Genomic DNA, 115,343 nt, shown 5'->3' with positions numbered 1-115,343 from the left:
TGGGGAACCAGGTGGAGGTGTCGCCGGGGGCGGGCATGGTTTCCAGGATGCCGTTGGGGCCAGGCAGGACGATGTCCTGGCCCGGGGCGATGTAGGCTCCCGGAGTGGCGACCAGCCGGTCGTCGCCGTTGACGTACCGGGTGTCGACCCTGCCGTTGCCGCCAACCCAGGGCTCATGGATCGAGTCCCCCTTGGTCGGCCAGTAGTAGAAGTTCCAGGGGCGTCGCGCCGCCTCTCCGACCTGGACGAACCGGGTCGAGACGGAGTAGGGAGCCTCGGCCCCCCGGACCGCGAAGGTGTACCAGCCGTGGCGGTCGCGGCCGACCTCGCCGCCGTTGGCGCGAGGCCGGCCATCGGGGCCCAGCAGCTCCTCCACGCGGCCGGAGCTGGCCGAGATTGTCAGCTCGCCCCCGTATCGGGTGGGGATATACACCCCGAAGTACCGGTCTCCCTCCTGTCCGGGCAGCGTACCGCCCAGGGGGACCGGTTGCACCCGTTCCTGCGGCGTCCTCGCCGCGGCGCAGGTCGGGATCGCCGCGAGGGCGACCAAGGCCCAGACCGCGAACCCGCTGAGCCCGTTGCCGATGCGCATGTTGCCTCCAGTCATTCCCGACGTTGGATTGTGTCGCCCTGTCCTCAAGCCCCGCCGCGCGGGATCCATCCCGGGCTCGGGGGGGCGCTGCTTCGGCGAGCCGTGCCCCAGTGGTTTCGGCCGCCCCGATCCGAGGGGTCGATGCAGATTGAGTCCCCCGCTGCCGCGGGCCTCCGAGGTTCGTTAAACCCCCTAGAGTCCGTCTGCTTGCCATCCCGCCCCGGCTCGCGAAAACCTTCATCCCCCGGGGGGGTGCGACCGATACCCAGAATGCCACCCCGAGTGCGGGATCGGCGCGGCCGGTGGACACGAGCCGAGCCCTCGCCTCCCTCACCGTCCCCCCCGAAGGGTTCCGAGGCCGGAGACGCCGAGGAGCCCGACGACACCTTGGCCGAAGGGGCCCTTGTCCCGCCGTGCCACGGAAGGATCGGCCAGGCCGAGGTGCCGTCGAGTCCCGACCGGGACGGTCGGGCGCCCCAGGGGTCGGGGGACTGTTCACCGTCACCGATCGAGACGTCGATCGGGGCGAACGACCCGATTCTCCAAGCCTCGAGGATATCCCGATGACCAAGGCTTTGGTCCTGACACTTGCATTGAGCAACGTGGGGACCGGGCACGGCGATCACCATAAGGATATGGTGTACGCCAGCGCTCAGGTCACCCCGGCGCCCCAGGCGCCCGCCAAGGTGATGCCGGCCCCGCAGGCCCCGGCGAAGGTCGCCCCGGCTCCGCAGAAGGTGATGCCGGCCCCGCAGGCCCCGGCCAAGGTCGCCCCGGCGCCCCAGGCCCCGGCCAAGGTCGCTCCCGCTCCCCAGGCTCCGGCGAAGGTCCTCCCGGCCCCGCAGAAGGTGATGCCGGCCCCGCAGGCGCCCGCGAAGGTCGCCCCGGCCCCGCAGAAGGTGATGCCGGCCCCGCAGGCTCCGGCCAAGGTCGCTCCGGCCCCGCAGGCTCCGGCCAAGGTCGCTCCCGCGCCCCAGGCTCCGGCCAAGGTCGCTCCCGCGCCCCAGGCTCCGGCCAAGGTCGCTCCCGCGCCCCAGGCTCCGGCCAAGGTCGCCCCGGCCCCGCAGGCGCCCGCGAAGGTCGCTCCGGCTCCGCAGAAGGTGATGCCGGCCCCGCAGGCCCCGGTGAAGGTCGCTCCGGCCCCGCAGGCGCCGGTCAAGGCGGCCCCGCAGGCGCCGGGCAAGGGGTGGTAATCGGATCGCTCCCGAATGAGGGGCTCGCGCTGCCCCGGAGATCGAAACCGGGATGACCAAACCGTGATGCCTCGCGTTCAACGCGGCCGAGGCCCTCGCCAGTCGAGGGTCATCGGCCGCGTTCGTTTGGGAACGCGGGCCGATCGACCACCGAAGCCGGAGCAGTGGGACGGCCCGTTGATCCAGGGGGCGCTCTCCCCGCTCCGCTGCCGGCGATTGGAGGGCAGGGGGGGACTCGGGGATGGTCGGACGGACGGACGGATGTTGATGTCCGAGTGTTTTCGAGGTTTCGTCCCGGGGAGGGCGATCGGCCTCCCGATCCGTCGATCCTGCTCGGGAGGAGAAGGGGACCGATCGGAGCGCTGCCCGGCAAGGGGCCGCGGAGGCTGGGATCGGGGCGCCCTCCGTTCCGGCCGGCTCGGGAGGGGCACGATCCGCCGGGAAGGACCTGGGAGGGGAAACCGGGGCCGAGCGGCGGGGCCGGTTCCTGAACGGGCCGCTCATCGGGTGAGTCGGGCGATCAGCTCGGCGTGCTGGGGGAAGGCTCGGGTCAGCTGGTCTCGGTCGGCGAGCTCGAAGTCGGCGAAGGCGAAGCCGGGGGCGACGGCGCAGCCGACCAGGGAGAAGCCGCCGGGCTCGTCCACGGTCGCCCCGAACCAGCTCCCGGCCGGGACGACCGCCTGGGGACGCTGGCCGTCGTCGAGGTTCAGCCCGACCTTGATCGGCCGATAGGCCCCCTCGGGGTCGATGACGTGGACCGTGAGCGGGGAGCCGGCGTGGAAGTACCACAGCTCGTCGGAGTTCAGCCGGTGCAAGCTCGAGAAGGAGTCGCTGGTCAGCAGGAAGTAGATCGACGTGGCGACCGGCCTGGGCCCGTCGTATCTCCCGCCGAGGATTCCGGCGTCGAGCTGGTCGGCGGAGCGGTAGGATTCCGAGAAGAATCCCCCCTCGGGGTGGTCCTGCAGTCCGAGTCGGGCGATCCAGGATGGCGCATCCGTCATGGGCGAGTCCCCGGGATTCTCGGCGGGCTCGGGACTGTTCGGGAGGAGGTTGCGCCCCGGCCCTGCCTGATCTCCGATTCTGCCAAGAACGGCCGGCCAGGTCGCCCCGCCAGTCCGGGCCGATCACTCGGTCGATCACCCGGCCATTGCGGCGGCCAGCCTCGGCCGCGACAATCGGGCTGGCGGGACGCGTCGGCATCTTCCTCATCACCATCGGGGGACGCTCCCGGGGCATGAGGTGGGGCGGGGCCAACGATCACGGGACGGGATCGATGACCAAGAGAGCGTGGATCAGCCTCGCGGGGGTCGGGTTGGCCGCCGTCGTTTCCTGGACCGTCGCCGTCGACTCGGTCCGGATCGAGGAGGACTGCCTGGACTGCCAGCTCTCCCGGACGATCGAGCGGGTCCGAGTCGCCTCCGCCGTGGTGGCCGAGTCGATCCGGGAGCGCCCGTCGCTGATCTCGATGGTCGCCGACGACCTGGGCGCGCCCTGCCCGCACGATCGGGTGCACCGCTGGGAGTCGAGACGACGGCTCGGGCTGGTGCTGACGGTGGTCGACGAGCCGGTCCTGTACCCTGTGCAACGGCCGTGGTATCCGCCCTGCGCCCGGGAGGGGGCCCGGTCGCTCGCCGCCGCCGAGGACGGGCTCTCGTCCGAGTTCCGGGCCCGGGTGCTGGAGGCGCACGACTGGGCCTACTGGGCCCGGCTCCGCGACCGAGTCTACGACGCCTGTCCGCCCGAGCAGCGGCCCGAGGCCCTGGCCGATCCCGGGGACCAGGCCCCGTCCGCCGACGGGAAGGAGGCCGGCGAGCCCTCGGCGACCGGCGACGATCCGGCGGGCTGCGATCGATCATCCGATTGACCCGGCCGGCGATCCGAGGGTGGGCCAGGGTGCCTCCCCGCCGCCTCCCCCTCGAACCAGATCTTCTCGCATCGGGCGGGCCGGGGTCGGCAGGATCCGGCCCTCCCCGGCCCGCCCCGGCCCTCGAATCACCAGCGATCCGAGGGCTCCGGCCAGATCAGCGCCCGATCCGTCGGGAAGGGCGGTCCCCCTGGGGGGGGGGGGGACCGGGGGAGGTTCGCAGAGTGGAGCAGAGCAGAGGGGAGTCGAGCAGAGCCGAGCGGAGCAGAGGGGAGTCGAGCAGCGTCGAGCGGAGCAGAGGGGAGTCGAGCAGCGTCGAGCGGAGCAGAGGGGAGTCGAGCAGAGCCGAGCGGAGCAGAGGGGAGTCGAGCAGAGCCGAGCGGAGCAGAGGGGAGTCGAGCAGAGCCGAGCGGAGCAGAGGGGAGTCGAGCAGAGCCGAGCAGAGTCGAGCGGAGCGGACCGGACCGGACCCGCCCCGACGGGCCTCCCTCGAGACGCGATCCGGTGTCAGGCCGCTCGGAGCCAGTCTCGGATGCGGCCCAGCTCGCCGTTCCAGCTCGGGTCGAGGCGGCGACGGACGTAGGAGCCGTAGAGCAGGTCGAGCGTCTCGGTCAAGTGGCGGAGGTAGTCGATCCGCCCTTCGTGGGCCTCTCGGCCGGAGACGCCGTCTTCCTTGGGGAGCGAGGCGCCCGAGACGGCCATGGACTCGGCCTGGATGGTCAGGTCGTAGGTGGACCCTTGCCGCTCGATGAGCAGGCCGGCCTTGCGGGGGAGCTTGCCCGACTGGAGGGCGCGGAGTGCCTCAGGCAGTCGGGTCGGCCCCTCGTTGGAGAGGCTGTCGCGGCCGGTCTCGCCCCGGGGGCAGTCGAGCTGCAGGGTCTTGGAGATCATGACCGAGCACTCGGAGCCGTCGGCCAGGGTGAGCACGTCTCCCTCGTACTGGAGGGTATACCAGAGCCAGAGGAGGAACTCGTTGCCCCAGTAGTCCTTGCTCGTCGGGTCGGCCTCGGCCCAGGCGATCGAGGAGTAGAGGGCCGACTCGCCGTCGCCGAAGAGGGCCAGGGGGGCGGAGTCGGAGAGGGCGTCGTCCCGTCCCAGCTCGGCGGCGATCGAGGAGGCCAGGGCGCCTGCGGTGAGGGGCTCCAGCGAGCGGTCGAAGGTGTCCCGGAAGAGGGGGAGCAGGCGGTCGAGCACGGCGTTGGAGGCGGACCCGGCGTAGAGGATGTTGGTGCGGCAGTCCCAGAGGATGGGGTGCATCTTGCGGCGGCGGTAGCGGCCGTCGGCGGCCTCGGCCTCGGCGCGGACCTTGGCGGCCTCCTTGGCCTCCTCACGCTGGGCCTTGGTGGGGCGTCCGCTGGGGTTCTGGGCGGCCCGGGCGTCGAGCTCGATCTGGGTGTAGGCCTTCAGGAGGTCGCCGGGGATCTTGTCGGCGTCGATGCGGAGGCCCAGGTGCAGGGCGTCGTTGACGAGGTTCTTGCCCAGGTCGAAGGTCATGTCGAGGACGTGATTGCCGCCCGACCAGCCGAAGTGGACCCCGTCGGTCGGATCGGCGTCGCCGTGGCGGCCGATCGCGTGCGCGGAGACCTTCTCGAGCAACTCCTCGTCGATCGGCAAGGGGGACTCGCCACCGACCCGGAACCGCATGTAGCTGACGCGCCCGTTCAGGAAGCCCATGGGACGGCGCTCCTCCGATTGACCTGGTCCCGGTGCGGGCGAACCGACCGCCCGGCCTCGGGGACGAAACATCCTGTCGCCGGACAATCATCGGCCAGGACGGCTCGGCTCCCGAGCCGGGCGGGGGGGGCGGTGTCGGATCGGGCTCCGCTCGTGACGGTCGGCCGCGAGTCGGGAGGAGGGGCAAGCCGTGCGGCCTGCGGGGACCTCGGGGGTGGGCCCCCCGACCGCTCAGTCTCCGAAATCGAGGCCCAGGTCTTCCCAGGAGGCTCGGAGCCGGTCGAGCCGCCAGAGCCGGATGGCACGCTCGCCGTCGGCCGAAGCGGCGAGGGACGAACCGTCGGGGAGGAACCCCAGCGCCCGGATCGGCCCGGACGCGGGGCCGAGCGAGGCGATCGGCTGGAGGGTTTCCCCCTTGAGGCTCCAGAGGCGGACCCGGCCATCGACCCCTCCCGAGGCGAGGATCGAGCCGTCGGGAGCGAAGGCCAGGCGGGAGACGCCCTCGGGGTGGGCGTCGGCGATGGTCGAGCCGTCCCGGCGGTCGGACGGGCGGAAGAGGATGATCGATCCCCCCAGGGTCCCCGCCGCGGCCAGGCCGACCCCGGGGAGCACGGCCAGGGCGTTCACCGGGCCGTCGTGATGGTCCCACTGGAAGGCCAGGGAGAGCGAGTCCCCCTCCCGACGCAGGGCTCGGGTCAGCCCATCCCGGCCGCCGACCAGCAGGTCGGGGTCGGCGACCTCGAGGCTGGTGAGCTCGTCGAGCCCCCGAAGGATGGCGGCGGCGGTGTCGCTCCAGGAGAGGGACCGGCCGTCGCCGTCGAGCTTCCAGGAGACGAGCCGCTCTCCCCCGTCGACGAGGGCCCAGAGCCGCCGGCCGTCCTCGGAGAAGCGAAGCGAGCCGGCCGAGGGGACCTCGAAGATCCTCGAAGGCTCGGGAGTGCCGATGTCCCACAGGAAGGCCCCGGGGCCCTCGCCGCAGCTCGCCAGCCGGTCTCCCCCGGGAGCGAAGATGAGGCTGGGAACGCCCCCCGAGCCCGACGGGTCGGCCGGAGCGTCGACCGACCACCGGGGAGTTCCGGACGGGAGCTCCCGGACGTCCACCCGGATCGATTCCCCGGCCTGACTGAGCCGGGCCAACACGCGGCCGTCGGGCGAAACCGCCAGCGCGAGGGTCGGGGAGGGGCTGAGGGCGACGGCCTCGAAGGCGGGGTGTTCCCGGAGGTCGAAGGTCAGCGCCCGGTCGTGGCTGGTCGCCAGCAGGAGACCGCCCCGGGGGTCGAAGGCGACGTCGATCGGACCGTAGCCGGCGCCTTCGGCGTCGTGATGCGAGCCGAGCAGGCGTCCGGTGCTGGTGTCCCAGAACTTGATTCGCCGGTCGTCGTCACTGGAGCAGCTCGAGACCAGGACCGAGCCTGACGGGTGGAAGCGGAGTCCGCTGGGCGATCCCCGGTGAGCGGCCGAGATCGCGGGGTCGACCAGGCGTCGGAAGGCTTGGCCGTCCTGAGCGGAGACGAGGACGAGCTCTCGGCCCGAGCCGGCGGCCAGCGTCAGGCCGTCGGGGCTCCAGGCCAGCAGGCTCCCCTCGATCCCGGGGAACTCGGCAATGGGGTCGAGCGTCTCGGGGTCGAGGCGGTAGAGCGTTCCGTCCGAGAGGCAGGCCAGGCCGGCCTCCTCGTGGAAGGCGACGTCTCGCACGCGAGGGCCGGGCTCGAACGAGTCGGCGGGGGAATCGGGGGGAGGACTCCCCTCGGCCAGCGACCAGCGCCGGAGCGAGCCGTCCTTGCCGCAGGAGAAGAGGGCCGGGACCTGGCCCTCGTCGGCGACAGCGGCGCCGAAGGCGAGGCCCTCGACTTCCTCGGGATGGGCTTCCCAGCTGTGGAGGGGACGGGGGGCGTCCCGGGAGAGGTCCCAGAGGTGGACCATGCCGCTCCGGGTGCCCACGGCCAGCCAGCGGCCTTCCGGGCCGAAGGCGAGCCGACGGGAGCCGTCCTGGACCCGGGAGCGGATCTGGAAGGGGATCGAGGGGGGGAAGGAGAGCCGTCGCGACACCGAGCCGGAGCCCGGATCGAGCAGGGCGACTGAGCAGCTCAGATAGGCCTGCGCCTTGAATTCCCCCAGGGCGATGGTGCCGCCGTCGGGACTGAAGGCGACGCAACTGGGGTTCAGGCCCGGCGACAGGGGGATCGAGGGCCGGGCGTCGAAGTCGGCCAGGGCGGCGGCGGCGAGGGTCCGGAGGGTTTCCCCGGCGTCGTCGCCGGCATCGGCCCGGAGCGAGGAGGCCTGGCGGAGCTCGTCCAGGGCGTCAAAAGTCCAGCCGGGGCGGGGGTCGGCGGCCCGGCGACGGAGGCGGTCGACCAGGGCGTAGTAGCGCTGCATCCGCTCGGCCTGTTGGGCCGATCTCGTCTCCAGCGCCGCGGCCTTGGCCTGGGCCTGGGCGCGTTCGGCCTCCATGTTGGAGGCGAGGGCCTCGGCCAGCGCCTTGGCGCGGTCGAGCCGAGCGGCCTCGCGGTCGAGGCGGGCCTTGGCGACGAGGCCGAGGCTGGCCAGGCCGACCAGCAGCGCCGCCGCTCCGCCGGCCACCCAGGGTTTGTGTCGCCTTGCCCAGCGGCCGAGCCGGGCCAGGGCCGGCTCTCGGCGGGCGGAGACGGGCTCGTCGGCGAGCCAGCACTCCAGGTCGTCGGCCAGGGCTCGGGCGGAGGGGTAGCGGTCGCCCGGGTCGGTGGCCATCGCCTTCGAGCAGATCGCCTCCAGCGCCGGGTCGACCGTCCGGTCCCGCGCCCGGGCCGGGACGAGCTGCCCGGCCTTGACCCGATCGATCACCGTCTTCAGGTCCTGGCCGTCGACCGGGGCGCAGCCGGTGATCAGGGCATAGAGTGTGGCCCCGAGGCTGTAGACGTCGCTCGACGGCCCCAGCCGGTCCAGCTCTCCCCGGGCCTGCTCCGGAGGCATGTAGTGCGGGGTGCCCACGGCCGAGCCGGGCCGGGTGTGGTCGCTGGCGTTCGAGCCGACGGCCAGGACCGGCGTTGGAGGGGGAGTCCCGGCCACGGTCGCGTCGAGATCGGGACCCGGTTCCGGCCCCTCGCCGGTGGCGACCGGGATGCTCTCTTCCCGCCCGGGGGCGCCAATCGGCTTGGCCAGGCCCCAGTCGACGAGCAGCGTCTCCCCATACGGGCCGAGCAGGATGTTCGCCGGCTTGATGTCGCGGTGGATCACCCCCCGGCTGTGCGCGTACTCGACCGCGTCGCAGACCGCCAGGAAGCGGACGATCAGCTTGCGGAGCCGTACCTCCCGGTCTCCCGGCGACTTCGGACGGGCCTCGCCGCGGTGGAAGCGTTCGATGGCGTCCTTGAGCGACTCTCCCCGGACGAACCGCATCGCGTAGTAGGGCCGGCCGTCGGCGTGGCGGCCCAGCCCGTAGACCGGCACGATCCCCGGGTGTTCCAGGTTGCCGGTGATCTTCGCCTCGACGAGGAATCGGGCCCGGCTGGCGGGGTCGTCGGCGAAGCGATGCCGGATCTCCTTCAGGGCGACCTCTCGGTCCAGCTCCCCGTCCATCGCGACGTGGACCTCCCCCAGGCCTCCCCGGGCGTGCGGCCGGAGGAACCGAAACCGGGGGCCGGTCGGCCGGGCGTCCGAGTCGTCTCCCCTGGCATCGAGGCCGGACACCGTCGTCTCATTCGGGTCGGCCGGCGCCGAGGCCGGGACGACCGAGGAGGAGTCGGCCCGCCGATCGTCCTCCGGGGTCGAGAGGGCCAGGAGGCTCTGAGACGGGTCGCCGCCATGTCGGGAGAGGACGGCCTCGACCATCGTCTCGACGGCCTCGAGGCCGGTCTTGTCCAGGACCCCCTGGCCGAGCAACACCTCGCCGATCGACCGAGCCGGGTTGGCGGCCCAGGTGCTCAGCGCGGCGTCCCTCTGGGCGGGAGTGATCAGATCGGCGATCGTGGCGATCGTGGTGAACAGGGCGGAGCGAGCGGCATCGTCATCGGCATCAGACATGGCGTCGGCGTCTCCGGCAGCAGGGAGCGGGCCGGCCTCCTGGGGATCGGGCCCGCCGGTCGTCGCGCCAGGGTCGATCGGTTCGTCGCTGGTCACTCCTCGGGCCTCCGGCGGGCAAGCCGGAGGCTCACGATCCCGGCCCGGCGGTCCTTCCACCATGCTGGACCATCGGGCCCCGGGTCGTCGCGCCGCCTCGCTGGACGCGGCGCGAACCCTCGTGCTAGTCTACCGAGTCGAGGAAACCGATTCGAGTTGACGGGCCGCCCCGGGCCGGCGTTGTGGGTCGGAGGGGGCGGCGGCGTCGTCTCCAGGGCCGGCCGGGCGCGGTCGGGCGAAGCGAACGATGGTCCAGATCCAGTTGCCGGACGGTTCGGTCAAGGAGTTCCCCGAGGGCGTCCGGCCGAGGGACGTCGCCGCCTCGATCGGCAAACGGTTGGCCGAGGCCGCCGTCGCCGCCGAGGCGAAGGGCACGGTGGTCGACCTCGACCGCCCCCTCGAAGCCGAAGATGGGGGGCCGATCCCCTTCCGCGTTCTCACCCCGAAGGATCCCGAGGCCCTCGACGTGCTCCGGCATTCGACGGCGCACGTCATGGCCCGGGCCGTGCTCCGCCTCTTCCCCGGCGCCCGGCTCGCCTTCGGCCCAACCACCGCGACCGGCTTCTACTACGACATCGACCTGCCCGGCTCCCGGACCATCTCCGAGGACGACTTCCCGGCCATCGAGGCCGAGATGCGGCAGATCGTCGCCCTCGCCGAGCCCTTCGAGCGCTTCACCCTCCCCGTGCCCGACGCCCGCCAGTTCTGCGAGGACCTGGGGCAGGACCTGAAGGTCGAGCACATCGACCAGGAATTGCACAAGTACGGCATCCTCTCCTTCTACCGGCAGGGGGAGTTCGTCGACCTCTGCCGAGGGCCGCACATCCCCCACGCCGGCAAGGTCGGGGCGTTCAAGCTGCTCTCGATCGCCGCGGCCCACTGGAAGGGGCAGGCCGACGGGCCGATGCTCCAGCGCCTCTACGGCACCGCCTTCTTCGACAAGAAGGACCTCGACGCCTTCCTCACCCGAATCGAGGAGGCCAAGAAGCGCGACCACCGCAAGCTCGGCAAGGAGCTGGGGCTGTTCACCCTGTCGGAGAAGGTCGGTTCGGGCCTCATTCTCTGGATGCCCAAGGGGGCGATCGTTCGGGGCATCCTCGAGCAGTTCCTGAAGGACGAGCTGCTCAAGCGAGGTTATGAGCCTGTTTATACGCCTCATATCGGCAAGGTCGAGCTGTACAAGACCAGCGGGCACTACCCCTATTACCGAGACTCGCAGTTCCCCACCCTGAAGATGCTCAACGACCCGGCCATGGCGCTCGTCGCCGGGCTGGAACGCGGCGAGCTGGACGACGACACGCAGAAGGTGCTGCTGGCGGAGGCCCGGATCGAGGAGAAGGAGTACTGGGAGCTCGACGCCGCCGGTCGGATCGGCTACGTGATGGAGCACGGCGTGAGCGAGGAATACCTGCTCAAGCCGATGAATTGCCCCCACCACATCCAGATCTACGCCGCCCACCCCCGCAGCTACCGGGATCTGCCCGTCCGCCTCGCGGAGTTCGGCACCGTCTACCGCTACGAGCAGTCCGGCCAGCTCGCCGGCCTGACCCGGGTCCGCGGCTTCACCCAGGACGACGCCCACCTGTTCTGCACGCCGGAGCAGGTCCGAGGCGAGTTCCGGGCCACCATGGAGCTGACCCAGTACGTGCTGGAGAGCCTCGGCCTGGCCGACTACACGATCCGACTCTCCAAGAGCGACCCGAGCGACCCCAAGTTCAAGGGGGCCGACTTCGCCGTTTGGGAGCGCGCCGAGGCCGACATCCGCTCGGTGCTCGACGAGATGGGTCTCTCCTACGAGGAGGCCGTCGGCGAAGCCGCCTTCTACGGCCCGAAGGCCGACTTCGTCGTCCGAGACTGTCTCGGCCGCCGCTGGCAGCTCGGCACCGTGCAGCTCGACTACCTGCTCCCCGAGCGCTTCGGCCTGGAATACACCGGGCCGGACAACAAGCCGCACCGGCCGGTGATGATCCACCGCGCTCCGTTCGGCTCGATGGAGCGGTTCATGGGGATCCTCATCGAGCACTTCGCGGGGGCGTTCCCCCTCTGGCTCGCCCCGGAGCAGGTCCGAGTGCTGCCGATCTCCGACAAGGTGGCCGAGTACGCCGACCTCGTGCTGAACGAGCTGAAGGCCGCCGGCCTCCGCGCCTCGGTCGACCGCCGGCCGGAGAAGATCGGCGCGAAGATCCGGGACGCCCAGCTCGAGAAGATCCCGGTGATGCTCGTCGTCGGCGCCAAGGAGGCCGAGGCCGGCCTCGTCGCCTTCCGCGACCGCATCGACGGCGACCTCGGCGCGATGACGCTGGCCGAGGCCGTCTCCCGGCTCCGAGCCGAGGCCGATTCCCGGGCGATCCGACAGGCCGCCTCCCCCCTCTCCCCTCCGGAGGATGTCCCTCCGGCCGATCAGGGCGAGAAGCACGCCTACTGAGCGGGCCCGATCCTCGGCCGCCGTCCGCTCCCCAGGGCCGGGCAACGGAGCGGCGGCCCGACTCCCCTGGCTCGGGGAGAGGGAGAGGGTGCGTCCTCCGGATTGGTCGGAGCCGGCGGCGGATGTTGCTCCCGGGGGGCGCGCCGGGAGTGTTTAACCTAATCTTCTTCTGACCCGAGCGCCGGGAGCGGGGCATCACCCTCGTCGGGGACCGGCCGTTGCCGGCGCGCCTCGAAGACGATCGGGGGGCACATGCAGCTGGAGATTCGACACGGCCGGGGGCGGCTCGACGATGAGGCCCGGTCCCATATCGAACGGCGGCTTGGCTTCGCGCTGGATCGGTTCGCCCGGCGGGTCGACCGCGTCACGGTCTTCGTTTCCGACGAGAACGGACCCCGGGGCGGGGATGACATGCGCTGTCGCATTGTCGTGAACCTGCCGGCCGAGGAGCCGGTGGTCGTGGACGCGACCCGATCCGAACTGGCGGCGGCGATCGACCACGCGGCCCACCGCGCCTGCCACGCGGTGGGCAAGGTGCTCGACCGCCGTCGCGACCATCGCCACGGCGGGGGAGCCGGCTCCGGGCCGAGGTGATCCGGAGGCAGGCCCGGTCGGCCGGGGGGACAACCGGAGGCCAAGTGGAGCCCCGGGCCCCGGCCTCGACGACCCGGAACCGCGCCGAGGCCCTCCTGATCGTCCGATCGAGGAGGGCCTTCACCCTTGCCGGGTCGGCGGGATGGGAGCGTGGGGGTCGGCGGATCGGGGAGCCCGGATCCGAACGCGAGGGGATCCGGGCCGGAGGGAGGAGCGAAGGGAGGGAGGGCCGCTCGCCGAGGGAGGGGCATCGGAGGAAAGGCTCCTCCGATCCCCGGGGAGGTCAGACGCGGCCGATGAGCAGGCTGGCGTTGTGGCCGCCGAAGCCGAAGCTGTTGGACATGACCCGGTCGACGCGGACCTCTCGGGCGGTGTGGGGGATGTAGTCGAGGTCGCAGCCCTCGCCGGGCTCGTCGAGGTTGATCGTCGGGGGCAGGGCAGCGCGATGGATCGCCAGGGCGGAGGCGACCAGTTCCACGCCTCCCGAGGCGCCGAGCAGGTGGCCCAGGTGGCTTTTGGTGCTGGAGACCATCAGGCCGTTCTTGGCGTGGTCGCCGAAGATGGCCTTCATGGCCTTGGTCTCGGCCAGGTCGCCCAGACCCGTGCTGGTGCCGTGGGCGTTGATGTAGCCGACCTGCTCGGGGTTGCATCGGCCGTCGGCCAGGCACATCCGCATGGCTCGGGCGGCGCCTCGGCCTTCCTCGTCGGGGGCGGTGATGTGCGTGCCGTCGGCCGACATGCCGTAGCCCAGGAGCTCGGCGTAGACGCGGGCGCCCCGGGCCCGGGCGACCTCCTCGGCCTCGATGATGAGGACACCGGCTCCTTCGGCGAGGACGAAGCCGTCTCGGTCCTTGTCGAAGGGGCGGCTGGCGCGCTGGGGGTCGTCGTTGCGGGTGGAGAGGGCACGCATCGAGGCGAAGCCGCCGAGTCCCATGTGGGTGATGGCGGCCTCGGAGCCTCCGGTGACCATCACGTCGGCCCAGCCGGCCTGGATTGCCTTGAAGGCGTCGCCGATGGCGTTGGCGGCGCTGGCGCAGGCGGTCGCCATGGCCGAGGTCGGGCCCTTCAGCCCGTACTTGATGGAGATCTGGCCGCTGGCGGCGTTGACCATCAGCTTGGGGATGGTGAAGGCGCTGATCTGCCGAGGGCCCTTCTCGATCAGGTTGCGGTGCTGCTCCTCGAACTCGTTGAGGCCGCCGATGCCCGAGCCGATGAACACGCCGCAGCGTTCCGGTGGGACCGGGGGGGCGGCGAAGTCGATCCCGGAGTCCTTCACGGCCGACTCAGCGGCCACCAGGGCGAACTGGGCGAAGCGGTCGATCCGCCGGGCCTCCTTGTGGCCGAAGCGGGCGTCGGGATCCCAGTCGCGGACCTGGCCGCCGAAGTGGACCTTGAACTGCGAGGTGTCGAAGAGGGTCAGCGGTCCGACGCCGCTTTTGCCCTCCAGCAGCCCGGACCAGAAGTCCTCGAGGGTCTCCCCCAGCCCGGTGACGACCCCCAAGCCCGTGATGAAGACGCGGCGCGACATGAGCTTCGGTCTCGATTCGATGCGGCTCGACTCGGCGGGCCGGCGGCGATGCGTCGCGAGGCGGCGACGCCTCCGCCGGTCCTGCTTCGGCCTGCGAGGGGAGGCGAGCGCGGGCCGGGGTTACTTGCTGTGTTCCTGGATGTAGTCGATCGCCTGCCCGACGGTCTGAATCTTCTCAGCCTCCTCGTCGGGGATCTGGATGTCGAACTCCTCCTCGAACTCCATGACGAGCTCGACGGTGTCCAGCGAGTCAGCGCCGAGGTCCTTGATGAACTCGGTCTCGCGCTTGATCTGGTCCTTGGCAACTCCCATCTGCTCGCTGACGATCTCGACGACGCGTTCTTCGATCGACACGGGCGGACCTCCTTGGTCTCGGGGGGCATCGGCCGGCCCGCGTCCTTCCCTGGACGGGCGGCAACGGCCCGGCTGCCGGCAGGTAGGGTTGGCGGTTGGCTCGAAGGCGATGATGAGGAAGACGGTGGGGGGTGGACGGACCGGAACGGGGCCGGTCGGCCGGGGCGAGCCTCCGGCCTCGCCCCGAGACGGCCCCGCAGGGCCTCCGTCCACCGGCCGGAGGCGCGGGGTCAGCCGCAACGGAATCGAGGGACCCCGAGGGCAACACCTTATCAGGCGGCCCCCGGATTGTCTACACTGCCTGGCCCCCCGCGGGGGATCGGCGCAAGTCCCGGGGTGTTCAGATCATGGGCGCCGGCCCGTCACGAGGTCATTCCGCCATCGACGGCGATCACCTGGCCAGTCAGGTATCGCGCCCCGGGCCCCGAGAGGTAGCAGACCAGGTCGGCGATGTCCTCCACCTGGCCGAATTTCTTCATCGGGACGTGCTCCTTGACCATCTCCTTGATCTTCTCGGGCAGCACGTCGGTCATGTCCGTCTCGATGAACCCGGGGGCCACGGCGTTGACTGTGATGTTCCGGCTCGCCAGCTCCCGGGCCACCGTGCGGGTGAAGCCGATCAGGCCGGCCTTGCTCGCCGAGTAGTTCGCCTGCCCCGGGTTGCCCATCAGGCCGGCGACGCTGGAAATGTTCACGATCCTCCCGTAGCGCTGCCGCATCATCAGGGCGCCCACGGCCCGGGTGAAGTAGAAGGCGCCGAAGAGGTTCGTTTCCAGCACCTCCCGGAACGCCTGGTCCTCCATGCGGAGCATCAGGCCGTCCCGGGTAATCCCGGCATTATTGACCAGGACGTGCACCTTCTCGAATTTCGCCTCGACCTCGCCGACGATCCGGTTGACCTCGTCGGAGCTGGCGACGCTGCCGGCGAACGGCTCGGCGGTGCCCCCGGCGGCCCGGATCGCCTCGACGGTGCCCGAGAGGCCCTCGACCGAGCGGGCCACGGCCGCGACCGACGCCCCGCATGCGGCCAACCGCTCGGCGATCGCGCGGCCGATCCCGCGGGAGGCCCCCGTCACCAGGGCCACCTGGCCCGTCAAGTCGACCCTGCAACCGGGAGGGGAAGATGCGTCGGCGGCCATGAGCGATTGGTCCTTCGGCGCGGCCGACCCCCCCCCGAGGGGGAGCCCGGCCGGATCTCGGTGGAATTTCGGCGGTTATATCCCCCCTCATCGCGGCCGATCAAGGGCAATTCGGCGGAGGAGGGCCGGGCCCCGGGCGCCGAGGGCCGGCGGAGTCAGGTCCCCGCCAGCCACCGCCATCGCGGGGCCGCCTCGGAATCGATCCCGATCCGCTCCCCCGGGCCCAGGACGAGCATCTGACCGGCCACGAACGGGGCGGCCAGCGCCTCCCGGTCGCCATCGGCATCGGCCAGCCACCACGACCGGACCTGTCCCGGCCCGTGGATGAGGATCCGGACCGGGTGCGGGTGGGGGTTCCGGAGCTCCTCGCCGGGGGGAGGGGCCTCCGCGTCGGGTTCGAGGAGAGCGGGAACCTCAGTCATCTGGGCTCAGTTCGACCTCTTCCTTAAAGAGCGTTCCGTCCAGGCAAACGCCTTCCGGGTGCTGGTCCTGATTGAGCCGGAGGAGGAACCCGAGCAGGTTGTTCGGGCCTCGCGCGCTCGACAGCGGGATCGGGTTCACGATCAGGATTCCCCGGACCAGCGCGCAGACGAACGCGGGGTCGACGTTCTCGTGCGGAATCGCGTCGCATTCGGCGCCGGTCATGAGCCGACCGATCGAGCGGCGATCGAGCCGGTCTCGGCGACGAACGCGGGACGTGCTCGTTTTGGGGCCCTCCTCCGGACGAATCGGGCGATCAGCGGGCCGGGACGCTGGTGCAGGGGGTCTTGCGGTTGATCCGCTTGAGCAGGCCGGTCAGCACTCGGCCGGGGCCGATCTCGTAGAAGGTGTCGAAGCCGTCGGCGAGCATCCGGCGCATCGAGGCTTCCCAGAGCACCCCTCGGGTGACCTGGATGGCGAGGGCCTGGCGGATGCCGATGGGGTCGTCGCCGTGCGGGGCGCCGGTGACGTTGGAGTAGACCGGCAGTCGGGGAGCCTTCAGGTCGGCCGAGGCGAGGACCTCGGCGAGCTGCTCATCGGCCGGCCGCATCAGGTCGGTGTGGAAGGCGCCGGCCACGGCGAGCGGGACGACCTTCATCGCCCCCAGCTCGGCGGCGATCGGCTCGACGAGCGCCAGGGCCTCCTTCGAGCCCGAGACGACGATGTTCCCCGGGCAGAGGAGGTTTGCCTTCCAGATGGTGCCGCCGCCGGCCGAGGCCACCCGGGCGATCAGCTCGTCGACCTTCGCCTCGTCCAGGCCGAGCACGCTCGTCATGCCGCTGGGGTTGGCGACCGAGGCCGCCTGCATCGCCTCGCCGCGGCGGCGAACGACACGGAGGCCGTCCTCGAACCCGATCGCCCCGGCGAAGGCCAGCGCAGTGTACTCTCCCAGGCTCAGGCCCGCGGCGCCGGCGGCGGAGGCGACGAGGTCGGGCTCGCTCGCCTTCAGGTCTTCGAGGGCCGCGAGGCTGGCGACGTAGATGGCCGGCTGGCTGACATCGGTCGCCTCCAGCGCGTCGGCGGGCCCCTCGAAGCAGAGCTTCGAGAGCGGGAAGCCGAGGACCTCGTCGGCCCGGTCGAACAGGGCCCGAGCCGCCGGGACCTGCTCGTACAGCTCCTTGCCCATGCCGACGGCCTGCGCGCCCTGGCCGGGGAAGAGGAAGGCGACCTTGCTCATGCTCGCTCCGGATCGGATCGGATCAACTCAGGGGATCGTTGCGTTGCGTTGGGATGCCGGGCGTCGGGCCGGTGCGGCCACCGGGCCTCCTCCTCGGCCAAGCGCTCCCGAGGGTCGAGCAGGGTGGACGGGATCCTGCCTCCTCTGGCCGGGAGACGACCAGCGAGGCGTGGGTCATCCCCCCAAGAAGCGACCCAGGGATCGTGCCCGGCCTGCCCGAGGACTTCGAGCCGGGGGGATCGCCCGCATCGGGCGATCGCCGCCGGGAGGGAGGAGGGACGAGGCCGAGTGGGTGACGCGGGGGGCTCCGCCTTGCCTGCCGTCGATCGAGGGAGGGCGGGGCGCCTGCCCGATCGAGACGCCTTCTCCTTCATCTTACTCGGCCTCGCCCTTGGGCGGCGGCGCGACCTCCTCGACCCGGGGGGCGGCCTCCAGGTCTCGGATGATCTGGTCGTTGACGCGGTCGGTGGCCAGGGTGGAGGCGACGCGCAGGGCGTTCTTGATCGCTCGGGCGTCGCTGGAGCCGTGGCAGATGATGCAGGAGCCTCGGATGCCCAGCAGCGGACCGCCGCCGTATTCGTGGTACTCGTAGCGGCGCTTCAGTCCTCGGAGCGAGGCGATGATCTTGCCGCCGGCCTCCTCGGGGATCTCGGGCAGGAGGCGGGCCATCTCCTGCTTCAGCTCGGAGAAGAGGAACTCGACGGCCCCCTCGCCGGCCTTCAGCAGGACATTGCCGACGAACCCCTCGCAGACGACAACTCGGGCGTTGCCGTCGTAGATGTCTCGGCCTTCCACGTTCCCCACGAACCGGCCGTGCATCGGGCCGGCGCGGAAGAGGGCGGCGGTCGATCGGGTGAGGTCCGTTCCCTTGGCGTCCTCGCTGCCGACGTTCAAAAGGCCGATCTTCGGCTGGTCGACACCGAGGATCTGCTCGGCGTAGACGCTCCCCATCACGCCGTACTGGTACAGGTCCTCGGGGCGGGCGTTCATGTTCGCCCCGACGTCGACGATGACCACCGGACCCTGGTGCGAGGGGAAGATGGCGGCGATCCCGGGGCGGCGGACGCCGGGCAGGAACATCTTGGCGTTGAAGAGGGCCGAGGCGACCATGGCGCCGGTGCTGCCGGCCGAGACGATGCCGTTGACCTCGCCGGCGGCCATCAGGGCCCAACTCCGGGAGATGGAGTTGTCTCGCTTCTTGCGCAGGGCCTCGACGGGCTTCTCGTCCATGCCCACGACCTCGGCGGCGTGGACGATGGGCAGGCGGGCCCGGGGGGCGTCAGGGAACCTCGCCAGCTCGGCCTCGACGCGGGCCTGGTCGCCGACCAGCACAACGGTCAGCCCCGGCTCCCCCTGGACGGCCTCGACGGCCCCCTCGACGATCGGCCCGGGGGCGTGGTCGCCTCCCATGGCGTCCAGCACGATCCGCATCGGTGGAGGACTCCCTCTGATACCCCGCGACACCTGCGGGCGCACGGCTCTCCGGCCCCGCGGTTCCCCCCGCGGGAGCCCCCGCCGCTCCGGGCGGATGGGCGACATCGTAGGACATCGGCTCGCACGCTGTCAAGCGCGGCCCGATTGCCGTAACATGAAGCGATATGGGTGGATCGGAAGGCGATCCGCCCGCGCGTCCCCGTCTCCTCGGAGGGGCTCCGGCACGTGAATTGCCTGTGCTTCTCGAACCGACCCGGCACCCCCGGCCTGGCCGGACTCCCGGGGGCGTCCTCGACGCGATCCACCTTCCCCAGCGGGCCGGAGCGTAGCGCCGGCCATCCGATCGTCCTTGCAGCCAGTTCAGGAGGTCTCCCGTGGCAACCGGACAGAAGAACCGGATGTTCCGCACCCACGTCGACATCCCCCAGAAGAAGCGAGCGCAGCTTGTCACCCTGCTCAACCAGCATGTCGCCGAGGCGCTGGACCTGTATAGTCAGGTCAAGCAGGCCCACTGGAACGTCAAGGGCAAGCACTTCTACTCGATCCACACGCTGACCGACACGTTCGCCGCCGAGGTCATCGAGTTCGTCGACGACCTGGCCGAACGCGCCACCGCCCTGGGCGGTTACGTCCACGGCACCGTCCGCATGGCCGCCGAGGCGACCACGCTGCCGGAGTACCCGATGGACCTGGTCGACGACATGGGCCATGTCGCCGCCCTGGTCGATCGGATCGGTCACTTCGCCAGTTCGGTCCGATCGGCCATCGACACGGCCGAGGAGCTTGGCGACAAAGACACCGCCGACCTCTACACGGGGATCAGCCGCCAGGTCGACAAGCGGCTCTGGTTCTTCGAGGCGCACCTCCAGGGCGAGGGCGATCACGAGTAATCGCGGACCCGGACTGGTCCGGTACGCCTTGCCCGTGGAGACGACGAACCCCCGGCGGACCGAGGCCCGTCGGGGGTTCGTGTCGTCTCGCCTTCGTCCGGGGAAGCTCCCCTGGATCAGGAGCCTTCCTCCTCCTACGGCTGACCCCCGGCGCCGCCGATCACGTCGCGCAGCAGCCCCCGGCCGAGGTCGCGCAGCGTTTCCTCGGCCGAAGGAGCGACCGGGGGAGGGCCGTCCGTTCCGGAGGCGCCCGCCTCCGAGGCCGGCGGCGGGTCGTCGTCGAGCATCCGGAGCAACTGGCCGGCTCCCACGGCGGCGCCTCGACTGAGCAGCCGGCCTCCTTGCTGCCGGAGGCCGATCCGGAACGATTCTCGATCGAGTTGCGGCCGCGAGAGGGTCCCTCCGATCGGCAAGCCCACCCTCGTGCCGCTGAGCACCCCCGAGAGGATCTCCTGCCCGCCGAGCATCCGGTCGCTCAGCGGCACACCGACCCGGAGCGCCAGGGTCTGATCCAGCCCGACCGAGCCCTCGAGCTGCAAGGCCACCCCCTCGGCCGCCGTGATCTCCAGGCCGGACTGATACACCCGGCCGTCGGCGATCGCCACGTCGACCACCTGGTCGATCGTCAGCTTCGGCACCTGCCGCGGCGCCATCCCCATCAGGCCGAGGATGTTCTGCATCATCGGCCCCGGCCCGTACGTCACCTGGTGGAAGGCGACCCGGGCCGCCAGGTCGATCGGGGCCCCGCCGTCTCTCTCCGACGCCGGCCCGACGATCGGCACGATCAGCCGGGAGATGCGGGCCGAGAGCCGGCCGTTCACCTCCGTCGCCTCTCGGAGCACCGGGGCGATATACGCCAGCACCCGTCGGGAGACGTCGTCGGTGATCTCCACCTGGTCCAGTCCCGAGCCGTCGGCCAGGGTCAGGGTCATCGCCCCGTCTTCCCCCAGCAGCACGTCGGGCCTCAGCACCACCCGGCCGCCATTGAGCGTCGAGTCGATCGGAGAGATCTGGAGGTCTCCCTTCACGCAGCGGACGACCACCGGCGCCGGCCCCAGGCTCATGCCGAAGACGACCGCTCCGGTCACATCCACGCCCAATTCGGCGTCGATGCCCGAGAGGATCGCGGCCGTCGAGTCCCCCGAGAGCGGCCCGGCCAGGCGGAAGGGGCTGGGGTTGCCCGAGATCGTCGCCTGCGGCTCCGTCGATTGGGCGATCAGGGCTCGGATCTGCTCCCAGTCCGGCTCCACCGTCCCGCTCAGGTCCGCGACCCGGGAGGACGAGAGCCCCTCGATCGTCCCCGACCCCCTCAGGCGGCCCAGCTCGTGCGCCACCTCCAGCGCCGCCAGGTCGAGGCGGTCGTTGGCGGGTCGGTAGGTCGCATCGAAGGCCAGGCGGACCGGCGCGACGGCCGGTTCGTCTGGGCCCGGGGCCGTCCTGGGCAGGGTGATGCGGCCGTCGAGGGCGAAGGCATCGGCGTCGGGGGCCACGTCGACCACCGCGTCGAGCCCCTCCGACCGCGCCGCCACGTGCACCCGGGACCACCCGCCGGGCAGGCCGGCAGGAGTGGCCGGCCCCTGCACGATCAGATCGAAGCGGGCCGAGTCCTGGGAGATCGGCTCCGAGGTCAGGCCGGCGATGCGGAGTCCCTGGGCCTCGATCGCCAGCCGGGTCGTGAACGCCGCGTTCTCCCCGTCTCTCTTGAAGTCGCCGCCGAAGCGGGCGGAGCCGGCGAGGGCGACCTCGCCGAGGTCGACCCAGTCGCGCAACTGGCGGTCGAGCGCGGCCAGGTCCAGCATACCGTTGAGGGTGACCCCCCGGTCCAGGTCTCCCGACCCCTCCGCTTTTAGGAACGACGAGGAGAGCTCCGCCGATTCCACCGCGACCACCGATCCCTCCCGCTGCCGGATCCGGGCCGAGAGCGTGACCGGCGCGGCCATCGCCACGACTCGGCCGCCGTTGCGGGCGACGAGATCCGCCAGCCGGGCGGTGACGACCACCGGCGAGGCCCCGTCCTCCTCGGTCGGCCCGACGATCGCGTCGACGTCGGCCGATCCCCGCTCCAGGGTCATTCCCTCCCGCAGGGCGATCGTGTTGGGCAACTGCCTGGCCAGCCCGGCCAGGTCGATCCGGGCCCGCCATCGGGCCTGGCCCTCCCCCGAGTCGGGGGCCTGGCCGACGGAGGCGACCGGGGCCTCGAGGGCCAGCCGCCGCACGGCGATGCCGTCCCCGGCCAGCTCGACGTCCCAGGACGCCTCGACCCGATCGAACGCTGGCCGGTCCCCCTTCAGGGTCGGGCCGCCGGCCGACACCTCGGTCAGCACCGCCTCGCCGGCCAGGGCCACCGACTCCCCGACCATCCGCACCGCCACCTCTCCGCCGAAGACCCCCTCGGCGATCACTCCCGCCTGCTCGACCGCCAGCGGCCAGCCGGAGCCGGCGATCGAGACGACCACCTCGGTCGCCTCGGGAGCGGTCGAATCATAATGGCCGGATACGTCGAGGGTCTGCCCTCCCGGATTCGCCAGCGCGATCTCCCAGCGCAGCGGGGCTGGCACGCAGTGGAGCGTCATCTCCAGGCGGTCGGCCGAGATCGGGCGGGCCAGCTCCGGGCTGGACAGCGAGAGCGAGCCGGCCTCGATCGCCAGGGTGAACCGGGTTTCGGGGCCGCCGTCGTCCTGCTCGTCGTCTCCCTCGAGGATCGGGGCGAGGGCCTCGGCCAGGTCGATCGACCCGTCGGCCCTTCGCTCGATGTCGACCGTTGCCTTATGCAGCGTCAGGGTCCCGTAGTCGGGCCGCCGGGTGATCAGATCCCAGAGGGAGCGGTCGAGCGTCGCGCTGGGGCTGGAGACGACCGCCTTGCCGTTGCCGTCTCGCAGGACGACGCCCTCCAGGAGGACCGGGCCGGTCCACGAGGCGGCGACGCCCGAGAGTTCAATGGTCGTCGGCGCGTACATGCGATTGACCTGCGCCACGATCGCCTGGCGCACTGGGCCCAGGCCGATCAGCGCCGGCAGGAACGCCACCAAGAGCCCGACAGCCGCGATGGCGGCCGCCACGGCTCCCGCGACCCACCTTCGGCGACGCCTCCCCTCCGGTCGGGGTGATCCGGACGAACTCGGCACGCTTCGGCTCCTTGGGGAAGAGACGCGGACGAAGGCCGACCGGCCGTCCAGTCCAGTCCAATCCAGGGTGGTCGGACGGCGACCCTCAGGGGCATCGCATGAGATCGATCAAGGGGATCGGCCGATCCCTGCCGATCCCCGGGATGATGGGGGCGAGGCCGACGAGGGCCCGGCCCCTCGCGAAGGAGGGTCGGAGGCCGACCGGGCCTTCCCGATCAACCCTGCGGCGGGGCCGGGGAGGGGGCCGGGGCCGGGGCCGGGGCGGGGGCCGGCTCGGGACGGGGAGGAGGGACGTCTCCGGGACCAAGCAGGCCCTCGAAGAACTGGCCGGTCAGCTCCCGGGCCGACCGCTTCAGCTCGTCCTTGGCCTTCTGGGCCTCGCTGGCCACGCGGCCCTTGACCTGCCCGGCCGCCTGGCGGACCTCTTGCTTGGCCCCCTCGATCACCTCGTCGACCTGGCCCTTCACGACGTCCGTCGCCTGACGGACGCCGCCCTGGACTTCGCCGATCGTCGCCTCGACGCCGCCCCGGGCCTCTCCGATGGCGGACTCGACCTCTCCCCGCACCTCACCGGCGATGTCCAGGGCGCCTCCCTTGACCTCGTCGAGCGTCTCCCGGACGCCGGAGCGGACCTCACCGACGGTCTGGTCCACGTTTGCTCGGAGCCCCGAGGCCGCTCCGGTCGCCTCGGCGGCGATGCCGTCGAACGCCTGCCGGGCGCCGCCGACCACCTCGCCGGCCGCCTGCTCCACGTCCGCCTTCAGGCCCGGGGCCAGTTCGGCCGGGTCGGGCAGCATGGGGATCTCGGGCAGGGGAGGGGGCGTCAGCGTCTCGAATCCGGCCGTGTCCACCTCTCCGTCGAGCCGGAACGGCGCCGGGGCGGGCGAGTGTTCCGAGCCGGCAACCTCCCAGGGCGAGTTGGCGGCCGTTCGCGGGCCGCTCCCGGTCGCCTTGTCGAATTCCTGAGTCGCCGAGGCCGTCGGCTCGGCGCGGGATTCCCCCCCCGGGAGCCCGGTCACGGCCGAGTCATCGGCCCCCGAGCCGCAGCCGGCCAGCAGCAGGGAGGTCGCCATCCCGCCGGCCAGGCCGATCGGCGCGAGTCGTCGTCGGGCGGCGTCGAGTCGGTTCGTCGCGATCATCTTCCAAGACTCCCGGGCGGATTCCCCGAAGCGGGCGAAGCCCCGGCCGGCGTCCCCTCAAGGAGCCCCGGCTCGGGATCTGGCCCCGAAGGATACCCACCCCCGCCATCTCGGCAAGGCGAGATCCGGGAGCGTGGGACCGACGCTCGAGGAGGCGAGCGGGGAATCGACCCGATGGCGAGGCCGATGCTTTGCCGCCCTGCTCCTCGGCGGCCCTCGGCTCCCGGCGTCCTCCGAGACGACGAGGAGGGGAGGTCGCCCCGCCCTCCCAGCTCGTTGCCCCTCCGCCTCGCCCCTTGTAGCCTGGCGAACCGTTGGAGTCGCCCTCTCCTGCCGATCATCGGAGGCTCCCATGCGTCGCCCCATGCGCCTCGCCCTGCTGCTGGGACTTGTCCTCGTCGCCGCCCTCGCCTCCTCCTCTCCCGGCGCCGAAGGCCCCCGCCGCCTGCTCTACGTCGCCTCGCCCGGCATCCGCAACGACCTGGCATACGGCGGCCACGGCCTGCTCGTCTTCGACATCGACGACGGGCACAGGTTCGTCCGGCGCATTCCGATCGGCGGCCTCGACGACGATGGGACGCCGATCAACGTCAAGGGGATCTGCGCCAGCGCCGAGACGGATCGGATTTATATCAGCACGATCAAGACGCTCATGTGCCTGGATCTGAAGACGGACCAGCTTCTCTGGGAGCTTCCCTACGAGGGAGGCTGCGACCGCATGGCCCTCTCGCCGGACGGGAGCACCATCTACCTTCCCTCGTTCGAGAAGGAGCACTGGCACGTTGTCGACGCGATGTCCGGCGAGGTCATCGCCAGGATCGTCCCCAACTCGGGCGCCCACAACACCGTGTACGGCCTCGACGGCTCGTTCGCCTACCTCGCCGGGCTGCGATCGCCCCTGCTGACGGTGGCCGACACTTCCTCGCACACCGTCTCGAAGACCGTCGGCCCCTTCGCCGGCTCGATCCGCCCGTTCACGGTCAACGGTAGGCAAACACGGTGTTATGTCTGTGTGAATGATCTTCTTGGCTTTGAGATCGGCGACCTCACCACCGGCGAGAAGCTCGCCCGGGTCGAGGTCCAGGGCTTCGAGAAGGGGCCGGTCAAGCGCCACGGCTGCCCCAGCCACGGCATCGGCCTGACGCCGGATGAGTCGGAGGTCTGGGTGGTCGACGCCACCAATCAGCGGGTCCACATCTTCGACAACACGACCTTTCCCCCGACGCAGGTTGAGAGCATCGCCGTCCGGGACGAGCCTGGCTGGATCACCTTCAGCCTCGATGGGACGATCGCCTGGCCCTCGACCGGAGACGTGATCGACGTTGCCTCTCGAACGATCATCGCCCGCCTGACCGATGAGGAGGGGCGTCCCGTCATGAGCGAGAAGCTCGTCGAGATCCAGTTCGAGGGGGACGAGCCCGTCCGGGCCGGCGACCAGTTCGGCCTTGGCCGAGTCACCGGGGAGTGAGCAGGAGCGCACCGCATGGCATCCGTCCGAGACTTCGGCGCCGTTGGCGACGGCACCACCGATGACACCCAGGCCATCCGCCACGCCGCCGAGGCAGGGGACGGCACCCTCTTCTTCGACCGCGGCTCCTATCTGCTGACCGGCACCGTGGAGGTCGACCTGGCCCGGCTCGGGCGGTTGGCCCTCCGAGGCGACGGCACCGCCCGGGTCGTCATGCGAGGCGCCGGGCCGGCGTTCCGTGTGGTCGGCTCGCACCAGGGGTCGGCCGATCCGGGATCGCAAAGCCCCTCGGTCGTGGGCCGGGAGCGCCTGCCGACGGTTTCGGGCATCGAGATCTTCGGTGAGCACGACCAGGCGGTCGGCCTCGAGCTGACCGGAACGGTCCAGGCCTCGCTTCACGGCGTGCTCATCCGCCAGTGCCTCATCGGCGTTCATCTGACCGAGCGGAACCGCAACGTCCTCATCGACGCCTGCCATATCTACGACGGCCGGGGGCCCGCCATCGGGGTCTACTTCGACGGCGTGAACCTGCACCAGGCGATCATCGTCGGCTGCCACATCAGCTATCAGCGTCATGCCGGCATCAAGATCGCCCGCAGCGAGGTCCGCAACCTCCAGATCACCGGCAACGACATCGAGTACAACGACGCCGACACCGAGGGCGACCCCGACTCGGCCGACGTCTGGATCGACGCCCGCGAGGGGACCGTCCGCGAGGGCACCATCGCCTCGAACACGATCCAGGCCAAACCCAGCCCGAACGGGGCGAACGTTCGCATCGAGGGACCCGAGCGCGACGATGCCGCCGGGGCCGGCCTCTGGACGATCGTCGGCAACATCCTCCAGAGCCAGGACCGCAACCTCTGGCTCCGCCGCTGTCGGGGCGTCACGGTCACCGGCAACTCCTTCGCCTCGGCCGATCGGCATTCGATCGACCTGGACGGCTGCCGGATCATCGCCCTGGGGTCGAACACGATCGACCACAACCCGGACTATCGCGGCACCTTCCGAGACGGCATCGTCGTCCGGCGCTGCTCGGGAGTGACGATGACCGGCCTGATCCTCGAAGGAGTCCGAGCCGGCCGGCCCGATGCTGGGGCGGCGATTGCCGTCGCCGACTCCGAGGCGGTCACCATCGCCCACTGCCAGGTGCTCGACCCGACCTCCCGGGCGGTGGAGCTGAGGGACGTCCGGGGGGCGATCGTCGAGGGCTGCACGCTCATCGACCGGCGAGCGGAGCCGTCCATGGTGGAGGCGATCCGCCTGCGAGGGCGGTCTTCCGGAGTGGCGATCCGGGGGAACCTCGTCTCGGGGGGCCCGGCCGCGATCGTCGGCGAGGTCGAACGGGCGAGCGTCGAGGGGAATGTCGACATCGATTCCTCCCGCTGACCGCCCGGGGCAGGGCGTTCGGTTCGGCGGTCGGTCAATGACATCGGGCCGGCACCGGTCGATCGACCGATGCCGGCCCGGAGCGTCTGGTCGTCGAAGCCCGGTCACTTCTGGGGGATCATTCCCCCTCCGGTCGACTCCTCCTCCTCGATCGCCGCGTCTTCGGCGGCGATCTGCTGGAGCTGCTCGTCGCTGAGCGGCTTCAGGTCGGCCGGGTCGGTTGTCGGCTCGCCGGCGCCGCCGCATCCGGCCAGGGCAACGACGCCCAGGAGCAGGGCGGACTGCACGATCGTTCGCATCTCGGATCCCTCGAGGGTGCTGTCGGGTTCGGTCGGGCCTGGGGTCAGAACTGGTCGGCGCTCATCGGCTCGTTGTCGTCGATCACCGCCAGGCGGCGGAAGGTCGACGGGTCGATGGTGAACTTGATGAAGCGGACCGAGCCATCGCCGAGCAGGCAGTTCAGGCCACCGGGGTGCGAGGAGCCGAACATCCGCCGCCAGAGGGTGCTGCCGGTGTTGCCGCCGGCCGGATCCGAGCAGAAACCGTTCAGGGCCGGGGCCTGCGAGTCGGGCACGGGGACGAAGTGCCAGCGGATGCAGTCCTCGTCCCAGCCGGAGTTGTTCCAGCGCTCGTTGTCGCCGCCGTCGGAGCCGTGGCGCGAGTCGGGCAGGCTCTTCTCGGAGACCAGGATCGAGTTCGAGGTGCCATCGCGGAAGTCGGACAGCTTGCGGGTCCAGCCCTGGCCGCTCCAGACGATCGCCCCCTTGCGGCCGCCGGTGTTCCCCTTGTTCGGGTTCGCTCGCTCGTCGGCGACCGGCCCCAGGCCGTTGGGCGGCGGAGGGAGGAAGCGGGGGTTCTCCTCACTGGTGCTGCATTCGTAGGACAGGCCCTGGAAGAACCCCGCGCAGCCGGCGTAGTCGTTGCGGTACATCAGGCTCGAGCCGTAGGGCTCGATCGCGCGTCGGGTCGGGCAGGTGTAGGTGGGGATGGCCACTCGGGCGACATCATTCTCGCCGTTGTTGTAGCCGCTCGGGCGGCTTCCGGTCGGCCAGATGGGGGGGAGGTCGAAGTTGGCCAGGTTGTAGACCTGTTGCTGCTCCATGTACGGCAGGATGCGGAAGAAGTGGTTCCAGCCGTCCGGGTGGGCGGCGTTGCAGCAGGTGGTGCCGCCGTAGCTCGGGGGATTCTCGTCGTAGTTGTAGCCGCTGGGGGACGGATTGCCGCTGGCGTCCACGGCCTGAGGGTGGCCGTCGTGCGGGCCCTGGGGCAGATGGCCGTTGGCGCTCTCGAAGTTCATGAAGGCCAGGCCGATCTGCTTCAGGTTGTTGGTGCACTGGGCGCGCCGGGCGGCCTCCCGGGCGCTCTGGACCGCGGGGAGCAGCAGGGCGATGAGCACGCCGATGATCGCGATGACGACCAGCAGCTCGATCAGCGTGAACGCCGCGCGTCGGTGCGCGGGCCGGATGGGGGAGGGCACGTTCGTCTCTCCGATCGGTGGGCACTACCGGGGTTGAGAAACACAACCGGGGTGGGTAAACCGCCTCGGCACTGTACCCGTCGAGCTTGGCGGCCGTATGTCGGTGCGATGAAAACGCCATGAATCAGGACCAGGGACAAGGACATGAGTGCGTATGTTGTCGTTTTTCAGAGAAGGCGGGCCGGACGCCGTCACCGTCACATTGTGAATTCCCCTTGAAGTTTCTTGGCGATCCACGGGTGGGGCTGTTATCGTTTCTTGCCCTGTCGATCCGACCCCCTCCCGCCGACCTCGACCACCGGAGCCCCGCCGATGCGACTCCTCCTCCCGCTGGCCTCCTGCACGATCGCGGTTGCCGTCTCCTCCTCCCCCGCCCTCGCCCGGCAGATGGTCGAGGCCCCGCTCTACTCGAGTTGGGCCCGGGTTCCCGTTGGGACGAAGATCACCTTGAGGACGGTGACCGAGTCCGGCGGCCAGAAGGTGGAGGCGCTGACCTCGCAGACGCTGCTCTCCGTCGACGAGAAGCAGGCGGTGGTCGAGCAGACCTTCCTGGGCTCCGACGCCAAGGGGACCAGCCAGGAGGGGACCCAGCTCATCCGGCACCGGCGCTGGTTCCCCCTGCCCTCGGGCAAGAGCAAGGAGGACATCGGCAAGCCGTCCGACGCCATCGCCAGCGGAGAGGAGACGATCGAACTGGCCGGCCGGACCTTCGAGGCGTCCTGGTACGACGCCTCGGGCCAGACCGAGGCCGGTCCCTCGATGACCCGGACCTGGATTGCCGACGACGTGCCCGGCCGGCTGCTGAAGGCGGTCACGACGGTCGAGGCGACGAACACGGTCGTCACCATTGAACTTGTCGAGGTCACCACACCTTGAGGTGATCCCGGCCGGGTCCGGGTCCGGGTCCGAGGACGGGGGACCGGGATCCCGTCAGGCGCACTCGGGGCGGGCCGACCGGCCTCGGCCGCGTCCCCGGCCTCGGAGCGGGCCGTAGGTCACCCGGACCAGCGCCGTCGGATCGATGTGCCGGCGGGCGACCCGGCGGACGTCGGCGGGGGTGAGCCGGGCGAGGCGGTCGGGCATCCGGATCGGGTCGTCCAGCGGCAGGCCGTAGTAGGCCAAATCGACGAGCCGTTCGCAGCGCTGGCCGACCGTCTGGTAGTCGAAGACCCAGGACCCCCGGAGGTACTGGATGGCCTGCTCGACCTCGGCGTCGCCGAACTCCCCGCGGTGCAGGGCCCAGATCTGGTCGAGCACGGCGGCGGCGGCCAGATCGGCCTCGTCCGGCCCGGTGCCGACATACACGCGGAACATCCCCGACGCCCGGTCGGCCGAGTCGGTCATGCCGCCGGAGACGCTGTAGGCCAGGCCGAGCTCGTCTCGGAGCGAGGCGCTGAGGCGGTCGGTGAACCCCGGCCCGGCCCCGAAGATGTGGTCGAGTACCGCCAGGGCCTCGAAGTCCGGGTGCAGCCGCTCGATACCGAGGTGGCCGATCATCAGGTGGACCTGCTCCCCCGGCCGGTCGACCCGTCTCGTCCGAGGGCGGGTCGACCGCCTCGGGCTTGGGACCGGGGGCAGCGGCGATCGCGACGGCTCCCAGCCGCCGAAGTGCCTCGCCAGCAGGGCGCCGAGCGACCTCGGCTCGAAGTCCCCCACGGCCACGAAGACCGCGTGATCCGGGGCGAAGAGCCGGCGGTGGTGGGTGACGACGTCTTCCCGGGTGAGGCTCGAGAGCTGTCGGGGAGTGCCCCGAGGATCCCTCGCATACGGGTGGTCGCCGTAGACGAGCCCCCGGAAGAGCAGGTCGGCTCGGAAGGCCGGGTCGTCCCGATCCCCGCGCAGCTCGGCGATGATGCGGCGGCGGGCCCAGGAGACGGCGTCCTCGGGGAAGGTCGGCCACCGGACCAGGTCGGCCAGCACCTCCACTCCCAGGGCCAGATCCTCCGCTCGGATCTGCAGCGACGCCCCGGTCGACCCCGCGTCGAGCACTCCACCGACGTCCTCCACCGCCTCGGCGATCTCCTCGGCCGATCGGCTCGCCGTTCCCTCCTCCAGCAATCGGCCGGTCAGGTAGGCGGCCCCGGGGACGGACTCCCGCGTCGAGTCGGCGTCGATCGCCAGCTCCAGCGCCACCACCCCGGAGCCGGGGTGCCGCTCGGTGATGACCCGAAGGCCGTTGCTTAGCACCCGGGACCTCGGCCGGTAGTCCGGCAGGGTGGGTGCCGAGGTGATCAGCGACGCCGGCGCCGCCGCGACGGAGGCCGCGGCCGACCTCGCCGACGAGAGGCCCGGGGGGCTTGGCGCCACCGACGGCATCAGCACGATCTCCGCCCGGCCGGCCCTCGGCAATGACCAGCCGACCGTCTCGCCCTCGAGGCTGAGATACGAGGAGGCGACCCTCCTCACGTCGTCAGCCGAGACGTCCAGCGCGGCCCGGTGCGCCTCCGGCCAGTCGGTCCAGCGTCCCCAGAGCGAGGTGATCCCCAGGCCCCCGGCCAGCCCGGGCAGGTCGTCCTGCTGCCATCGCCAGGCGGCTTCGAGGCGTCTCCGGGATCGGAGCAGCTCCTCGGGGGTCGGCCCCTCGGCGGCTAGCCGGTCGACCTCTTCCCGGATGCGGTCCTCGATCCTCCTCGGGTCGACGCCCGGCACCGCCTCAACCTGGAGAATGAGCTGCCCGGCCAGGTGGGCCGGGTCGTGCCCGGCGTCGACGTACGTCGCCAGCCGGCCGCGCTCGACCAGGGCGTCCCAGAGCCGGGAGCGTCGGCCGCACGTCAGCAGGTCGGCCGTCACCCCCAGGGCCGGCGCGTCGGCGTGCCCTCTCGGCACGGTGTGCCAGCCGATCACCCCCCGGGCGATCGCGTCGGGCTCGACCAGCTCGAAGCGGCGACGCTCGCGCTGCGGAGGCTCTCCCGCCGGCCCCTTCGGGCGCCGGGGGCGGCCGGCGGGGATCGACCCGAACCGGGAGGAGACCGCGTCCAGCGTCGGCTCCGGGTCCAGGTCGCCGGCCAGCACGAGCACGGCGCCGTCGGGCCGGTAGTGGCGGTCGTAGAAGGAGCGGAGGTCGCTTGCGGTGATGTCCGCCAGGTCGTCCGGCCAGCCGAGGATCGGGTTGCGGTACGGGTGCGATCGGTACGATTGGAGCAGGAACTGCTCGTCGAGCCTCCCGGCGGGGGAGTCCAGTTCTCGGGCGCGCTCCTCCTCGATCACCCGGCGCTCGGCCTCGACCTCGATCGGGTCGAACAGGGCGCCGCGCATCCGGTCGGCCTCCAGGTCGAGGGCCAGCTCCCAGCGGTCCCGAGGGAATCGGAACCAGTAATGGGTGCAGTCCTCGTCCGTCTCGGCGTTGACCTCGCCGGCGGAGACGAACGTCAGGCGGTCGAGCTGCCCCTTGGGGAACCGCTTCGTTCCCTTGAACAGCATGTGCTCGACGAAGTGCGCCAGCCCGGTCTTTCCCGGAGGCTCGTCGACCGAGCCGACCGGGTAAAACAGGTCACAGACCACCACCGCCGCCCGGGGGCGGGGCAGGACCAGCGCCCGCAACCCGTTGGGCAGCGTCCGTTCGACGACCGGCAGGTCGCCGACTCGGTTCGGGAGGGCCTCGGCGGTCCGTCGGCGGGCCATGGCTTCCCCCCATCTTTGTCCTGGGATGTCGCGGTGCGACCGCAGGCCCCCGACCCCGGCCGGGCGGAGGCCGGCGGGGGTCGGCGCCGATTCGCGGATGCCAACCATTCCAGTTTATCACTCCCCAGCCTCCCTCGCGACCGCGATCCGTTGAGAACGGAGGAGGGCCCCGTTTCGATCGCCTCGGGGGGCGGACCGGCGGAGCGCCGGCCGCTGGAATCCAGGGCCCCGGTCGGCTCGCCTCCCGGATCGTCCCCGATCGCCCGGCCTGGCCGATCGGCCGTCTCGCCATTGCCCGATCGGGAGGGGGACGAGAGAATGGCCCGATCCCCCCCGACGCGGTCGGCCCGAGGCGAACGATGAGCGACGCGAACCCCCATCGGCAATGGAGTCCCCTCTCGGCCCGGGAACGGCGGGTCCTGGGAGTGCTGGTCGAGAAGCAGAAGACCACCCCCGACGCCTACCCCATGTCCGTCACCGCCCTGGTCACCGGCTGCAACCAGAAGTCCAACCGCGACCCGGTTTCCTCCTACGACGCCGTCGACATCGAGGACACCCTGCTTGGCCTTCAGAGAAAAGGGGCCGCCATCCTCGTCTCCGGCAGCGGTCGGGTCGAGAAGTGGCGTCACAACCTCTACGAGTGGCTCGACCTGAAGAACCAGCCCGTCGCCATGGCCGTGCTCGCCGAGCTGCTGCTCCGAGGCTCCCAGACCGTCGGCGAGCTTCGCGGCCGGGCCGCCCGGATGGTGCAAGACGGCACCGGCCCCAACGCCCTGCGCGACCTCGACGAACTGATGGAGGTGCTTCACTCCCTGGCCGATCGCGACCTGGTCGTCTTCCTTTCCCCCCCGGGCCAGAAGCGGGGCGTCGTGGTGACCCACGGCCTCTACCCCCCCGAGGAGTTGGAACGGGAGCGCCAGAAGGCCGCCCACGCCCAGGCCGCCGGCATCGAGGAGCCCCGCCCATGCGTGTCCGGCCCCTCCCGGGAACCGGCCGACGCCGGGATCTCGGACGAACTCGCTGAGCTTCGAGCGGAGATCAAGACGCTTCGATCCGCGCTGGACACTCTTCGCGACGAGTTCCAGCGACTCAAGGACGCCCTGGGAGCGTAACCCGATCGTCTCCCGGAACCGGGACGGGAGCCTCCTTCCGGGCGGCTCTCCGGTTTCGGGGAGGACGGCCGGACGTTGAGGGAGAGCGGGTCGAGTGCTCGGCGTCGAGTCTCGGACGGCCGGGAGCGCGACCGCCAGGCCGCCGGGATCGGCTATTCGGTCGCCGCCGATCGGTTCGCCGATCCGGCCCGACGGGACCCCGACGCCCGGGCCGTGTTCGCCGATCCCCCTCGGCCGGAACCGGCGGAGGACAGGGCCCGGCGCCAGAGGGAGACGACCGCCTTGAGCTCCGGTCGGTCGACCGACCAGGAGCGGGCCAGCTCCAGGTCGGCCCTCGCCTCGTCGGCCCGGCCCGCCCGGAGGAGAAGGCGAGCGCGGAGGAGGGCGAGCGTCGGGTCGTGCGGGTCTCGGGCCAGGGCCGTTGACGCCTCGGCCAGGGCGGCGTCAAGGCGGCCGAGGGCGGCCAGGGCGACGGCCCGGCCGCGGTGCACGTCGGCGTCGTCCCGGCCCAGGGCCCGGGCGCGGTCCAGGTCGGCCAGCGCGGCCGGGGGGCGGCCCCGTTCGGCGAGGATCAGGCCGCGGAGGGTCAGCGACTCCTCGTCGTCGGGGTGCAGGGCCAGGGCGGCGTCGAGGTCCGCCAGCGCCCCGTCGAGTTCCCCCATCCGGTGCCGGATGCGGGCCCGGACCAGGCGGGGATGGGCCGAGTCGGGCGCGCCGAGCACCGCCTCGGTCGCCTCGTCGATCGCCTCCGAGGCGTCTCCCAGGCAGGCGAGCAGGACGGCCCGGGTCAGACGACGGGGGACGGGGGAGGGCTCCGGTCCGGCGGGAGGCTCTGCCAGGGCCTCGGCGGCGGCCCTCAGGTCGGCCGCCAGGGCGGGGCCGGGGTTGGGCAGCAGGTCGATCACCCTCGGGTCGTCCAGGCGGAGCGATGCGCCGGGGCGGGTCGCAAGGGTCGCCCGCAGCTCCAGCCGGGCCCGGGACGGCGCCGGGGAGATCCGGTTCGCCTCCTCCGCCTCGCGACGGGACGCCTCGGCCCGGCCCAGTTCCAGCAGACAGCGGGCGTGCAGCTCGGTGGACTCGGCCAGTGCGACCGGGTCCGGGGGCCGGGGCCTGCCCCCGGGGCCGACGAGGCCGAGGCGATCGGATCGGGCCAGCACCGCCGAGTCGGCCAGCGCCCCCTCGGCGTCGCCGAGGCCGAGCCGGAGCAGCGCCCGGCCGAGCCGAGCCTCGCGGTGGCCGGGCTGCTCGAACAGCAGGTCGCTGTAGGCCAGCAGGGCCAGGTCGGCCCTCCCCTGCTCGTGGTCGAGCCGGGCGAGGTTGAGTTTCGCGGCTCGGGCGAACGGCGAGCCGTTGGCGGCCGAGGTCGCCGCCCGGGCGACCAGCTCGGCGACCGGCCCCCCCAGCCCCGAGCCGGTCGCGACCGTCGGGCCCACCAGCCCCCGGGCCCCGATCCCGCCGATCATGGTCCCGATCGGCGCCTCGCCGAGGAGCCTTCGGAAGTGCGCTCGGGCCGCCTCGCGATCCCCCCGCTCGAAGCGCAGGAGGCCCAGATTCAGCTCGATACGCTCCCCCAGGTGATCCAGGTCGCCCGCGCTGACCAGCTCGGCCGCGGCTCTCAGGTCGTCCTCGGCCTCGACCGAGTTGCCCGACTCCCAGAGGGCTATCGCCCGGTTGAACCGGGCCCAGGCGGAGGTCGGCTTCAGGGCCACGGCCGCGTCGGCGTGCCGCAGCGCCTCGCCGGTGCGTCCCATCTCCAGGGAGAAGGTCGCCAGGTAGAACCTCGGCCAGTAGGAATCAGGCCGATGTCGGCTGGCCCGCTCCAGCCAGGCCCGGGCGAGGTCGGCGTCGGCCGGATCCTCGGTCCCCTGGAACCGGGCGGCGAAGGCGATTCCCCACAGGAAGGCCGCGTCGGCCCCCCGCATCGAGGCGTTCCCCCCCGATCTCCTCGCTGCCGAGGAAGGGGAGACGGCCGGGGCCTCGACGCCGACCTCCCGAGCCAGCCGATCCCAGGGGGCCCGTCTTGGGTCGTCGAGCGGCATGGCCCGCACGGCCCGGTCGCGCAGGTCGGCCACCTCGTTCGCCAGCGCCGGCCGGGGCCTTCCCGAGAGCCACTGGTGAATCGCCCGAAGGAACAGCAGCTCCGGCACCTCGTCCAGCAGCCGGCCGCGCTGCTCCGGCCTCAGCAGGGCGATGTCCGGGCGAGAGGCCCAGTCCACGTCCTCGAAGACGCGGAAGTCGCGCAGCACCTCCCGAAGGTCCTCCTCCAGCGGCCATTCGGGGGCGACGAACCCGAAGAGGCGGTAGCGCAGCCGATCGGCCTGGTCGAACAGCTCGTCGGCGCACGAGGAGAGATACCGGGTATACTGGGCCCGCTTCTTGCGATCCGAGGCTTGCCGGGCCAGCCCCGAGAGGGACGGATAGCGCGAGGCGTCCTCGGCGGCGCGCTGGTAGATCTGGATCGCCTCGTTGAGCTTCCCCTGCTGCTGCAACAGATCCGCCTGGCCGATGGAGCGCTCGACCTCGTCCTCGGCCGCCATCCGGTTGACCTGCGCCTGGTGGATCGCCTCGATCGCCACCGCCGCCGCCACCACGAACGGGGCCGCCACCGCGAACCGAAGGCGATGGCGGCGGGCCCAGCGCACCGAGCGGCTCCCCAGCGGCTCGAGGGCGACGCGGAGCGGCCCGTCGTCGGCCACCGCCTGGAGGTCGGCGGCCAGCTCGGCGGCCGATTGGTAGCGGCGCTCCGGGTCCGGTTCCAGGCTCCGGCGGATGACCGCCTCCAGCGCCGGAGAGATCGGCCGCCCCCCCCGGAGCAGCGGAGGTGCCCCCTCCCGGCGCTGCTGGGCGGTCATCAGCAGCGCCTCGGGAACCGATCGCGCCTGCTTCACCACGGGGAAGGGCCGGGTGCCGGCGATCGCCTCGAACAGGACCACCCCCAGGGCGAACACGTCGGCCCTGGCGTCGACGCCGGTGTCCACGCCGTCGGCCAGGGCCTCGATGTGCTCGGGGGCCATGTAGGCGATCGTGCCGCCGAGCTTCGCCGGCTCGTCGTCGGGGCCGTCGAGCATCGGTCCCAGCGCCAGGTTGAAGTCCAGCAGCATCGGCAGGCCGTCGGCCGTCACCAGCACGTTGGTCGGCTTCACGTCTCGGTGCAGCACCCCGCGGTCGTGAGCGTGCTGCAGGGCCTCGGCCAGGCGGGCTCCCCACCAGGCGATCCCCCCCGAGAAGGACCGAGCGGCCAGCGCCCTCCGGGCGGCCGTCTCGCCCCGGGGAGCCCCGGGAGGGGGGGGCTCCAGCCGGTCGAGCACCTCCAGCAGCTCGGCCCCGGAGCGAGCCGTCGCGGTCGCCGGGTCGGCCAGCACGGCGGCCAGCGTCGTCCGGCCGAAGAACGGCATGCAGAGCAGGTGCAGCCCCGTCACCGGGTCGACCCGGTAGCTGTGCACCGGGACGATATGCGTGTGCTGCAGGCGGGCGAGCGTCTGCGGCTCCCTCGACCCGGCCGAGGCCACCTTCAGCGCCACCGGGCGATCGGCCAGCAGCCGCTCGTGGGCCAGGTAGACCCGGGCGAACGACCCTCGGCCCAGCTCCTCGGCCAGCCGGAAGCCGCCGATCGTCTCCCCCGCCTCGGGGAACTCGACCGGGTCGTCCGGCCGGGGCTCCCCCTCGCGACGGGTCTTCGGCGCGACCCCGGTGTCGACCGTCCCCCCCAGCGAGCCCAGGGTCGGCGCGTTCGCTCCGCCGATCAACTCATGGATATCCAGCACCCGGCGCAACTGGGGAGCAAGCTCCGGGAATCGCCGATCGAACTCCGAGGGATCCGGGGCGGCCCCCGCCTCCTCCCGCAGGCAGAACTCCTCGTACAGCAGTCCGACCAGCACCTGGTCGTCCAGGTCCGGGTATCGTTCGAGATACCGCTCCACCGGATGGCGGTCCCCTGCCTCCCAGCGCAGGCCCAGATCCGCCCTCAGCAGCGCCAGCCAGGCGCCGGGGCGCTGGTCGGGGGAGTCGGGCAGGTATCGGGCCGGGTCGGGCCGGCCGTGGGGGGGCGACCGCCGCCAGTCGTCCTCGAAGCGGCGCGCCAGCCGGGCGGCGGCGGGAGACGAGGCGTCGTCCCAGGTCCGGCCGGAGGTCGTCGCCAGGCTGATCGGGCTGGAAGGCTCGGTCATTCGTCTCGACGATCGGGCGAGCGACCATCCGGTTCCTCTGGGGCCCCCGAGGAGGGGAGCTCGGCACCCTCCGGGACCACCCCTGGCCGTGAGTCCAGGTCGAGGCGGCGTCGGAGGTCCTCGATCACGCGCTGCACGGTCCGCTCGCTGATCCCCTTGCGATCGGCGATCTCCCGGCTGGAGAGCCCCTCGGCCTTCAGGACCAGGATCTCCCGGCGCTCCTCGGGCAGCAGGTCGCGCATCCTGGCCAGGGCCTCGTGCGCCTGGGCCACCTCGCTCGGCGAGTCCTCGTGGCCGGCCACCTCCCGGGGGCGCTGCCCGTCGACCCAGAGGGGCTCCTCTCGCCTCATGTCCTGCTTCTGGCTACCGGCGCGGCGGTACTCGTCGATCACCTTGTTCTTCGCGGCCCGGGCCAGGAAGGCGACAAGGTGCCGGGAATCCTCGAAGTCGGCCGGCCCGTCTCCCCCTCGCATCCGGCGGAAGAAACTCCCCCAGACGCTTTGCAGGAAGTCGAGCGAGTCGAACCGGGAGCGCAGCAGCCGAGGCAACTGCCGGCGAACGACCAGGCGGACCTCCGCTTCATACCGGCCGAGCAGTTCCCGGGCCGCGTCGTCATCCCCCGATCGGATCCGGTCGAGGAACAGGCGCAACTCGTCTCCGTCGTTTGGCCTCGCGGCCGGACCGTCCCTCGACATGCCCCGCCCCCTGTCGCTCGGCCCGCCGGCCCCCTCGGGCCGGCCCGGACGGACTCGCCTCCGAGCCCAAGCCTACCGCCGTAACTCCCCCCTTGGCAAGCATTCCCGGCCCTGCCTCGCAATTCCCCGGGTGCGCCCTTGTGGAGCGATGGTGGTGCGTTTATTATGAATTTGTAATACTTCTTACCGACCGCGTTCCTCGCGCTCTGGGAGGGTCTTGCGATGGAGCGGAAGCGATCGAACCGAGGCCGTTGGACGAGTGTGGCGACGGCCGTCATCTGGATCGGAACGACCGGAGGGGCAAGCGGTCACGAGATCAAGGTGCTAGCCAGCCAGTTGCTCACGGCGCCGGGCAGTCGAGACACGGTTTATCTGTCTTGGGGCCATATCGTCCCGGTGGACATGCCGATCGACGCCGAGACGATCAAGGACTATCGCCTGCATACTCCCTCTGGCTCGGTGAACTACCTGAGCACCGAGGGCACGTCGCTCCATGCCAATGTGGTGACGGTGGACGAAGAGGGGCTCTACACGGCCGAGGTCATCCGACACCCTTCGATTTACACGCTTGTCATTGACGAGACGGGGCATCGCCACGCCACCGGTTCGAAGGTCGAGGCCGCCAAGCTCGGTGGCACGGTTGACTATTCGGCGCGCAGTCACCAATTCGCCAAGGCCTTGCTTATTTCCGGAGACGCGCACGAGGGGAGCACCAAGGTCCTTGGTCATGAGTTCGAGATCGTTCCGCTCGATGGGCCGGAGTCCTGGGTTGCCGGGTCCGACCTCCGGGTTCGAGTCCTCTTTCAAGGCAAGCCAGCCGCTCGCCAGGATGTTTTCGCCCGCTACATCGGCTTCAAGCCGGACCAGGCCTGGTGCTTCGCCATCCCGACCGACAACGACGGCATCGCCACCATCCGGGTTGACCGCGCCGGCACCTGGATCATCCGGGCCCAGAAGACCCTCCCTGCCGCCCTGGAAGACCGTGCGTTGTTTGACCTGGAGTCGTACACCGCCAGCGTCGCCCTGGAAGTTCTGCCCTGACCGGTCCCCCAGACCTTGGAGGCCTTCCATGTCTCGGACTCGTCAAGGGTTCACGCTGATCGAGCTGCTGGTGGTCATTGCCATCATTGGCGTGTTGATCGCCCTGTTGCTGCCCGCCGTTCAGGCCGCGCGCGAGGCGGCCCGGCGGATGCAGTGCACCAGCAACCTCAAGCAGCTCGGCATCGCGCTGCACAACTATCACGACACCCTCGGCCGCTTTCCGTTCGGGGCGATCGTCGCACCGCCGGAGAACTACTGGGTCCGCATCGGGGTTCCTGGTGAGCATTACCGGTATTCCGTGCCCGCCATGCTCACCCCGTTCCTCGAGCAGACCTCCGCCTATAACGCCCTGAACTTCGACGTGCCGCTGATCGGCCTGACCACCAACTCGGCCGAGAACACGACCATCTACAGCATGCGCCTCGCTTTGCTTCTGTGCCCAAGCGACGAGGCCCGCGAGGTGGCCCCTGGGTTCGCCCCCGGCAGCTACATGGCCTGCGCCGGCTCCGGGGCGAGCAACGGCGGCTCGGCGATCCACGGCGCGCCGGACGGCACGTTCTACTACAACTCGGGGACGACGCTCGCCGAGCTTCGAGACGGATCGAGCAACACGGTGCTTCTGAGTGAGAGTCTTCTGGGCCCCGGCGGGTTCACGATCCCGAAGCCCGAGGCCGACGACCCGGCGACCGTCCAGGTCGAGGCGGCCTACGTGCCGATCGACCAGTACGTCCCCCTCACCCCCGAGGACTGCCGCTCCCCCTTCCGATACTCCGGCGTCCGCAACCGGAGCTGGGTTCAGGGGGATTTTCGCAGCATGCTCTACACCCACTTCACTCCGCCCAACAGCCGGACCTACGACTGCCTCCGGGGCAGCGACTACGGCTGGAAGACCGCCCGGAGCCGGCACCCCGGCGGCGTCAACGCCCTCCTCGGCGACGGCTCCGTCCGCTTCGTCCGCGACACCATCACCCCGGCGACCTGGCGAGCCCTGGCCACCCGCAAGGGCGGCGAGGTCATCGGCGCGGACCAGTTCTGACCGCCGGGCCGGCCGGCCGGACCATCGTCCTCAGGCATCGTCTCCCGAGAACAGCCGTTCGTGGAACCGCCGCAACGCCGCCTCGGGAGACTCGAATCGCATCGGCTCCGGTCCCGCCGCGTCGATCCACGCGGCGGCGAAGGGCGACGGCCCTTCCAGCGACCGGAACCGCACCACCGGCCTCGATTCCAGCCAGGCCCTCGCCGTCGTCGCGTCGAGCAGGTCGTCGAGGACTTCCCGCCTCGTCTCCCGCAGCAGGGGATGATCCGGGCAGGCCGCCTGCACCAGCGGAAAGAGCCGCTGGCTGACCCAGAGCAGGCCGCCCACCTTCGTCCGGCCCCCTTCCGGGCGGCGGAGAACCATCAACGCGGTCGCCGCGACGTGCCGGAAGCGCCTCGCCAGCAAGTCGCCGCGGTCGACCCCCTCGAGCACATCCGCGCTGAACCCCTCGGGGGAGAGCAGGGGGGCGAGGTCGTCCGCTCCCAACCTCGCCTCGACCGGCAGGCGGATCTGCCAGCCCAGGTCCGCCACCACCAGCCTCAGGTCCCGGCCGAACCGCCTTCCCAGCCTCGCCGAAACGGCCCGCCCAGCCGCCTCGCAGGCCGACCGCCCCAGCGGTGCATGGAAGGTGTAGGAATATCCCTGCTCGTCCGGCGCCTCCTCCACGAGCACCGACCCCGGCCTTGGGACCTCGCTCAGCCGCTCCTGCGCCGCGAACAGAGCCTCCAGCACGCCGATCGCCTCCGGCTCCAGCCGGTACGAGTCAACCAGCCACGATCGGAACGCGGAGGGCCCCTCGTCCAGCAAGGTCGCGGCCCGGTACCGGAAGGCGGCCAGTTCGCTCGCCAGTTCGGCGGAGAGCCCCTGGCGGTCGCTCGTCCAGCGGGGAAGCTTCGGGTCGCCTCCGGACCGTCGGGCGTGGACGGTCAGGCCGTCCAGCCGAAGGAACTCCAGGGCCCGGCCGTCCAGCACGAATCGGTCCCCCTGCTGGAGCCGTTCCGCGTAAGTCCCCTCCAGGGTGCCGATTGGCTCCTCCTCGACGACGACCCGGACCGACTCCTCCGACGTGATCGTCCCGACGTTCGCTCGGAACCAGCGGACGATTTTCGAGTTGCGCACCCCGAACAGGCCGGCTTTTTTCCAGATCCGCGGCGAGGTCCATCTTGGCGACGCTCCCGGCTCGGGCTCCCAGGCGCCCGGAGGGGCGGCCAGCGCTCCGGCCAGGAAGTCGAGGCAGGCCTCGAACTCGTCCCGGGACAGCCCGGCCATGGGAGCGGCCCGGGTCACCAGGGCGAACGCCTCGTCGGCCGAGCACTCGCCGGCGCAGGCCATGCCGATCAACTGCTGGCAGAGGACGTCCAGCGGCCGGGACACCATCCGGAGCGGCTCGACCCTTCCCTCCCTCGCCGCCCTGGCCGTCACGGCCGCCCCGGCCAGCTCGGCGGGGGTCGCGGCGAGCATCAGGCCTCGGGTGTTCGCCCCGACCTGGTGCCCGGCCCTTCCCACCCGCTGCAGGCACCGAGAGACGCTGCCCGGCAGGCCGACCAGCACCGCCAGGTCCGCGGTGCCGATGTCCACTCCCAGCTCCAGGCTTGTGCTCGAGACGACCGTCCGCAGCTCCCCCGCCTTCATCCTGGCCTCGACCGCCCTTCGGCGGCGAGCGTCCAGTGCCGAGTGGTGCGCGGCCACCGCCTCCGAGCCGAGGCGCTCCCTCAGGTCGTGGGTGATCCGCTCGGTGACGGCCCTCGTGTTGGCGAAGACGATCGTCGTCCGGTTCCGGTCCGCCTCGTCCCGGATCCGCCTCAGGAGCCGACGGTAGGTCAACCCCCGATGCGGCTCCTCGTCGCGTTGGAGCAGCGAGTCGACCTCGATGGCCGGCCCCGGCTCGCCGTCCGGCCGGGGAGCCTCGATGACCCGGGCCTCCCGACCCGCTCCGACGAGGAACCGAGCCGCCGGATCCGGCGGCCGGCAGGTCGCCGAGAGCCCGATCCGGCTCGGGTCCCGGGCCGATCGGGCCGAGAGGCGTTCGAGCGAGACGGCCAGGTCCGCCCCCCGCTTGGTCGGGACCAGGGCGTGCACCTCGTCGACGATCAGGTACTCCACCCCCTGCCAGATCCTCCCCCAGGTCTTCTGGCTCAGCAGCAGCGAGAGGCTTTCCGGCGTGGTGATCAGCAGGTGCGGCGGGCGCTCCCGCAGCTTCCGGCGCAGGTGGCCGGAGGTGTCCCCCGACCGGACCCCGATCGTCACCGGGCTGGCCTCGAGCCCCAGGTCCCGCCGGATCTCCTCCAGCGGACCGAGCAGGTTCCGCTCGATGTCGTAGCCGAGGCTCCTCAGCGGAGACACGAAGACGCAGCGCAACCCCGGCTCGAGTCCGCCCTGCTCAAGCTCCCGGAACAGCCGATCGAGGATCGCCAGGAAGGCGGCCAGCGTCTTTCCCGAGCCGGTCGGCGAGACGAGCAGGACATGCTCCCCCGAGGCGATCGCCGGCCAGGCCAGCCGCTGCGCCGGGGTCGGGCCTCCGGGGAAGGTCCGGAGGAACCACGAGCGGATGGCCGACGACCGGATCGCGGGCAGGACGCCCACCGTCTCGGAAGGTCGCGGCCGGGTCCTCGGGAGTCGGGCCGAGTCTCGGGGCATCCCGCCCTCCTCGGAGGCGTCCTCGCTCCCCCGGTCCTGTGGCCTGGGGCATGATCCCGGACGGTACGGGTGTCCATTCTAGCCCTCCCTCGAGCCGCCGTCGAGCGGTCCCTTGTCCGTTCCATTCTCGTGCCGCTCGGATCGAATGCCGGAACTCGAACCGGCGTCTCTCCTTCGGTGTCGATCACGCACGTTGCTGAGCGATGCCGGCGGAGGGGCCGGAATCCTGTCGGCTCGATGGCTCGGAATTCGATCGGATGAGGAGCAGCCCGATGCGACCCGTCCGGGAACCAGGCGGGCCCGGCCAGGTGGGAGTCGCCTGGGGCGATGGCTGCGACCCGATCCGACACCGGCTCGGAGAGGCCCAGGGAACGAGGGCTCGCCCGTGAACAGCGTCGCCCGACACACCAAGAACCCGCAGCACGGCTTGCGACGACGCCCCCGGCTCGAGGCCCTCGAAGGGCGAGCCCTGCTCTCCCTGGCGGCGATCGGCCCGGTCCTGGAATCCTTCGCCGAGGTTGGCCTCCTCTCCGAGCCCTCGCCTCCGCTCGGGCCGGAGAAGCCCGCCGGGTCGATCCTCCTGCCGCTCGGCGGCATCGAGAAACAGCCCGAACCCTGGCGGATCTCGACCCGCTTCCCCTGGCGGATCTCCTCCTGGCGGCATCCGACGGCGGCCCTGCCCGACGAGCCCTGGGCCGACGGCGGCATCGTGCTCCCTGACGACCAGGACGGCCCGATGATGCTGCCCCCCGTGGGGGAAATCCGCCTGGAGGGCCGCATCACCCCCGGGGGGGACCTCGACCTGTTCGCCCTGCCGGTCGATCCGACGACCCGATCGCTCCAGATCTCCTATCGGAGGCTCTTCGACGGCCCTCCCGACCCGAGTCACCTCGGCCCGATCCGCGTCTTCCTGAGCGACGAGCGGGGGAATCTCATCTCCTCCTGGGCGCTCGATCCGGAGTTCGGCGGGCTGGATTTGCAGATGCTCGCCTTCATTCGGCCCGACCCGACGATCCTCTACCTGGGGATCGAGTCTCCCGGTTCCGGAAGTGAATCGGGATCGGCCCGGTACGGCCTGGAAGTCCAGCGGGGAGGCCTGTCCGATCCGCTCTCGCCCTTCTCCCCGGGGACGGGTCGGCCCGGCTCGGGGGACGACGGCGGGGTTCCGGTTTCCTTCGGGAGCGAATTGACCAACGTGATGGTGCTCGGCCAGGCGACCCTCCTCGGCTCGTCCTCCGCCCGGGGGACCTCATCGGCGGCGATCGACGCCTCGGGGGGGACGGTTGGGACCTTGCTCGAATCCTTCGGCGTTGGCCGATTCGTTCCTAACGGGCTCGGCAATGTGTCCCCCCGTCCCCTGCCCACCGTGGCCGCGGCCCCGGTCGGCGGCCTGCTGCCGACCGGGCCCGAGGTCCGGGGAGAGGGGGGCATCCCCACGGTGATCCCCTCCCCCGCCCCCGATGCCGACGTCGTGGGGCTCTTCCTCGCATCCGAGGATCGGGAAGACGGCCGCGAGCCGGACGAGCTATCGGCGATCGACGCCTGGCCCGCCCCCCCCGCGTCGAGGTACGGGGCCGAGGCGGTTCCCCTCGCTCCCGAGGCCTCCCGACCCGACGGGACGCGCCCGGTTGTCGGGCCAGGAGGCCTTCCCATGCTGCTCGCCGGCCTCCGGGTCGCCTGGGGCCGCCCGGCGATCGGCTCGACCGCGCTGGATCCGCCTCTCCCCCCCCCCGCGTTCCCGGTCGAGTCCCAGGGGAACTCGACCCCGCTGCTCACCGGAGGGCCGGCGATCCCTCCCTCGTCGCCGATTCCCGGCCTCGAGCGGGACGGCCTGGCACCGTCCAGCCCGAGGGTGCTCCGCACCGCCCTCATCGGCGCCGCGGCCCTGGCGGTGGGCCTGATCCTCCCCGACCTCGCCGCCGATCGTCCTGTTCTCCTCCTCCGCCGCGCCGCTCCCCTCCGCCCCTGGCGGCGGCGGTGAGTCGCCTCCGGACCCGCTCGAGGGACGGCGAGGGGCGGGCTCGGTCGGGATCGGAAGAGGGGCGATGTTCACCCGGATCGGATCGGATCGGATCGGATCGGGGCCGGGGCGGCCGCGATCGATCGCGGCCGTCCCGAGGCGAGGGTCGGGTCGTCGTCCGAGGGCCGGGGTCAATCCCCGGCGGCCTCGGCCGCGGCCTGGAGCCGGCGGAGCCGCTCGCCTAGTTCGGGAGTGCCCTCGATCAACTCGTTGGGCTTCCCCTCCCGCTTGACCAGATCGAAGGCGTCGTACAGCGCCCCGATGGCCGTCCTCGCCTCGAAGCTCAGCCGATCGCCGTCGACTCGGATGATCTGATAAAGCTGGGTGTCCTCGGCCTTCCGCCTCATCCACTCCTGGTTCTCGGTCAGGTCGTACATCTTCGGACCGCTGACCGAGACGACATAGACCGTGCCCGCGTTGTTCCTCACGACGGCGCCGGTCGGTTCGTTCTGGTCGCCGACGATCAGGCCCGATCGGCCATACGAGTGGTCGTGCCCCTGGAGCACGAGGTCGACGGCGTACTGGTCGAAGATCGGCTGCCAGAGGTCGCGCAGGGCTGGGTTGTCCCGGCCCTTGCCGGCGGAGTAGATCGGGTGGTGGAAGGTGACGATCGTCCAGCGGTTCGGGTTGTCGGCGAGCACCCCCTCCAACCAGGAGGCCTGCTCCCGCTGCTTCTCGTTCGAGTTCAGGGAGATGATCCGCACCCCCTGGTAATCGATGAAGTAGACCGTCTCCTCCAGCCCCTCGGGGCCGTGGCCCGGGAGGGTGAAGGTCGGCCGCCAGTGCCGGGAGAGCCGGCGCTGGCCGTCTTCGGAGCGGCCATATTCGTGGTTGCCGGGGGTGGGGATGCTGGGGACCATCGCGTTGACCCAGCCGCCGCCGGAGAACCACTCTCCCCACTCGGCGTCCCGCTCGGACCGGTTGACGAGATCCCCGGCGTGGACGATGAACCGAGCCTTGGGAGCGTCGGAGTAGGCCCCCCGGATCACCCGCGACCAGAGGGACTTGAGGTCGTTCTGGGCGTCGCCAAAGTAGATGAACGAGAAGGGCTTCTCCTCGTCGCTGGCCGTGGTGAAGTGAGCCCACTCGCTCCAGTTCACGCCGTCTCCCACGCGATAGGCGTAGGTCGTCTCGGGCTCCAGCCCCTCGAAGACGACCGAGTGGAACGTCGCCTCGCCCAGGTCGGTGGTCAGGGTGGAGGACTCGGCCTCGACCGTCTCCGCTCGGTCGACGAACTTCGGCCCGTGGTCGGCCAGGGCGATCTCGGCGAAGGCGTGATGCACGGTCGTGTCGGTGCGCCAGGTCACGGCCTGGGAGGTCCTCGGGTCGCCGGCGAAGGTGAGGATGATGCGATCGGGGATCGCCGTCGGCCGGTGGGCCTCCGCCTCGGCCACGGGGGCCGGCGGATGATCGTGGCCGTGCTCGTCGTCGTCGTGGCCGGCGGCTGGGATCGGCAACAGGGCGATCAGGCCGAGGATCGCCGGCCGCCAGGGGAGGGGAGGGAGGCTGGTCGCGGGAGTGGTCATTGGGGGTCTTCCCTATGCTCGAGGGGCCGAGGATCGGGGGGGGCGAAGGGCGCTCGCTGCCGTCGGGCCCGATTCGGTCGTCCGGGCCCCGAGCAGAGCACGAGCCCGCCTGGGGTTCAAGCCCTCGCTGCCCGCCTGCCCGCCCGGATCGAGCCGGCGGCCCTGATTCTCCCGGGGAGGATGAACCGGGAGGGTGGGGCCGGCGAAGGATGGAAGAAGGCGGGCGCCCACCCCGGACCCTCGGGGGAGCCTCGGGTTCGCCTCAACAGCATGGGGTGATCCCCGTATAATGCGGCGGCTTCGCTCCCCCGGGGCGATCGATCGGCCCGACGGCCGGGCCCCTCCGCCGACGGATCGGCGGCCGGCCGCCCTCGGCCCTTGCCGCTTCGATGCCCGCATGCCCAGGTCGGACCGGATTATTCCGCCACGGAGGCTCGAACTCATGTCCGAATTCCCCCGACGCTCCCCGGCGACGGCCGGCCAAGCGCTCGCCCTGGCCCTTCTGCTCTCCCCCGCCGGGCTCGCCGTCGCCCAGGCTCCCCCCCCGGCCCGCGTCCAGGCCGTCCCCCCGGCCAACGACCCGGTCGTCGCCTCGTTTGAGGGCGGCACGATCACCCGATCCGAGGTCCTTGACTTCCTCTCCCAGTACACCATCGCCCCCGACCGCCGCGCCGAGGCGTATGAGCAGGCCGTCAACGTCCTGATCAACCAGAAGCTGCTGGCCAGGTTCCTGGAGCGGGAGAAGGTCGTCGTCACGGCCGCTGACCTCGACGCTCGAGTCGCCGCCATCGCCCAGGAGCTGCAGCAATCGGGCCAGGGGAGCCTCAACAGCATGCTCGCCGAGCTTGGCATGACGGAAACCGAGCTGCGCGAGCAACTGATGATGGATCAGCGCTGGTCGAAGTACGTCGCCACCAAGGGGGACGAGGCCACCCTCCGCGCCTACTTCGAGAAGAACAAGGATCTGTTCACCGGCACCGCCGTGAAGGCCAGCCACATCCTCGCCGCGGTCGATCCCGAGGCCACCGACGAGCAGAAGGAGGCCGCCCGTCAGAAGCTCGTCGAGCTGAAGCGGAAGATCACCGCCGGAGAGCTCGACTTCGCCGTCGCCGCCGATCAGTTCTCCGAGGACCCCAGCAATCAGGAGGCCCCCGACGGGGGCAACATCGGGTACTTCAACCGCCGGGGCCAGGTGGTCGAGCCCTTCGCCGAGGCCGCCTTCGCGCTGGAGGTCGATGAGGTCTCCGACCCGGTCGAGACCCAGTACGGCTACCACTTGATCAAGGTCACCGACCGCCGGGATGGCCAGGAGGTCGCGTTCGACCAGATCAAGGACGCTGTGCGCGCCGCCTTCGGCGAGGACTTGCAGCAACAGATCATCGAGAAGGCCCGCGCCGAGGCCAACATCGAGATCAAGCCCATGCCCGACGACTTCTTCCCCGTCGCCCCCGCCACCCTGCCCGGTTCCTTGCCGTCCCCGGCCGCCAGCCCCCGCTGACGCGGAGCCCCCTGGGCGTGTTCCCTTCGGCGCTCCTCGCCCGCTCCCCGTTCCCCGCTCCCGTTCGAGGGAAACGGAACGGGGAGCGGGGGCCGAGCCAGGTTGGAGGGGGGCCGACCACGTCTCCGCACCATCAGGCCGCTCGGATCCTGGGGGGAACGCGGTGGCGTCCCCCGTTTCGGTTCTCACCGAGCCTGGATCGTTCAAGATTCGAGGAGGTCGGGGGCGAGGCGACCCCGGCCCAGTGATTGATGCTCGATGCGATGCGGCCTCACTCCGGCACCGACCGCGACCGGAGCCACGCCAGCGTGTCCGCCATCTCCTGAGGCGACAGCACGAACTGGAATCCCGGCATGCGCCGTCGGCCCTCGTGCAGGATGTCGGCGTAGGTCGCCGGCTGGAACAGCACCGGGCGAGCGATCAGGTTCTGGCCGAGGTCTCCGCCCCGGCCGTCGGCGCCGTGGCAGGTGGCGCAGTGCTCGGCGACCAGCGCCGCCCCCCGATCCGGGTCCCCCGAAGGCAAGGCGTCCGGAGCGGGCTCGGGCCGGGTGGGGGCTCGGGCGTCCTCCAGGGTAAGCCGGGGGAGGGTGGGGGCTTCGCCGTCGCTCGGGAACGAGGCGATCAGGTAGTTGACCAGCCTTTCCTTCTCTTCCGGAGGGACGGGGGAGCCCCAGCCGATCATTTTCTCCACTTCGGCCGCCCACTGTTCCGGAGTGAGCCGCTGGGCGGTGACCATGTCCGACGAGTGACACATCAGGCAGTTCGCCTCGAACGTCTTGCGGCCCAGTTCCAGCGTGAAGGTGCGTTCCTCGGCCTCGGGGTCATCCTGCCGTGTTCCCGACGCGATCGTCTTCCCCGGCGCCATCAGGGGAAGCATGGCCACTGCGGCCAGTGTGACGCCGATCCTCGCGATTCGATTGCTCGCCATTGGTTCCGATCCTCGGCAGGTCCGCGGCGGGAGGAGCGCCCATCGCTCTCGGGTCGATCGGCCTCAGCCGACCTCGACCGACACGCGCTCGATCGCGTTCCACAGGTAGCCGCTCTTGTTCCAGGGCGATTGCTCGGGCTGGGTCTCGCCGTGCGAGTCGGTCGCCCGAGCCCTGAGGGTGTGGGGGCCTGACGGGGCCTCCCACGCCAGCCGCCAGGTTCGCCACGACCCCTCGACCTCCGGTCCCTCCAGCGCCGCCTCCTGCCAGGGGCCGTCGTCCACCGACACCTCGACCCGAGTCACCCGGCCGGGGCCCGTCCAGGCCACCCCCGCAATCTCCACCCGACCGGGCCGGAGGGCCTGGCCTTGGCCGGGATGCGTGATCAGCGACTTGACGTTCATCGCCGTCACCGGGACGACGTCGGCCGTCGGATCCTCGATCACCGAGCCCGGCGGGGCCAGCGTCCGGGGGATGCGGTAGCCGGTCTGCTGGTAGAAGCCGGGGGCTTCCTCCTCGGCCAGGGTCAGCTCGCGCAGCCATTTGACCGAATGATTCGCCGTCCAGCACGGCACGACCACCCGGATCGGCCCGCCGTGCAGATCCGGCAGCGGCTGGCCGTTCATGTGGGTGGCGAGGATCGTGGTCGGATCCATCGCCTTCTCCAGCGGGATGCTTCGCAGAAACGCCGGCGTCTTCGGGTGCGGCGGCAGGTCGGCGCCGAGCAGGTGGACGTGCCGGGAGGCGTCTCGGACGCCCGCTCGGTCGAGCACGTCCCGGAGCCGAACTCCCGACCACTCCGCGTTCCCGACCGCCCCCCGGGCCCAGGCGATCCCCGGCACGTTCGGCTTGAACAGCCCCCGGCCGTTGCCCGCGCACTGGAGCACGGCCGGCATCGCCACCTGATCCATCCCCGCCAGGTCGTCCAGCGACAGCACGATCGGGCGGTCGACCAGTCCCGAGATCGAGAGCCTCCAGCCGTCCGGGCCGATCGCCGGCGCGCCGAAGTGGCTTCGGACGAAGAACCGGTCGATCGGCGTGATCCAGTCCCCCAGGGCCGTGACCGGGGTTTCGGCGTCGAGCGGCACGAGGTTGTGGATGATGAGCTCCTGGCCCTCCGCCCTTGCGTCCTCGGCCCAGGAGGCGGGGCTGGCCCCCGACCACGCCCAGATTCCCAGCCCGGCCGCCCCGCCGAGCCCTCGGCGGAGCGCCTCGCGACGGCTTGGCGCCGGGGCGGGGGGATTCGCGTCTCGACTCATCTCGCTTCGTCCTCCGTCCGGTCGGCCGGGATCCGGCCGGGGCCTGATGTGACCGAGTGCGGGGCCGTCGCCGGGGCCAAGCCGCGTCAGAGGTCCGACAGGTCGAGCCGGCCTTGCTCCCGGAGCGCGGCGAAGCGTCGGTAGGTTTCGCCGATTCCTTGCTCCAGGCTCGTCCGGGGCAGGGGGCCGAGGCGCTCCTGCAGCCGAGCGTCGTCCAGGCTGGGAGCGATCGGCAACTGGTTCGAGCCGTGCGAGACTCGCCCGATCGCCTCGGGGACGACCGCCTCGAGGGCCGAGACGAAGGCCTCGATGGACACCACGTCTCCCCTCACGTTGAAGGCATCGGCTCCCTCGAACGGGGCGTCCAGGGCGCGCACGAAGGTGGCGGCCACGTCTCCCACGTACTGGAGATCCTGGAGCCCGCCGTAGCTGATCGCGTAGTCCCGGCCGGCGGCGACGGCCTTGATCGCCTTGGTCGGCTCGCTTGTCATGCCGAAGTCGCGGCCGACGCCGTAGACGGTCCACGGCCTCAGGGCGATGCTGGTGATCCCGTGGTCGAGCCAGTACACCTTCGCGTTCAGCTCGTTGCAGACCTTGAACGCCCCGTAGTGGGTCATCGGAGCCAGCCGGACCTCATCTCCCAGCGGGGCTCCGCCTGGCTCTGCCGGGCCGTGCACCGCGGCCGAGCTGGCGAAGACGACCCGGTTGACCTGCCCCTTCAGCGCTCGGGCGGCCTCGAAGACCGCCAGCGTCCCGACGACGTTGACCATCGCCCCCTTGATCGGATCCGCCCGGCAGAGCGGCACCTGCAGGGCCGCCAGGTGCAGCAATTCGGTCGCCCCGAACCGCTCGGCGGCCGTCTTCACCACGCTCGGCTCCGTCACGTCCCCGGCGATGAAGCCGATCCGGTCGATCTGCCCCGGCTCGAGCAGCAGGTCGAGCCGGTGGGTGTCCCGCTTCAAGTCAAGGATCGCCACCTCATGGCCCGCCTCGATCAGTTGCATCGCCGCCCACGACCCGATGCAACCGAATCCTCCCGTCATGAGCACGCGCACGCCGACGCTCCCGGCCCGGTGGCCGACCGCTGGATGGGATCGTCCCTCTTGAATCGGGAGTGTACCTTCCCTGGCCGTTCCTGCCCAGCGGTCGACGCGGGCAGCGCATTGGCGGTTCAGGCCTTGGACAGCGGTTCCTCCCCCCTCCGACGTCGGCTAGCCTAGGTTCCCAGACGATTCGCGGGTCCCGTCGAGCCTCTCCATGAACCTCGTTCCGATCTTCTTCTCGGCCGAACACCTGCTGATCACGGCGACGAGCCTGGCGGTCAGCCTGCTCGCCTCGCTGCACGTCCTGCTGCACAAGCGGGACACGAGGGCGGCGATCGGCTGGATCGGCCTGATCTGGCTGTCCCCGTTCGTCGGGACGCTCGTCTACGTCCTGCTCGGCATCAACCGCATCGAGCGCAAGGCCCGGGCGCTGAGGCGAGACCGGCCCGCGGTGAACCGGATGGACGCCGGCGAGGAGGATCTCTCCCTGCTGCTCGAGACGCTCGGCCCGGAGCGCCACCACCTGTCCACGCTCGCCCGGCTCGGCGAGCGGGCCACCGGGCGTCGACTGATGGGGGGCAACCGGGTCGAGCCGCTCGACGGCGGTGACGCCGCCTACCGAGCCATGGCGCAGGCCATCGACGAGGCGAAGCATTCGGTGACCCTGCTCACCTACATCTTCCGTTTCGACGCCGCGGGCTCACCCCTGGCCGACGCCCTGGCCCGGGCCCGCCACCGCGGCGTTTCCATCCGCATCCTCATTGACTCGGTCGGCTCGGTCCACGAGGGCAAGCCGATCGTCGAGCACCTGCGCGGGCTTGGCCTGCCGGTGGCGTTGTTCATCCCCACACTTCGGCCCGACTGGATCCGCTACGCCAACCTCCGGAACCACCGCAAGGTGCTGGTCGTCGACGGCCGGCTCGGGTTCACCGGGGGGATGAACATCCTCGACGACTTCCTCGACCCCGGCCGCGACGCCCGGGGCTGTGGCAAGAACTGCCGAGACCTCCACTTCCGGATCCGGGGGCCGATCGTCAAGGCCCTCCAGCAGGCCTTCGCCGACGACTGGGCCTTCACGACCGGCGAGCTCCTCGACGGCCCCCCCTGGTACGCCGACGACCTGCCGATCGAGGGAAAGACCATCGCCCGGATCGTGGTCGACGGCCCCGACCTCGAGGCCGACCCCCTGGCCGCCGTCCTCTTCGGCGCGCTGGTCGTCGCCAGGCAACGGGTCACGATCCTCACCCCGTACTTCATCCCCGATCCGCCGCTCTCCGCTGCCCTTGTCTCGGCCGCGCTCCGGGGGGTCGAGGTTGACATCCTCCTCCCTCGGAAGAACAACCACCGGCTTGTCCAGTGGGCGGGCTTCCCGCTGCTCGAGCCGCTCCTGGAGGCCGGCTGTCGCGTCTGGCTGACCCCTCCCCCCTTCGATCACTCCAAGCTGATGCTGGTCGACGATGCCTTCTCCTTCATCGGCTCGGCCAACTGGGACCCCCGCAGCCTCGTTCTGAACTTCGAGCTGAACGTCGAGTGTTACGATCCCACCCTCGCCTGCTCCCTCTCCCGGATCGCCGGGGCCCGCAAGGCGATGGCCGAACCGCTCACCCTGGACGAGGTTCGGGGCCGATCGATCGTTCTGAAGATCCGGGACAACCTCGCCCGGCTCTTCTCTCCGTATCTGTGACCGACGCGATTCGGGCCCGGCCGGGTCGGGCGGAGGCTCGCCGAGGAAGGGATCAACGACGCCCCGATTGTGCCCGGTTCGTCGAGGAGATAGAACCGAACGTCCTGGGAGGCCCCAGCCGGATCGCTCGTGATTGCCGGACGGCCCCCGGCGGCGAGGAGGGGAGACGGTGAGCGATCCCGCGATCGAGATCCCGATCACGATCGAGCACGTTCGAGCGGCGGCCGATCGCCTCCGCTCCCTGGCGCAGCGGACCCCGGTGCTGACGAGCCGGGCGATCGACGACCGGGCCGGCGCGTCGGTCTTCCTCAAGTGCGAGAACCTCCAGCGCGTCGGCGCCTTCAAGTTCCGGGGGGCGATGAACGCCGTCCTCCTGCTCTCCGACGACGAGCGGGCCCGGGGCGTCGTCACCCACTCCTCCGGCAACCATGCCCAGGCGATCGCCCTGGCGGGCCGGCTTGCCGGCGTCCCGGCCTGCGTCGTCATGCCGCGCACCGCCCCCGAGGTGAAGCGCCGGGCCACCGAGGGCTACGGCGCCTCCGTCGTCTCCTGCGAGCCGACCCTCGCCGACCGAGAGGCCACCGTCTCCCGGCTGATCGAACAGCACGGGTATACCCTGATCCACCCCTTCGACGATTGGCGAGTGATCGCCGGCGCCGGCACCGCGGCGCTGGAGCTGATCGAGCAGGCCGGGCCGCTCGATGTCCTGCTGGCCCCCGTCGGCGGCGGCGGGCTGATGGCCGGCACCTGCCTGGCCGCCTCGGGGGAGAGCCCCGGCACCCGTCTTGTCGGCGTCGAGCCCAGCCGGGCCGACGACGCCCGCCGGTCCCTCGAATCGGGCACGATCCTCCCCTCGGACGACCCGAAGACCGTGGCCGACGGCCTTCGCACCTGCCTCGGCGCCCGCCCGTTCGCGGTCCTCCGGCGCCACCTGGAGCGGATCGTCACCGCCGACGAGGCCGAGATCCTGGAGGCGATGCGGTTCGTCTGGGAACGGGTGAACCTGATCGTCGAGCCCTCCAGCGCCGTCCCGGTCGCCGCCCTGCTCAACGGAACGGTTCCCGAGGTCGCCGGCAAGCGGGTCGGCGTGATCCTGACGGGGGGAAATGTCGACCTCGACCCGATGTTCCAGGCCCTGGCCGAACGCTGGCTCGTCCCCGGTGCGAGATGAGGCACCCACGCCTCATTCCTTTTGGCGCGGTGGGGATCCCGTCCTAGGATTGGTTCGAGGGCCCCTCGGATCGGCCGAGAGGGGACCACGTTGCCCTGTTGTTGTGTTACGGAAGGCTGAAGCCGATGATCCCCCCACGGTTGCGCCGGATCGCGGCGGATGAAACCGGGGCGACGGCCGTCGAATATGCGATGCTGCTCGCCATGCTCATCCTCGTGGCCATCGCGGGGATCAACGCCCTGGGAGGGGCGAACAACGCGTTCTGGCAAGGCAACATCGACGCCTTGGCCGCGGCGATCTTCAACGCGAATTCCTGAGCGGCGACTGGCCCCGGCCCGATCGGACGGACTGCGCTCGGGGCCTGGCTCAATCGCGGCCGGTGGCCTCGCGGATCCAGGAGGAGATGCGTCCCAGCGCCTCGGGGGCGAATGTTTCCTCGATCGCCCCGTACTCCAGCGGTGACCCCGTCTCCGCATGCTGGAACAGGTGGTTGAGTCCGGGAAGGACCTCGACCACCACGCGATCGTTCCCGCCCGAGGCCAGGGCGTCCTCGATCTGCTTGGCGTTCTGAGCCGGGTCGACCTGCACGTCCTTCTCGCCGAAGAGGGCGAGCACCGGGCATCGCACCCGCTTCAGCGCCGACTTCGGGTCGTATTCCAGGAAGAACTGGAACCAGGGCGCCTGCAACCGCTCGACCGCCAGGTTCGTGGCCTCGGCCAGGGGCGGATTCGAGTTCTCCAGCGCCTCGCGATCCTCCGGTTCGAGCCCGGCCGTCAGGTCGCGCATCAAGGCGTGCAGCTCGTCCTCGGAGAGCTCGTCGACCCGGCCCTCCTCGATCAGGGAGAGCAAAGTTCTCAGAGAGTCCACCTGCACCCGGATCAACGACTCGGAGAGCCCCGAGGCCCGGACGATCAGCTCGGTCTGATGCAACAGGATTTCCTTGCCTGTCACCCCCGTGCCGGCCAGCAGGACGAGGAAGCCCACCTCCTCCGGCGCCCTGGCCGCGACCATCGGGCCGACCAGCCCTCCCTCGCTGTGCCCGATGATGCCGACCGCCTCCCGGTCGATCTCCGGGCGGTTCCGGAGGGTCCGCACCGCGGCCAGGGCGTCGGAGGCGAAGTCCTCCGAGGTGGCGGTGGCGAACTCCCCGGTCGACTCGCCGACGCCCCGGTCGTCGAAGCGGAGCACGGCGATGCCTGCCCGGGTCAGGTGGTCGGCGATCACCAGGAACGGCTTGTGCCCCAGCAGCGTCTCGTCCCGGTCCTGGGGGCCCGAGCCGCTGACCATCACCGCCGCCGGGAACGGCCCGTCTCCCTCGGGGAGCGTCAGGGTGCCGGCCAGCGTGATCCCCGCCTCCGGGTTCTCGAACGTCAGCTCCTCCACCCGGTACGGGAACGGCGGCTTCGGCTCCTGAGGCCGGGCACGCTCGGTGAGTTTCTCGACCTTCTCCAGCGTGAGCGGCAACTTCAGGATCGACTGCGACCAGGTTCCCTCGATCGTCGTTCCGGCCTCGTTGAGCGTCCCCTCGAACGTCCCGGCGATCGCCTTGATCTCGAAGCGGACCCGCTCCCCCTCCAGGGAGATCGCCGAGACGGGGATTCCCAGCGCCCCCTGGTCCAGGCTGTCGAAGAACGCCGAGCGCTGGCCCGGCCAGCCGGCGATCGGCTCGACCCGCAGCGCGACCCGGAGCGTCTGGCCCATCGGCAGTTCGATCGGCCCCTCCCAGATCCCCTGGAGCCTCCCGGGGATCTCCATCGGGCGGGGCAGGTCCGCCGCTTCGGCGCGGGAGAGGGTCAGGGGGATCACTATCCCTCGCTGGGTGAAGGTGCCCGAGATCGTCTCGCCATCCCCGGCGAGCTCGCCCTCGAACCTCGCGTTGTTGGCCGGGTCCTCGAACCGGACGGAACGGCCCTCCAGGGCGATCGTCTCCAGAGGGACGCCGAAGGCCCGCTGCTCGGGGGTGTCGAGCGATCCTTCGAGGCTCCCCCCCTCGCCCGGACCGACATGCATCACGAGGGTCAGCTTGGTCGGGCCGACTTCCAGGACGCCGAGCCAGTGGCCGACGATCGTCGGCTTATCCTCGGCCGATTCGATCGGGAGAACGGGGCCGAGCAGGGAGACGGCGAGCAGCAGCGGGGTCATGATTCCTCCTCATCGGGTCCGCGTCGTGCCCGGGGCGTCGGATCATGAAGGGTGGTCGTCCCGGACGGGGAGCGAGGTCCGGGGGATCTTCGTCGCGCCCCGGTGATTCTTGCGAGGAGCATCCTCGCTTCCCGAGGGCCCGGGAGGCGGGATAGGCTGGAGGAGGCCATCGGCCCGAGTCCGGGTCGAGGATCGGAGGGCCGGGAGGGGGGGATGCCGGGATCGTCGGGATCGGGTCGGGAGGGGGGGCTGCTGGCCGGCCCCCCCGGCTGGAGGCTGGCCCCCGAGGGGGCCGCCGTCTTCGAGTCGGAGCGGGTCGCCGTGGTGGCCGACGTCCACCTCGGCTACGAATGGGCCCGAGGCTCGGGAGGGGACATGGTGCCCGAGCACTCCCTGCGCGAGACGCTCGCCAGGCTCGACCGTTTGCTCTCCCGCGTCTCGGTCGATCGCCTCGTCGTTGCCGGCGACCTGGTCGAGTCTCCCTCGCCTTGCCCGAGGACCTTCCGGGATGTGGCCCTCCTGGCCTCCTGGCTGGCCGGGCGAGGCGTCTCGCTCGTTCGCCTGGCCGGCAACCACGACGGCCGCCGCCAGCCTCCGCTGGCCGAGTCGCTCGAGGTCGGCGGCTGGACGGTCGCCCACGGCCACCGTCCGATCCCCGGCCCTCGGGTCGTCTTCGGCCACCACCACCCGAGCCTGCGGGCGGGGGGCATCTCGGCCCCCTGCTTCCTGTTCGATGACCGCACCCTCGCCTTGCCCGCCTTCTCCCCCAACGCCGCGGGCCTCGACGTCGGCACCGCTCCGTTGCCTCCCGCCTTCCTGGGAAAGCCCCTCCGCTGCGTCGCCGGCGCCGGCGGGGAGGAACTCCTCGACTTCGGCCCGCTCGATCTCCTCCGAGGAGCGATCGCCGCCCGCCTCCGCTGATCGGCTGCCTCGTTTTCTCCTCTGCTCTCTTCTTTTCTCTTCTCTTTTCCTCTCTTTTCTACTCCTCTCCTCTCCTCTCCTCTCCTCACGCTCGATCCGAGCCCTCGCGAGTCCGGACCCGGTCAGCCGACGGCCAGGCCGCTGGCGATCGCGGCCTGGCCCAGCGAGATGCCGCCGTCGTTTGTCGGCACCGCGTGGTTGAATCGGAGGATCAAGCCGCGTTCCTGGACCGCATACGAGTCGAGCAGGAGGCGCAGGAGCCGGTTCTGGAACACACCGCCGGAGATCGCGACCAGGGGAGTCCCCAGGCGCTGGGCCAGCTCGGCGGCGGTGTCGGCCACGGCTCGGGCGATCGCGGCGTGGAAGGCCAGGGCGATCTCGCCGACGTCCCGGCCCGAGCGGCGGTCCCGGATCACGGACTCGAGCAGCGGGCGGTAATCGAGCCCGGGGAAGGGATAGGGGGCACACGATCGGGCGCCGAGGGCCTGCTGCTCCAGCCAGATCGCGGCCTGGCCCTCATACGAAATGGGGCGGGTGAACCCGCAGAGCGCGGCGACGGTGTCGAAGAGCCTCCCGGCCGAGGTCGTGGGGAAGCAGCGGACCTGACGGGCCACGAGGAGCTGGGCCTGGGTGTATCGCTCAGGGAACGAGAAGGGCGGTTCGTGGAGGTCGGGCACCGAGAGCCCCGCCAGGAATCCCGCGGCGGCCTGTACGGGGAACCGGGCCGCGGCGTCGCCGCCGGGCAGCGAGGCGGCGCGGAGGTGGGCCGCCCGCCGCAAGCCCCCGGCCACGCTCCCCTCGAAGAACTCGAATCCCCAGATCGCGCCATCGTCGCCGAAGCCGGTCCCGTCGAGAGCGACCCCCACGACCGGGCGGTCCAGTTCTCCCGTCTCCGCCAGAACGCTGGCGACATGAGCCCGGTGGTGCTGGACCGCCAGGCGGCGGTGACAGGGGATCTCGGTCGCGAACCGGGTTGAGGAGTAGCCCGGGTGGGCGTCGTGCGCGACGACCAGCGCTGCCGGGTCGATCTCGTACATCGCCAGCCAATCTCGAATCGACTGCTCGAAGGCGAGATCCGCCTCCCGGTCACCGAGGTCGCCGAGGTGGGGGCCGACGATCGCCTGGCCCGAGACGACCAGTGTGATGCAGTTCTTCAGATCCGCCCCCAGGGCGAGGATCGGACGAGGGGCCCGCAACCGGCAGACGACGCCGGGGGCGAACCCTCGGGAGCGCCGGATCATCGTCCCCCGGCCGCCGAGGACCTCGACCACCGAATCCTCCACCCTCCGAGCGATGGGGCGATCGCCGACGAGGAAGGCATCGGCGATCCCGTCGAGCCGCCTCAGGGCGTCGTCGTCTCGGTAGGAGATCGGCTCGCTGGAGCGGTTGGCGCTGGTCATCACCAGAGGATCGGGAGCCCCGGCCCGGAACAGGAGCGTGTGCAGTGGAGCGTACGGCAACATCACGCCAATCCGATCGGTGCCCTCCGCAACCCCCGGCAGCGAGGCCCGGGCCGGGGCCAGGACGATCGGGCGGGCCGGGTCGAGGAGCAAGGAGCGGTGCGGATCGTCCAGCAGAGCGAGGCGCTCGGCCGATGCTAGGTCTCGGGCCATGAGGGCGAACGGCTTCTCCTTGCGGTACTTGCGCTCTCGGAGCCGGCGAACGGCCGCCTCGTCCCTCGCCGAGCAGGCCAGGTGATACCCGCCGACCCCCTTGATGGCGACGACCTCCCCCTCCTGCAACAAGGCCGCCGCTCGGGCGACCGCCTCCGGACCGCTTGCCCGATCGACTCCGTCTCGGATCAGCCGATATCCCGGGCCGCACCTTGGGCAGGCCGTCGGCTGGGCGTGATAGCGGCGATCCGACGGGTCCTCGTACTCGGCCCGGCAGTGCTCGCACATCGGCCAGTCGGCCATCGTGGTGTTCGGTCGATCGTAAGGCAGCGCCGTGATGATGGAGTAGCGCGGTCCGCACGCCGAGCAGTTGAGGTAGGGATAGCGGTGGCGGCGGTCCCGGGGATCCTCCAGTTCCTCCAGGCAATCGGGGCAGGGGGGAAGGTCGGGGGAGATGAGCACCACCGGAGGGTGGTCGTGCGTGCTGGCCCGGATCTCGAACGTCTCGAACCCCTCGGCCGGAACGGGACGCCGCTCGATCTCGACGATCCTCGCCGAGGGCGGGGGATGATCTCGCAGCGCCGAGGCGAACGCCTCCAGCCGCCCCGCGTCCCCCTCGACGTGGATGGAGACGCCCCGGCTGTCATTGGAAACCCAGCCGGCCAGGCCGAAGCTCCGGGCGAGGCGGTCAACCGCCGGCCGGAACCCGACCCCCTGGACCACCCCCCTCACCTCGATGCGCAATGCCTCGCGACGATCCGGCATGGCCTTCCGATCCTCGGCGATCGCCCCCCGCCCCCGCTCGCCGAGCCCTCGGCCGAGAGTCGGGCCCGTCCCCATCGGATGCCGTCCTCACCCGACCAACCTACGCGAAGGAGATCGCTCCGAGCCATCCCGGATCGAGGCCGATCGGGCCGATCCGGGCCGCCGACCTCCCTGCCGCTTGATCCGGTCGGGACGATAGAATGGGAGGGGGCGACGGTCGGGACCGCGAACCCCCTCGGACTCGGAGAGACGCCTCGTGCATGAGCTGTCGATCGCCGAGAGCCTGATCTCCGCCGCGGTCGAGGCGATCGAGGGGGGCGAGACCGGCACGGCCCCGGTCGTCGAGGAGGTGCACCTGCGCCTCGGGGTGCTCGCCGGGGTCGAGGCGGAGGCCCTGCGCTTCTGCTTCGAGGTCGCCGCCGAGGGGACGCCGCTGGCCGGATCTCGGCTGGTGATCGAGGAGGTGCCGGTCCTCATCTATTGCTCCTCGTGCCGACGAGAGGAGCAGTTGCCCGGCGTTCAGGGCTTCTCCTGCCCTCGATGCGGCGAGCCGAGCCGGGAGATCCGCCGGGGGAGGGAACTCGAGCTGGCGTCGCTGCACATCATCGACCGGCCGGCCGGCGAGCCGGACGAGGGGAGGCCCCGATGGAACCTCGGATCGTCGAAGTCCGGAAGAACCTCCTGAAGAAGAACGACGAACTCGCTCGGCAGTTGCGGGCCCGGTTCCTGGCCGAGGGGGTGCTGACGGTCAACCTCGTCTCCAGCCCCGGGACGGGCAAGACCGCCCTCCTGCGCCGGACGCTCGGCGACCTGAGGAGGCTCGGGGCCTCCGTGGCGGCCCTGGTGGGGGATCTGGCCACCGACAACGACGCCCGCCGACTGGCCGAGAGCGGCGCGCCGGTCCGGCAGATCACCACCGGCGGGTGCTGCCATCTCGACGCGGAGATGGTGGCCGGCCACCTCCGGAACTGGGACCCCGGCCCCCTCGATCTGCTCTTCATCGAGAACGTCGGCAACCTCGTTTGCACCGCCAGCTACGACCTGGGGGAGTCGATCCGAGCCGTCCTGCTCTCGACGACGGAGGGCGAGGACAAGCCGCTGAAGTACCCCTCCCTGTTCAACTCGGCCGACGTGGCGGTGATCACGAAGATGGACCTAGCCGTCGCCTGCGAGTTCGACCGCCAGGCCGCCCGGGAGGCGATCCTGACCGTCCGGCCCGGGATGCGGATCTTCGAGACCTCGGCCAAGACCGGCCAGGGGATGGAGGACTGGCTCCGGTTCCTGGCGACGAGCCGGGAATTGCTCTCCTCGAGGCGGGAGCCCCGGCCGTGTTGAGAGGACCCCGGCCGCTCAGCCCTCATCGCTCCGCTCCTGGGCCAGCGCCCGCTCGTAATCCTCGGGGGTGTTGAGGTTCAGGAGCGTGGCCAGGGTGGGATCGACCGGACGGAGCTCGTCGGCGGTCACGACCCTCGTCCGGAGCCGCTCCATCAGGAAGACCGGTCGCAGCCGACCGGCGGCGAGCAAGGCGTCGGCCGCCGGCAGGACCGTCGACCGACGGTAAAGCGCGGCCAGGGGATGGTACTGGCCGGCGACGAAGGGGATCGCCAGGTCGTCGTCGCCGATCAACTCGGCGAGCCGGGTCACCCATCCCGGCTGAAGGAACGGCGCGTCGGTCCCGGTCGCGTAGACCAGGGTTCCCGACTCGGCAAGGGCGGCCAGTCCCGAGGAGAGCCCCTGGAGCGGCCCCCGGAAGGGGACCGGGTCCCGCCTCTCGAGGACGTTGACGTTCCCGGGGAGCGGAGGGAGGTCCTGGTCCGGGGAGGCGACCACCACCACCGGATCGGCGACCCGGCCGACCAGACGGACGACCCTCGGGAGCAACAGCTCGGAGCCAAAGGGCAGCCACGCCTTGGGCCTCCCCATCCGACGACTCTCCCCGCCGCAGAGGACCACCGCCGAGAGGCCCGTCATGACTCCTCCCGATCCACCCGCACTCCGCTCCGGGGCCGTCGGGCCCCGAAGGCTGAGCATCGTGCCCAACGCCGGGAGCGACGGTGATTCCCTCCCCCGTCGTCTCGCGACAGCATACCATTCCGTCCCCCGCTCCGGTCGATGGACCGCATGCCCGGCCTTCCGGCCGGATTGAGCACCGCGTAGGGGCCGGGTAACGCAACGGCTCCAGCGCTCGGCGATCGGCTGAGGGGAGGAGTCGTCCGCGAGGTCGGGATTTTGCCGATTTCAGCGGTTGTTCCTTCGCGGGGAGCCGATTTCGAGTTAAGAGAAGAGTGGTGACCGTCGCGACGGTCACGATCCGGCGGCCCTCCGCCTCGAAGCCGAGGTGTTCCCCATCGATCGCCAGCCCGGGGGGATCGGGGAGCCGAGCACCAACCGAACCGGCCGGATCGTCCGCATCTTGACTCGCATCCGTGATCGCGGTGGAGCATCCGATGGGCCTGCCGAGGGCGTTCGACATTGGTTCGCGGCGAACCGCCGCGCCGTCCCGGCACCGGCGCTCGCTCGGGAGGCGTCGGCGACGACCCGCCCGGATCGCCAGACCGGCCGTCCGAGGGCTGGAGCGCCGGGCGCTGCTGACCGACCTCGGGATCCTCCCCCATCCGTATGAGGGGATGGGCCGGGAGCAGGCCGAGCGGTTCTTCGACGAGCGATTCCTCCCTCCCGCCCGGGTCGTCGCCTCGTGGGACGGCGACGTGGCCGCAGGGGTCGCCGGGACGCTCGGCGAGGACTATCGCCGGGCGATCCTCGACCGGGTCAACGCCTACCGGGTCCTGGCGGGGCTGCCGGGCGTGGCGCTCGATGAGTCGCTGAGCGGGCCGGCCCAGCAAGCCGCGCTGATGATGAGCGCCAACCGAACCTTGAGCCACTCGCCCGACCCAGGCTGGATTCACTACACGGCCGAGGGGGCGGCCTCGGCTGGCCGATCGAACCTGCACCTGGGGCGCTCGGGGACGGCCGCCATCGACTCGTTCATCGACGAGGGGCCGCCCAGCAACGCCGCGCTGGGCCATCGGCGCTGGATTCTCTACCCGCCCCGGGCGGCGATGGGGGTCGGCGACATCCCGACGAGCTGGCAGGTCGACGCGTACCCCGGCTCGACCGTGCTGGACGTGCTCGGGGGGGGCGAGGTGCCTCGTCCCGCCGACGTGGTCTCCTGGCCTCCCCCGGGGTTCCTGCCCGGGGAGCTGGTGCCGGACGTCTGGTCGTTCTCGATGGCCGGGGCGGACTTCTCCTCGGCCGAGGTGACGGTGAGTCGGGACGGGGTCCCGCTCTCCGTGGAGGTCGTGACCCGGGATTCCCTCGGCTACGGCGACCCGACGATCGGCTGGTCGCTGCCCGACGGGGGGGACCCCGGGACGGAGACCACCAGCTTCGACGTGACCATCTCCGGGATCCGGGTGACGAAGGCGTCGGTGACGGGGACGGCGAAGCCGGGGGACGTGGTCGGCTACTCGTACCGCACCCAGACGTTCCAGCCGGGGACGTCCCCAGCGCTGGATCCGCCGGCGATCGCCTTCGGGGCCGACTCCGTCGTGGTCCTCGGCGCCGACGGGGCGCTGGAGTTCGATCTGGTGCGGCTCGGCGCTCTCGGTGCCCGGTCGCAGACCTTCGGCCTCGACATCCGGGGGACGGGCCCGGACCCGTTCGGGATCGGGTCTCCCGGCCAGCCGAGGCCCGGAGTCAACATCGTGACCATCGCTTGGGCCGAGGGGCAACGGACGGCGCACCTGCGCTTCCCGGTCGTCGACACCTCGGCGATCGGGGAATCGCTGACGCTCGACCTGTTCTCCCTCTCTGACTTCCAGGCGATCGGCAGGGGAGACTCGCCGGCCCCGGCTCCGGCCGACTCGCTCCGGATCACGTTCGTCGAGCCGCCGTCGCACCTCGGCCAGAATCCGGGGGGATCCGGCCGGAAGATCGCCCGGGCCGACGTCGACGGCGACGGCAGGACGGACTTCGTCACCTTTCGGATCGCCGGGGGCTCGGGGATGTTCGAGCTCGAACGGTCGTCGGACGGCGCCCGGGAGCGCCTCTGGCTGGGGTTCGAGGGAGACTCGCCGTTCGTCGGCGACTTCGACGGCGATGGCCTGGCGGATCTCGGCGTCTTCGGCGTCGATCCGGCGGATGGCCGGGCCGGGGCCCGGATCCGGAGATCCTCGGACGGGACGGTCGTCCGGACCGTCTTCGGAGGGCCATCGGACCTGCCCGTGGTGGGAGACTTCGACGGCGACGGGGTCGATGACCTGGGGGTTTACGGCTTCAACCCGAACGTCGGGTTCAGCCGATTCCTCATCCTCCCCTCCGGCGGGGGGCCGGCGATCGACCGCCCGTTCGGGGGAGCCCAGGATCTGCCGATGGCCGGCGACTTCGACGGCGACGGCCGGGACGACCTGGCCGTCTACGGCTTCAGCCCCGTCGAGGGATTTAGCCGGTTCGGCATCCTGCCCAGTTCCGGACCGTCGGCCCGGTCGATCCCCTTCGGGGGGAAGGACGACCGGCCCATTCCGGGAGACTTTGACGGCGACGGGACGACCGACCTGGCCGTCTACGGCTTCAGCCCGCTCAACGGTTTCTCCCGCTTCGGTGTCGTCTACTCCTCGGGCCGACCGACCCTGACCCGGCCCTTCGGGGGGGAGGACGACCGGCCGATCCCGGGAGACTTCGACGGCGACGGGACGACCGACCTGGCCGTCTACGGCTTCAGCCCGCTCAACGGTTTCTCCCGCTTCGGTGTGCTCCCCTCGGGGGGATCACCGGCCCGGGTCGCGTCGATTGGAGAGCCCGGTGCGGTCGGCCTGCCTCTCTTCGCCGACACCCTGCCCGATCGGTCCTCCCGGGTGTCCAGCGCCGAGGCGATCGGGACCAGGACGGCGGTCGCCTCCCAGATCGCGTCCTTCCCCATCGCGCTGGCGGCCCTGCCGGATTCGTCCGGGACGACCAACCCGCCCGGTCGGACGAGGGATCGGTGGCCCGAGCTCCCGGAGGTCGACTCCTCCCAGGGAGTCTGATGGCCGAGGTCGCCGATCGGGCCCTTTCCCGGCCGACTCGAAGCGGCTGGTTGGGGCTCGTCGCCAACGCCGACCGGCCCATCCTCCGAGCGCAGGGGAGGACGGGAAGAGGCGGCCCCCCGGGGGCAGGGGAGACGACCGTCAGCAGAAGGGGCGGAGGGCCTTCCGGAGGACGGAGGCGTCTGAGTAGCGGTCGGACGGGTCTCGAGCGAGGCCGCGGTCGATGACCTGAGCGAGGGCGGGGGGGATCTCCGGCCGGCGCCGCCGGATCGGGATGGGGGGGGTATCGAGGACGAGCTTGACCACATCCACCCCCTCTCCCAGATCGTCGTAGATGAACTGGCCGGTGAGGAGGAAATAGAGGGTGGCGGTGCTGGCGTAGAGGTCGCCCGAGGGCTTGACGGTCTTGAAGTCGAGCATCTGCTCGGGGGGCATGAAGGGGATCGTGCCGCGCATTTCCCCGGAGAAGGTCAGGCCGGAGAGGCCGATGCTGCGGTAGCTCTTGGCCAGGCCGAAGTCGGAGATCTTCACGACCAATTGCTGCTCGGAATTCCGGCCGATGAGGATGTTCTCGGGCTTGATGTCGCGGTGAACGAACCCCTGGCGGTGGGCGTGGTCCAGCCCCTTGAGGATCTGACAGGCCATGCGGCAGGCCTGGTCGATGGGGTACTTGCCCTTGGCCGATCGAGCGATGGTTTCGAGGTTCGTGCCGTCGACGTACTCCATGGCGAACCAGAACCGGCCGGCGGTGGTCCCCTGCTCGAGCCACTCGACGATGTTCGGGTGCTTCAATCGGCTGACGACCGTCATCTCTCGGAGGAAGCGGTCGATGGCCGACCGGGCGGCGGCCGACTCGGGGACGATCAGCTTCAGGGCGACCTTCCGGCCAGTGCGGTTGTGCTGGGCGAGGTAGACGACCCCCATGGCGCCCCTCCCCAGCTCTCGCATGGTGGTGTAATGGGGCACCGGCTGGGGAGTCATGGCCATCTCGACTCGGCAACTATCGCAGAGCCAATAGATCGACTCCGGCTTGCCGTCGGCCCCGTCCTGCGCGACCTGGGTGCCCCGAGGGGCGGCGACGCCGCAGCCGCCGCAGACGATCGACGCCGGGCCTCCTCGGATCTGCTCGTGTTCGACGGTGCCGATGTCGTCCGGAGTGAGCCCCCGGGGCCGGTCGGACGACTCGACCCGGACGCGGAAGGCCGTTTGGCCGGCGTCGATCCGGTCGCCGTCGACGATCCGGGCGCACTCGACCCGGCGATCGTTGACATAGGTTCCGTTGGTGCTGTGCAGATCGCGCAGGTGGAGTTCGCCCGACTCGGTGATCCGGATCTCGAAGTGGTCCCGGGACAGGGAGGAGTCCTCGGGAACCGGGCCGTCGGCCAGCTGGGAACGGCCGATGATGAACGGCTCGGTGCGATCGACCACGAACGCCCCGCCCTTGCGAGGCCCCTCGATCACCTCGAGCACCACTCTCAGGGCGCCGCCGATCCCCGGCGCGGTCCGCAGAACTGCGCTCACGAGTCCGATCCGTTGGGGTCCGTCGTGAAGGAGTCCTTGGTGCGAGCCGGAGGCCACACCGCCGGAGGGGGGACGCCCGAGACGAAGTGCGGGTAACGATCGGGGCGTCGCTATTGATAGAGTGTACGAACTCCGTCCAGCGCTCGCGTCGTCGATTTCGGAGAATCGCCCGGATTTCCAATGACTGCATGGACTTAGGGAGGGGCCTGCGATGCCTGCACGCGACGACGCGTTGCATCCGGAGGTTGCCGAAGCGTTGGAGCGGGGGGGCCCGGTGGTGGCGTTGGAATCGACGCTCATCGCGCACGGCCTTCCCCGGCCGACGAACCTGGAGGTCGCCCGGCGGGCCGAGCAGGAGGTTCGGGCCGCCGGGGCCGTGCCGGCGACGATCGCCGTGATCGGGGGCCGGCTCCGGATCGGCCTCTCCGACGCGGAGCTGGACCGGCTGGCCGGCCGAGACGGCGTGCTCAAGGCCGGCCGACGGGACCTGGCCCCGGCGATCTCGGCGGGCCGGGACGCCGCCACCACCGTCTCGGCGACGCTCTGGATCGCCCGACGGGCCGGCATCCCGGTCTTCGCCACCGGAGGGCTGGGCGGGGTCCACCGGGGAGCCGCCGAGAGCTTCGACATCTCCACCGACCTGGATGAACTGGCCCGGGCCGACGGTTGCCTGGTGGTCTGCTCGGGCGCCAAGACCATCCTCGACCTGCCGGCAACCCTCGAGGCGCTGGAAACCCGCGGCGTCCTGGTCGTCGGCTACCGGACGGGAGAGTGGCCCGCCTTCACCGAGCGGGGAAGCGGCCTGCCGCTGGAGCACCGGGTCGAGTCCGCGGAGCAGGCCGCCGCCCTGGTGGCCGCGCACCGATCGCTGGGCGTGCCCGGTGCGGTGGTGCTCGCCCAGCCGGTGCCCGAAGCCGAGGCGGTGGCGGCCGGACGGATGGAGTCGGGGCTCTCCTCGGCGCTGGCCGAAGCCCGGAGGAGGAAGATCGTCGGCAAGGCGCTCACCCCCTTCCTGCTCGGCCGCATCCACGAGGGATCGGGAGGGGAGAGCCTCACGGCCAACGCCGCGTTGATCGTGGAGAACGCGGCGCTGGCGGCCCGGGTCGCCGTGAGGCTCTCGGAACGGGAGGAGTCGGGCCGGTGACTCGGAAGCGGAGGAACCGGCCCTGGAGGTCCGGGGTCACTCCGCCGGGGGAGGAATGGGAATGGGGATCGGCTCGGCGGCCGGGGGGACGCCCGCCTCGGGATCGACCCCGGGAGCCGATGGGGAGGACCCCGGAGCGGTCGGGGAGGGGGGAGGGGAGGCCCCGTCCCCCGAGGGTGAGGCCTCCTCTCCTCCAGGCTCGGGGGCGGTTGGGGAGGATGGCGAAGGGGAGGAAGGTGGAGCGACGGCCGGCTGCCCCTGCGCTCGGAGCGGAGGGGGATCGACGATGAAGGTCTTGAGGATGGCCTCGGTTTCCTGCCGGAAGGCTTCGGGGGGTCGCTCGGACAGGCCCTCGACCTCGAGCACGGCGCCGTTGGCGAGCTGGATCAGGTAGGCGGAGAAGTAGGCCGTACCCGAGTCGGCCAGTGCATAGAGGGCCGGCTCGTAGGAGAGGGGCAGCTCGACGCGGTAGACCCGCATGCCGGGCCATTGGGCCTCGGGCAAGAAGCCCTCGGCCCCCCGGCCGATCGTCACCCCTCGGCCGGGGACCGATCGCCAGACCTCGACGATCTTCTGAGAGAAGTCCTCCGGCCGGACCTCGGGAGGCACGTCTCCCCGGGGGAAGAAGACGAAGGTCAGGTAGTCGGGGACGCCGCCGACTTGCCGGCGTTCGAGGTTGATCGTGTCGCCATCGCCGGGGTCGGCCGACGCGGGGCGGTAGTCTTGCGGGTGGCGAAAGAGGAACCGGTCGTCAGGATCCCGGTAGATGACCCAGGAGTTCTCCGGGGTCGGGGTGGGAGGGGAGGGAGGCAGGGAGGGGACGGCGCCGGCCTCGACCTGGAGTCGACGCTCCAGGTTCAGCGATCGGACCTGGGTGGCCCGAGCGGCGATCCTTCCGTCGGGCCCGGGGATTTCCAGGATCTCCCGCTGCGCCATCAGCAGGCGGACGACGGCGCCTTGGACGTCCACCATCCGGGGAGAGACGTCGGAAAGCTCTCGAGGGGCGGCCCCCTCGGCGTCCTGGGGGCTGGGGTCCTCGAAGGCGAACTCAAGCCGGGCGTTGATGGTCGCGGAGGAGTTGACCAGTTGCAGGCGCCCGGTCAGCCGGATGATCGCCCGGGAGGTTGTCTCCCCCGCGGCCGGAGGGAGGACGTCCTCGAGCGTCGCCTCCAGGGAGCTCTCGGTGATCAGATCGTCGACCAGCACCTGGGCCGCCGAATTGGGCACTCCCCAGCTCGAGCCGACGGCGACGTGGACTGGCGACAGGAGGCCGGAGAGCTTCGGGACGACCAACTGCCGGTAGGCGACGAACCCGAGCTGCTCCTCGGTCAGTGGCGGCGAGCCGGGCAGGGTGAGGACCGAGGGGGCCAGGCGCCCGTCATCCTGGAACCAGAGGGTCTGCCCGACCAGGCCGGCGGGGCCCGCGAGCCGATCGTCGGGCTGGCCGTCGCGAGCCGGCTGGACGACCTCGTAGTGGCGGACCAGGGCGGAAACCTGGCGGTTGTCGAGTCCGCCGACGATCGCCGGGCGGGCGACGTAGACCACCCGGTAGCCGAGCTGAGTTCTCCTCGGGGCCGAGCCGGGGACCTCGATCGACTGGTCGAGCGTCTCCACGAAGGCCACCCGGAAGGGGCCGATCTCAGCCCCCGGCTGGTCGGGGGGGGCATACGCCTCGATGAATCGATAGCGGATCGAGGGATCGATGCTCGGGTCGGTCGCCGCGGGGGCGGGCCGAGGGGCGAGGCCCGGGGGGGAGCCGGCTCTGCCGGTGTCGAGCCCCGGCGCCGGGCGAGAGGGGTTCAGTGAGGGGGCCGGCCGGCGCCCCTCCTGCCGCGCCCCGGCCCCCGAGGGGGTCATGACCGACCCGATGGCCAGGCCCGCCGCCGTTAGGATCGCCCACCGGCCGACCCGTCGGAGTCGCTCCCGTCTGCTCGTCCCGCGTTCCATCTCCGCCCTCCCCCCGGTCCGAATCCCCGGTCGGCCCCGACGTCGAGGCCCGGCAACGTTTCCGGTCTGCGTGTGGTTGGACAGTTCGCGATCGACGGGCTGGCGATCCCCTGCCAGGGGCCCCCTCCCCGTCGGATCGGCCCGGCGACGGCCGGCGATCGACCGGGCCGTCCCCTGGTCATCGGCGGGGAGTCGCCTCCGGCTCCTCCGGCCCGGGGCCGTCGCCGTCCGGGTCGGCCCACCGGAGCGAGCCGATCATCCGCTGGTCCCTCCTCCCGAAGCGTTCGACCTCCGAGGCCCTCAGCGTGAAGATGGCCACGAGCTGCCGGCCCGAGGCGTCGGCGACCTGATAATAGTACCAGGTGATCGGCTCGTCTCCCTGGGAGCCGGCGATCGCGAGCCGGTAGCGGGACTCTCCAGGGGGGGCGGCCACCTGGCCGGCGTCGATGAACCGCTCGAAGCGGTCGCCGAGCGCCTTGCGGACGTCGTCCCGGAAGCGATCGGCCTTGGGCCGGGCCCCCGGCTCGATCGTCGGGCCGACCACGAGGTTCGCCTGGCAGAGCACCGAGCCCCCCTCAACGCAGCGGAGGACCGACTGGCGGTCGTCCTCGGAGAACACATACCAGGAGCGGTCGTGCTCCAAATGATAGCGGCCGTCCGGCGCCTCGTACCGCAGCAGGAGCCATCGGCTCGGCAGCTCCTCGACAACCCGCTGGACCAACCCGTGACCGTCGTCCTCCTCGGCGTCGGAACGCTGGAGGGTCAGCTCGCTTTGGAATTCCAGCCCAGCCTCGACCTGGCCGGGCTCCCGGCGCTCGGAACGCCGGAGGAAAAGCGTCGCGATCCGGCCGGTTTCCCGGTCAAACTGATACGACCCTTCGATGTCCATTTGCCCGAGGGCTCCGAGCACGGCCCCCTCGATGCGACCGGAGAATTCGACCTGGGCCCGGGCGTCTTCGAGCGATCGGAGCGTTGCCTCGATCGTCCGCGAGGAGAGGGTGTCGTAGCCGCTGATCGAGCGGGCCACGGAATCGGGGAGGGGCCAGCGGTCCCCCTCGGCCACGGGGCCGGGGGGCAGGAAGGCGGGCAGCACCAGCGGATCGGCGGGGAGCTGGACCAGTTCCAGTTCGGGGCGAGTCAGCGGCCCCGACGGGCTGGCCACGACCACCTCGCCCTCGGCCCCCCGGTCGGCCACCAGCGACACCACCTCCGGGCGCAAGGCGATGGAAGAGGGGAGGATCGCCCCACCGTCCCCCTCGATCGTGACCGAGGCCGAGTCCACGCGTCGGGAAGACCGACGGGCCGCACCCGACGGGTCGACGGCGAGCACCTGCTCGACGTACTCCAGCGATGATCGGACGGACAGCTCGATCGGCCGATCCTCGTCCCCGGGGCCGGGGCGGTATCGGCCGTCGGCCTCCAGAGTCACGACCACGAGCGACCGACTCCCCGGCTCCGCCCGCTCGGCCAGCGTCTCCGGGCCGGCCGCCCCCCCGGACGCGGCCTGCCTCGGCCCGAAGGCCAGCAGGAACAGGCCGGGGACGAGCACCCTGAGCCCTCGTCGGATCGCCATCAGTGCAGTCCTCCTCAGATATCCACGCTGCGCGCGATCACCCGACAATCCAGGCGCCTTCCGGGCCACTCGGGTCGGATCGGGGCCGGATCGGCTGTCCTCGTGAGAGAGGATCGGCATCCCGCCCCGCGCGTCGACAGGCCGGAGGGGCGAACTCGAAAAAAATCGGGGATTCTGGTCACGTCCGGGATCGACCTTCCGAATAAACGGTGGGATTGCGCCGTCCTTCCCTGCCATGCAACCCCGCGGGGCCGTGTCGATGGCTGACTTCAACGGGAAAAATCCGGGAGGGCCGGGATGAGAGTCCTGGTCGCTGGCCGCGACGGGGCGAGCAGGCCCGATTGGCGCTGAACTGGGTTCCGAAACCAGTTGCGACGACGACCTGGGATCGCGCCGCCGCGAGCTCGGGGGCGAGGTATCGCGTTTGCGGGCCTCAGGCGATTCGAGGGCCGGTCGGCCCCACGAGTGAACTTCTCGCGGTTCGATGTCCTCTTACTTACCGTGGCAGGTGTCCAAGTCCGACGAAATTCGTCCACATGCCGACGAACCCCGAGGCCAGCCGCGTCGAACTTATAGAACGCGGAACTTTTGAAGCGGCCCAGGGCGTCTGAACGGACGCGATCGAGCTCGGAGGTCGAGCCACCAGCCGGGTCGAGCCAGGCCCGGGGAGCGAACCAGGGATGAGCCAGTCGTACCGACTTCCCGCGCTTCGGCAGTTGATGGACCAGCAGACGCGTACCTCCACCCGAGAGCGTCGGCTGGAGCAACTGGACCGCGCCGAGCGGCTGCTGGCCGAACTCGACCCCGAGAAGGAGTATCCGTTCGAGTACCTCTGCTACCGGATTACCGGATATCGGGCCGATTCGACCTCGCTGCTGGTCCTGCCCGGCCGCGACGCGAGGCATGACCTGCGGTTGTACGTGGAGGATCTGTCGCGGACCGTCGCCCTGCCGATCGAGGAGGCTCCGGAGCCGGTGCTGACGGTCGAGGAGGTCAGTCGCCGATATCAGGTTTCGACCCGCACCGTCAACCGCTGGCGCCGGCAGGGGCTGGTGGGTCGGCACTTCCGGGTCGACGGTCGGCTGAAGGTCGGGTTCCTGGAATCGAGCCTGGCCCGGTTCGTGTCGGAGCACCGCGAACAGGTCGATCGCGGGACTCGGTTCAGCCAGTTGTCGGAGGCGGAGCGCGAGGGGATCATCCGCCGCGCCCGCCGCATGGCCGCGGTCCGGCAGGCCTCTGCCGCCGAGATCGCCCGGAGGATCGCCAGAAAGATGTCCCGCTCACCTGAGACCATCCGCATGACGCTCAAGACCTACGACCGGGACCACCCCGATCGGGCGATCTTCCCCCCCTCGACCGGGCCGCTGGACGAGGAGGCCAAGGCCCAGATCTACCGGAAGTACCGCACCGGCACCTCGGCCGAGGTGCTGGCCAAGCAGTACGGACGGACCCGGTCGAGCATCTACCGCATCCTCAACGAACTCCGCGCCACCCGGTTGCTGGAGACGAAGCTGGAGTACATGTACCACCCCAGCTTCGACGACCCCGCCTCCTCGGCCGAGATCCTCGCCGAGACGCCCCTTCCGCCCGACGGCCGAGCCCCGCGCAAGGTGAAGGCCCCGAAGGGTTTACCTCCTTACCTGGCGAGCCTCTACGAGGTCCCGCTGCTCACCCGGGAGCAGGAGGCCCACCTCTTCCGGAAGATGAACTTCCTGAAGTACAAGGCCCACCTGCTCCGCGATCGCCTCGACCCGACCAAGGCCAAGACCTCGGAACTGGACGAGATCGAGCGCCTGCAGGAAGAGGCCCTCGCCGTCAAGAACCAGATCATCCGGGCCAACCTCCGGCTGGTCGTCTCGATCGCCAAGCGGCACGTCGGACCGTCGAACAACTTCTTCGAGCTGGTCAGCGACGGCAACATGTCGCTCATCCGAGCCGTCGAGAAGTTCGACTATGCCCGGGGCAACAAGTTCTCCACCTACGCCAGCTGGGCGATCATGAAGAACTTCGCCCGCACGATCCCCGAGGAGAACTATCGCCGAGATCGGTTCGTCACCGGCCACGAGGAGATGTTCGAGTCGGCCGCCGACAGCCGGATCGACGAGCACGAGTACGAAACCGCCCACCGCCGCAACGTCGAGGCGGTGCAGGGGATGCTCGGCCGGCTGGACGACCGCGAGCGGCGGATCATGATCAGCCGGTACGGCCTCGACGGCAGCCGAGAGATGACCCTGGAGCAACTGGGCAAGGAGCTGGGGATCACCAAGGAACGGGTCCGTCAGATCGAGTCCCGAGCCCAGGAAAAGCTGCGTCGGATCGCCGTCGAGGAGCGGATGGACCTGCCGATGTTCTAAGCTCGATCGCCGTGCTCCCCGAATCCTGGACAGGTGCGGCAGGGAACCGTCGGACCTGTCCGAGGCCCTCGAGTGCTGGGCCGGTTCCTCGACGACGTGCCCCTCGCGGAGTGAAGCGGCTCCCCTCGTCGCCGGGCGACGGGACGCCCGCCACGATTGAGGACCCTGGGTCAAGTCCCGAAACCCTGACCCGGCGATCCCGTCCGATCGAGGGCCGTTCCAGCGCCCAGGATTCGGGGTGCTCTCCAGCGGCCAACCGGAGACGAGCCAGGTGTTTGTGGGAGAAGGATGCTGAAGTGAAGCCGGCCTCGTGGTTCCAGGTCAAGTGGTCGAACAGAACCCAGGCCCGCTCATTTCAAGGAATCGCTCGCATCGTGGCCACGGCCTCCCACACAGAAGATGGGGGCGACGCGCGTTTCCGTGCGACTGCCCCGCCATCGGGACGAACCGCCGGGCGGCCGAACGTGTCCGGTACTCGTGGGGAAGAAACAGGTTCCCTCTTGCCGAGTCCCGGTCGGTCGTTGTACGATCGATCGAACATGGTCGTGGGCGACCAGGATCGCCGTCCGACCCCGTCTTCGATCCGGTTGGCCGAAAATTCGCTTGCAATCGGGCGGAGTCGCGGATACATTCTGACTTTTCCGCTTCCCCTCGGACGCTGGCGTAGCTCAACTGGCAGAGCAACGGTCTTGTAAACCGTAGGTTGTGAGTTCGAGTCTCACCGCCAGCTCTGCCGGGCCGCTTCGCCTCGAAACCAGGGTCAGCGGATTTCCCGGGTGGAACGAATCGGGTGGTTACCCAAGCGGTCAAAGGGGCCAGACTGTAAATCTGGTGGCACTGCCTTCGCAGGTTCGAATCCTGCACCACCCATCCGGCCCGGAGCGGCCGACCGGTTCGAAGCCCCGACTGCCCGGGGGGACGATGCTGAGGAGGACACGCAAGACGACCCTCGACCTTCCGCCGTCTCCCGGGCCGCCCCGAGGCCAAACGCGGGTGTAGCTCAGTGGTAGAGCCCCTGCCTTCCAAGCAGGCTGCGTGGGTTCGATTCCCATCACCCGCTCTCCCGAGATGATTGTCCCTCGACGGCCCAGCCGAAGCGTCGCGATCCCTCCCCCCTCTCCAGCGAGGCGCCGCCGACCCCAAGACTTGCCCCCCTCATCACGCTGCCGTGGCTCAGCAGGTAGAGCGCGTCCTTGGTAAGGACGAGGTCGTGGGTTCGAACCCCACCGGCAGCTCTCTCAAGCGACGTGAATGACAAAAAGGATGGATCACACCAGTTCGGCATGATGAACCCCCCAGGCCCGCGCCGTCCGACTTCCGGCGGACTCCCGACCCGGCTCGGGACGCGGCCGGAACATTCGGACGCGCGAGGAGACGGGCGGACCCCCCACCTCGCGTTCCAGGACCAGGAGACGACGGGAAGCAACCGATGGCCAAGGAAACCTTCGTTCGGACCAAGCCGCACGTGAACGTCGGCACGATCGGGCATATCGACCACGGCAAGACGACCCTGACGGCCGCCTTGCTGGCGGTGCTCGGGGCCCGAGGCGGCGCCCAAACCAAGTCCTACGCCGACATCGCCAAGGGGGGGACGGTCCGAGACGCGACCAAGACGGTTACGATCGCCGTCTCGCACGTCGAGTACGAGAGCGAGAACCGCCACTACGCCCATATCGACTGCCCGGGGCACGCCGACTACATCAAGAACATGATCACCGGCGCCGCCCAGATGGACGGTGCGATCCTGGTGGTCTCCGCCGCCGATGGCCCGATGCCCCAGACCCGGGAGCACATCCTGCTGGCCCGGCAGGTCGGCGTGCCGGCCCTGGTGGTCTTCCTGAACAAGGTCGACCTGGTCGACGACGAGGAGCTGCTGGAGCTGGTCGAGTTCGAGCTCCGCGACCTGCTGTCGCACTACAAGTTCCCCGGCGACGAGATCCCGATCATCCGCGGCTCCGCCAAGCCGGCCTACGACAACCCGACCGACGAAACCGCCGCCAAGCCCATCCTCGAGCTGGTGGCCGCGATGGACAGCTACATCCCGGACCCGGTCCGCGACATTGACAAGCCGTTCCTCATGCCCGTCGAGGACGTCTTCTCGATCAAGGGCCGCGGCACGGTGGGCACCGGCAAGATCGATCGCGGGATCGTCAAGGTCGGCGACAAGGTCCAGATCATCGGCTTCGGCACGACGATGGACACAACCGTCACTGGCGTCGAGATGTTCCAAAAGACGCTCGACGAAGGGCAGGCGGGCGACAACGTCGGCCTGCTGCTGCGAGGCGTGGAGAAGAACCAGCTCGAGCGCGGCCAGGTCATCTGCAAGCCGGGCTCGATCACCCCGCACACCAAGTTCGAGGCCGAGGTCTACGTCCTCTCCAAGGACGAGGGCGGCCGCCACACCCCGTTCTTCAAGAACTATCGGCCGCAGTTCTACTTCCGCACCACCGACGTCACCGGCACGATCGTCAATCTGCTGTCCGAGGACGGCAGCGAGGCCGAGATGTGCATGCCAGGCGACAACATCAAGATGACGGTGGAGCTGATCGCCCCGATCGCCATGGAGGAAAACCTCCGCTTCGCCATCCGAGAGGGTGGCAAGACCGTCGGCGCCGGCGTCGTGACCAAGATCATCGAGTGACCGTCGGCCCCCGGCGCGAATCTGGTCGGATCGCACCCCGGCCGGCGCGGCCCGCTTTGACGGCGAGCCGCGCCGACCGGGGTGTCCGATCCCATCGGGCCCCCTCGGGGACCACCCCAGCCGGGCGGGGTGCCCGGCAACGGACGAGCGTAGCTCAACTGGTAGAGCACCGGTCTCCAAAACCGGGGGTTGGGGGTTCGATTCCCTCCGCTCGTGCTTCTCATCCACTCGCCGGACCGGCGCCCTTTGGGCACCGAGCCGCCCCGGGGCTGGTCTCCCGGGCCGACCCGTCCGGCTCGACGGGCCCGAGGGCCGGACGGGGGACGCGATCCCCATCGGTCCCCGGGCCCGTGATGATGCCGGCCGGGGGGGATCCCGACGCGATCGGCGGACGAGGGGGATGACGACGTTCAGGGCCAGGGCATCCGGGGAGGAGGCGGGCGATGGGCAAGGTGAAGGATGAGGCGGCGGAGCCCCGCTCGTCGAAGTCCGCGCCCAAGGCGGGCAAGTCCGGCGGGAAGCGGTCCAACCAGTTCGTGGCCACGTTGCTGAGCTCGAGCCTGTACAAGCCCATGCAGGGCTGGCACTCCCGGCTCTGGACCGGGATCGGCAGCGGGGCGCTGCTGCTGGTCGGCGTCTGGCGCCTCTCGGAGACGCTCGAGGGGCAGGGGGTCTACTTCCGCTACGGGCTCTCCGGCGCCCTGGCCGCCGCCTTCGCCTGGCTCAGCTTCCGGCTGGTCCACTACCCTCCCTTCGCCGACTTCCTGATCGCCACCCAGGCCGAGATGAACAAGGTCTCCTGGATCAGCCGGGAGGACCTGAAGCGGGCGACGGCCGTCGTGCTGGTGACGGTGCTGGTGATCTCGCTGTTCCTCTTCGGTATCGACCAGCTCTGGATGTTCCTGCTCAACCAGATCGGCGTGCTCAACGTCTCGGCCGGCACCGGCGAGGCGATCGGGTCGGCCGGCTGATCCGGTCGCTCGTTCCCGACCGTCCGATGACCGCGGGCCCTCCCTCCGACCCTACCTTTCAACCCCTGCTGCCGGATGAGTACGACGCCCGACGAACACGACGAGCCCGAGCCGGTCCCCGGGGCGGAGCCGACCGAACCCGGTCCGACGCCCGAGCCGGACGCCGGGTCGGCGATCGGCCCGTCGAATCTCTACGAAGTCGAGGAATCGGCCCCCGACGGCGGCACGCCCCCGGGCGACGTGGCCGGGGAGGATGACGAGATCGGAGGTGAGCCGGAGGACGCCGAACCGGCCGCCTCGACGGCGCACGCCCGCCGCGATCCCGCCAGGGCTGACGCGGCCGAGGGGGAAGGCGCGCAGGAACCCGACGAGCCGGAGGTCGGCATCGGGATCGGGGAGAAGGACGACGACGAGCCTCCCCCGAACCTTGTCTGGTACGTCCTGAAAGTCCAGAGCGGCCGGGAGGACACGATCAAGGCGGCCCTGGAGCGCCGGGTGAAGATCGAGGCGCTCGAACGCTACTTCGACCAGATCGTCGTGCCCAAGGAGAAGGTCACCGAGATTCGCAACAACAAGAAGCGGACGGTCGAGCGCAAGAGCTACCCCGGCTACATCATGGTCCACATGGAGCTGAACGAGAAGACCTGGTTCGTGGTGCGGGAGACTCCCGGTGTGGGAGACTTCGTCGGCGCCCACGGCACCCCGACGCCGATGAGCCAGGCCGAGATCGACAAGATCCTCAAGCCCGAGGAGCCGGGCGAGTCCAAGGCCGTCCCCAAGATCGACCTCGAGCGCGGCGACCGCGTCAAGATCAAGGAAGGCCCCTTCGAGAACTTCGAGGGGAACGTCGAGGAGGTCATCGAGGCGCGCGGTCTGGTCAAGGTCATGCTCATCATCTTCAACCGGCCGACCCCGGTGGACCTGGAATACTGGCAGGTCGAGCGGGTCTGATGCGCGCGTCGGAGCGCTCGGCCGGCCGTCGGCGTCGCCGGCGAGGACCGTTGCCGAGCGATCGAACCGTCCGCTCCGACTGTTTCGCTTCCCCCTCCCCCTGCCTACTGCCCCCCTGCCTACTGCCCACTGCCTCGGAGCGCAAGAGCGATGGCGAAGACGGTCACGGCCAAGATCAAGCTTCAGTGCCCCGGCGGCTCGGCCACTCCGGCCCCGCCGGTCGGCCCGGCGCTGGGCCAGCACGGCGTGAACATTGGTCAGTTCGTGATGCAGTTCAACGAACGGACCAAGGACATGAAGGGGACGACGATCCCCGTCGAGATCACGGTCTACAACGACCGCAGCTTCGAGTTCATCACCAAGAGCCCGCCGGCCGCCGTCCTGCTGAAGCAGGCCGCGGGGATCGCCTCCGGATCTGCCGAGCCGCACAAGACCAAGGTCGGCACCGTCACCATCGACCAGGTCCGGAAGATCGCCGAGACCAAGTTCCAGGACATGAATGCCCGGGACATCGACCACGCCATGCGGCTGATCGCCGGCACGGCCAGGAGCATGGGGGTGGAGATCAAGGGCTGATGCCCGGCGAGGGCTCCCGGCCGGCCTCGGCGCCGTCGGGTTGGCTGACCGGGCATCGGCGCTCTGGAGCCGGCATCGACACGGTTTGAATCACCGGCCGGTCCCCTCGGAGGGGGGGGCCGGCCATCCCGCCCCGGCGCGACCGCCCGCCGGGGGAGGCCCTCGGCGGGCCACGGGAGCACCGGAACCCCTGCGGCCCCGCTCCGGGCCGCCGGACGCCCGGCCGTGGCGGCAGCTTTCCCCGCACAGGAGAGCGATCGTGCCCAAGCATTCGAAGCGCTTTCGCGCCCTGATGGCGATGGTCCCCTCGGGGCCGCTATCGTTGGAGGAGGCGGTCGCGGCGCTGAAGAAGTTCGGCACCACCAAGTTCGACCAGACCGTCGAGGTCTCGACGAACCTGGGGATCGACCCCAGGCAGAGCGACCAGAACGTGCGCGGGTCGGTGGCCCTGCCGCACGGCATCGGCAAGAGCGTCCGCGTGGCGGTCTTCGCCCAGGGCGAGAACGCCGAGAAGGCCCGGGAGGCCGGCGCCGATCTCGTCGGGGCCGACGACCTGGCCGCCCAGGTCAAGGCGGGCAACATGGACTTCGACGTGGCCCTGGCCACGCCGGACGTCATGGGGATCGTGGGCCCGCTGGGCCGAGTGCTCGGGCCGAGGGGCCTGATGCCCTCGCCGCGGTCGGGTACCGTGACGACGGACATCGCCTCGGCGGTCCGCGAGTTCAAGGCTGGCAAGATCGAGTTCCGCAACGACAAGGGGGGCAACGTCGCCGCCCCGGTCGGCAAGCTGAGCTTCGACGAGCAGCGGCTGATCGAGAACATCCAGGCGTTTCTGAACCACCTCAAGATGGTCAAGCCGGCCGCCGCCAAGGGGCAGTACATCCGGTCGGTCACCGTGTCGGCCACGATGAGCCCGGGCATCCGGGTCGTCGCCTGACCTGAGCCGAGGCCCGGAACCCACCTGGAGGCGGCCCCCGGCCGACGATGAACCGATGAGCAAGTACGTCAAAGAGCTGATGATGGACCAGCTCCGCCGCGAGCTGGACGGGACGCGGTCGGTGCTATTGCTCGACCTGGGCGGCCTGGACGCCATCAGCGAAACCCAGCTGCGGAGCGACCTCCGCAAGAAGTCGATCCGCATCAAGGTGCTCAAGAACAGCCTGGCCGGCCGCATCTTCGAGGAGATGGGGCTGGGCGGCCTCCGCCAGTACCTCAGCGGACCGAGCGTGGCCGCCTGGGGCGGCGACGGCGTTGCCGAACTGGCCAAGGAGATCTCCAGCCAGGTCAAGAAGCTCGCCGAGGCGACCAAGAAGGAGCAGAAGCCCAGGATCAAGGGCGGCGCCGTCGACGGCGTGGTGATCTCCCCCGACGAGGTTGAGGATATCACCAAGCTGCCGAGCCGGGAGGAGCTGATCGCCCGGGTCGCCGGCCTGGCCCTGGCTCCCGCCCAGCGGATCGTCAGCCTGGCCAACGCTCCGGCCTCCGGCCTGCTCGGGCAGCTCCGCTCGATCGCCGAGGGAGCCGAAGCCGACGCCGAGGCCGCCCCGGCTAACGCCGAGGCCGCGGGCTGACCCGCCCGCGATCGGATCGATCCCCTGCCGACTCACTCGTTGCGTTGACGGGGGAGCGGAAGGCCCCGGGCATCGGGAGCGCCACCGCGACCCCCACTCCCTCCACCTCGACCGGCCGACCGGCGCCGAGACCCGCCGAGACGGCCCGAACGAACGCTCGAACGAAAGGACCGCCGCACAATGGCCACCGACGCCCCCGCCCGCGAGTTCGCCGAGAACATCAAGACCCTCGGCGAGTCGATCGTCAAGCTGACCGTCCTGGAGGCCAAGGCCCTGGGCGACTACCTCGAGGAGGTCCACGGCATCAAGGCGGCCGCCGCGGCCGTCGCCGTGGCCGGGCCGGCGACCGGAGGCGGCGGTGATGCCGCCCCCGCCGCCGCCGAGAAGACCGAGTTCGACGTCATCCTGGAGAACGCCGGCGCCCAGAAGATCCAGGTGATCAAGGTCGTCCGCGCGGCCACCGCCCTGGGCCTGAAGGAGGCCAAGGAGCTGGTCGACGGCGCCCCGAAGCCGATCAAGACCGGCATCTCCAAGGAGGACGCCGAGAAGCTGAAGAAGGAGCTCGAGGAGGCCGGCGGCACCGCCAGCATCAAGTGAGCCCCCTCCCCGGGACCGGCCCCGGCTCCGGCCGCGGGCCGGGGCCCGTCCGATCGCCGGCGCCGCGGTCGATGGCGGCCCGGCCCGGGGCGTCGGACGGCGAACGCCGCCGCCGGGGGCCCGGCTGGCCCCGAGGCAACCCACCAACCAGACCGCCCCGGCCGGCCCGGCCGGCGCCCTCGACGGATCGGGCGCCCTTCCCGGACCGCCCGGGGCACGCCGGCGCGCCGCCCGGCACCGGGGCCCCGGACGCCCGCCCCGGGCCGGCTCGAAGCCGGTCGGATCACGCCCCCGGGTCGAGGCCCCACCCCCTCCCTCCGACCGCCGGAGGCCAAGACCGATCGCCCTGGGGGGCCGTCCGACCCGACGCCCGATTGCCCGAGGCGGCGCCCGCCTTTCATCTCCCCTCGAGGAGCGCGACCCGATGCCCTACGCCAGCAGCGCCAGGCGGATCACCCCCCTCCCTCCCCGCAACTTCGGCCGGATCGAGGACGAGTACCCCATCCCGGACCTGACCCAGATCCAGACGGTCAGCTACGCCCGCTTCCTCCAGGCCGACACCCCCCCCGAGAAGCGGCTCGACTCGGGCCTCGAAGGCGTCTTCCGCGAAATCTTCCCGATCGAGTCGTATGACAAACAACTGAAGCTCGAATACATCCGCTACGACCTGGGCAAACCGCGCTACGACCCGGACGAGTGCCGACAGCTTCGCCTGACCTACGGCCGGCCGCTGCACGTCTGGCTCCGGCTGAACAAGGGCGAGACGGCGATCGAGGAGTCGGTCTACCTCGGCGACATGCCGATCATGATCGGCGGCGGCGAGTTCATCATCAACGGCGCCGAGCGCGTTGTCGTCAGCCAGTTGCACCGCTCCCCGGGCGTAGACTTCGTCGTCGAGATCGAGGCGAGCGAGAAGCGGCTGCACGCCTGCCGGATCATCCCCGAGCGCGGCAGCTGGATCGAGCTGCAGGTGACCAAGAAGGACACCCTGGGCGTCCGGATCGACCAGTCGGGGAAGTTCTCGGCCATGACCCTGCTGCGGGCGATGGACCCGCGCTACTCGTCCGACGAGGCGATCCTCGCCGCCTTCTACGACCACGAGACGATCCCGACCGACGCGAAGGACTCGGCCCAGCGGCTCGAGGGACGCATCGCCTGCGGAGACATCGTCGACCCGAACACCGGCGAGGTCCTGGCCGACAGCGGCTCGACCATCTCCAAGGCGCTGGCCCAGGTGCTCGTCGACGCCAACCTCGGGCCGGTCGAGGTCCTCAAGGACGCCCGGGATCCGCTGATCCTCCAGTCCCTCCAGGAGGACCCGACCACCGACCACGAGTCGGCCCTGCTCCGCATCTACCAGCGGCTCCGCCCCGGCAACCCGCCGCAGTTGGAGAAGGCGCGCGAGCTGTTCAACGAGAAGTTCTTCGACACCAACCGCTACCGCCTGGGCAAGGTCGGCCGGTTCCGGATCAACCGCAAGTTCGACCAGGACGTGCCCGAGGACCGGATGATCCTCGACGCGGCCGACTACGTGAACTCGATCCGGTATATCTTGAACCTTCGACGCGGCAAGGGGCACGTCGACGACATCGACCACCTGGGCAACCGCCGCCTTCGGACGATCGACGAACTGGCCTCCGACGAGCTGCGCAAGGGCTTTCTCAAGCTCCGCCGCACCGTCCAGGAGCGGATGAACCTGAAGGACGCCGAGGACATGACGCCTCGGTCCCTGATCAACCCGAAGTCGATCAGCGCCGCCATCGAGTACTTCTTCGGCCGCGGTGAGCTGTCCCAGGTCGTCGACCAGACCAACCCGCTGGCGCAGCTGACGCACGAGCGTCGGCTCTCGGCCCTGGGCCCCGGCGGCCTGAACCGGAAGCGGGCCGGGTTCGAGGTGCGCGACGTGCACATCTCGCACTACGGCCGCATCTGCCCGATCGAGACGCCGGAAGGGACGAACATCGGGCTGATCAGCTCGCTGGGGATCTTCGGCGGGGTGGACGAGTACGGCTTCCTCGTCAGCCCTTACCTGAAGATCGAGGACGGCCGGCGGACCAAGGACGTCGTTCTGATGCGGGCCGATGAGGAGTCGGAGGTCTACATCGCCCCGTCCGACGCCGGCACCGACGAGACCGGCCGGCTGGAAGGGAACGTCATCTCGCGCTACCAGGGCGACTTCGTCGTGGTGAAGCCCGAGACGGTGCAGTACGTCGACATCAGCCCGAAGCAGATGGTCGGCGTCTCCGCCGGGCTCATCCCCTTCCTGGAGCACGACGACGCCAACCGGGCGCTGATGGGATCGAACATGCAGCGCCAGGCGGTGCCGCTGCTGGTCACCGAGCCGCCGATCGTCGCCACCGGCCTGGAGCACGCCGTCGCCCGGAACTCGGGCATGCTGGTCAAGGCCGAGCAGGACGGCACGGTCACCTTTGTCGATGCCACTCGGGTGGTCATCGACGATACGCATATCTACAAGCTCCGCAAGTACGTCGGCCTCAACGAGCGGACCTGCCTAAACCAGAAGCCGATCGTCGAGGTCGGCCAGAAGGTGAAGAAGGGAGACGTGCTCGCCGACGGCGCCGCCACGCTGTTCGGCGAGCTGGCCCTGGGCCGCAACGTTCTGGTCGGCTTCATGGCCTGGGACGGCTACAACTTCGAGGATGCCATCATCATCTCGGAACGCCTGGTGATGGACGACGTGTACACGTCGATCCACATCGAGGAGTTCGAGATCGAGATCCGAGAGACGAAGCTCGGCCGCGAGGAGTTCACCCGGGACATCCCGAACGTCTCGGAGAAGGCCCTCCGCAACCTCGACGACAACGGCATCGTCCGGATCGGCACCTACGTCAAGCCGGGAGACATCCTGGTCGGCAAGGTGGCGCCGAAGTCCAAGAGTGAGCTGACCCCCGAGGAGAAGCTGCTCCACGCCATCTTCGGCCGCGCCGGCGAGGACGTGAAGAATGACTCGCTGGAGGTTCCCTCCGGTGTCGAGGGGATCGTCATCGACACCCACCGGTTCAGCCGGAGGATGAGCCTGACCGAAGACGAGCGCAAGGCCTTCGAGAAGGAGCTGAAGGACGTCGAGTTGGCCGAAAGCCAGCGCATCGCCGACGAGTACAAGGCGATGATCAAGGCGATGGAGGAGGCCGTCGGCGGTCCGCTGCCCGACCCCGAAACCGGCAAGCCGCTGGGCCGGGAGAAGGACCCGATCAAGCTGGCCGAGGAGAGCGAGCGCTTCAACCTGGAGAAGCTCGACATCCGCAGCCCCGAGGCGCTGAAGGAGTGCCGCCGGCTTTCTCGCTCGCACCAGCCGCGCATCGAGGCGCTGCGCGACGAACGCGACCGCCGGCTCAACAGCATGAAGCGGGGGGACGAGCTCCCCTCGGGCGTCCTGCAGATGGTCAAGGTCTACGTCGCCACCAAGCGGGTCATCTCCGTGGGCGACAAGATGGCCGGCCGCCACGGCAACAAGGGGGTCATCGCCAAGATCCTTCCCGTGGAGGACATGCCGTTTTTGGAAGACGGCACCCCGATCGACATCCTGCTCAACCCGCTGGGCGTGCCCAGCCGCATGAACGTGGGGCAGATTCTGGAGACCCACCTCGGCTGGGCCGCCAGCAAGCTCGGGTTCCAGGCCGTCTGCCCCGTCTTCGACGGCGCCGACGAAGCGACGATCCGCCAGTGCCTCAAGGAGGCCGGCCTGCCCGAGAACGGCAAGGCCGTGCTCTTCGACGGTCGCACCGGCGACAAGTTCGACCAGCGGGTGACGGTCGGCTACATCTACATGCTCAAGCTCCACCACCTCGTCGACGACAAGATCCACGCTCGCGCCACCGGCCCGTACAGTCTGATCACCCAGCAGCCGCTGGGCGGCAAGGCCCGGTTCGGCGGCCAGCGGTTCGGTGAGATGGAGGTCTGGGCGCTGGAGGCCTACGGCGCCGCCTACATCCTCCAGGAGCTGCTCACGGTCAAGTCCGACGACGTCGAGGGCCGGACCAAAATCTACGAGAGCATGGTTAAGGGAGAGAACACGCTCGAGGCCGGCACCCCCGCCAGCTTCGACGTGCTCACCAACGAGATCCGAGGGCTCGGGCTGAATATGCAGCTCGAGAAGAAGCGGATCTGACCGGCGGCCATCGGGAGTTGGGGCGCCCCCGAGCCCGGGGCCGCCCCCTCCCCCTCGCCATCGCCTTCGACGAAATCCACCCTGTCAAGCGGATTTCCCTTGGACTTCCCGGGGCCGGCCGCTAAAATTGCCGGATGCCGACTCCAATGGCAGGAGAGCCCGGAGCCGCCAGTGCCCAGATCCCCCTCGCGGAATCGCCGAGGACGTCGCTCGACGGCGGGTGTCGGCGTCCCGCGCGCCGCATGCAGCAGCAGCACCATCATCGCCACCGACGACGAACTGAGCCGCCCCCTGCGGGGGCGGGCCGAGCGACGGTCAGGGACGACCCGGAGGCCGAGCCCGACCCGGCTTCGGACGGGGGAAGGGGCGTCGGCCTGTTCGCCGTTGCCAGCAGGCACCCCCGGGTCTGACCCGCCCCGCTGGGGGGTGCCCCGGGCCGAGCCCGACCCCGCTCGGGCCCCCGAGGCCGGTCGCCGGGACCGGCCCGTCGCCGGATCGAAGCGACGCAACGCCAGGCCGACTCCAGCCGATCGCGCCTGATCCCTCCGATCGAACGACCGACCGACTGCGAACGGGGGACGAAAACGAACCGGGCCGGGCCGGTTCCGTTCGGAACGATCGAAACGCCGGGACGCTGGCGAACCCCCCGCGAGCCGCTTGACACCCCACCCGCGAAGTGCACCCCCCCCCGAGGGCGTGCAGAGGAGCGATTCCCGTGAGCATGGGCGAGAGTGCCTACGATCGTATCAACGATTACGGTGCCGTCAAGATCGGACTCGCCTCCCCGTACGACATCCGAAGCTGGTCGTTCGGCGAGGTCAAGAAGCCCGAGACGATCAACTACCGGACCTATCGCCCCGAGAAGGACGGGCTGTTCTGCGAGCGGATCTTCGGCCCTGAGAAGGACTGGGAGTGCGCCTGCGGCAAGTACCGCGGCATGAAGTACAAGGGGATGATCTGCGACCGCTGCGGCGTGAAGGTCACCCACTCCCGCGTCCGCCGGAAGCGCATGGGCCACATCGAGCTGGCCGCGCCGGTCGTCCACATCTGGTTTTTCAAGGCCATGCCCAGCCGCCTCGGCACGCTGCTGGACATGCGGACGACCAGCCTGGAGCGGATCATCTACTTCCAGGACTACGTCGTCGTCGACCCCGGCGACACCCCCCTGAAGGAGCGCCAGCTTCTGACCGAGGAGGAGTTCCGGAAGTACCGCGCCGACTACGGCGACACCTTCGAGGCCGACATGGGGGCCGAGGCGATCCGCAAGCTGCTGCTGCGGCTCGACCTCGTTGAGCTCTCCAAGCAGCTCCGCCAGGAGTTGGTCGAAACCAACAGCCGGCAGAAGATCAAGGACCTGACCAAGCGCCTGAAGGTCGTCGAGAGCCTCCGAGACTCCGACAACCGCCCCGAGTGGATGGTCTTGGAAGCGATCCCGGTCATCCCTCCCGACCTTCGGCCGCTGGTGCTGCTCGACAGCGGCAACTTCGCCACCAGCGACCTGAACGACCTCTACCGCCGAATCATCAACCGGAACAACCGGCTGAAGAAGCTGGTCGACCTCAACGCGCCCGAGGTGATCATCCGCAACGAGAAGCGGATGCTCCAGCAGGCGGTCGACGCGCTGTTCGACAACAACCGCTGCAAGCGGCCGGTGCTCGGTTCGAGCAACCGCCCGCTGAAGTCGCTCACCGATATGATCAAAGGCAAGCAGGGCCGCTTTCGCGAGAACCTGCTGGGCAAGCGCGTCGACTACTCGGCCCGGTCGGTGATCGTCGTCGGCCCCGAGCTGAAGCTGCACCAGTGCGGCCTGCCGAAGAAGATCGCCCTGGAGCTGTTCCAGCCCTTCATCATCCGACGGCTCAAGGAACTGGGGCACGCCGACACGATCAAATCGGCCAAGAAGATGCTCGAGCGTCGGAGTGAGGAAGTCTGGGACATCCTTGAAGAGGTGATCCAGAACCACCCGGTCCTGCTCAACCGAGCCCCGACGCTGCACCGCATGGGCATCCAGGCCTTCGAGCCGGTGCTCGTGGAGGGGAACGCCATCCGCATCCACCCGCTGGTCTGCCGAGGCTTCAACGCCGACTTCGACGGCGACCAGATGGCGGTGCACCTGCCGCTGTCGATCGAGGCGCAGGTCGAGGCGATGACGCTGATGATGTCGACCAACAACATCTTCAGCCCCGCCAACGGCAGCCCGATCATCAGCCCGAGCCAGGACATCGTCATGGGCTGCTACTACCTGACGGTGCAGCGCCCCGGCGAGCCCGGCGAGTACCGCAAGGAGGACGGCCGGGAGTACGGCGTGTTCTCCTCGCCGATGGAGGTCTTCCAGGCCGCCAGCCAGAAAAAGGTCGGCACCCACGCGATGATCAAGATGCGCCTGCCAGCGCACAAGACCCTCCGCGGCGACGGCGAGAAGGAGTTCACCCCCGGCATGGTGATCAGCACCACCGTCGGCCGGGTGATCTTCAACGACATGCTCCCCGAGAAAATGCCGTACTACAACATGGCGCTCGGGCAGAAGCAGCTTCAGATGATCATCGCCGACTGCTATCAGCTCCTCGGCCGCCGGCAGACGATCGCCCTGCTGGACAACATGAAGGAGATCGGCTTCCGCGAGTCCACCCGCTCCGGCCTCTCCTTCGCCACCGACGACCTGAAGACCCCGGCCAACAAGTTCAAGATCCTCGAAGACGCCGAAAAGGAGGTCGTCAAGAACAACAAGCTCTACCAGCGCGGCATCATCACCGAGCTCGAGCGCTACAACAAGGTCCTCGACGCCTGGACCCACGCCCGAGAGCTCATCACCCAGCAGATGATGGCCGACCTCAAGAGCGACGTCCGAGACGGCGAGGTCTACCTCAACCCGATCTACCTGATGGCCGACTCCGGCGCCCGAGGCGGCGTCGAGCAGATCCGACAGCTCGCCGGCATGCGGGGCCTGATGGCCAAGCCCTCCGGCAAGATCATCGAGACGCCGATCAAGGCCAACTTCCGCGAAGGCCTCTCGGTGCTGGAGTACTTCTCCTCCACCCACGGCGCCCGGAAGGGCCTGGCCGACACGGCGCTCAAGACCGCCGACTCCGGCTACCTGACCCGAAAGCTCGCCGACGTGGCCCAGAACGTCGTCATCACAATGCACGACTGCGGCACCACGCAGGGCGTGACCAAGGGAACGGTCTACAAGGGGACCTCCGAGAAGGTCGAGGTGGCCATCTCCCAGGTGGTCCGCGGCCGAGTCAGCCGGGTGAACATCGTCAACCCGATCACCGACGAGGTGGTCGTCCGCGAAAACGAGATGATCACCGTCGCGGCGGCCAAGAAGCTGGAGGAGATGCAGGTCGAGAAGATCCAGGTCCGCAGCCCGATGACCTGCGAGGCGCCGCTGGGCGTCTGCCAGCTCTGCTACGGCATGGACCTGGCCACCGGCCAGCTCGTTGAGCAGGGGATGGCCGTCGGCATCATCGCCGCCCAGTCGATCGGCGAGCCGGGCACCCAGCTCACGATGCGGACCTTCCACATCGGCGGCACCGCGACCACGGGCCTGGAGGAGAAGGACCTCCGCTCGAAGCGAGACGGCGTCGTCAAGCTCGTCGGGATCAACGTCGTGATCAACGACGAGGGGCAGCGGATCGCGCTGTCCCGCAATGGCGAGATCCAACTGCTCGACGCCAAGGGCCGAGAGCTGGAGAAGTACGACGTCCCCGACGGCTCGATCATGCACGTCGAGGACGGCCAGGAGGTCACCCGGGGCGCCATCCTCTGCGAGTGGGACCCGCACAACATCCCCATCCTCGCCGAGGTCGGCGGCAAGGTCCGCTTCGAGGACATCATCGAGGGCGAGACGCTCCGCGTCGAGCAGGACCTCCGCACCGGCCACCACCGCCGGGCGATCATGGAGCACAAGGGCGACCTGCACCCTCAGATCATCCTGGAGGACGCCGAGGGGAAGATTCTCGACTTCTACTACATCCCCGAGCGCGCCGGCATCGAGGTCCAGGAGGGCCAGCAGATCAAGGCCGGCACCGTCCTGGCCAAGACTCCCCGAGAGGCCCGGCGGACGATGGACATCACCGGTGGTCTGCCCCGGATCACCGAGCTGTTCGAGGCCCGTCGGCCGAAGGAGCCGGCCGTCATCGCCGAGGTCGACGGCAAGGTCGAGATTCTGGAAGAGAAGCGCCGAGGCAAGCGCGTGATCATCGTCCGCAACGAGTCGGGCGTCGAGCGCGAGCATCAGGTGCCGCACGGCAAGTACATGAAGGTCCACACCGGCAGCCGCGTCCGAGCCGGCGAGCCGCTGGTCGAGGGCCCCCTGGTGCCGCACGACATCCTCCGCATCTCCGGCGAGGAGGCCGTCCAGCGCTACCTGCTCCGCGAAATCCAGAACGTCTACCGCGCCCAGCGCGTCGAGATCGACGACAAGCACCTGGAGATCATCGTCAGCCAGATGCTCCGCAAGGTGAAGATCGAGTCGGTCGGCGATACGAACCTGCTGCCCGGTTCGGTGATCGACAAATTCGAGTTCCGCCGGACGAACCAGGAACTGCTCGGCTGCGTCAAGGTCAAGGACCCCGGCGACACCGACTTCCGCACCGGAGACATCGTCCCTCGGGAAACCTTCGAGAAGGAGAACGCCCGAGTCGAGGAGAACGGCGGCGCCAAGGCCGAGTGGGTCCGCCCCAAGCCGGCCGCCGCCAGCACCCAGCTGCTGGGCATCACCAAGGCCGCGGTGCAGTCCGAGAGCTTCATCTCCGCCGCCAGCTTCCAGGAGACGACCAAGGTCCTCACCGAAGCCGCCCTGGCCGGCAAGGTCGACTACCTCGTCGGCCTGAAGGAGAACGTCATCCTCGGCCACCTCGTCCCCGCCGGCACCGGCTTCAAGCTCCACCAGGACGCCGAGGTCCGCATCCGCCCCGAGGCTCTCGAGGCCCTCGCCGAGAAGGGCCCCGGCTTCGCCCGCTACCGCGACGAGGCCCCGGCCGCTCCGGCCGAGTAACCCTCCGCGTCTCGATCCGGTGACGACCCCAGTCGGCCCTCCTCTCCCCGCTCCTCGCGACGGGAGAGGCGGGCCGCCTTCATTTCAAGAGCTCGAGACGCCGCCAGCGATCGGGAATTCCGTTTCCTCCCGAAGCGAGATGACGGCCTCATCTCTCAAGAGGGTCGGGGTGAGACTGATCGAGTCGCGCTCGCCGAGGGCGGTCGGCCTCCGGCCTCGAGGGCGGACAAGGGAGGGCGCGTCCCATGCTCAGCCGAAGAGACCTGTTCCGACTCGTTCCCGCATCGGTCCTGCTCCCGGCCTCGACCCGGGCGGCCGAGGGGGCCGACTTCGTCCGGATCGACACGCACGTGCACATCCATCAGGAGGCCCCGGCGCTGGTCGCCGCGCTGGGAGAGTCGGGCTGGAAGGGCCTGGACATCGTCGTCTGCCCGGCCGTCGGCGACGAGCCGTTCGACCTCGATGCGAAGCTGGAGGCGACCAGAGCGGTCGCGACCCGGAGCGAAGGCTCGCTCTCCTGGGCGTCCACCTTCGACGCTCGGCGCTTCGAGGAGCCGGAGTTCGTCGCGAGTACGATCGACCTCCTCCGGGAGACGTTCGAGCAGGGCGCGATCGGTGTGAAGATCTGGAAGACGATCGGCATGGCGATCCGATCCGCCTCCGGCTCCTACCTGTTGCCCGACGACCCGAGATTGCTGCCGATCTACGAGGCGATCCGGGATGCCGGGAAGACGCTCATCGCCCACCTCGCCGAGCCCGACGGCGCCTGGCTTCCACTCAACGAGGAGAACCCGGAGTACTCCTACTACTCGAGGAATCCACAGTGGCACATGCTTGGCAAGGAGGGGGCACCGCCGAAGGAGGAGATCCTCTCGGCGAGGGACCGCGTGCTGGCGAGATACCCGGACCTTCGCGTCGTTGGCTGCCACCTGGGGAGCGACGAGGATGACCTGGATCGGCTGGCCGCCCGGCTCGACTCCTATCCGAACCTGGCGGTCGACACCGCCGCCCGGGTGCGCTACCTCGCCCGGGATGATCGCGATCGGGTGATCGCCTTCCTGACGCGATACCAGGATCGGATTCTTTATGCCACCGATTTCTCCTATCGAGGAGGCTCGGAAGCCGATGCCTCCCGCTCGATCGCCGGGCGGCACGACCTCGACTGGGAGTTCTTCTCCAGCGACTCGCCGATGGAGTACGAGGGCCGCCCGACCCGAGGGCTGGGCCTCCCCGATCCGGTCCTGCGGAAGATCTTCCGGGAGAACGCGCTCCGATGGCTGCCCGGACTAGGAGCCTGATTGGAGTTCCGGCTCGAATCGTCACGAAACCCGACGAGTCATCCACCGATCTCTCGATGCCCAGGCTCGGGGAGGCTTGGCCGATCGAGGGTGTCCGCTCCCGGGATTGCGGTGATCTCCTGGCGACGGGGGATTACAATGGGAACAACTGGAACGCACGCCGCCCGGGGCCGGCGGCGTTCGATCGCGGCGAGCCGCTGTCGCCGCCCCCCTCGGATCGTTGAAGCCGGAGCGCGTTCCCATGAATCGCCGGCGACTGCTCGCCCTCGTCGGGGCCTCGATCCTGCCGCTGGTCGTCGGCATCGGCCCCCCGGACGACGACCGGACGGAGGACGCCCCGCCGACGACGGCTCGGGAGCCGGACGATCGGGCGAAGCTCTCCCGGTTCGTGGACCTGTGGTGCATCGCCTGCCACAACCTCGAGGACCGGATGGCCGGCCTGGCGCTGGATGAGCTCGGCCGGGAGCCGGTCGAGCGCCATCCGGACGCGTGGGAGAAGGTCGTCCGCAAGCTCGTCGCGGGGCAGATGCCGCCAGCGGAAGAGGTCGGCCCGTCGGCCCGATCGAATCATGAGATCGTCTCCCTGCTGACCAGGAGGCTCGATCGCCGGGCCGCCGAGCAGCCCGACCCGGGCCGGACGGACACCTTCCGGCGGCTCAACCGGACCGAATATCAGAACGCGATCCGAGATCTGCTGGGGGTCGAGATCGACGCCTCCTCCCTGCTGCCCAAGGACGAGGCCGCCCTCGGCTTCGACAACGTGACGGTGGGCGGCCTGTCGCCGACGCTTTTGGACCGCTACCTCACCGCGGCCCAGGAGATCAGTCGGTTGGCCTTGGGCACCCCCCGCCGATCCCCCGGCGGCGAGACCTTCCGGCTCCCTCCCGACCTGACGCAGGAGGGGCACGTCGAGGGCCTTCCTCTCGGGACTCGAGGAGGAGCCCTGATCTCCTACACCTTCCCCCGAACGGGCGACTACGAGTTCCGCATCCGCCTGACCCGGGACCGCAACGAGCATGTCGAGGGCCTGCACGAGCCCCACGAGCTGGTGGTCCTGATCGACCGCGACGAGAAGGCCCGATTCCTTGTGAGCCCCCCGGAATCGGAGACCGAGCACCAGACCGTCGATGCGCACCTGGCGGCCCGGGTCCTCGTCCCGGCCGGATCGCACGAGGTCGGGGTGACGTTCCTGAAGAACTCGTCGTCGCTGCTGGAGACCAAGCGGCAGCCGTACCAGGCCCATTACAACATGCACCGGAACCCCCGGCTCTCTCCCGCGATCTTTCAGGTGTCGATCACGGGGCCGTATGACTCCGAGGCGCCCGGCGATGCTCCCGGTCGCGCCCGCATCTTCGTCCGAGAGCCGACTAGCCCGGCCGACGAGGAGGCGAGCGCCCGAGAGATCCTCGCCTCGCTGATGCGGCGGGCGTATCGCCGACCGATCACCGAGGACGACCTCCGGACCCCGATGGCACTCTTCCGATCGGGACGGGACGAGGGGACGTTCGACTCAGGGATCGAGCTGGCCCTCAGCGCGGTGCTGGTGAGCCCCCATTTCCTCTTCAAGATCGAACCGGACCCGGAGGGGATCGCGCCGGGGGCCGCGTACTGGCTCCCCGACGAGCAGCTCGCCTCCCGCCTCTCGTTCTTCCTCTGGAGCAGCATTCCCGACGACGAACTGCTCGACCTGGCCGAGCGAGGCGAGCTGGGCCGTCCGGAGGTACTGCGGGCCCAGACCCGCCGCCTGCTGGCCGACGAGCGGTCGCGAAGCCTGGTGACGAACTTCGCCTCCCAGTGGCTCCACCTACGCAACCTGGAGGCGATCACCCCCGACCTCCGCCTCTTCCCCGACTTCGACGACAACCTTCGCCAGGCGTTCCGGCGCGAGACGGAGCTGCTCTTCGAGGAGATCCTCCGAGAGGACCGCGGCGTGCTCGACCTGATCGACTCGGATCACACCTACCTGAACGAGCGGCTGGCGAAGCACTACGGCATTCCTCACGTCTACGGCTCCCGGTTCCGCCGGGTCGAACTGGACGAGGAGAGCCATCGCGGCGGCCTGCTCCGCCAGGGAAGTATCCTCACGGTGACCTCCTATGCGACGCGCACCTCTCCGGTCCTCCGAGGCAAGTGGATCCTGGAGAACATCCTCGGCACGCCTCCCCCGCCTCCTCCTCCGGACGTGCCGGCGCTGGAGGAGAGCACCGTCTCGGCTGGCCTCTCGGTGCGAGAACGTCTGGCCCAGCACCGGGCCAACGACGCCTGCTCGAGTTGCCACAACCTGATCGATCCGCCGGGATTCGCGCTGGAGCACTTCGACGCCGTCGGCCGATGGCGGGCGCTGGAGGAGGGCCGTCCCGTCGACGCGACCGGAGGCCTGCCCGACGGTAGCGAGTTCCAGGGGGTCGACGGTCTGGAGGAGGCCCTGCTGCGTCGCCCCGAGCTGTTCGTCACCACCCTGACCGAGAAGCTCCTGACCTTCGCCCTGGGACGCGGCGTGGAGCCGGCCGACGCGCCGGCCGTGCGGGCCATCGTCCGGGGGGCCGAGCGGGAGGGGTACCGCGTCTCGAGCTTGATCGAGGGAATCGTCGCCAGCACCCCGTTCCGGATGAGGAGAGCCGAATGATTGGATCGAAGAAGGCCCTGCCGCGCCGGACGTTCCTCCGGGGCCTGGGCACGTCGCTGGCATTGCCGCTGCTGGACGCGATGGTCCCCGCCCTGACCGCCCAGGCCGCCTCCCCGGCGTCTCCGGCTCGGCTCCGCCGGCTCGGGTTCGTTTACATGCCGATGGGCTGCGACATCGGCCGCTGGACGCCCCCCGGCCCGGAGTCGCTCGACGAGCTGTCGCCGATCCTCCGTTCGCTCGGGCCGGTGCGCCGGCACGTGACGGTGATCACGAACCTGGAGCTGAAGAACGCCTACCCGGGCACGCACGCGACCTCGAACGCCTCGTTCCTCAGCGCCGCCCGAGCCAAGCGGACCGAGAGCACCGATTACTACCTGGGCACCACCGTCGATCAGATCGCCGCCCGCCAGATCGGCCGGGAGACGAGGCTGCCGTCGTTGGAGCTGTCGATGGACCTGCTGGCCACCGTCGGCCAGTGCGATAATGGATATGCGTGCGTCTATCAGAACAATCTCTCCTGGTCGTCGCCGACCACTCCCCTCCCGTCGGAGGCCCACCCCCGGATCGTCTTTGAGCGCCTTTTCGGCGAGGGGGGCAGCGCGGCCGACCGCCGGGCCGCCCTCAGGAGACGGGCGAGCCTGCTCGACGCCGTCACCGAGGAGATCGCCCGGCTCCAGTCCCAGCTTGGCCCGGCCGACCGCCAGCGGGTGGACGAGTACCTGGAGAGCGTCCGGGAAGTCGAGCGCCGCATCCAGCAGGCCGAGCTCTCCTCGAAGGACGACCCGCTGCCGGATCTCGACCGGCCCGTCGGCGTGCCGAGCTCCTACGCCGAGCACGCCCGCCTGATGTTCGACCTCCAGGTGCTGGCCCTTCGCGGCGACGTCACCCGGATCATCACCTTCCAGCTCGCCCGGGAGACGAGCAACCGCACCTACCCCGAGATCGGCGTCTCCGAGCCGCACCACCCGCTCACCCACCACGGCAACGATCCGGACAAGATCGCCAAGATGGCGAAGATCAACCAGTTCCACGTCTCCCTCTTCGCCGAGTTCCTCGGCAAGCTGCAGGCGACTCCGGAGGGGGACAGCTCGCTGCTGGACCACTGCCTGTACCTCTACGGCAGCGGCATGGGGAACCCGAACCTGCACGATCACACCAACCTGCCGATCCTCGTCGCCGGGGGAGCGGCCGGCAACATGAGGGGAGGCCGGCACATCCGCTTCGCCGAGCCGACCCCGCTGGCCAACCTCCATCTGACGCTGCTCGACAAGGTCGGCGTCCACCTCGACTCGTTCGCCGACAGCGACGGGACGATCGACGCCCTGTTCGAACCGCTCTCCCTCTGACTGACGAGGAGATGACCGCGATGAGGCCGACCCGGATCGCGGCGCGGGGGCTCCTGCTTGCGGCCCTTCCCCTCGCGACGGCGGCGATCGCCGATGAGGCCCCCCTCGCCGACGCCGCCGAGGAGGCGGACTGGGACGCCGTCCGGACGCTCCTCGGTCGCGGCGCTGACGCGAACGACGCCCAGGTTGACGGCATGACCGCCCTGCATTGGGCCTCCTATCACGACGACCTGGCCGCCGCTCGCCTCCTGATCGAAGCGGGGGCGGACGCCTCGGCCGAGAACCGTTACGGCGTCTCCCCGCTGTCGCTGGCCTGCTCGAACGGAAACGGGCCGCTCGTCGCACTCCTGCTCGAAGCCGGGGCGGACCCGAACACGACGCTCCCGGGAGGAGAGACCGCCCTGATGACCGCCTCCCGAACCGGGGTGCCCGGGCCAATCTCGGCGCTGCTGGCCCGGGGGGCCGAGGTCGATGCCCGGGAGCGGAACGGCCAGACCGCCCTGATGTGGGCGGCGGCCGAAGGGAACGCTGAGGCCGTCAGCCTGCTCATTGCCGCCGGGGCCGACATCCGCGCCGAGGCCGCTTCCGGCTTCACTCCGCTGTTCTTCGCCGTCCGGGAGGGGAAGGCGGAGGTCGTCCGCCGGCTCCTCGAGGCCGGGGCCGACGTGAACGAGGCGATGCGGCCCGGCCGATCTCGGCGGTCGCCGGCCCGGGGCTATGCTCCGCTGCTGTTGGCGGTCGAAAACGGCCACTTCGAGCTGGCCGCCGAGCTGCTCGAGGCCGGGGCCGATCCGAACGACATGCGATCGGGAGTCACCGCACTGCACATGATCTCCTGGGTCCGCAAGCCTAACCTCGGCGACGACGAGAGCGGCAACCCCGCGCCGATCGGCTCCGGGACGATGACCAGCCTGCAACTGGTCGAGGCGCTGGTCGCTCACGGCGCCGACGTGAACGCGAGACTCGATCGCGGGCCAACCGGGCGCGGCGTCCTCGGCCGCCCGGGGGCAACGCCGTTCCTGCTCGCCTCCATGACGGCCGACGTCCCGCTGATGAAGGCCCTCCTGGCCCTCGGGGCCGACCCGACTCTCCCCAACGACCAGGGCAGCACCCCGCTGATGGCCGCCGCCGGCCTGGGTTGCCTCGCCCCCGGCGAGGTGGCGGGGACCGAGGAGGAGGCCCTGGAGGCTGTCGCACTGGCCCTGGAACTGGGGAACGACATCAACGCCGTCGACGCCAACGGCGAAACCGCGATGCACGGCGCCGCCTACAAGAACCTTCCCCGAGTCGTGGATCTGCTCGCCGATCGGGGGGCGGATGCCTCGGTCTGGAACCGAGAGAACGCTCACGGTTGGACTCCCCTGGCGATCGCAGAGGGCCACCGTCCCGGCAACTTCAAGCCCTCGCCCGAAACCGTCGCCGCGTTGCACCGAGCGTTGCTGGCCTCGGGAGCGACGACGGGATCGAGCGTCCCCGAGTCGCGAGACCGAGCGGGGGAGTCGCCCTCGCCGTCCGAGGCCCCCTCGCCCTCGGCCCCCCGACCCGGCTCGGAGGATCAGGGGCCCCGGACCCTCCCAAGGGAGCGATCGGCGGCTCCCGGCCTTCCCCCGGACTCCCCAGCGACTCCCGGGCGCAAGGGGCGAGCCTCGGACTGACCCGACCATCACCGACGAGAGCGGCAGCACCCATGGAGACCGCGATCGAGATCGTCGTCCGGCCGACCGAGATCGACGTCAACGGCCACGTCAACAACGCCAAGTACGTCGAGTACCTGGAATGGGGCCGGGAGGACTGGTACGAGCGGCTCGGGTTGCCCTACGAGCGGCTGCTGGAACTCGGGGCGGTGACGGTCACGGTGAACCTGAACTTGAATTTCCGGAAGGAGTGCCGGCAGGGGGAGCGGCTCGGGATCGTCACTCGCCCGGAGCGGATCGGCCGCACCAGCTTCGCCCTGCGGCAGGAGATCCGCAAGCCCGGCGGCGAGGTGGCCGCCGACGCCGTCGTGACGCTGGTCACGATCGACCCCATCTCCCGATCGAGCCGGCCCATCCCCGAGGAACTCGCGAGGCCCTTCCGGGCCTGATCCCCCTCGACTCCCGTCCTCTCCCAGACAAAGCCGACCCAGTCCTCCGGCCTCGAGATCGTTCGCACCCTTGAGCGATTTCCTCGAGGATCGTCTTCGAATCGACCAGCCTCTCCGGCTCCTCGGGCCAGGAAGGCTGTGCGGGCGCCCCTGTCGTTTGTCTGACTTGCACTTGGACCTTTTTCCGTATTCTCTCGGCGGTCGTTTGACCTTGCCCATCCCTCCTAGTATCTTGTTGCTGTGCAGGGCACCCAGCCTTCCTAGATTCGCTATCCGAAGGTGTCCTGGCCTTCGCCCCCGATCGAGGGCGAAGTGTCCTCGCATCAGGTCTCTCGGCGTCGCCGGTTCGAGGCGATGGTCAGAGGGAAGTGGTCGGCATTCCGTCGTCCGGCGCGAGTCTCCCTCCCTCGGCTCGGGGAGGGGCCCCGATTCGTCGTGCGGAACAACGGGAGGGTCGACTGCGAGGTTGGTTTCCAATGCGATCTCGATCGGCCAGTGGCTCGCGACATCGGGAGGAACTCGGGATGTTGACGATGATTCGGCGTTCGGCCTTCTCGGCGGTCATCATGGGTGCTCTGTCCTTCGGCCTGCCCCAGGCCGCTTGGGCCGGGCTGTTCAGCCACGGCTCGCACGGCAGCAGCGGCGGCTCGCACGGCAGCAGCGGCGGCTCGCACGGCAGCAGCGGCGGCGGCCACTTCAAGCTCTTCCACGGCTCCTCCGGCGGCTCGCACGGCAGCAGCGGCGGCGGCCACTTCAAGCTCTTCCACGCTTCCTCTGGCGGCTCGCACGGCAGCAGCGGCGGCGGCCACTTCAAGCTCTTCCACGGCTCCTCTGGCGGCTCGCACGGCAGCAGCGGCGGCGGCCACTTCAAGCTCTTCCACGGCTCCTCTGGCGGCTCGCACGGCTCCTCTGGCGGCTCGCACGGCTCCTCCGGCGGCTCGCACGGCAGCAGCGGCGGCTACTAATCAGTGATGGGAGAGGCCCCGGCCAGCCCGCGAGATCGGGTTGGCCGGGGCTTCCCGGCATCAGCGGACCGATCGGGCCAGGCCGGAGATTGGCTGCGATCGGATGATCTGCGATCCGCCCGGGACTCCCGGGCCACTTGGCCGGTCCGACACCGTCGGTCCCGGCCGATATGTCGTTTCGGGAGCCCCCTCGATACCCGTCCCGATCGGCCGACGACCGGCTCGGGTTCCGAGGGGCCGGTCGCCGGCCGATCGGGGCGTTGCCCGAACGCGGCTGTTCGATCGATCAGGGAGACTTCGAAATGGAGTTCGAATCCGATCGCGAGGAGCCCATGCCCGACCCGGGGAGTCCTCCCTGGAGCCCTCGGCGGCGATGGTCGCGGTGGGCGGTCAACGGGTGGCTCGTGCTGCACGTCTCGGCGATCATCATCGCCCCAGCGTCGGTCGCCCCCTCTTCCTTCCTGGCCGTGACGGCCTGGGAGGTCGTCCACCCGTACCTCCAGCTCCTCTACCTGAATCACGGCTATCACTTCTTCGCTCCCGAACCGAGCTACAGCACTTTGCTCGAGTTCCAGGCTGAGCGCGCGGACGGCTCGGTGATCGCCAGGGGGCGGATCCCCGACCGTCGGATCGTTCCCCGGTTGCTCTATCACCGGCACTTCATGCTCTCCGAGCACATGGCGGGGGCCCCGGAGGAGGTTCGGGAGCTCTGGCATCGCTCCTTCGCCGAGCACATCGGCCGGAAGTACGGCGCCGACGTCGTGCGACTCTCCCAGGTGAGCCACTACCTGCCGACGATCCCCGCCGTCCAACAGGGGATCGGGCTGGACCACCCGGATAGTTACGAGGTCGTCTCGCTGGGAGCGTACCGATGCGACGAATTCTGACCGTCCCCGCCGTGCGGGGCCTCGTCGAGCGCTCGCGTTCCTTCGCCGAGGGCTGGAACGCCTTCTGGTTTACCCCGGCCGACCCCACGCTGACCGGCGTGCTCCGGGTGCTCACCGGCCTGATGCTGCTCTACACGCACGCCGTCTGGGGCCTGGCCCTCGACGATTTCTTCGGGCCGACCCCCTGGCTGAGCGCCGAGATGGTGCGCGATCACCAGCAGTTCGAGTTCGCCTACTCGTTCTGGTGGTGGGTCGAGCCGGAGTGGATGTGGACGGCCCACGGCCTTTCACTGGCGATCCTCGCCCTGTTCACGGTCGGGCTCTGGACGAGGGTGACCTCCGTGCTGGCCCTGATCGTCGCGATCTCCTACGCCAACCGGGTGCCGATGGCCCTGTTCGGCCTCGACCAGATCAACGTGATGCTGACCCTCTACCTGACGATCGGCGACGGCGGCCGCGCCGTGTCCCTGGACCGCTGGTTGGCCAGGCGCCGGGGGAAGGGCCCGGCGACCCCGTCGGCCCGGGCCAATCTCGGACGCCGGCTGATCCAGATCCACATGTGCGTGATTTACTTCTTCGCGGGAGTGTCGAAGCTCCAGGGACCGTCCTGGTGGGATGGCGAGGCGATGTGGCTGGCCTTCGCCAACCTCGAGTACCAGTCGATGGATATGACCTGGCTGGCCTGGCACCCGCTCCTACTCAATGCGATGACGCACGCGACCGTTCTCTGGGAGGTCTTCTTCTGCGCTCTGGTCTGGAACCGGTGGTGGCGCCCGGTGATGCTCGGCTGCGGGACGGCCATGCATTTGGGCATTGGTGCCTGTCTGGGGATGTGGACCTTTGGGCTGATCATGCTTGTCGGGTGTGCCTCATTCCTGCCCGACGAGGTGGCGCGCTCGATCGTGTCGGCCTTCAGCCGACGGCGAGCCGGACGACCGGCCCGGGTGGCGATCCCGGCGGCGGCCGTCCCGGCTTCTGCGGCAGCGAAGACGGGGCACCGGCCGATGGGGGCCGTCGTCTCGGTCGACTACGGCCGGCATCGCTCGCCGGCCGACGCGAGCTGACCACCCGATCGGCCCCCCCGCCCCGGGATCGGGGGGCGGGGGGGAATGGAGCGGGGTCTGGCAGGCTCAGCAACCTCGGGGGGAAACGTTCTCCTCCGGCTCCATCGCCTCGGCCAGCGCCTGCTCCAGGGGGGGGCGGCGGAGGTGGTCGCCGGTTGCTCGCTGGAAGGCGACGGCGAGGGCCAGCAGCGTCGACTCGTCGTACAGCCGGCCGGTGAAGGTGAGCGACCCGGGGCCCTCTCGGCCGTCGATGTCCTGGAACCCGAACGGCAGCACGGCGGTCGGGTGGCCGGTGAGGTTCGTGATCGCCAGGTCCTCGGCATGGCCGACGTACAGGTCGACCGTCGTCAACAACTCGGCCATCTTCCGCATCAGCAGGGTTCGGACCCGGGAGGCGCGGAGGTACTCGACCGCCGGCACGAACTGGCCGCGCCGGAAGGTGGTGGGCCAACTGTTGAGCCCGTCGGTGACGTGGTCCCGCGTCAGCCGGTCGAAGACCGTGGCGGCCTCGGTGCCGAGCATCATCGTCACCGCCCGGGTCGGCAGATCCTCGGGGAGCCGGATGGGGACGAGCTGGACGCCGAGCCCCCGCAGGGCCTCCAGCTCCGGGCGGTCCTCGTCGGATCGCTCGGGGTCCTCCAGAAAGCCGACCCGGAGGCTGGACAGCTCGACGGGGGAGGGCCAGTCGAAGGGGCGGTCGACGGCGGCGGGGTCCCGGCCGTCGGCGCCGTGGATGGCGTCAAGGACCAGGGCGCAATCCTCCAGCGACCGAGCGATCGGACCGACCTTGTCCATCGACCAGCTCAGGGGCATGCAGCCGAGGCGGCTGACCCGGCCGAAGGTCGGCCTCAGACCCGAGGCGCCGCAGGCCCGGCAGGGGGAAACGATGCTGCCGAGCGTCTCGCTGCCCAGGGCGAAGCCGACCAGTCCGGCCGCCGCCGCCGCCGCCGATCCGGCCGAAGAGCCGCTGGAACCCCGTCTCGGGTCCCACGGGCTGTTCGTCCGGCCGCCGAACCAGCGGTCCCCCATCGCCAGCGCCCCGAGCGACAGCTTGGCCACCAGCACCGCCCCGGCCTCCTCCAGCCGAGCGGCGACGGTCGCCTTCTCGTCGAGCACCTGGTCCTTGAAGGGGGGAGCCCCCCAGCTCGTCGGGTAGCCGGGATAGGAGATCAGGTCCTTCGCCCCCCAGGGAATACCGTGCAAGGGCCCTCGGTAGATACCGGCGGCGAGCTCGGCGTCCGCCTTCTCGGCCTGGGCTCGGGCGGTGTCCTCAGTCAAGGTGACGACACAGTGGAGGATCGGGTCGAACCGCTTGAGCCTCTCCAGGTACAGCTCCGTCAGTTCCCTCGACGAAACCGTCCGAGCCCGGACCAGCGCCGACAGCTCCGTGACCGGCAGGAAGGCGAGGTCCTCATCGGATTCTGGCCGCTCGGGGGCGTGCCACTCGATCGGCCGGGCTCGGTGGCGACGAGCCCTGGCCGTCTCGGAGGGCCGGGGAGGTTCGGGCAGGAAGGTCAGGGCAGGGGGGATGTCGTAGCCGACCTCGACCCCCCGCAGCTCCTCGAACTCCTCCAGGGCCCGGGAGACCGCCCGGGCCGTGCTCTCGCGCTCCTCCTCGGTCAGCTCCAGGCCGGCGATCCATTCGGCCTGCGCGATCCGATCCGGGGTGATCTCGGCCTCCTCCTGGGCCAGCGCCGCCATCGCCCGCTGGAAGGTGGCCGAGCCGATCCCGAGGGCCGCCAGCGCCCTTAGGACCGCCCGGCGACGGACGGTGCCCGGGGCATCGGGGAGGGGAGGGGACGCCTCGTCCTGGGCGCCGACGCTGCGTACGCCGTCGTGATTCATGATGATCTCATCTGAAATGAGGAGGATCGATCGAACCCGGAGAGAGAGGACGACGCCAACGCTCGGGATGTCGGGAGCGGGGAGCAGTCGACCACGGGAGGATGAGCGGGCGGAGGGCGCTCCCCGCTCGCGTCAGAGGCTCCGAAGAAACGCGATCAGGTCCTCCAGCTCCCCCGGCTCGAGCGGCTCGTCGAGCTGGTGGCCGTACTTCTCGAAGACCTCGGCGATCGAGCCGGCCCGGCCGTCGTGGAAGAGGGCCGGCCGCCGGGCGACTCCCCGGAGCGAGGGCGGGTTGAACTCGCTCCGGCCGCGCTCGTCGGCCAGGCCCACGTCGTACGACCCGGGAGCGGTGTAGGTCGGCGGCCGATGGCAGCGGTCGCACCGGAGGCGGCGGAAGGCGGCCGAGCCGCGCTCGATCGCCGTGTCGTCCTCGCAATCGTCGATCGGAGGCGCCGGGGGAAGCGATCGGATGTACGCCTCGATCGCCGAGGCCTCGGCCGCATCCGGGGGATACCCTCTCATCGTGGAAACGACCGACTTGCTCACCTGATCGGCGATCGATTCCATCGACCCGTCCCAGGCCCAGGGGCCCGTCTCGCCGGCGCCAAGCAGTGAGGGGGTCCGCTTCGGGGTGCCATACGAGTCGTCCCCCAGGGTATCGACGAACCGCCCGCTGGTGTGGCCGTCGGTATGGCAACTGTGGCAGCTCATCCAGCCGTCGTGCGAGAGGAGGGCGTCGTGGAAAAGATGTCGGCCGAGCCGGACGGCGTCTGGCTCCGGGTGCGGCCCGAGCGGGATCGAGGAGGCCTGCGCTCCGTCCTCCAGCGAGACGACCGACACGGTGTCGGCAAAGGCATCGGCCACGAAGATCCGGCGGTCCCCCGGCGCCTTCGCCAGCGCCACGGGGCGTCGGCCGACCGAGACGCGATGCCCGATCGAGGCCGACTCCGGCCCGAAGGCCACCTCGTTGACCCCTCCCAGCGCCACGGCGATGGTGCCGTCCGGCATCACGAGCACCCCATTCGGGTCGCCTCCGCCGTCGCCGACGTCGCTGAGGTGGTAGAGCCGGCTCTCGTCGATCGGGTCGGCGGCCGGGTCGAGCACGGCGGCCAGCGGCATCGCGAGGAGGTTGCTGGTGATGAACGCCGCCCAGTGGATGTCGTTCTGATCGGTGCGCCCCGCCCGGTTGAGGAGCTGGTGGGAGACGAGCAGGCGATCGCCTCCCGCGCTCAGGGCCAGGCCCCGGATGTTGTGCCCCGGCAGCTCCCGAACCGACTCGACCGCCATCGAGTCGCCATCCACCACGGCCATCCTTCCCCCGAAGGCGTCCGCCACGATCGCCTTCCCACCCCCGACCGCGAGCACTCCCCTCGGCTCGAACGGCAGGGAAACCGATCCGACCAGCTCGATCGTCGGCCGTCCTGGTTCCTCGCCGTTCATCGCGATTACCGAGACGCTCCTCGGCCAGAGCGACGACACAAACGCCCGGCCCCCCTCCGGCTCGAGCGAGATCCCCACCGGGGTCTCCGGCACCGTGACGCCGACGATCCGATCGACCTCCCGGCCGTCGAGCCGCACCACCACCACGAGGCCTTCCTCCTCGTCGACGGCCAGCAGGTGCCGGCCATCGGGCAGCAGGGCGAGGTCCGACAGGGAAGAGCCGACCTCGTGTTCGGAAGCCACCCGGCCCGAGCCGACGTCGATGACCGAGAGGGTCCCGCTCTCCCGGTTGGCGACGTACAGCCGGCTGCCGTCCGTCGAGACGGCCATCGCCACCGGCTCTCGCCAGCGCCGATCGGGCTGGAAGCCGGGGGGAGCATCGTCGGACCCGGGAGGAGCCGACGCTGCCGAGCCAAGGGCCGGCAGGGCGAGGGGGAGGATCACGGCCAGTACCGCGGTCGATCGGGATCGGCGATCGCTCATGCCGGCGGGCTCCGGGCGGTCGGGTTGCGGGGGGAGGGAGATCGGATTCTACCGAATCGGAGCGATCGGAGGGCTCGGGGAGTTCGGGGCGGCGGGGGCGTCCGGCCGCGGCGAGTCGATCGGGGATCGCCGTCGGCTCCCGCTGCTCGACCTCCGGACCAGACCGGCGCCCTTCCACCGCGACCGTCGGGGAGTCCCCCCTCGATCGTTCGATCTCGGGCGGAATCGCCAACGACCGGACGACCCTCCTGCTCGCGATCTTCCTCGGCGGCCCCGCGATCGGACCGACCCGATGCGAAGGCCGCCCCCGAGGAGGCTTTCTCGGGAGGGGGAGGGCTCCGGAGCCGATCCCGATGATACCGCTGTTTCCGGACCTGATCCGAGGCCCTCTCCCCAGAATCGCCGAGGCCCCCATGATCCGCCCCCGCCGAGCCCCCGCCGGTCGTCCCTCCCGCCGCCGGAGCGCGCCCCGCGTCGAGGCGATGGAGCCGAGGCAGTTGCTGTCGACGGCCGATCCCTCGGCCCCGGCCGGGGAGGCAGCGGCGCAGGCCGCCGCTCCGATGGAGGCCCCCGTGCCGCTGGTCCTCGTCTCGGAGTTCGTCTCCGGCGCCGGCCAGATGACGCAGGTTGGCACGCCGTTCTCCCTGCCGCTGACGGTTCGAGTCACCCGGCCGGACGGCTCTCCGGTTTCGGGGGCGACGGTCGTCTTCGACGCCTTCCAGGCCGGGCCGTCGGCTCGGTTCCTGACGAACCCCGCCGTCACCGGGCCGGACGGGCTGGCCGCGACGGTCGCCGTCGCCAACGGTCAGGCCGGTCTGTTCACGGTGGTCGCCACCTCCCCGGGTGCGGCCCCGTCCCAGGTCACGCTGGAAAACCGGCTCCTTCCCCTGGGCGTGATCAACGTCTCGCGGTTCGGGTACCACGCCCAGCCGACGACGATCGCCCTGACCTTCAATCAGCCGCTCGACCCGGTCCAGGCGTCCCTCGTGTCGAACTACCAGCTCTTCGGGCCGGGCCTCGACCGGACCCCAGCGACCGCGCCCAACCGGCCGCTCCGACTCCGATCGGCCCGGTACGACTCGGCGGCCAACACGGTGGCCCTCACCTCGGCCGAGCCGCTTCGGCTCCAGGGGGGCCGGCGGTATCTCGTCGTGGTCGATGGGGCGGTCGTGCCCGGAGGGGACCGAGGTCCGGCGGCCTCGGCCTTCATCGGCGCCGAGGTCTTCGACCCTCCCCCCCGCCTCTCCCGGGCCTTACTGGCGCTCCAGCGGCTCCAGCGCCTCCGGGACGGGAGGGGACGGCTGGTCTGACCTGACCTGACCTGACCTGACCTGACCCGGAGGCGACGCGACCCGGGCCGTCGGGAGATTGCGGTCCGGGCCGGGATCGGCCACGATTGCGGGGGATCGCCGCTCTTCTCCGCGCCCGCCGGCACCGGCTGGGCGGCGGCCGATCGTCGATCGACCCGACCCCCACCGAGACGAGCCCCATGACCCGATCCGCCCCGCTGCTGACCTTCCTGGCCGCCGCTCTTCTCCTGCCGACGACGACGAGGGGAGGCCCGACCCTGGAGGGCCGCCTCGAGCCCCTGCTCCGCTCCCACCGGGGAGAGGTGTCCGTGGCCGTCGAGCACCTGGAAACCGGAGAGTCCTTCCGCAAGGACGCCGACCGGCCGATGCCGACAGCCAGCCTGATCAAGTTTCCGGTCATGGTCGAGGCCTACCGCCAGGCGGCGGAGGAGGGGCTCGATCTCGGTCAGATGATCACGCTCGACGAGGACGACAAGGTCCCCGGTTCGGGTATCCTCACGTACCACTTCTCCGATGGCGCCTCGTTCCCCCTGCGGGACGCGATCCGACTGATGATCGCCTACTCGGACAACACCGCGACGAACCTGGTGCTCGACGCCATCGGCATCCCCTCCACGGCGACGACGATGGAGGCCATGGGCTTCCCGAACAGCAAGATCCACTCAAAGGTCTACCGCCGGGACACCTCCGCCTTCCCCGATCGGAGCGCCGAGTTCGGCCTCGGCTCCACCACCGCCGACGAGATGATCGGCCTGCTGAAGATGCTCCACGCCCGGGAGCTGGTGAACGACGACGCCTCGGCCGAGATGTACGAGCATTTGCTCAACTGTCAGGACGATCGGCTCTTCAAGCGGTTCCTTCCCACCGGCACGAAGGTGGCACACAAGACCGGCGCCGTGAGCCAGGTCCGCACCTCGGCCGGCATCATCGAGACGCCGGGCGGGCCGGTCGCCCTCTGCGTGCTGACCAGCGAGAACGAGGACACCCGCTGGAGCGAGGACAACGCCGCCGAGCTGCTCATCGCCGAGGTGGCCCGAGAGGTCTACAACCACTTCAACCGCCTCCCCTCCGACTCCGAGACGGCCGCCTCCTCGGCCCCGGCCGCCCTGGAGTTCGGCGCCAACGGCCCGGCGGTCGAGTCGCTCCAGCGCCGGCTCAACGCGAGGCTTGACCCCTCTCCCGGGCTGGCCGTGGACGGCGACTTCGGCCCCGCCACCCAGGCGGCCCTGGTGCGATTCCAGGAGTCTCGCGGCCTCCCCGCCACCGGCCAGGCCGACCTGAAGACCCTCGAGGCGCTCGGCCCCGAGCCCGAGGGGGACCCCGAACTCCCCGATCCCGAGGAGGTCAATGCCCGGGTCGAGGAGAAGGAGCCGGCCGACTCCCTGGAGGGCCCCCCCTTCGTTACCGCGAAGGCCTGGGCCATCATCGACGCCGATTCGGGCGAGCTCATCGCGGGTCTCGACGAGGAGGCCCCCCTCGACATGGCCAGCACGACCAAGATCATGACCGCCCTGGTCGTCCTCCGGCTGGCCGAGGAGGACCCGGCCGTGCTCGACGAGGTCGTCACCTTCTCGGAGCGGGCCGATGGGACCATCGGCTCCACCTCCGGCGTCCGGGCCGGCGAGCGGGTCCCCGTCCGGGAGTTGCTCTACGGCCTGCTGCTGCCCTCGGGCAACGATGCCTCCGTCGCCCTCGCCGAGCACTTCGGCGCCCGGCTCGGCCCACCGGAGGACGCCCCGGAAGAGCTCGACCCGCTCGCCCGATTCGTTGCCGAGATGAACCGTACCGCCGCCGAGCTGGGGCTGGTCGAAACCCGATTCGCCAACCCCCACGGCCTCACCTCCCCCGGCCACCACGCCAGCGCGCTGGACCTCGCCCGGCTGGCCCGGGTCGCCCTGGAGAACGAGCTCTTCTCCAGGATCGTCTCCACCCAGACACGAGGCTGCACGCTCTTCGATGGCGAGGGCTCCCCCCGCAATGTCGTCTGGCGGAACACCAACCGCCTGCTCTCCATCGAGGGGTACGACGGCGTGAAGACCGGCACCACCGGAGCCGCCGGCGCCTGCCTCGTCTCCCGAGGGCGTCGGGGAGCGGATTCGGTCATCGTCGTCGTGCTCGGCAGCACCTCGTCCGACGCCCGGTACACCGACGCCCGCAATCTCTACCGATGGGCCTGGACGACCCTCGGGCATGCGGCGCCCGAGTCGGCCGCCGTCGGTGCCGGATCGGACGGACGATGAGCCGGGGGGACCTCTCGATGGAGGGGATTGCCTTCGACGACCATTCCGGCCGAGGCCCCGTCGGAGAGCCGGGGGTGGTCCTCTTCGTCGGCGAGGAGCAGACCCTTCGGCTCTGGTACGGCACCTTCGATGCCGTCCTCCGCCTGCTGCACGACCTCTGGTGGCGGGATCGCCGCATCGGTCGGCTCCGGCTGCTCGCCGACTGGATCGGCGACCGAGGCGCCTTCGACCCGGAGGACGCCTCCGGGTCGATCGTCGCCGACCCCGTCGAGACGAGGGACGCCCTCCGCCTCGCCCGAGACCGCCTCGCCCGTCGGGCCGAGCCGGGAGAGGCCCTGGAAGCGGCGCTGAACGCCCTGATCCGAGCCCTCGACGCCGCGATCGAGGCCGACGCCCCCGTCCGGATCGATCGCCTCTGATCCCGGAGTTCACCGCTCCTGGAGGACTCGAACCGAGAGGAGGCCGGGGTCGTGTCGACGGCCTCCTCGATCGCCTCCCGAACGGGAGGCGATCCGACCCGATCGTCCCGTCGATCCCCTCGTCCGCCTGCCGTGGCGATTGGGATCATGGAGAACGGCCGGCCTGATCGACCGGCCTCCTCCGGGCCGAGGGGAGCTCCGTCTCGCTCACACCGTGGCGGCGGAAGCGTGGGGGAAGAAGGCGGCGGCGTCGGGGATCGACAGGTCCGATCGCGAGAGGCTGGGGGCCTCCCAGGTCGGCAGCTCGCAGAGACCGCCGCCGCAGTAGGAGTGGTGCCAGAGCTGCGTGGCCACGACCATCGTCAGGCTCAGGTCCATCCCCCCTTGCCTCGGGGTGATTCGCGGGAACCATCGGCGCCGGGCAACCTCTCGGGCCACGGCCTCGGGGTCGAAGAAGCCAGTGCGGCGCAGTGACTCGGGGCTGAGCACCTGGTCGACCCACGCCGGGCGGTGCGGCCCGAGGAAGGTGCGCGAGAGGCTGGCCCGGAACATCTCCTTCGGGCGAGCGGCCACCCGCTCTCCGATCGGCGCCGGCAAGACCCGGCGGGCGACCTCCCGGAGCAGCCACTTGTCCACGCCTCCCCGGAGCTTGTACTCCGGGGCGATCGAGGCGCAGAACGAGACGACCTCCTCGTCGAGCAGCGGATACCTCGTCTCGACCGAGGCGTTCATCGCCACCCGGTCCCCTTTACCGGCGAGCAGCAGGCCCGGCAGCATCACCTTGTAGCCGAGGTAGAGCGACTGGTTCAGCGGGTCCCAGCGGTTGAACCGGGAGTGGGCGATCCCCATGTCGGCGCCGTAGGCGTCGTACCCGTCGAGGAGGGCCCACATCCCCTCGGAATAAACCCGGCAGCGAGACTGGCCGAGCATGTCGTACAGCTCTTGCTGGGCCACCCGGGCGCCCCGGACGGGGAACCGGGGGTTTCGCCCTCGGGGATCTCGGGAGATGCGGTCCAGGAACCACTCGCGGCCGAGCCGGGGGAGCGTCTCGCCGAACCGGGCCTTGAAGCGGTCCCGAATCGCATGCAACCGGTGCCAGGGATAGCCGGCCATCGCTTCGTCGGCCCCCTCGCCGGTCAGCGCGACCTTGTAGCCGGCCGAGTGCACCGATTGCGCCAGCCGCAGCAGCGTGGCGCAGGCGGTGTCCATCACCGGCATCTCGGCGGCCCGGATCAGCTCCGGGAACGCCTCGGCGATCCGGGGCTTGGACATCTCCACCAGCGTCAACGGCGAGCCCAGCCCCTCGGCGGCTTCAGCGGCCTTCGAGCGCTCGTCCGGGCCGGCGCGGTCGAGGGCCACAGAGAACGAGGGCAGGGGGGACCGCCGCTCCTGGCCCGCCAGGCCGAGGACGATCGCCGAGTCGAGCCCTCCGCTGATGTAGCTAACCACCGGCACGTCTCCCCGCAGCCGGCGGCGGACGGCCCCCCGGAGCAGGGCCTCGAACTCCTCGATCAGCCCCTCCGGGTTCTCCTCCCGGCGCTCGTCCCCGGCGTCCGGGAAATCCAGGTCCCAGTACGTCACCTCGTGCAGGCGGCCGGTCTCGGCCTCGGCCCGGACGAAGTGGCCGGGGGGGAGCAGATGGACGTCCCGGAAGCAGGTGCGGCGGATGCTCGCGGAAAACGTGTGGAAGAAATAATCAATGCCCCTCGGGTCCGGCTCGGGGGCGACCAGCCCGGAGGCGAGCAGCGCCTTGATCTCCGACGCCCAAAGCAACCAGCCGTCGCGCTCGGCGTAGAACAGCGGGCAGATGCCCGCTCGGTCTCGAGCCAGGTGGAGCGTCCGGTGATTGCGGTCCCAGAGCGAGACAGCGAACTGGCCCCGGGCGGCCCGGAAGACCCCTTCGCCGTAGTCCTCGAACAGGTGGACCCAGACCTCGGTGTCGCATCGGGTCGCCAGCCGGTGCCCCTGGGCGATCAGGTCGCGCCGGAGCCGGTCGTCCTCATACAGCTCGCCGTTGAAGGCGACCCAAATCGAGCCGTCCTCGTTGGCCATCGGCTGGAAGCCGCCGGTCAGGTCGACGATCGACAGCCTCCTCGCCCCGAGGAAGACACCAGGCTCCCGGTGGATGCCCTCAGCGTCCGGCCCCCGGTGGGAGATCGCCCGGGTCATCGCCACGGCCCGATCGATCGGGAAGGTCCGGTGGCCGACCAGGTCCAACGCGCCAGCGATGCCGCACATGATGCGCTCCTCGGAAACGGCCGGCGGGAGGGTCGGGGGATGCCTTGGCGATGCGGTGGGGAACCCGTCGGCCAGGCCAGACGACCGGGGGCCCCGGGCACCCGCCTCCGGCGGTCCCGTTCGCGTCCCAGGATCGGCAAGCCTGAGAATTTATATCATACGCAAAGGCTGCGGGCTGTCGCCCGAGGGGATTGTTCGTGCCGATTTCGCTGGTCGGGGGGATTGGGCGGGCTTCCTGGCGGGATCCCCCCGTTGATCCTGAGCTTGACCGCCTCCGGTCGATGTCGTAGGTTCCGCCCCGAGTCGGCCGACCCCTCCGGATCGGCCCGCCCCGGTGAGGGCGGGCGCCCACCCCTGATCGCACGTCTCCCGGGGCGGCCCGACGCATCGATCACGACGAGAGGATCCGCCGCGATGCGGCGACGCCCAGGCCCCGGAAGCGGGGGAGGGTGGCCGCCGATCGGTCGGCGTCGCAGGATCGGCGCCGGCGAGGGTGCCTCGGGGCGCCCCGGGCGAAGGCGAAGCAAGGGCAAGGAGGCCAGGCGATGCGGCGCGGCGATCGACGAGCGGGGCCCGGCTCGGCCCCGGCGAGGACGAGAGCCTCGGCATGGGCGTGGCTGGGGATCGCGGGGCTGTTGCTGGCCGCTCCGGCGACGGCCCTCGCCCAGGACGAGGCGGACCGGAAGATCGTCGACATCGCCGAGCCCCTCGGCTTCGGCCAGAAAACCGTCGAGGGGGTCGGCCTGGTCATTGGTCTGGCGGGAACCGGCTCGGAACCGCCGCCGTCGAGCTACCGCTCCAAGCTCGAAGCCGAGATCAAGCGCAATCCCGAGTTGAAGGTCGAGGAGATCCTGGCCGACCCGCTGAAGCGGACCTCCCTCGTCGTCGTCCGGGCCGTCATCACCGCCGGCATGGCCCCGGAGGACGAGCTGAACGTCGACGTGCTGCTTCCCCCCGACAGCGAGACGACCAGCCTGGAGGGGGGCTTCCTCGTCGGTTGCTGGCTGCACGAGGTCGGCATCGCGGCACAGGTGCAGCTGGAGGGCAAGCCCTGGGTCTATGCCTACGGCCCGATCCTGACCGGCAACGCCGCCGACCCCGACAACCCGAAGGTCGGGCGGGTGCTCGGCGGGGGACGGATCAAGCAGGAGATCCCCTACGTGCTGCTGATCGGGCAGCGGCACCGCAGCGGGGCCGTCGCCAAGCAGCTCCAGGACTTGATCAATCGCCGGTTCCAGTACCGCGATGGCCGCTTCAAGAAGGGGGTCGCGACGGCCAAGACCGACAACACGATCGTCCTGAACGTGCCGGAACGCTACCACCACAACCAGCTGCGCTACCTCCAGGTTCTCGCCCAGATCCGCCTGGCCCACACCCCCGAGCTGCTCGAGAGCCGGATGGAACGCTGGGGGCAGGAGCTGCTCGAGCCGAAGACCGCCGGCGAGGCGGCCCTGAAGCTGGAAGCGCTGGGGGGCATCGCCTCCCCGGTCCTGGTCAAGGGGCTGGAGAGCGAGCACCCGCAGGTCCGCTTCTTCTCGGCGGAGGCGCTGGCCTATCTGGACGACTCCGCCGGGTCGGAGGAACTGGCCCGGGCGGTGGTCGAACTCCCCGAGTTCCGGACCCTCGCCCTGGCGGCCCTGGCGGCGATGGACCAGCCGGCGGGCATCCTCCGGCTCCGGGAGCTGATGGACCAGGCCGACCCGGTCGTCCGCTACGGGGCCTTCAACGCCCTCCGCGTTTCGGATCCGGGCGACCCGGCCCTCGGCCGGACCCGGGTCCTCGGCCTGATCGAGGAACGCCGACACGCCGACCCCGACGACGCGATGGCCTTCCCGATCGAAGCGCAAGCCCCTTCCCCGTCCCGGAAGGCGACGGCCGAGGACCCCTTCGAGCTGTACGTCGTCCGCTCGTCCGGCCCCCCGATGATCCACCTCAGCCGCTCCCGACGGCGAGAGATCGTCCTCTTCGGCCGAGATCACGAGCTGCTGCCCCCGGTCGTGCTCGGCGGCACCGGCCCGATCCTGCTCAATGCGGCGCTCGACGACCGCCGGATCGAGATCTCCCGGATCGAGTTGACCGGCACCCCTCCCCAGATCCTCACCTCCTCGACCGACCTGGTCGAGGTCATCCGCACCGTCGCGGCCCTGGGAGCGACCTACCCGCAGGTCGTCTCCATCCTCGAAGGGGCGAAACGGCAGGCGAACCTGGTGGCGGAGCTCGCCATCGATGCGGTCCCCTCCGAGGTGGAGGACTATGATCGCGCCCTGCTCGCCGGGGAAGACGTGGTCCACGACGAGGCCGTCTCCCCCGCGTCCTTTGAGGAGGAGGACGCCCCCGAGGGGGCGGCGGAGCGTCGCGGCCTCGGCTTAATCAGGCGAATACTCCCCGGGGCGGGGGGACCCGGCCGATCGGCCGCTCCGAGCGGCCGGGAGGGGGAAGCCGAGCGGGAGGAGGAGGCGTCCTCTCCCCCGGCCTCGCGGCGTCCGGGGCTCTTCTCCCGCTTTCTGAACCGGGCCGGAGCATCGGAACTCCAGAAACCTTGAGCGGTTTCACCGCGACAGCCCGCCGCCCCCGCCCGACCGGCGACGATGGCCGCCCGGGCGGGGGTTGTCTTCGATCCCTCCCGAGTCTCTCCTCCCGACCGCCACGAGCCTCCGGCCCGACCCGCTCACCCGACTCGCGTCGCAACCCCTCCTAAAGTCGCCGGCCGCGCCGATCGAAAATTAGTCTTGACGGTCAGGTCCGCTACCGCAAGGAGGCGAGCGACCCCCCCTCCGGAGACCTGAACCGGGCGGCCCGAGCGACGCGGAGTCGGCGGGTCGGCCCCGAGCGATCGGGGCCCGGCGGCCTTCTGGCCTCCGGGTGCGCGGTCCTCGAGGCGATCGGTCCCCGCGAACCACGGATGGAAACGGACGTCATCGATCGGTCGCCGATCGGCTCCCGCTCGCCCCGGGACCGGCAGGCATCTTGCCAGGCGACCCGATCCGCCGACCCCGGCCGACGCGCCGGGGGCCGGCGACGCCCCCCGTCCGCGCCGGATCGGTCCCGCCCGGGCCCCGAGGGGGGGCATCGGACACCTCCGAGGTCTCTCACGTACTCCGATCCGAGTGGAGTCCTCGATATGAAGAAAGTCTACACCACCGGCCAGGTCGCCAAGATTTGCAAGGTCGCGCCCCGGACGGTGAGCAAGTGGTTCGACTCCGGGCGGTTGCGCGGCTACCGCATCCCCGGCTCGCAGGACCGCCGCATCCCGCGAGACAACTTGCTCCGGTTCCTCAAGGAATACGGCATGCCCCTCGGCGAGCTGGAAGCCGAGGTCTACAACAAGGTCCTGGTCGTCGGCGCCGACGGCCCCCTGCAGTCCATGCTCAAGGAGCACCTGCGCGAATCCGAGGACTTCCGCCTGGAGGTCGCCGCCTCGGGGTTCGAGGCCGGCATTCGTGCCGAGAGCTTCCACCCCGATTGCATCATCATCGATATGGCCATCGGCCGCATCGAGGCCGGCCAGATCGCCCAGAACCTGAAGCGCAGCGAGGATCACGCCTCCACCGTGCTCATCGCCCTGACCAGCGACGAGCCCGGCGAGGAGATCTACCGCCTCGGCTTCAACGACGGCTTTAAGAAGCCCTTCGACGGCGCCCTGCTGGCGGAGCGCGTCAAGCGGCTGATCGCCCAGAAGAAGAACGAGGACTGATCGGTTCCCGATCCCCCCTCGATCGCTCTGCTCCGCCCGGGCCCCGCGTCCCCCCGGCCGACTGGCCGGGAGGATGACGGGGCCTGGGCCATTTCGGGGGAGGCTGCCGGATCGCCTCCGTCCTCCCTGGCCTCGGAATCCGGCCGACGGGGCTTCGCGTCCCTCCTGCCCGACTCGGTAAGATGCCCCCAGCCGGCTCCCTGCTCGAGACGCCCCCGAAACCCCGGCCTCCCGGACTCATGCCCGATCCCTCCCCATCTCCCTCCCCCCGATCCGGAGCCGGCCCCTGGCCCGGGCTGCTTGGGGCCTTGGCCGGGCTGGCGGTCCTGCTGACCCTGGGAGATCCGGGGATCACCAGCGACGAATCGATCGACGTGAAGGTCGGCCGCAACTACCTCCGCGAGCTGGGCCTCCTCGTCGAGCAGGTCGGCCGGCTCGGGATCGGGTCGGTCGACCAGGACGACCTCGACGCCTTCTTCGCCGACAACGCGCAGCATCCCCCCCTCGGCAGATGGCTCGTCGGCCTGGCGTCGGCCGCCTTCGAGCCGGTCGAGGGGCTGCTCGGGGGCACCGACCCCCTCTCGGTCCACTCGGGGAGGGTCGCGCCGATGCTGGCCTTCGCGGTCCTGGTGGCGATCGTCTCCGCCGAGGCGGGCCGTCGGGCCGGCCGGGCGGCGGCGATCGTCGCCGGCCTCTCCCTGGTCCTGATGCCCCGGCTCTTCGCCCACGCCCACTTCGCGACGCTCGACACGATCCTCTCGCTGTTCTGGACCCTCGCCCTCCTCTCCGCGGCCCGGGCCGTCGAATCGAGGAGGCCGGTCCTCTGGCTGGGGCTCTCGGGAGTGTGCTGGGGGCTGGCGCTGTTGACGAAGATTCACGGCTGGCTCCTGCCCCCGCTGGTCCTCGGCTACGCCCTTGCCCGGCTGCCCACGCGCAAGGCGATCGTCGGGATGACGGTCTGGGGGGCGGTCGGGTTGGGGGTCTTCGTGCTCGGCTGGCCGTGGCTCTGGCACGATTCGGTCGATCGGCTGACCCGGTTCATGTCAACGAGCGTCGATCGCCAGCCCCTTCGGGTGCTGTACTTCGGCCGGGTGTTCCAGGACAACGCCCTCCCGTGGCATTACCCGTGGTTCTACTTCGCCGCGACCGTGCCGGTCGGCTTGCAGGCGATGGGGCTTGTCGGCCTGGCCCGGGGGCTCCGACGGTCCCGATCGGAGCCGTTCCCGGCGCTGCTCGGGGGGGCGATCCTGCTGTTCCTCTTGCTCTTCAGCACCCGGGCGCCGGTCTACGACGGCGAGCGGCTCTTTCTGCTCGTCTTCCCGAGCTGGGCGCTGCTGATCGGGCTTGGGTTCCGATCGGTCTGGCAGGCGGCCGGCTGGGCCTGGATGCGGGCCCTGCTGGTCCTGCTGCTGGTGGGGCAGGGGACGGGAGTGGTGCGCATGCACCCATTTCAGTTAAGTTATTATAACGCCCTGGTCGGCGGGCTGGCCGGGGCGGAGCGGCTCGGCCTGGAGCTGACCTACTGGGGGGACGCCGTGGACCGGACCCTTCTGCGAGAAGCCGAGCGCCTGGTCCCCCCGGGGGAGGAAATCGCCCTCGCGCCGACGTTCCACCACATCCAGCCGATCGCCGCGATGACCCCCGGCCTCTTCGAGAAGGGGATCACCCTCGGTCCCGAGCAGGCCCTTGGCCAGACCCCCTGGCTGATCCTCTTCCGTCGGTCGGCCTACTGGTCCCCCGAGGTCGAGCGAGCCGAGCGGTCGGGCCGCCCCCTGGCCGAGCGGTCGCGATCCGGCGTCTGGCTCTCCCGGCTCTACCGGCTGGAGGAGGGGCCAGGGGGCGCCGAGGCCGGGATTGACGATCGCGAAGATTCGTTCAGAACGAATTGAACTTCGGGCGGCATCCGTCTACAATCCCGACGAGGTCGGACGATCCGGCTCGGGGCCGGCGCCCGGAGCCGGGACGTTCGGAGGCTCGAGACATGTCCGGCTTGACGCACTTCGACGATTCGGGCGGCAGCCGGATGGTCGACGTGTCGGCCAAGCCCCAGACGCTCCGCTCGGCGACCGCCCGCGGCCGGGTCCGGATGCGGCCGGAGACCCTGGCCCTGATCCGGGATCGCAAGGTCGCCAAGGGGGACGTCTTCGAGGTCGCCCGGCTGGCCGGCATCCTGGCCGCCAAGAGGACCGGGGAATTGATTCCGCTCTGTCACCCGCTCGGGCTTGACGCCGTGGAGCTCCGCCTCGAGGCCGAGGGGGAGGACGCCGTCCGTATCGAGGCCACCGCCCGGCTCGTCGGCCGGACCGGAGTGGAGATGGAGGCGATGGCCGCCGTTTCGGTCGCGGCCCTGACGATCTACGACATGTGCAAGGCGGTCGACCGCGGCATGGTCATCGAGCGGATCGCCCTGGAGGAGAAGTCCGGCGGCCAAGGCGGTCCCTATCGCCGTCCCGACCCCGAGTGAACCGACCCGATTCCAGCCCCCCCCCCCCCC

The 115,343-nt window shown here is 70.6% G+C and carries 77 protein-coding genes, 5 tRNA genes and 1 pseudogene (1 of these 83 running past the window's edge); 51 read left to right on the top strand and 32 right to left on the bottom strand.

Annotated elements, in window-relative coordinates:
* Positions 1–592, bottom strand: the start of a protein-coding gene (locus TsocGM_RS05495) for a hypothetical protein (protein ID WP_126724298.1). Its footprint begins 962 nt before the window's first position; the window shows 592 of its 1,554 coding nt (coding positions 1–592); it begins with the start codon at positions 590–592; its stop codon lies off the left edge, out of view.
* A 563-nt stretch (positions 593–1,155) separates the two neighbouring features.
* Between TsocGM_RS05495 and TsocGM_RS05490 the strand changes: the two genes are divergently transcribed.
* Positions 1,156–1,785: a hypothetical protein gene (locus TsocGM_RS05490; protein WP_233578377.1), complete on the top strand. Its 630-nt coding sequence runs from the start codon at positions 1,156–1,158 to the stop codon at positions 1,783–1,785.
* A gap of 500 nt (positions 1,786–2,285) precedes the next feature.
* Here TsocGM_RS05490 and TsocGM_RS05485 read toward each other — a convergent pair whose 3' ends face one another.
* Positions 2,286–2,786, bottom strand: a complete 501-nt coding sequence (locus tag TsocGM_RS05485) for a cupin domain-containing protein (RefSeq protein ID WP_126724297.1) — start codon at positions 2,784–2,786, stop codon at positions 2,286–2,288.
* 272 nt (positions 2,787–3,058) lie between these two features.
* Here TsocGM_RS05485 and TsocGM_RS05480 point away from each other — a divergent pair, with 272 nt between their 5' ends.
* On the top strand, positions 3,059–3,649 hold the full coding sequence (locus tag TsocGM_RS05480; RefSeq protein WP_126724296.1) for a hypothetical protein: 591 nt from the start codon (positions 3,059–3,061) through the stop codon (positions 3,647–3,649).
* Between the two features lie 507 nt (positions 3,650–4,156).
* On the opposite strand, the gene TsocGM_RS05475 is transcribed toward TsocGM_RS05480, so the two are convergent.
* Both TsocGM_RS05475 and TsocGM_RS05470 read right to left on the bottom strand, forming a co-directional pair.
* The gene (locus tag TsocGM_RS05475) at positions 4,157–5,323 is read right to left on the bottom strand and encodes a hypothetical protein (protein ID WP_126724295.1); all 1,167 of its coding nucleotides are present in this window, start codon (positions 5,321–5,323) and stop codon (positions 4,157–4,159) included.
* 231 nt (positions 5,324–5,554) lie between these two features.
* Positions 5,555–9,418 (bottom strand): WD40 repeat domain-containing serine/threonine protein kinase, encoded by a 3,864-nt coding sequence (locus TsocGM_RS05470; RefSeq protein ID WP_158633387.1) that lies wholly within the window; start codon positions 9,416–9,418, stop codon positions 5,555–5,557.
* A gap of 247 nt (positions 9,419–9,665) precedes the next feature.
* Here TsocGM_RS05470 and thrS point away from each other — a divergent pair, with 247 nt between their 5' ends.
* Entirely contained in the window at positions 9,666–11,843 is a 2,178-nt protein-coding gene (gene thrS / locus TsocGM_RS05465) for a threonine--tRNA ligase (RefSeq protein WP_126724293.1), read from the top strand.
* A gap of 252 nt (positions 11,844–12,095) precedes the next feature.
* Positions 12,096–12,437: an HPF/RaiA family ribosome-associated protein gene (locus tag TsocGM_RS05460; RefSeq protein ID WP_126724292.1), complete on the top strand. Its 342-nt coding sequence runs from the start codon at positions 12,096–12,098 to the stop codon at positions 12,435–12,437.
* A gap of 283 nt (positions 12,438–12,720) precedes the next feature.
* On the opposite strand, the gene fabF is transcribed toward TsocGM_RS05460, so the two are convergent.
* The 7 genes from fabF to plsX form a co-directional block, all read right to left on the bottom strand.
* The gene (fabF, locus tag TsocGM_RS05455) at positions 12,721–13,965 is read right to left on the bottom strand and encodes a beta-ketoacyl-ACP synthase II (protein ID WP_126724291.1); all 1,245 of its coding nucleotides are present in this window, start codon (positions 13,963–13,965) and stop codon (positions 12,721–12,723) included.
* A gap of 120 nt (positions 13,966–14,085) precedes the next feature.
* Positions 14,086–14,319, bottom strand: coding sequence for an acyl carrier protein (acpP, locus tag TsocGM_RS05450; RefSeq protein ID WP_126724290.1), 234 nt, complete (start codon positions 14,317–14,319; stop codon positions 14,086–14,088).
* A gap of 362 nt (positions 14,320–14,681) precedes the next feature.
* Positions 14,682–15,458 carry a 3-oxoacyl-[acyl-carrier-protein] reductase gene (fabG, locus tag TsocGM_RS05445; RefSeq protein WP_126724289.1) on the bottom strand — a complete coding sequence of 259 codons (777 nt, stop codon included), beginning with the start codon at positions 15,456–15,458 and terminating at the stop codon, positions 14,682–14,684.
* A gap of 155 nt (positions 15,459–15,613) precedes the next feature.
* The gene (locus TsocGM_RS05440) at positions 15,614–15,880 is read right to left on the bottom strand and encodes a hypothetical protein (RefSeq protein ID WP_126724288.1); all 267 of its coding nucleotides are present in this window, start codon (positions 15,878–15,880) and stop codon (positions 15,614–15,616) included.
* Entirely contained in the window at positions 15,873–16,103 is a 231-nt protein-coding gene (locus TsocGM_RS05435; protein WP_126724287.1) for a hypothetical protein, read from the bottom strand. The genes TsocGM_RS05440 and TsocGM_RS05435 overlap by 8 nt, the downstream gene beginning before the upstream one ends.
* A 91-nt stretch (positions 16,104–16,194) precedes the next feature.
* Positions 16,195–17,115: an ACP S-malonyltransferase gene (gene fabD / locus TsocGM_RS05430; RefSeq protein WP_126724286.1), complete on the bottom strand. Its 921-nt coding sequence runs from the start codon at positions 17,113–17,115 to the stop codon at positions 16,195–16,197.
* A 375-nt stretch (positions 17,116–17,490) separates the two neighbouring features.
* The gene (gene plsX, locus TsocGM_RS05425; RefSeq protein ID WP_126724285.1) at positions 17,491–18,546 is read right to left on the bottom strand and encodes a phosphate acyltransferase PlsX; all 1,056 of its coding nucleotides are present in this window, start codon (positions 18,544–18,546) and stop codon (positions 17,491–17,493) included.
* 377 nt (positions 18,547–18,923) lie between these two features.
* Between plsX and dps the strand changes: the two genes are divergently transcribed.
* Complete coding sequence (dps, locus tag TsocGM_RS05420) at positions 18,924–19,439, top strand: DNA starvation/stationary phase protection protein Dps (protein WP_126724284.1); 516 nt, start codon at positions 18,924–18,926, stop codon at positions 19,437–19,439.
* A gap of 134 nt (positions 19,440–19,573) precedes the next feature.
* On the opposite strand, the gene TsocGM_RS05415 is transcribed toward dps, so the two are convergent.
* Together TsocGM_RS05415 and TsocGM_RS05410 are read right to left on the bottom strand one after the other, a co-directional pair.
* A complete protein-coding gene (locus tag TsocGM_RS05415) occupies positions 19,574–22,564 on the bottom strand; it encodes a hypothetical protein (protein ID WP_126724283.1) in 2,991 nt (996 codons plus the stop codon).
* Between the two features lie 215 nt (positions 22,565–22,779).
* Positions 22,780–23,703, bottom strand: coding sequence for a hypothetical protein (locus TsocGM_RS05410; protein WP_126724282.1), 924 nt, complete (start codon positions 23,701–23,703; stop codon positions 22,780–22,782).
* Between the two features lie 352 nt (positions 23,704–24,055).
* Here TsocGM_RS05410 and TsocGM_RS05405 point away from each other — a divergent pair, with 352 nt between their 5' ends.
* Both TsocGM_RS05405 and TsocGM_RS05400 read left to right on the top strand, forming a co-directional pair.
* Complete coding sequence (locus TsocGM_RS05405) at positions 24,056–25,171, top strand: YncE family protein (protein WP_126724281.1); 1,116 nt, start codon at positions 24,056–24,058, stop codon at positions 25,169–25,171.
* A 15-nt stretch (positions 25,172–25,186) separates the two neighbouring features.
* Positions 25,187–26,560 carry a right-handed parallel beta-helix repeat-containing protein gene (locus TsocGM_RS05400; protein WP_126724280.1) on the top strand — a complete coding sequence of 458 codons (1,374 nt, stop codon included), beginning with the start codon at positions 25,187–25,189 and terminating at the stop codon, positions 26,558–26,560.
* A gap of 104 nt (positions 26,561–26,664) precedes the next feature.
* On the opposite strand, the gene TsocGM_RS05395 is transcribed toward TsocGM_RS05400, so the two are convergent.
* Positions 26,665–26,859 (bottom strand): hypothetical protein, encoded by a 195-nt coding sequence (locus TsocGM_RS05395; RefSeq protein WP_126724279.1) that lies wholly within the window; start codon positions 26,857–26,859, stop codon positions 26,665–26,667.
* Between the two features lie 44 nt (positions 26,860–26,903).
* Complete coding sequence (locus TsocGM_RS05390; protein WP_126724278.1) at positions 26,904–28,037, bottom strand: DUF1559 domain-containing protein; 1,134 nt, start codon at positions 28,035–28,037, stop codon at positions 26,904–26,906.
* 312 nt (positions 28,038–28,349) lie between these two features.
* Between TsocGM_RS05390 and TsocGM_RS05385 the strand changes: the two genes are divergently transcribed.
* Positions 28,350–28,913: a hypothetical protein gene (locus tag TsocGM_RS05385; RefSeq protein WP_126724277.1), complete on the top strand. Its 564-nt coding sequence runs from the start codon at positions 28,350–28,352 to the stop codon at positions 28,911–28,913.
* A gap of 54 nt (positions 28,914–28,967) precedes the next feature.
* Here the strand turns inward: TsocGM_RS05385 and TsocGM_RS05380 are convergent, their stop codons facing one another.
* Positions 28,968–31,658, bottom strand: coding sequence for a M16 family metallopeptidase (locus tag TsocGM_RS05380; RefSeq protein WP_126724276.1), 2,691 nt, complete (start codon positions 31,656–31,658; stop codon positions 28,968–28,970).
* 359 nt (positions 31,659–32,017) lie between these two features.
* Between TsocGM_RS05380 and TsocGM_RS05375 the strand changes: the two genes are divergently transcribed.
* Positions 32,018–32,770: a YceH family protein gene (locus tag TsocGM_RS05375; RefSeq protein WP_126724275.1), complete on the top strand. Its 753-nt coding sequence runs from the start codon at positions 32,018–32,020 to the stop codon at positions 32,768–32,770.
* Between the two features lie 152 nt (positions 32,771–32,922).
* Here TsocGM_RS05375 and TsocGM_RS05370 read toward each other — a convergent pair whose 3' ends face one another.
* Together TsocGM_RS05370 and TsocGM_RS05365 are read right to left on the bottom strand one after the other, a co-directional pair.
* Positions 32,923–36,936, bottom strand: a complete 4,014-nt coding sequence (locus tag TsocGM_RS05370; RefSeq protein ID WP_126724274.1) for a protein kinase domain-containing protein — start codon at positions 36,934–36,936, stop codon at positions 32,923–32,925.
* Positions 36,933–37,631: an RNA polymerase sigma factor gene (locus TsocGM_RS05365; protein WP_126724273.1), complete on the bottom strand. Its 699-nt coding sequence runs from the start codon at positions 37,629–37,631 to the stop codon at positions 36,933–36,935. The genes TsocGM_RS05370 and TsocGM_RS05365 overlap by 4 nt, the downstream gene beginning before the upstream one ends.
* A gap of 222 nt (positions 37,632–37,853) precedes the next feature.
* Between TsocGM_RS05365 and TsocGM_RS05360 the strand changes: the two genes are divergently transcribed.
* Together TsocGM_RS05360 and TsocGM_RS05355 are read left to right on the top strand one after the other, a co-directional pair.
* Positions 37,854–38,672 carry a DUF4198 domain-containing protein gene (locus TsocGM_RS05360; RefSeq protein WP_126724272.1) on the top strand — a complete coding sequence of 273 codons (819 nt, stop codon included), beginning with the start codon at positions 37,854–37,856 and terminating at the stop codon, positions 38,670–38,672.
* Between the two features lie 28 nt (positions 38,673–38,700).
* A complete protein-coding gene (locus tag TsocGM_RS05355; protein ID WP_126724271.1) occupies positions 38,701–39,708 on the top strand; it encodes a DUF1559 domain-containing protein in 1,008 nt (335 codons plus the stop codon).
* Between the two features lie 30 nt (positions 39,709–39,738).
* On the opposite strand, the gene TsocGM_RS05350 is transcribed toward TsocGM_RS05355, so the two are convergent.
* Entirely contained in the window at positions 39,739–42,345 is a 2,607-nt protein-coding gene (locus TsocGM_RS05350; RefSeq protein ID WP_126724270.1) for a DEAD/DEAH box helicase, read from the bottom strand.
* Between the two features lie 385 nt (positions 42,346–42,730).
* On the opposite strand from TsocGM_RS05350, the gene TsocGM_RS05345 reads away from it, so the two are divergent.
* Positions 42,731–44,326 carry a hypothetical protein gene (locus TsocGM_RS05345; RefSeq protein ID WP_126724269.1) on the top strand — a complete coding sequence of 532 codons (1,596 nt, stop codon included), beginning with the start codon at positions 42,731–42,733 and terminating at the stop codon, positions 44,324–44,326.
* Positions 44,327–44,496: 170 nt separating this feature from the next.
* On the opposite strand, the gene TsocGM_RS05340 is transcribed toward TsocGM_RS05345, so the two are convergent.
* Positions 44,497–45,891 (bottom strand): purple acid phosphatase family protein, encoded by a 1,395-nt coding sequence (locus TsocGM_RS05340; protein ID WP_126724268.1) that lies wholly within the window; start codon positions 45,889–45,891, stop codon positions 44,497–44,499.
* Positions 45,892–46,333: 442 nt separating this feature from the next.
* Between TsocGM_RS05340 and TsocGM_RS05335 the strand changes: the two genes are divergently transcribed.
* Positions 46,334–47,389 (top strand): peptidylprolyl isomerase, encoded by a 1,056-nt coding sequence (locus TsocGM_RS05335; protein WP_126724267.1) that lies wholly within the window; start codon positions 46,334–46,336, stop codon positions 47,387–47,389.
* A gap of 271 nt (positions 47,390–47,660) precedes the next feature.
* On the opposite strand, the gene TsocGM_RS05330 is transcribed toward TsocGM_RS05335, so the two are convergent.
* From TsocGM_RS05330 to TsocGM_RS05320, 3 genes are all read right to left on the bottom strand, one after another.
* Positions 47,661–48,317 (bottom strand): c-type cytochrome, encoded by a 657-nt coding sequence (locus TsocGM_RS05330; protein ID WP_126724266.1) that lies wholly within the window; start codon positions 48,315–48,317, stop codon positions 47,661–47,663.
* 63 nt (positions 48,318–48,380) lie between these two features.
* On the bottom strand, positions 48,381–49,574 hold the full coding sequence (locus tag TsocGM_RS05325) for a sulfite oxidase (RefSeq protein WP_126724265.1): 1,194 nt from the start codon (positions 49,572–49,574) through the stop codon (positions 48,381–48,383).
* A gap of 86 nt (positions 49,575–49,660) precedes the next feature.
* Positions 49,661–50,629, bottom strand: a complete 969-nt coding sequence (locus tag TsocGM_RS05320; protein WP_233578375.1) for an NAD-dependent epimerase/dehydratase family protein — start codon at positions 50,627–50,629, stop codon at positions 49,661–49,663.
* A 202-nt stretch (positions 50,630–50,831) separates the two neighbouring features.
* On the opposite strand from TsocGM_RS05320, the gene cls reads away from it, so the two are divergent.
* From cls to TsocGM_RS05305, 3 genes are all read left to right on the top strand, one after another.
* Positions 50,832–52,301 (top strand): cardiolipin synthase, encoded by a 1,470-nt coding sequence (cls, locus tag TsocGM_RS05315; RefSeq protein ID WP_126724264.1) that lies wholly within the window; start codon positions 50,832–50,834, stop codon positions 52,299–52,301.
* Between the two features lie 169 nt (positions 52,302–52,470).
* Positions 52,471–53,472, top strand: a complete 1,002-nt coding sequence (locus TsocGM_RS05310) for a pyridoxal-phosphate dependent enzyme (protein ID WP_199756703.1) — start codon at positions 52,471–52,473, stop codon at positions 53,470–53,472.
* Between the two features lie 125 nt (positions 53,473–53,597).
* Positions 53,598–53,789 carry a Flp family type IVb pilin gene (locus TsocGM_RS05305; protein WP_126724263.1) on the top strand — a complete coding sequence of 64 codons (192 nt, stop codon included), beginning with the start codon at positions 53,598–53,600 and terminating at the stop codon, positions 53,787–53,789.
* A gap of 49 nt (positions 53,790–53,838) precedes the next feature.
* On the opposite strand, the gene TsocGM_RS05300 is transcribed toward TsocGM_RS05305, so the two are convergent.
* Positions 53,839–55,614 carry an alpha/beta hydrolase family protein gene (locus tag TsocGM_RS05300; RefSeq protein WP_126724262.1) on the bottom strand — a complete coding sequence of 592 codons (1,776 nt, stop codon included), beginning with the start codon at positions 55,612–55,614 and terminating at the stop codon, positions 53,839–53,841.
* A gap of 213 nt (positions 55,615–55,827) precedes the next feature.
* On the opposite strand from TsocGM_RS05300, the gene TsocGM_RS05295 reads away from it, so the two are divergent.
* Positions 55,828–56,535: a metallophosphoesterase gene (locus TsocGM_RS05295; protein ID WP_126724261.1), complete on the top strand. Its 708-nt coding sequence runs from the start codon at positions 55,828–55,830 to the stop codon at positions 56,533–56,535.
* 122 nt (positions 56,536–56,657) lie between these two features.
* On the opposite strand, the gene hypF is transcribed toward TsocGM_RS05295, so the two are convergent.
* Entirely contained in the window at positions 56,658–58,913 is a 2,256-nt protein-coding gene (gene hypF / locus TsocGM_RS05290) for a carbamoyltransferase HypF (RefSeq protein ID WP_126724260.1), read from the bottom strand.
* 256 nt (positions 58,914–59,169) lie between these two features.
* Between hypF and hypA the strand changes: the two are divergent.
* Positions 59,170–59,511 (top strand): annotated as a pseudogene (hypA, locus tag TsocGM_RS05285) (hydrogenase maturation nickel metallochaperone HypA); the annotation flags it as partial.
* Between the two features lie 47 nt (positions 59,512–59,558).
* Positions 59,559–60,248: a hydrogenase nickel incorporation protein HypB gene (gene hypB / locus TsocGM_RS05280; RefSeq protein WP_126724258.1), complete on the top strand. Its 690-nt coding sequence runs from the start codon at positions 59,559–59,561 to the stop codon at positions 60,246–60,248.
* A 15-nt stretch (positions 60,249–60,263) separates the two neighbouring features.
* Here hypB and mobA read toward each other — a convergent pair whose 3' ends face one another.
* Positions 60,264–60,884 (bottom strand): molybdenum cofactor guanylyltransferase, encoded by a 621-nt coding sequence (mobA, locus tag TsocGM_RS05275; protein ID WP_126724257.1) that lies wholly within the window; start codon positions 60,882–60,884, stop codon positions 60,264–60,266.
* A gap of 476 nt (positions 60,885–61,360) precedes the next feature.
* Between mobA and TsocGM_RS05270 the strand changes: the two genes are divergently transcribed.
* A complete protein-coding gene (locus tag TsocGM_RS05270) occupies positions 61,361–63,937 on the top strand; it encodes a CAP domain-containing protein (protein ID WP_126724256.1) in 2,577 nt (858 codons plus the stop codon).
* Positions 63,938–64,078: 141 nt separating this feature from the next.
* On the opposite strand, the gene TsocGM_RS05265 is transcribed toward TsocGM_RS05270, so the two are convergent.
* The gene (locus tag TsocGM_RS05265) at positions 64,079–65,458 is read right to left on the bottom strand and encodes an FHA domain-containing serine/threonine-protein kinase (RefSeq protein ID WP_233578373.1); all 1,380 of its coding nucleotides are present in this window, start codon (positions 65,456–65,458) and stop codon (positions 64,079–64,081) included.
* Positions 65,459–65,669: 211 nt separating this feature from the next.
* Between TsocGM_RS05265 and TsocGM_RS05260 the strand changes: the two genes are divergently transcribed.
* Positions 65,670–66,602: a pseudouridine-5'-phosphate glycosidase gene (locus tag TsocGM_RS05260; protein WP_126724254.1), complete on the top strand. Its 933-nt coding sequence runs from the start codon at positions 65,670–65,672 to the stop codon at positions 66,600–66,602.
* 36 nt (positions 66,603–66,638) lie between these two features.
* On the opposite strand, the gene TsocGM_RS05255 is transcribed toward TsocGM_RS05260, so the two are convergent.
* Positions 66,639–68,549 carry a hypothetical protein gene (locus TsocGM_RS05255; protein ID WP_126724253.1) on the bottom strand — a complete coding sequence of 637 codons (1,911 nt, stop codon included), beginning with the start codon at positions 68,547–68,549 and terminating at the stop codon, positions 66,639–66,641.
* A 178-nt stretch (positions 68,550–68,727) separates the two neighbouring features.
* Positions 68,728–70,122 (bottom strand): hypothetical protein, encoded by a 1,395-nt coding sequence (locus TsocGM_RS05250; RefSeq protein WP_126724252.1) that lies wholly within the window; start codon positions 70,120–70,122, stop codon positions 68,728–68,730.
* Positions 70,123–70,802: 680 nt separating this feature from the next.
* On the opposite strand from TsocGM_RS05250, the gene TsocGM_RS05245 reads away from it, so the two are divergent.
* The 23 genes from TsocGM_RS05245 to TsocGM_RS05135 all read left to right on the top strand — a co-directional run bounded on the left by TsocGM_RS05245 (position 70,803) and on the right by TsocGM_RS05135 (position 99,180).
* A complete protein-coding gene (locus TsocGM_RS05245; RefSeq protein WP_126724251.1) occupies positions 70,803–72,476 on the top strand; it encodes a sigma-70 family RNA polymerase sigma factor in 1,674 nt (557 codons plus the stop codon).
* 657 nt (positions 72,477–73,133) lie between these two features.
* A tRNA-Thr gene (locus TsocGM_RS05240) sits at positions 73,134–73,206 on the top strand.
* Positions 73,207–73,264: 58 nt separating this feature from the next.
* Positions 73,265–73,346: transfer RNA gene (locus TsocGM_RS05235), tRNA-Tyr, on the top strand.
* Between the two features lie 119 nt (positions 73,347–73,465).
* A tRNA-Gly gene (locus TsocGM_RS05230) sits at positions 73,466–73,536 on the top strand.
* A 102-nt stretch (positions 73,537–73,638) separates the two neighbouring features.
* Positions 73,639–73,711: transfer RNA gene (locus TsocGM_RS05225), tRNA-Thr, on the top strand.
* A gap of 194 nt (positions 73,712–73,905) precedes the next feature.
* The gene (tuf, locus tag TsocGM_RS05220; RefSeq protein WP_126724250.1) at positions 73,906–75,117 is read left to right on the top strand and encodes an elongation factor Tu; all 1,212 of its coding nucleotides are present in this window, start codon (positions 73,906–73,908) and stop codon (positions 75,115–75,117) included.
* A gap of 143 nt (positions 75,118–75,260) precedes the next feature.
* Positions 75,261–75,333: transfer RNA gene (locus TsocGM_RS05215), tRNA-Trp, on the top strand.
* 227 nt (positions 75,334–75,560) lie between these two features.
* Positions 75,561–76,088, top strand: a complete 528-nt coding sequence (secE, locus tag TsocGM_RS05210) for a preprotein translocase subunit SecE (protein WP_126724249.1) — start codon at positions 75,561–75,563, stop codon at positions 76,086–76,088.
* Between the two features lie 75 nt (positions 76,089–76,163).
* A complete protein-coding gene (gene nusG / locus TsocGM_RS05205; protein ID WP_126724248.1) occupies positions 76,164–77,039 on the top strand; it encodes a transcription termination/antitermination protein NusG in 876 nt (291 codons plus the stop codon).
* Between the two features lie 150 nt (positions 77,040–77,189).
* Entirely contained in the window at positions 77,190–77,615 is a 426-nt protein-coding gene (gene rplK, locus TsocGM_RS05200; protein WP_126724247.1) for a 50S ribosomal protein L11, read from the top strand.
* Between the two features lie 259 nt (positions 77,616–77,874).
* Positions 77,875–78,552: a 50S ribosomal protein L1 gene (rplA, locus tag TsocGM_RS05195; protein ID WP_126724246.1), complete on the top strand. Its 678-nt coding sequence runs from the start codon at positions 77,875–77,877 to the stop codon at positions 78,550–78,552.
* A gap of 55 nt (positions 78,553–78,607) precedes the next feature.
* Positions 78,608–79,186, top strand: coding sequence for a 50S ribosomal protein L10 (gene rplJ / locus TsocGM_RS05190; protein WP_126724245.1), 579 nt, complete (start codon positions 78,608–78,610; stop codon positions 79,184–79,186).
* 180 nt (positions 79,187–79,366) lie between these two features.
* Complete coding sequence (gene rplL / locus TsocGM_RS05185; RefSeq protein ID WP_126724244.1) at positions 79,367–79,783, top strand: 50S ribosomal protein L7/L12; 417 nt, start codon at positions 79,367–79,369, stop codon at positions 79,781–79,783.
* A 424-nt stretch (positions 79,784–80,207) separates the two neighbouring features.
* Positions 80,208–83,912, top strand: coding sequence for a DNA-directed RNA polymerase subunit beta (rpoB, locus tag TsocGM_RS05180; RefSeq protein ID WP_126724243.1), 3,705 nt, complete (start codon positions 80,208–80,210; stop codon positions 83,910–83,912).
* 715 nt (positions 83,913–84,627) lie between these two features.
* A complete protein-coding gene (gene rpoC, locus TsocGM_RS05175) occupies positions 84,628–88,911 on the top strand; it encodes a DNA-directed RNA polymerase subunit beta' (RefSeq protein ID WP_126724242.1) in 4,284 nt (1,427 codons plus the stop codon).
* Positions 88,912–89,156: 245 nt separating this feature from the next.
* Positions 89,157–90,209, top strand: a complete 1,053-nt coding sequence (locus TsocGM_RS05170) for an amidohydrolase family protein (RefSeq protein ID WP_126724241.1) — start codon at positions 89,157–89,159, stop codon at positions 90,207–90,209.
* Between the two features lie 241 nt (positions 90,210–90,450).
* The gene (locus TsocGM_RS05165) at positions 90,451–92,835 is read left to right on the top strand and encodes a DUF1592 domain-containing protein (protein WP_126724240.1); all 2,385 of its coding nucleotides are present in this window, start codon (positions 90,451–90,453) and stop codon (positions 92,833–92,835) included.
* On the top strand, positions 92,832–94,181 hold the full coding sequence (locus TsocGM_RS05160; protein WP_126724239.1) for a DUF1552 domain-containing protein: 1,350 nt from the start codon (positions 92,832–92,834) through the stop codon (positions 94,179–94,181). The genes TsocGM_RS05165 and TsocGM_RS05160 overlap by 4 nt, the downstream gene beginning before the upstream one ends.
* Positions 94,182–94,201: 20 nt before the next feature.
* Complete coding sequence (locus TsocGM_RS05155; protein WP_126724238.1) at positions 94,202–95,836, top strand: ankyrin repeat domain-containing protein; 1,635 nt, start codon at positions 94,202–94,204, stop codon at positions 95,834–95,836.
* A 32-nt stretch (positions 95,837–95,868) separates the two neighbouring features.
* The gene (locus TsocGM_RS05150; protein ID WP_126724237.1) at positions 95,869–96,264 is read left to right on the top strand and encodes an acyl-CoA thioesterase; all 396 of its coding nucleotides are present in this window, start codon (positions 95,869–95,871) and stop codon (positions 96,262–96,264) included.
* Between the two features lie 524 nt (positions 96,265–96,788).
* Positions 96,789–97,229: a hypothetical protein gene (locus TsocGM_RS26435; protein ID WP_199756702.1), complete on the top strand. Its 441-nt coding sequence runs from the start codon at positions 96,789–96,791 to the stop codon at positions 97,227–97,229.
* A gap of 302 nt (positions 97,230–97,531) precedes the next feature.
* On the top strand, positions 97,532–98,116 hold the full coding sequence (locus tag TsocGM_RS05140) for a hypothetical protein (RefSeq protein WP_126724236.1): 585 nt from the start codon (positions 97,532–97,534) through the stop codon (positions 98,114–98,116).
* On the top strand, positions 98,101–99,180 hold the full coding sequence (locus TsocGM_RS05135) for an HTTM domain-containing protein (protein ID WP_126724235.1): 1,080 nt from the start codon (positions 98,101–98,103) through the stop codon (positions 99,178–99,180). Before TsocGM_RS05140 ends, TsocGM_RS05135 begins: the two co-directional genes overlap by 16 nt.
* 66 nt (positions 99,181–99,246) lie before the next feature.
* Here the strand turns inward: TsocGM_RS05135 and TsocGM_RS05130 are convergent, their stop codons facing one another.
* Positions 99,247–101,025, bottom strand: coding sequence for an amidase (locus TsocGM_RS05130; protein ID WP_126724234.1), 1,779 nt, complete (start codon positions 101,023–101,025; stop codon positions 99,247–99,249).
* 132 nt (positions 101,026–101,157) lie between these two features.
* Positions 101,158–102,948: a cytochrome c peroxidase gene (locus TsocGM_RS05125; protein ID WP_126724233.1), complete on the bottom strand. Its 1,791-nt coding sequence runs from the start codon at positions 102,946–102,948 to the stop codon at positions 101,158–101,160.
* Positions 102,949–103,361: 413 nt separating this feature from the next.
* On the opposite strand from TsocGM_RS05125, the gene TsocGM_RS05120 reads away from it, so the two are divergent.
* The 3 genes from TsocGM_RS05120 to TsocGM_RS05110 all read left to right on the top strand — a co-directional run bounded on the left by TsocGM_RS05120 (position 103,362) and on the right by TsocGM_RS05110 (position 106,917).
* The gene (locus TsocGM_RS05120) at positions 103,362–104,258 is read left to right on the top strand and encodes an Ig-like domain-containing protein (RefSeq protein WP_126724232.1); all 897 of its coding nucleotides are present in this window, start codon (positions 103,362–103,364) and stop codon (positions 104,256–104,258) included.
* Between the two features lie 179 nt (positions 104,259–104,437).
* Positions 104,438–106,498, top strand: a complete 2,061-nt coding sequence (locus TsocGM_RS26820; protein ID WP_233578371.1) for a serine hydrolase — start codon at positions 104,438–104,440, stop codon at positions 106,496–106,498.
* The gene (locus TsocGM_RS05110) at positions 106,495–106,917 is read left to right on the top strand and encodes a hypothetical protein (protein ID WP_126724231.1); all 423 of its coding nucleotides are present in this window, start codon (positions 106,495–106,497) and stop codon (positions 106,915–106,917) included. The genes TsocGM_RS26820 and TsocGM_RS05110 overlap by 4 nt, the downstream gene beginning before the upstream one ends.
* Before the next feature lie 207 nt (positions 106,918–107,124).
* On the opposite strand, the gene asnB is transcribed toward TsocGM_RS05110, so the two are convergent.
* Entirely contained in the window at positions 107,125–109,155 is a 2,031-nt protein-coding gene (gene asnB, locus TsocGM_RS05105; RefSeq protein WP_126724230.1) for an asparagine synthase (glutamine-hydrolyzing), read from the bottom strand.
* A gap of 545 nt (positions 109,156–109,700) precedes the next feature.
* Between asnB and TsocGM_RS05100 the strand changes: the two genes are divergently transcribed.
* The 4 genes from TsocGM_RS05100 to moaC all read left to right on the top strand — a co-directional run bounded on the left by TsocGM_RS05100 (position 109,701) and on the right by moaC (position 115,313).
* Entirely contained in the window at positions 109,701–111,698 is a 1,998-nt protein-coding gene (locus TsocGM_RS05100; RefSeq protein ID WP_126724229.1) for a flagellar basal body P-ring protein FlgI, read from the top strand.
* 578 nt (positions 111,699–112,276) lie between these two features.
* Positions 112,277–112,849 carry a helix-turn-helix domain-containing protein gene (locus TsocGM_RS05095; RefSeq protein WP_126724228.1) on the top strand — a complete coding sequence of 191 codons (573 nt, stop codon included), beginning with the start codon at positions 112,277–112,279 and terminating at the stop codon, positions 112,847–112,849.
* Between the two features lie 182 nt (positions 112,850–113,031).
* Positions 113,032–114,738, top strand: a complete 1,707-nt coding sequence (locus tag TsocGM_RS05090) for an ArnT family glycosyltransferase (RefSeq protein ID WP_158633385.1) — start codon at positions 113,032–113,034, stop codon at positions 114,736–114,738.
* Positions 114,739–114,830: 92 nt separating this feature from the next.
* Complete coding sequence (gene moaC, locus TsocGM_RS05085) at positions 114,831–115,313, top strand: cyclic pyranopterin monophosphate synthase MoaC (RefSeq protein ID WP_126724226.1); 483 nt, start codon at positions 114,831–114,833, stop codon at positions 115,311–115,313.
* Positions 115,314–115,343 lie beyond the last annotated feature (30 nt).

The organism is Tautonia sociabilis (assembly GCF_003977685.1).
GTDB lineage: Bacteria > Planctomycetota > Planctomycetia > Isosphaerales > Isosphaeraceae > Tautonia > Tautonia sociabilis.
This window is presented reverse-complemented; position numbering and strand designations above follow the sequence as displayed.

Bases quoted from the DNA above. Each gene is read 5' to 3' on its own strand.
- rplK (WP_126724247.1), top strand. From the start codon at position 77,190: ATGGCGAAGACGGTCACGGCCAAGATCAAGCTTCAGTGCCCCGGCGGC.
- moaC (WP_126724226.1), top strand. From the start codon at position 114,831: ATGTCCGGCTTGACGCACTTCGACGATTCGGGCGGCAGCCGGATGGTC.
- plsX (WP_126724285.1), bottom strand. From the start codon at position 18,546: ATGCGGATCGTGCTGGACGCCATGGGAGGCGACCACGCCCCCGGGCCG.
- TsocGM_RS05250 (WP_126724252.1), bottom strand. From the start codon at position 70,122: ATGGCGATCCGACGAGGGCTCAGGGTGCTCGTCCCCGGCCTGTTCCTG.
- TsocGM_RS05270 (WP_126724256.1), top strand. From the start codon at position 61,361: ATGGGCCTGCCGAGGGCGTTCGACATTGGTTCGCGGCGAACCGCCGCG.
- TsocGM_RS05365 (WP_126724273.1), bottom strand. From the start codon at position 37,631: ATGTCGAGGGACGGTCCGGCCGCGAGGCCAAACGACGGAGACGAGTTG.
- cls (WP_126724264.1), top strand. From the start codon at position 50,832: ATGAACCTCGTTCCGATCTTCTTCTCGGCCGAACACCTGCTGATCACG.
- TsocGM_RS05125 (WP_126724233.1), bottom strand. From the start codon at position 102,948: ATGAGCGATCGCCGATCCCGATCGACCGCGGTACTGGCCGTGATCCTC.
- hypF (WP_126724260.1), bottom strand. From the start codon at position 58,913: ATGCCGGATCGTCGCGAGGCATTGCGCATCGAGGTGAGGGGGGTGGTC.
- TsocGM_RS05245 (WP_126724251.1), top strand. From the start codon at position 70,803: ATGAGCCAGTCGTACCGACTTCCCGCGCTTCGGCAGTTGATGGACCAG.
- TsocGM_RS05360 (WP_126724272.1), top strand. From the start codon at position 37,854: ATGGAGCGGAAGCGATCGAACCGAGGCCGTTGGACGAGTGTGGCGACG.
- secE (WP_126724249.1), top strand. From the start codon at position 75,561: ATGGGCAAGGTGAAGGATGAGGCGGCGGAGCCCCGCTCGTCGAAGTCC.
- TsocGM_RS05135 (WP_126724235.1), top strand. From the start codon at position 98,101: ATGCGACGAATTCTGACCGTCCCCGCCGTGCGGGGCCTCGTCGAGCGC.
- TsocGM_RS05395 (WP_126724279.1), bottom strand. From the start codon at position 26,859: ATGCGAACGATCGTGCAGTCCGCCCTGCTCCTGGGCGTCGTTGCCCTG.
- TsocGM_RS05300 (WP_126724262.1), bottom strand. From the start codon at position 55,614: ATGACCCCGCTGCTGCTCGCCGTCTCCCTGCTCGGCCCCGTTCTCCCG.
- rplJ (WP_126724245.1), top strand. From the start codon at position 78,608: ATGAGCAAGTACGTCAAAGAGCTGATGATGGACCAGCTCCGCCGCGAG.
- TsocGM_RS05090 (WP_158633385.1), top strand. From the start codon at position 113,032: ATGCCCCCAGCCGGCTCCCTGCTCGAGACGCCCCCGAAACCCCGGCCT.
- TsocGM_RS05160 (WP_126724239.1), top strand. From the start codon at position 92,832: ATGATTGGATCGAAGAAGGCCCTGCCGCGCCGGACGTTCCTCCGGGGC.
- TsocGM_RS05435 (WP_126724287.1), bottom strand. From the start codon at position 16,103: ATGACCGGCGCCGAATGCGACGCGATTCCGCACGAGAACGTCGACCCC.
- TsocGM_RS05330 (WP_126724266.1), bottom strand. From the start codon at position 48,317: ATGGCGAGCAATCGAATCGCGAGGATCGGCGTCACACTGGCCGCAGTG.
- TsocGM_RS05155 (WP_126724238.1), top strand. From the start codon at position 94,202: ATGAGGCCGACCCGGATCGCGGCGCGGGGGCTCCTGCTTGCGGCCCTT.
- TsocGM_RS26820 (WP_233578371.1), top strand. From the start codon at position 104,438: ATGACCCGATCCGCCCCGCTGCTGACCTTCCTGGCCGCCGCTCTTCTC.
- TsocGM_RS05355 (WP_126724271.1), top strand. From the start codon at position 38,701: ATGTCTCGGACTCGTCAAGGGTTCACGCTGATCGAGCTGCTGGTGGTC.
- TsocGM_RS05490 (WP_233578377.1), top strand. From the start codon at position 1,156: ATGACCAAGGCTTTGGTCCTGACACTTGCATTGAGCAACGTGGGGACC.
- TsocGM_RS05405 (WP_126724281.1), top strand. From the start codon at position 24,056: ATGCGTCGCCCCATGCGCCTCGCCCTGCTGCTGGGACTTGTCCTCGTC.
- rpoB (WP_126724243.1), top strand. From the start codon at position 80,208: ATGCCCTACGCCAGCAGCGCCAGGCGGATCACCCCCCTCCCTCCCCGC.
- TsocGM_RS05340 (WP_126724268.1), bottom strand. From the start codon at position 45,891: ATGACCACTCCCGCGACCAGCCTCCCTCCCCTCCCCTGGCGGCCGGCG.
- TsocGM_RS05110 (WP_126724231.1), top strand. From the start codon at position 106,495: ATGAGCCGGGGGGACCTCTCGATGGAGGGGATTGCCTTCGACGACCAT.
- rplL (WP_126724244.1), top strand. From the start codon at position 79,367: ATGGCCACCGACGCCCCCGCCCGCGAGTTCGCCGAGAACATCAAGACC.
- TsocGM_RS05100 (WP_126724229.1), top strand. From the start codon at position 109,701: ATGCGGCGCGGCGATCGACGAGCGGGGCCCGGCTCGGCCCCGGCGAGG.
- TsocGM_RS05460 (WP_126724292.1), top strand. From the start codon at position 12,096: ATGCAGCTGGAGATTCGACACGGCCGGGGGCGGCTCGACGATGAGGCC.
- fabD (WP_126724286.1), bottom strand. From the start codon at position 17,115: ATGAGCAAGGTCGCCTTCCTCTTCCCCGGCCAGGGCGCGCAGGCCGTC.
- TsocGM_RS05295 (WP_126724261.1), top strand. From the start codon at position 55,828: ATGCCGGGATCGTCGGGATCGGGTCGGGAGGGGGGGCTGCTGGCCGGC.
- TsocGM_RS05480 (WP_126724296.1), top strand. From the start codon at position 3,059: ATGACCAAGAGAGCGTGGATCAGCCTCGCGGGGGTCGGGTTGGCCGCC.
- TsocGM_RS05130 (WP_126724234.1), bottom strand. From the start codon at position 101,025: ATGAATCACGACGGCGTACGCAGCGTCGGCGCCCAGGACGAGGCGTCC.
- TsocGM_RS05260 (WP_126724254.1), top strand. From the start codon at position 65,670: ATGCCTGCACGCGACGACGCGTTGCATCCGGAGGTTGCCGAAGCGTTG.
- TsocGM_RS26435 (WP_199756702.1), top strand. From the start codon at position 96,789: ATGTTGACGATGATTCGGCGTTCGGCCTTCTCGGCGGTCATCATGGGT.
- TsocGM_RS05325 (WP_126724265.1), bottom strand. From the start codon at position 49,574: ATGAGTCGAGACGCGAATCCCCCCGCCCCGGCGCCAAGCCGTCGCGAG.
- TsocGM_RS05375 (WP_126724275.1), top strand. From the start codon at position 32,018: ATGAGCGACGCGAACCCCCATCGGCAATGGAGTCCCCTCTCGGCCCGG.
- TsocGM_RS05305 (WP_126724263.1), top strand. From the start codon at position 53,598: ATGATCCCCCCACGGTTGCGCCGGATCGCGGCGGATGAAACCGGGGCG.
- TsocGM_RS05335 (WP_126724267.1), top strand. From the start codon at position 46,334: ATGTCCGAATTCCCCCGACGCTCCCCGGCGACGGCCGGCCAAGCGCTC.
- TsocGM_RS05255 (WP_126724253.1), bottom strand. From the start codon at position 68,549: ATGGAACGCGGGACGAGCAGACGGGAGCGACTCCGACGGGTCGGCCGG.
- tuf (WP_126724250.1), top strand. From the start codon at position 73,906: ATGGCCAAGGAAACCTTCGTTCGGACCAAGCCGCACGTGAACGTCGGC.
- TsocGM_RS05370 (WP_126724274.1), bottom strand. From the start codon at position 36,936: ATGACCGAGCCTTCCAGCCCGATCAGCCTGGCGACGACCTCCGGCCGG.
- TsocGM_RS05165 (WP_126724240.1), top strand. From the start codon at position 90,451: ATGAATCGCCGGCGACTGCTCGCCCTCGTCGGGGCCTCGATCCTGCCG.
- TsocGM_RS05120 (WP_126724232.1), top strand. From the start codon at position 103,362: ATGATCCGCCCCCGCCGAGCCCCCGCCGGTCGTCCCTCCCGCCGCCGG.
- thrS (WP_126724293.1), top strand. From the start codon at position 9,666: ATGGTCCAGATCCAGTTGCCGGACGGTTCGGTCAAGGAGTTCCCCGAG.
- mobA (WP_126724257.1), bottom strand. From the start codon at position 60,884: ATGACGGGCCTCTCGGCGGTGGTCCTCTGCGGCGGGGAGAGTCGTCGG.
- TsocGM_RS05350 (WP_126724270.1), bottom strand. From the start codon at position 42,345: ATGCCCCGAGACTCGGCCCGACTCCCGAGGACCCGGCCGCGACCTTCC.
- TsocGM_RS05410 (WP_126724282.1), bottom strand. From the start codon at position 23,703: ATGATCGCGACGAACCGACTCGACGCCGCCCGACGACGACTCGCGCCG.
- TsocGM_RS05380 (WP_126724276.1), bottom strand. From the start codon at position 31,658: ATGGCCCGCCGACGGACCGCCGAGGCCCTCCCGAACCGAGTCGGCGAC.
- TsocGM_RS05095 (WP_126724228.1), top strand. From the start codon at position 112,277: ATGAAGAAAGTCTACACCACCGGCCAGGTCGCCAAGATTTGCAAGGTC.
- TsocGM_RS05140 (WP_126724236.1), top strand. From the start codon at position 97,532: ATGGAGTTCGAATCCGATCGCGAGGAGCCCATGCCCGACCCGGGGAGT.
- TsocGM_RS05170 (WP_126724241.1), top strand. From the start codon at position 89,157: ATGCTCAGCCGAAGAGACCTGTTCCGACTCGTTCCCGCATCGGTCCTG.
- TsocGM_RS05485 (WP_126724297.1), bottom strand. From the start codon at position 2,786: ATGACGGATGCGCCATCCTGGATCGCCCGACTCGGACTGCAGGACCAC.
- TsocGM_RS05400 (WP_126724280.1), top strand. From the start codon at position 25,187: ATGGCATCCGTCCGAGACTTCGGCGCCGTTGGCGACGGCACCACCGAT.
- nusG (WP_126724248.1), top strand. From the start codon at position 76,164: ATGAGTACGACGCCCGACGAACACGACGAGCCCGAGCCGGTCCCCGGG.
- fabF (WP_126724291.1), bottom strand. From the start codon at position 13,965: ATGTCGCGCCGCGTCTTCATCACGGGCTTGGGGGTCGTCACCGGGCTG.
- hypB (WP_126724258.1), top strand. From the start codon at position 59,559: ATGGAACCTCGGATCGTCGAAGTCCGGAAGAACCTCCTGAAGAAGAAC.
- asnB (WP_126724230.1), bottom strand. From the start codon at position 109,155: ATGTGCGGCATCGCTGGCGCGTTGGACCTGGTCGGCCACCGGACCTTC.
- TsocGM_RS05150 (WP_126724237.1), top strand. From the start codon at position 95,869: ATGGAGACCGCGATCGAGATCGTCGTCCGGCCGACCGAGATCGACGTC.
- TsocGM_RS05385 (WP_126724277.1), top strand. From the start codon at position 28,350: ATGCGACTCCTCCTCCCGCTGGCCTCCTGCACGATCGCGGTTGCCGTC.
- TsocGM_RS05440 (WP_126724288.1), bottom strand. From the start codon at position 15,880: ATGACTGAGGTTCCCGCTCTCCTCGAACCCGACGCGGAGGCCCCTCCC.
- fabG (WP_126724289.1), bottom strand. From the start codon at position 15,458: ATGGCCGCCGACGCATCTTCCCCTCCCGGTTGCAGGGTCGACTTGACG.
- TsocGM_RS05475 (WP_126724295.1), bottom strand. From the start codon at position 5,323: ATGGGCTTCCTGAACGGGCGCGTCAGCTACATGCGGTTCCGGGTCGGT.